Source organism: Streptomyces sp. CMB-StM0423, assembly GCF_002847285.1.
GTDB lineage: Bacteria > Actinomycetota > Actinomycetes > Streptomycetales > Streptomycetaceae > Streptomyces.
In genome coordinates this window covers 5335001-5450343 of record NZ_CP025407.1, presented here as the reverse complement: position 1 = coordinate 5450343, position 115343 = coordinate 5335001, and the positions used below count along the sequence as shown (strand labels likewise).

Annotated in this window: 80 protein-coding genes, 1 tRNA gene, 2 rRNA genes, 1 other RNA gene and 1 pseudogene (2 of these 85 running past the window's edge); 34 read left to right on the top strand and 51 right to left on the bottom strand. The window is 73.2% G+C overall.

Translation table 11 applies throughout. From position 1 onward, the window contains the following. On the bottom strand, positions 1 to 562 hold the 5' portion of the coding sequence (locus CXR04_RS23735; protein WP_101424313.1) for an IPT/TIG domain-containing protein. Its footprint begins 173 nt before the window's first position; only the first 562 of its 735 coding nucleotides appear in the window; its start codon is at positions 560 to 562; the stop codon falls past the left edge of the window. Between the two features lie 403 nt (positions 563 to 965). Between CXR04_RS23735 and CXR04_RS23730 the strand changes: the two genes are divergently transcribed. After that, a complete protein-coding gene (locus CXR04_RS23730; protein ID WP_159072382.1) occupies positions 966 to 2657 on the top strand; it encodes an IPT/TIG domain-containing protein in 1692 nt (563 codons plus the stop codon). A gap of 179 nt (positions 2658 to 2836) precedes the next feature. On the opposite strand, the gene CXR04_RS23725 is transcribed toward CXR04_RS23730, so the two are convergent. Then, positions 2837 to 4297, bottom strand: a complete 1461-nt coding sequence (locus CXR04_RS23725) for an MFS transporter (protein ID WP_199850519.1) — start codon at positions 4295 to 4297, stop codon at positions 2837 to 2839. 136 nt (positions 4298 to 4433) lie between these two features. Between CXR04_RS23725 and CXR04_RS23720 the strand changes: the two genes are divergently transcribed. The 3 genes and pseudogenes from CXR04_RS23720 (at position 4434) to CXR04_RS23710 (ending at position 5858) form a co-directional block, all read left to right on the top strand. After that, the gene (locus CXR04_RS23720) at positions 4434 to 4775 is read left to right on the top strand and encodes a hypothetical protein (RefSeq protein ID WP_101424310.1); all 342 of its coding nucleotides are present in this window, start codon (positions 4434 to 4436) and stop codon (positions 4773 to 4775) included. 134 nt (positions 4776 to 4909) lie between these two features. Beyond that, positions 4910 to 4981, top strand: a tRNA-Cys gene (locus CXR04_RS23715). A gap of 164 nt (positions 4982 to 5145) precedes the next feature. Next, a pseudogene (locus CXR04_RS23710) lies at positions 5146 to 5858 on the top strand (helix-turn-helix domain-containing protein). Here the strand turns inward: CXR04_RS23710 and CXR04_RS23705 are convergent. The 8 genes from CXR04_RS23705 to CXR04_RS23670 all read right to left on the bottom strand — a co-directional run bounded on the left by CXR04_RS23705 (position 5840) and on the right by CXR04_RS23670 (position 16060). After that, the gene (locus tag CXR04_RS23705; protein WP_101424308.1) at positions 5840 to 6418 is read right to left on the bottom strand and encodes a dihydrofolate reductase family protein; all 579 of its coding nucleotides are present in this window, start codon (positions 6416 to 6418) and stop codon (positions 5840 to 5842) included. The pseudogene CXR04_RS23710 and the gene CXR04_RS23705 overlap by 19 nt on opposite strands. A 119-nt stretch (positions 6419 to 6537) precedes the next feature. Further along, on the bottom strand, positions 6538 to 8097 hold the full coding sequence (locus CXR04_RS23700) for an IPT/TIG domain-containing protein (RefSeq protein WP_101424307.1): 1560 nt from the start codon (positions 8095 to 8097) through the stop codon (positions 6538 to 6540). A gap of 198 nt (positions 8098 to 8295) precedes the next feature. Continuing rightward, a complete protein-coding gene (locus CXR04_RS23695) occupies positions 8296 to 10602 on the bottom strand; it encodes a xanthine dehydrogenase family protein molybdopterin-binding subunit (RefSeq protein ID WP_101424306.1) in 2307 nt (768 codons plus the stop codon). Further along, positions 10599 to 12224, bottom strand: coding sequence for a 2Fe-2S iron-sulfur cluster-binding protein (locus CXR04_RS23690; protein ID WP_101424305.1), 1626 nt, complete (start codon positions 12222 to 12224; stop codon positions 10599 to 10601). Before CXR04_RS23690 ends, CXR04_RS23695 begins: the two co-directional genes overlap by 4 nt. Then, entirely contained in the window at positions 12221 to 13117 is an 897-nt protein-coding gene (locus CXR04_RS23685; protein ID WP_101424304.1) for an FAD binding domain-containing protein, read from the bottom strand. The genes CXR04_RS23690 and CXR04_RS23685 overlap by 4 nt, the downstream gene beginning before the upstream one ends. Before the next feature lie 251 nt (positions 13118 to 13368). Next, positions 13369 to 15057, bottom strand: a complete 1689-nt coding sequence (locus CXR04_RS23680; protein ID WP_101424303.1) for a beta-N-acetylhexosaminidase — start codon at positions 15055 to 15057, stop codon at positions 13369 to 13371. Positions 15058 to 15142: 85 nt separating this feature from the next. Then, positions 15143 to 15448, bottom strand: coding sequence for a DUF3039 domain-containing protein (locus tag CXR04_RS23675; protein WP_101426558.1), 306 nt, complete (start codon positions 15446 to 15448; stop codon positions 15143 to 15145). A 30-nt stretch (positions 15449 to 15478) separates the two neighbouring features. Continuing rightward, a complete protein-coding gene (locus tag CXR04_RS23670) occupies positions 15479 to 16060 on the bottom strand; it encodes a YqgE/AlgH family protein (RefSeq protein WP_101424302.1) in 582 nt (193 codons plus the stop codon). Between the two features lie 591 nt (positions 16061 to 16651). Between CXR04_RS23670 and murA the strand changes: the two genes are divergently transcribed. Further along, a complete protein-coding gene (gene murA / locus CXR04_RS23665) occupies positions 16652 to 18010 on the top strand; it encodes a UDP-N-acetylglucosamine 1-carboxyvinyltransferase (protein ID WP_101424301.1) in 1359 nt (452 codons plus the stop codon). Positions 18011 to 18129: 119 nt separating this feature from the next. Here the strand turns inward: murA and CXR04_RS23660 are convergent, their stop codons facing one another. From CXR04_RS23660 to CXR04_RS23615, 9 genes are all read right to left on the bottom strand, one after another. Then, positions 18130 to 18411, bottom strand: a complete 282-nt coding sequence (locus CXR04_RS23660) for an HU family DNA-binding protein (protein WP_027773875.1) — start codon at positions 18409 to 18411, stop codon at positions 18130 to 18132. Between the two features lie 269 nt (positions 18412 to 18680). Continuing rightward, entirely contained in the window at positions 18681 to 20114 is a 1434-nt protein-coding gene (locus tag CXR04_RS23650; protein WP_101424300.1) for an NAD-dependent malic enzyme, read from the bottom strand. Positions 20115 to 20501: 387 nt separating this feature from the next. Next, complete coding sequence (locus CXR04_RS23645) at positions 20502 to 22814, bottom strand: HelD family protein (protein ID WP_101424299.1); 2313 nt, start codon at positions 22812 to 22814, stop codon at positions 20502 to 20504. A gap of 246 nt (positions 22815 to 23060) precedes the next feature. Beyond that, a complete protein-coding gene (locus CXR04_RS23640) occupies positions 23061 to 23780 on the bottom strand; it encodes a zf-HC2 domain-containing protein (protein ID WP_101424298.1) in 720 nt (239 codons plus the stop codon). Then, on the bottom strand, positions 23777 to 24325 hold the full coding sequence (locus CXR04_RS23635) for a sigma-70 family RNA polymerase sigma factor (protein ID WP_101424297.1): 549 nt from the start codon (positions 24323 to 24325) through the stop codon (positions 23777 to 23779). The genes CXR04_RS23640 and CXR04_RS23635 overlap by 4 nt, the downstream gene beginning before the upstream one ends. A gap of 70 nt (positions 24326 to 24395) precedes the next feature. Then, on the bottom strand, positions 24396 to 25544 hold the full coding sequence (locus CXR04_RS23630) for a uroporphyrinogen-III synthase (RefSeq protein ID WP_101424296.1): 1149 nt from the start codon (positions 25542 to 25544) through the stop codon (positions 24396 to 24398). Between the two features lie 51 nt (positions 25545 to 25595). Continuing rightward, on the bottom strand, positions 25596 to 26981 hold the full coding sequence (locus CXR04_RS23625; RefSeq protein WP_101424295.1) for an MFS transporter: 1386 nt from the start codon (positions 26979 to 26981) through the stop codon (positions 25596 to 25598). Positions 26982 to 27377: 396 nt separating this feature from the next. Beyond that, positions 27378 to 27908, bottom strand: a complete 531-nt coding sequence (locus CXR04_RS23620) for a hypothetical protein (RefSeq protein WP_101424294.1) — start codon at positions 27906 to 27908, stop codon at positions 27378 to 27380. 450 nt (positions 27909 to 28358) lie between these two features. Then, on the bottom strand, positions 28359 to 29384 hold the full coding sequence (locus tag CXR04_RS23615; protein WP_101424293.1) for a LysR family transcriptional regulator: 1026 nt from the start codon (positions 29382 to 29384) through the stop codon (positions 28359 to 28361). A gap of 84 nt (positions 29385 to 29468) precedes the next feature. Between CXR04_RS23615 and CXR04_RS23610 the strand changes: the two genes are divergently transcribed. The 3 genes from CXR04_RS23610 to CXR04_RS23595 all read left to right on the top strand — a co-directional run bounded on the left by CXR04_RS23610 (position 29469) and on the right by CXR04_RS23595 (position 34515). Continuing rightward, positions 29469 to 30863 (top strand): MFS transporter, encoded by a 1395-nt coding sequence (locus CXR04_RS23610; RefSeq protein WP_234380443.1) that lies wholly within the window; start codon positions 29469 to 29471, stop codon positions 30861 to 30863. A 281-nt stretch (positions 30864 to 31144) separates the two neighbouring features. Further along, a complete protein-coding gene (locus tag CXR04_RS23605; RefSeq protein WP_101424292.1) occupies positions 31145 to 32782 on the top strand; it encodes an FAD-binding oxidoreductase in 1638 nt (545 codons plus the stop codon). A gap of 458 nt (positions 32783 to 33240) precedes the next feature. After that, on the top strand, positions 33241 to 34515 hold the full coding sequence (locus CXR04_RS23595) for a lactonase family protein (RefSeq protein WP_234380442.1): 1275 nt from the start codon (positions 33241 to 33243) through the stop codon (positions 34513 to 34515). A gap of 36 nt (positions 34516 to 34551) precedes the next feature. Here the strand turns inward: CXR04_RS23595 and CXR04_RS23590 are convergent, their stop codons facing one another. Then, positions 34552 to 35511 (bottom strand): LysR family transcriptional regulator, encoded by a 960-nt coding sequence (locus CXR04_RS23590; protein ID WP_101424289.1) that lies wholly within the window; start codon positions 35509 to 35511, stop codon positions 34552 to 34554. Positions 35512 to 35611: 100 nt separating this feature from the next. Between CXR04_RS23590 and CXR04_RS23585 the strand changes: the two genes are divergently transcribed. The 7 genes from CXR04_RS23585 to CXR04_RS23555 all read left to right on the top strand — a co-directional run bounded on the left by CXR04_RS23585 (position 35612) and on the right by CXR04_RS23555 (position 46408). Then, positions 35612 to 36616: an NADP-dependent oxidoreductase gene (locus CXR04_RS23585; protein WP_101424288.1), complete on the top strand. Its 1005-nt coding sequence runs from the start codon at positions 35612 to 35614 to the stop codon at positions 36614 to 36616. 204 nt (positions 36617 to 36820) lie between these two features. Further along, positions 36821 to 38125: an ABC transporter substrate-binding protein gene (locus CXR04_RS23580; RefSeq protein WP_101424287.1), complete on the top strand. Its 1305-nt coding sequence runs from the start codon at positions 36821 to 36823 to the stop codon at positions 38123 to 38125. Next, the gene (locus tag CXR04_RS23575) at positions 38122 to 39138 is read left to right on the top strand and encodes a carbohydrate ABC transporter permease (RefSeq protein ID WP_101424286.1); all 1017 of its coding nucleotides are present in this window, start codon (positions 38122 to 38124) and stop codon (positions 39136 to 39138) included. Before CXR04_RS23580 ends, CXR04_RS23575 begins: the two co-directional genes overlap by 4 nt. Before the next feature lie 53 nt (positions 39139 to 39191). Next, on the top strand, positions 39192 to 39956 hold the full coding sequence (locus CXR04_RS23570) for a carbohydrate ABC transporter permease (protein WP_101426556.1): 765 nt from the start codon (positions 39192 to 39194) through the stop codon (positions 39954 to 39956). 27 nt (positions 39957 to 39983) lie between these two features. Then, a complete protein-coding gene (gene yicI, locus CXR04_RS23565) occupies positions 39984 to 42326 on the top strand; it encodes an alpha-xylosidase (protein WP_101424285.1) in 2343 nt (780 codons plus the stop codon). A gap of 16 nt (positions 42327 to 42342) precedes the next feature. Next, positions 42343 to 43386, top strand: coding sequence for a LacI family DNA-binding transcriptional regulator (locus CXR04_RS23560; protein ID WP_101426555.1), 1044 nt, complete (start codon positions 42343 to 42345; stop codon positions 43384 to 43386). A gap of 91 nt (positions 43387 to 43477) precedes the next feature. Next, positions 43478 to 46408, top strand: a complete 2931-nt coding sequence (locus tag CXR04_RS23555) for a glycoside hydrolase family 3 protein (RefSeq protein WP_101424284.1) — start codon at positions 43478 to 43480, stop codon at positions 46406 to 46408. A gap of 224 nt (positions 46409 to 46632) precedes the next feature. Here CXR04_RS23555 and CXR04_RS23550 read toward each other — a convergent pair whose 3' ends face one another. From CXR04_RS23550 to CXR04_RS23540, 3 genes are read right to left on the bottom strand one after another with little or no spacing between them, the layout of a single operon-like run. After that, positions 46633 to 47901, bottom strand: a complete 1269-nt coding sequence (locus CXR04_RS23550) for an extracellular solute-binding protein (protein WP_234380441.1) — start codon at positions 47899 to 47901, stop codon at positions 46633 to 46635. 8 nt (positions 47902 to 47909) lie between these two features. Further along, the gene (locus CXR04_RS23545; RefSeq protein ID WP_101424282.1) at positions 47910 to 49850 is read right to left on the bottom strand and encodes an ABC transporter permease; all 1941 of its coding nucleotides are present in this window, start codon (positions 49848 to 49850) and stop codon (positions 47910 to 47912) included. Next, on the bottom strand, positions 49847 to 51145 hold the full coding sequence (locus CXR04_RS23540) for an ROK family transcriptional regulator (RefSeq protein WP_101424281.1): 1299 nt from the start codon (positions 51143 to 51145) through the stop codon (positions 49847 to 49849). The genes CXR04_RS23545 and CXR04_RS23540 overlap by 4 nt, the downstream gene beginning before the upstream one ends. A 139-nt stretch (positions 51146 to 51284) precedes the next feature. Here CXR04_RS23540 and CXR04_RS23535 point away from each other — a divergent pair, with 139 nt between their 5' ends. Beyond that, positions 51285 to 52904 carry a beta-N-acetylhexosaminidase gene (locus CXR04_RS23535; protein WP_101424280.1) on the top strand — a complete coding sequence of 540 codons (1620 nt, stop codon included), beginning with the start codon at positions 51285 to 51287 and terminating at the stop codon, positions 52902 to 52904. 637 nt (positions 52905 to 53541) lie between these two features. Here the strand turns inward: CXR04_RS23535 and CXR04_RS23530 are convergent. Then, positions 53542 to 54441 carry a LysR family transcriptional regulator gene (locus CXR04_RS23530; protein WP_101424279.1) on the bottom strand — a complete coding sequence of 300 codons (900 nt, stop codon included), beginning with the start codon at positions 54439 to 54441 and terminating at the stop codon, positions 53542 to 53544. 161 nt (positions 54442 to 54602) lie between these two features. Between CXR04_RS23530 and CXR04_RS23525 the strand changes: the two genes are divergently transcribed. Together CXR04_RS23525 and CXR04_RS23520 are read left to right on the top strand one after the other, a co-directional pair. After that, positions 54603 to 55808, top strand: coding sequence for an MFS transporter (locus CXR04_RS23525; protein WP_101424278.1), 1206 nt, complete (start codon positions 54603 to 54605; stop codon positions 55806 to 55808). A 45-nt stretch (positions 55809 to 55853) separates the two neighbouring features. Continuing rightward, entirely contained in the window at positions 55854 to 56786 is a 933-nt protein-coding gene (locus CXR04_RS23520; RefSeq protein ID WP_101424277.1) for a hypothetical protein, read from the top strand. A 28-nt stretch (positions 56787 to 56814) separates the two neighbouring features. Here the strand turns inward: CXR04_RS23520 and CXR04_RS23515 are convergent, their stop codons facing one another. Both CXR04_RS23515 and CXR04_RS23510 read right to left on the bottom strand, forming a co-directional pair. Continuing rightward, positions 56815 to 58143, bottom strand: coding sequence for an MFS transporter (locus CXR04_RS23515; RefSeq protein WP_101424276.1), 1329 nt, complete (start codon positions 58141 to 58143; stop codon positions 56815 to 56817). A gap of 33 nt (positions 58144 to 58176) precedes the next feature. Further along, positions 58177 to 58437: a YciI family protein gene (locus CXR04_RS23510; RefSeq protein ID WP_101424275.1), complete on the bottom strand. Its 261-nt coding sequence runs from the start codon at positions 58435 to 58437 to the stop codon at positions 58177 to 58179. Positions 58438 to 58461: 24 nt separating this feature from the next. On the opposite strand from CXR04_RS23510, the gene CXR04_RS23505 reads away from it, so the two are divergent. From CXR04_RS23505 to CXR04_RS23495, 3 genes are all read left to right on the top strand, one after another. Further along, positions 58462 to 59184: a Crp/Fnr family transcriptional regulator gene (locus CXR04_RS23505; protein ID WP_101424274.1), complete on the top strand. Its 723-nt coding sequence runs from the start codon at positions 58462 to 58464 to the stop codon at positions 59182 to 59184. Positions 59185 to 59395: 211 nt separating this feature from the next. Continuing rightward, positions 59396 to 60544 carry a PP2C family protein-serine/threonine phosphatase gene (locus tag CXR04_RS23500; RefSeq protein WP_101424273.1) on the top strand — a complete coding sequence of 383 codons (1149 nt, stop codon included), beginning with the start codon at positions 59396 to 59398 and terminating at the stop codon, positions 60542 to 60544. A 115-nt stretch (positions 60545 to 60659) separates the two neighbouring features. Continuing rightward, entirely contained in the window at positions 60660 to 61322 is a 663-nt protein-coding gene (locus CXR04_RS23495) for a hypothetical protein (RefSeq protein WP_159072381.1), read from the top strand. 297 nt (positions 61323 to 61619) lie between these two features. Here CXR04_RS23495 and ssrA read toward each other — a convergent pair. The 5 genes from ssrA to ftsE form a co-directional block, all read right to left on the bottom strand. Further along, positions 61620 to 61989, bottom strand: a transfer-messenger RNA (tmRNA) gene (ssrA, locus tag CXR04_RS23490). A 111-nt stretch (positions 61990 to 62100) separates the two neighbouring features. Continuing rightward, a complete protein-coding gene (smpB, locus tag CXR04_RS23485) occupies positions 62101 to 62580 on the bottom strand; it encodes an SsrA-binding protein SmpB (RefSeq protein ID WP_101424271.1) in 480 nt (159 codons plus the stop codon). Between the two features lie 17 nt (positions 62581 to 62597). Then, a complete protein-coding gene (locus tag CXR04_RS23480) occupies positions 62598 to 63713 on the bottom strand; it encodes a S41 family peptidase (protein WP_101424270.1) in 1116 nt (371 codons plus the stop codon). Between the two features lie 153 nt (positions 63714 to 63866). Next, a complete protein-coding gene (ftsX, locus tag CXR04_RS23475; RefSeq protein WP_101424269.1) occupies positions 63867 to 64778 on the bottom strand; it encodes a permease-like cell division protein FtsX in 912 nt (303 codons plus the stop codon). A 30-nt stretch (positions 64779 to 64808) separates the two neighbouring features. Continuing rightward, a complete protein-coding gene (ftsE, locus tag CXR04_RS23470) occupies positions 64809 to 65498 on the bottom strand; it encodes a cell division ATP-binding protein FtsE (protein WP_101424268.1) in 690 nt (229 codons plus the stop codon). 215 nt (positions 65499 to 65713) lie between these two features. Between ftsE and CXR04_RS23465 the strand changes: the two genes are divergently transcribed. Then, entirely contained in the window at positions 65714 to 65911 is a 198-nt protein-coding gene (locus CXR04_RS23465; RefSeq protein WP_101424267.1) for a hypothetical protein, read from the top strand. Between the two features lie 192 nt (positions 65912 to 66103). On the opposite strand, the gene CXR04_RS23460 is transcribed toward CXR04_RS23465, so the two are convergent. The 4 genes from CXR04_RS23460 to CXR04_RS23445 all read right to left on the bottom strand — a co-directional run bounded on the left by CXR04_RS23460 (position 66104) and on the right by CXR04_RS23445 (position 71703). After that, positions 66104 to 66925: a hypothetical protein gene (locus tag CXR04_RS23460; RefSeq protein ID WP_234380440.1), complete on the bottom strand. Its 822-nt coding sequence runs from the start codon at positions 66923 to 66925 to the stop codon at positions 66104 to 66106. A 305-nt stretch (positions 66926 to 67230) separates the two neighbouring features. Then, positions 67231 to 68352 carry a peptide chain release factor 2 gene (prfB, locus tag CXR04_RS23455; protein WP_101424266.1) on the bottom strand — a complete coding sequence of 374 codons (1122 nt, stop codon included), beginning with the start codon at positions 68350 to 68352 and terminating at the stop codon, positions 67231 to 67233. Positions 68353 to 68414: 62 nt separating this feature from the next. Beyond that, complete coding sequence (locus CXR04_RS23450; RefSeq protein WP_199850518.1) at positions 68415 to 69785, bottom strand: serine/threonine-protein kinase; 1371 nt, start codon at positions 69783 to 69785, stop codon at positions 68415 to 68417. A 196-nt stretch (positions 69786 to 69981) separates the two neighbouring features. After that, positions 69982 to 71703, bottom strand: coding sequence for a serine/threonine-protein kinase (locus CXR04_RS23445; RefSeq protein ID WP_101424264.1), 1722 nt, complete (start codon positions 71701 to 71703; stop codon positions 69982 to 69984). Positions 71704 to 72240: 537 nt separating this feature from the next. Here CXR04_RS23445 and CXR04_RS23440 point away from each other — a divergent pair. From CXR04_RS23440 to CXR04_RS23405, 8 genes are all read left to right on the top strand, one after another. Beyond that, the gene (locus CXR04_RS23440; protein WP_101426553.1) at positions 72241 to 76377 is read left to right on the top strand and encodes an FHA domain-containing protein; all 4137 of its coding nucleotides are present in this window, start codon (positions 72241 to 72243) and stop codon (positions 76375 to 76377) included. Positions 76378 to 76907: 530 nt separating this feature from the next. Further along, positions 76908 to 78287, top strand: a complete 1380-nt coding sequence (locus CXR04_RS23435) for an ABC transporter substrate-binding protein (protein WP_101424263.1) — start codon at positions 76908 to 76910, stop codon at positions 78285 to 78287. 22 nt (positions 78288 to 78309) lie between these two features. After that, the gene (locus CXR04_RS23430; protein WP_101424262.1) at positions 78310 to 79707 is read left to right on the top strand and encodes a carbohydrate ABC transporter permease; all 1398 of its coding nucleotides are present in this window, start codon (positions 78310 to 78312) and stop codon (positions 79705 to 79707) included. After that, on the top strand, positions 79704 to 80627 hold the full coding sequence (locus CXR04_RS23425) for a carbohydrate ABC transporter permease (protein ID WP_101424261.1): 924 nt from the start codon (positions 79704 to 79706) through the stop codon (positions 80625 to 80627). Before CXR04_RS23430 ends, CXR04_RS23425 begins: the two co-directional genes overlap by 4 nt. Positions 80628 to 80801: 174 nt before the next feature. Continuing rightward, positions 80802 to 83102 (top strand): bifunctional glycosyltransferase/CDP-glycerol:glycerophosphate glycerophosphotransferase, encoded by a 2301-nt coding sequence (locus CXR04_RS23420; RefSeq protein ID WP_101424260.1) that lies wholly within the window; start codon positions 80802 to 80804, stop codon positions 83100 to 83102. A gap of 166 nt (positions 83103 to 83268) precedes the next feature. Next, a complete protein-coding gene (locus CXR04_RS23415; RefSeq protein ID WP_101424259.1) occupies positions 83269 to 85218 on the top strand; it encodes a stealth family protein in 1950 nt (649 codons plus the stop codon). Positions 85219 to 85225: 7 nt separating this feature from the next. After that, positions 85226 to 86221: an FkbM family methyltransferase gene (locus tag CXR04_RS23410; protein WP_101424258.1), complete on the top strand. Its 996-nt coding sequence runs from the start codon at positions 85226 to 85228 to the stop codon at positions 86219 to 86221. Further along, positions 86218 to 87765, top strand: coding sequence for a lipopolysaccharide biosynthesis protein (locus CXR04_RS23405; protein WP_101424257.1), 1548 nt, complete (start codon positions 86218 to 86220; stop codon positions 87763 to 87765). The genes CXR04_RS23410 and CXR04_RS23405 overlap by 4 nt, the downstream gene beginning before the upstream one ends. A 59-nt stretch (positions 87766 to 87824) precedes the next feature. Here the strand turns inward: CXR04_RS23405 and CXR04_RS34960 are convergent, their stop codons facing one another. The 5 genes from CXR04_RS34960 to CXR04_RS23385 form a co-directional block, all read right to left on the bottom strand. Beyond that, a complete protein-coding gene (locus CXR04_RS34960; RefSeq protein WP_159072380.1) occupies positions 87825 to 88001 on the bottom strand; it encodes a hypothetical protein in 177 nt (58 codons plus the stop codon). Beyond that, positions 87998 to 89557 (bottom strand): stealth conserved region 3 domain-containing protein, encoded by a 1560-nt coding sequence (locus CXR04_RS23400; RefSeq protein ID WP_101424256.1) that lies wholly within the window; start codon positions 89555 to 89557, stop codon positions 87998 to 88000. Before CXR04_RS23400 ends, CXR04_RS34960 begins: the two co-directional genes overlap by 4 nt. 66 nt (positions 89558 to 89623) lie before the next feature. Next, positions 89624 to 94618: an NAD-glutamate dehydrogenase gene (locus CXR04_RS23395; RefSeq protein WP_199850517.1), complete on the bottom strand. Its 4995-nt coding sequence runs from the start codon at positions 94616 to 94618 to the stop codon at positions 89624 to 89626. A gap of 538 nt (positions 94619 to 95156) precedes the next feature. Continuing rightward, entirely contained in the window at positions 95157 to 95810 is a 654-nt protein-coding gene (locus tag CXR04_RS23390) for an HAD family hydrolase (protein WP_101424255.1), read from the bottom strand. Positions 95811 to 95884: 74 nt separating this feature from the next. Further along, entirely contained in the window at positions 95885 to 96397 is a 513-nt protein-coding gene (locus CXR04_RS23385) for a DUF6912 family protein (protein ID WP_101424254.1), read from the bottom strand. Between the two features lie 242 nt (positions 96398 to 96639). Here CXR04_RS23385 and CXR04_RS35315 point away from each other — a divergent pair, with 242 nt between their 5' ends. Beyond that, a complete protein-coding gene (locus tag CXR04_RS35315; protein WP_199850516.1) occupies positions 96640 to 97281 on the top strand; it encodes an Rv3235 family protein in 642 nt (213 codons plus the stop codon). Positions 97282 to 97464: 183 nt separating this feature from the next. On the opposite strand, the gene CXR04_RS23375 is transcribed toward CXR04_RS35315, so the two are convergent. Both CXR04_RS23375 and secA read right to left on the bottom strand, forming a co-directional pair. Continuing rightward, complete coding sequence (locus CXR04_RS23375; RefSeq protein WP_101424253.1) at positions 97465 to 98136, bottom strand: hypothetical protein; 672 nt, start codon at positions 98134 to 98136, stop codon at positions 97465 to 97467. A gap of 223 nt (positions 98137 to 98359) precedes the next feature. Beyond that, positions 98360 to 101203, bottom strand: coding sequence for a preprotein translocase subunit SecA (gene secA / locus CXR04_RS23370; protein WP_101424252.1), 2844 nt, complete (start codon positions 101201 to 101203; stop codon positions 98360 to 98362). 306 nt (positions 101204 to 101509) lie between these two features. Between secA and CXR04_RS23365 the strand changes: the two genes are divergently transcribed. The 3 genes from CXR04_RS23365 (at position 101510) to CXR04_RS23355 (ending at position 104113) form a co-directional block, all read left to right on the top strand. Next, positions 101510 to 102094 carry a GNAT family N-acetyltransferase gene (locus tag CXR04_RS23365; RefSeq protein ID WP_101424251.1) on the top strand — a complete coding sequence of 195 codons (585 nt, stop codon included), beginning with the start codon at positions 101510 to 101512 and terminating at the stop codon, positions 102092 to 102094. A 96-nt stretch (positions 102095 to 102190) separates the two neighbouring features. After that, on the top strand, positions 102191 to 102793 hold the full coding sequence (locus CXR04_RS23360) for a GNAT family N-acetyltransferase (RefSeq protein ID WP_101424250.1): 603 nt from the start codon (positions 102191 to 102193) through the stop codon (positions 102791 to 102793). Positions 102794 to 102913: 120 nt separating this feature from the next. Further along, on the top strand, positions 102914 to 104113 hold the full coding sequence (locus tag CXR04_RS23355) for a winged helix-turn-helix domain-containing protein (protein WP_101424249.1): 1200 nt from the start codon (positions 102914 to 102916) through the stop codon (positions 104111 to 104113). 72 nt (positions 104114 to 104185) lie between these two features. Here the strand turns inward: CXR04_RS23355 and CXR04_RS23350 are convergent, their stop codons facing one another. The 9 genes from CXR04_RS23350 to CXR04_RS23310 form a co-directional block, all read right to left on the bottom strand. Beyond that, positions 104186 to 104905, bottom strand: a complete 720-nt coding sequence (locus CXR04_RS23350) for a response regulator (RefSeq protein ID WP_101424248.1) — start codon at positions 104903 to 104905, stop codon at positions 104186 to 104188. 93 nt (positions 104906 to 104998) lie between these two features. Then, entirely contained in the window at positions 104999 to 105718 is a 720-nt protein-coding gene (hpf, locus tag CXR04_RS23345) for a ribosome hibernation-promoting factor, HPF/YfiA family (RefSeq protein WP_101424247.1), read from the bottom strand. Between the two features lie 329 nt (positions 105719 to 106047). Further along, a complete protein-coding gene (locus CXR04_RS23340; RefSeq protein WP_101424246.1) occupies positions 106048 to 106953 on the bottom strand; it encodes a ComF family protein in 906 nt (301 codons plus the stop codon). Between the two features lie 90 nt (positions 106954 to 107043). Then, positions 107044 to 108855, bottom strand: a complete 1812-nt coding sequence (locus CXR04_RS23335) for an LpqB family beta-propeller domain-containing protein (RefSeq protein ID WP_234380436.1) — start codon at positions 108853 to 108855, stop codon at positions 107044 to 107046. Between the two features lie 79 nt (positions 108856 to 108934). Beyond that, the gene (gene mtrB / locus CXR04_RS23330; RefSeq protein ID WP_101424244.1) at positions 108935 to 110962 is read right to left on the bottom strand and encodes an MtrAB system histidine kinase MtrB; all 2028 of its coding nucleotides are present in this window, start codon (positions 110960 to 110962) and stop codon (positions 108935 to 108937) included. A gap of 1 nt (position 110963) precedes the next feature. Beyond that, positions 110964 to 111641: a two-component system response regulator MtrA gene (gene mtrA / locus CXR04_RS23325; protein ID WP_018840454.1), complete on the bottom strand. Its 678-nt coding sequence runs from the start codon at positions 111639 to 111641 to the stop codon at positions 110964 to 110966. A 104-nt stretch (positions 111642 to 111745) separates the two neighbouring features. Next, a complete protein-coding gene (gene mtnA / locus CXR04_RS23320; protein ID WP_101424243.1) occupies positions 111746 to 112849 on the bottom strand; it encodes an S-methyl-5-thioribose-1-phosphate isomerase in 1104 nt (367 codons plus the stop codon). Between the two features lie 72 nt (positions 112850 to 112921). Beyond that, positions 112922 to 113038: ribosomal RNA gene (gene rrf, locus CXR04_RS23315) — 5S ribosomal RNA — on the bottom strand. A 97-nt stretch (positions 113039 to 113135) separates the two neighbouring features. Continuing rightward, positions 113136 to 115343 (bottom strand): 23S ribosomal RNA (locus CXR04_RS23310) (it continues 922 nt past the right edge of the window).

Here is a 115343-nt window from a genome sequence, read left to right as displayed (position 1 = left end):
TGAGGTTGGTGCCGATGATGGTGGATGCCGTGCCGCCGTAGTCCGGTCCGGTGGTGGGGCTCATGCTGGTCACCGTCGGAGCGCCCACATAGGTGAAGGTGAGCCCGTTGGTCGTGCCGCCCATGGTCGTGACGCTGACCGGGACGGTCTGCGGGGTGGTCACGGGCGGCACCTGGACGTTCAGCGTGGTGTCGTTCACCGCGGTGGGAACGGCGGTGTTGGCGCCGAACGACATTGATGTGGCGGTCTGCAGGCTCGCACCGGTGAGGGTGACCGGGATGCCGTTGAGCGGCCCCACGGTCGAGCTGAGGCCCGATTTGGACGGGGGTGGGATGTAGTAGTACCAGCCCGGGGAAGACCCTCCGCCTGGCGCCGTGACGACGACCTGGACCGCGGCGTTGTTCGAGGGCGCCACAGCGGTGATCTGGGTGGCGCTGTCGATCGTGAAGGTGGCCGACTTGCTGCCGAACTTTACGCCGGTGGCACGGGCAAAATTCGTCCCGGTGATGACGACCTGGTTACCGCCCGAGGTGGGTCCCTGGTTCGGGTTCAGAGTGACCATGGGGGCTTCTCCTTCGCACTGGGTGTCTGCTTCTCCTTGGCGGGGGCCCTGCTTGCGGGGGCACGGATGGCCTGTGATGTCGGCGCCATTCCAGTGGAGTTGAGTCCTCGCGCGGGGCGTCCTCGTACACACAACTGAAGCAGGCATTCCACGGATGGAGCAGGGCGCATACGATGTAGTAAGTCGTGAATAATACAAGATGAATTACTTCCCGTTGACAGCATGTGCATCCGAGTGCTCCGGTTGACCACTTATGCACAGTCGCGGCGGATGGGACGATCAGGGGAACGCATGGAATCGATTCCTGAGTCCACGGGCGCCAGGCTGTGGTGCAGAGGGCGTGAAATCCTCGACTCGCTCTGACACTCACCGAATTCGGGAGTCCGGTAGAGAGGAGTCGGCAATGTCAGTCGGTCAAGCCCCGCCGGAAATCGAGAAGTCCGGGAGCTCCTCGTCCGCCGCCCTGCCCTTGGTGGCCGACGCCGGCCCGATCCCGGTGGGACCGGCGCCCCACTCCGTCGCCATGCGGCCCGACGGGCTGCGCGCCTATGTGACCAACTCGGGCGGCAACACGTTGAGCGTGATCGACACCGCGGCGAACGCCGTCGTCACCACCATCGGCGTGGGGGCCGGCCCGTGGGACGCGGCGGTCACTCCCAACGGCCGGTACGTCTACGTGACCATGCCCGGCTCGGGAACCGTCGCCGTCGTCGACACGGCCACCGACACCCTCGTCGGTACCGTCAGCGGCCTCAACGCTCCGCGCGGGCTGGCCGTCACCCCCGACGGGACCCGTGTCTACGTGGCGAACTCCGGTGCCAACACCGTGAGTGTCATCAGCACGGCCACCAACACCGTCACCGGCACCATCACCGTCGGGAACGGCCCCCAGGTCGTCACCGTCCGCCCCGACGGGCTGCGAGCCTACGTCAGCAACTCCCCCGGCGGCGCCGTGAGCGTGATCGCCACGGTGAGCAACACCGTCGTGTCCACCGTGACCGGCTTCCAAGCGCCCCTGGGCGTAGCCGCCGCCCCCGACGGGACCCGTGTGTACGTGGCGAACTCCGGTGCCCGCCAGGTGAGTGTCATCGGTACGGCCACCAACACCGTCACCGACACGATCACCGTCGCGAGCAGCCCCTCCTATCTGACCGCCTCCCCGGACGGGACGCTCGTTTACGCGTCCATGACCGGTGCGGGCTCACTGGCGGTGATCAACTCGGCCAGCAACAGCATCAGCGAAACGATCCCGGGGTTCGCCGGACCCCACGAGGTGGCAACCACACCGGCCGGCGGATACCTGTATGTCGTCGACCACGGCGACAACATGGTCGATGTGCTGAGGAAGCCGACCACCATCTCCCCCAACACCGGCCCCCGGGGCGGCGGAACGACCGTGATCATCAAAGGCCGGGGCTTCCTCGGGACGACCGCCGTCAGCTTCGGGATCCGGCCCGTCACGGACTTCGCCGTGGTCAGCGACACCACGCTGACCCTGACCGCCCCTTCCGCCATCCGATCAGCCGTACCGGTCACCGTGACCGCCAGCGGCGGAACGGCGATCATCGGCCACTACTACTACCGCCAGCGGCCCGTCCTGCACCAGCTCTCGGCCACCTCCGGGTCGACGAGCGGGGGAAACACCATCACCGTCACCGGACAACGGTTCGTCGGGGTCAAGACCGTACGGTTCGGCACCGTCGAGGCGCCCGCCACTGTCCTGTCCGACACCCAGCTCACCGTGACCATCCCGCCGTCGGCCCCCGCACGCACCATCCCCGTCTACGTGGTCAGCCCGGGAGGCGTCTCCAACAGCCTCTCCTACACCTACCTCGGCAGCCCCGCCATCACCAGCATCAGCCCCATCTCCGGGCCGCGCACCGGAAGCCGCATCGTGAACATCAACGGCACCTTCCTGTCCCAGGTCACCAGCGTCACCTTCGGCGGCGTCCCGGCCCTCTCGACCAAAATCATGTCCGACGTCAAGATGCAGACGGTCACCCCTGCGACGTCCGTCCCCGGCCCCGTGGCCGTGGTCGCGAGGGCCTCCACCGGAGCCACGGCCACGTCCCCGCAGCCGTACACCTACACCTGACAACGGGGCACCGCACGGCATCGGCTCGCTGGGTCACTCGGGCACCGAGGCGGGCCGCCCGCGGGCGGGAGGAGCGACGACAGGAGTCACCCGCGCGTGACCGTCGTCGTCATCACCCCGCAACCGCCGCGGCGAACCACTGACAAGCGCACCAATGAACCACTACAGAGAGCTACTTGTCACTTCGTGGCGGCTTCGGGAGCAGAGGTCGTACGCAACCGCCCCGCCACCGCCGCGCCGACCAGCGCCACCCCCGCCATCGGCAGCAATACCGCCACGAACGCGCCCGGTTGGGCGTCGCCGCCGGTACCCAGGGCGCCGTGGCCGACGGCCGCGCCGCCGAGGGCGGCGAAGATGACGCCGGCGACGGCCAGGAGGACGACGTTGGCGAGGCTGTCGGAGAGCTGGAGGGCGGCGGAGTTGGTGCCGGCCTCTTCGGGCGCGGAGAGCTTCAGCAGCAGCACGCTCGTACCGGAGATGACCATCCCCATCCCGTAGCACCCGAAGGCCCACTCGACGGGCACGATCCACACCGGCAGCGACTCCACCAGCACCAGTGGCGCCGTCGCGATCGCCGTGGCCGCCAGCAGCATGCCGATGCGGACGAGCTGCGTCCGGTACGGGTCCAGGCGGGGCCGCGCCTGCGTCCAGGAGCCCAGCGCCCAGGTCGCCCCGCCGACCGCCAGGCACAGGCCGGCCTCGGTCACCGACAGCCCGCGCTGGGTGACCAGCATCAGCGGCACGAAGCTCTCCGCGGCGATGAACGACCCCGCCGCGATGCCGCGCATCAGTACCACGGTCGGCAGCCCGCGCGCCGCGACGTACGTGCCCCGCGGGAGCAGCACCCGTACCGCCGGCACCAGCAGCGCCGCGCCGGCCAGCGCCGGCAGCAGCGAGAGCCAGCGCAGGTCCTGCCCCGCGTACTGCAGCAGCCCGCCGCCCGCCGCGATGGCCAGCGCGAGCCGGATGCGGCGCCGGTCGAGTGCCGGCGGCGCGGCGGGGTCGACGGGTCCGCGGGCGCGGCGGCGTATCGCGGGCAGGGCGACGGCCAGCGGCACGACGACCAGCGGCGGTATGCCGAGGAAGACCCAGCGCCACCCCAGGTGCTCCGTGACACCCCCGGCCGCCAGCGGCCCCACGACCGACGGCACCACCCACGACGCGGCGAACGCGGCGAGGATCGACGGCCGCAGCCGCTCCGGATACGCCCGGCTCACGGTCACGTACAGCGCGACGATCACCAGCCCGCCGCCGAGCCCCTGCACCGCCCGCCCGGCGACGAACGCCCACATCGTCTGCGCGGTGCCGGATATCACCAGCCCGACCGCGAACGTGCCGATCCCGGCGGTCAGCGGCCGCAGCGGCCCGCTGCTGTCGCACCACTGGCCGGAGAAGACCATGGCGAAGAGCGCGGTGGTGTAGAAGGCGGAGAAGGCGTAGGCGTAGAGCCCGATGCCGTCCAGGTCGTGCGCGGCGACGGGCATCGCGGTACCCACGGCGGTGGCCTCGAACGCGATGAGCAGGACGACGGTGACGATCCCGATGCTGAGCGCCCGGTACGGACGCCGCAGCACGCCCTCGGGGGCGGGCGGAGCGCCGGCGGGAGCGACGTCGGTGTCGCGCGATTCGAGGCTGGCCATGAGCAGCAGGGTAAGGCCCCACACCGACAAGAGCCCCTGTCGATAGTCGGGTCCGCCGCTAGGCCGTTCGGCCTAGGGCTTCCCGGCGGCGACGGCGGTAGCGTCGCATCGCCACGGCGAGACAGGGGGATCCGCCATGCACACCACCCGCGCCCGGCCCCGTACCCGCACCACCGCCGCGGCCGTCGCCACCGCGGCCGCCGTCGCCGCCCTGCTGACGGCCTGCGGCCCCGATCCAGAGCTGCGCGCCTGCAAGGACGCCATGGCCGAGGACTTCGCGCACACGCCGGAGACCGGCGACGAGGATGGCGGCGAGCCGCCGGAGTGCGCAGGGGTCAGCGACGAGGATCTGATACGGGTCTTCGGCGAGGTCATCAAGGACGCGCTCGGCCCGGCGGCGCACAAGGACACGGTGCGGGAGATGCGCGACGGCTGGGGCAGGGAAATGATCAAGCAGTGGCGCGGAACCCCCAAGTAGCCCGCGGCAGCCCGCCGTGGCCGGCAGCAGCCCGCGCCCGGCACCCGTATGCACACGCTGTTGCCACCGTGTGACATCCCCCCGCCCCGCATTGAGCACCACCCGTCCCCCGCCTACGCTCGACGGAGTACCAAGGCCGTGTGCCCGAGTGGCTGAGGGGCTCGCCTGCAAAGCGAGTAACGCGGGTTCGATTCCCGCCACGGCCTCAGCAGCAGCCGGTGACAAGGCAAGGCGACGAGGGCGGCACCCCACCGGGTGCCGCCCTCGCCCTCGTCCGTCCCCGTTCCCGTTCCCGTCTCGGGTCACTCGGCCTGCCGTTCCGCGGTTCCCGCCGCTTCGCTCCCGGTACCACGCGGCGTACTCTTCGCCCGTGGAGCTGGGCTTTGAGACGCGCCGGTCGGACTCGCCGTGGGTCGACACCGTGTGGACCTGCACGAGCGAACGGGTCACGGCGATGACGTCCGTCGCGGGGGTGCACTGGGGCCTGGTGTTCTGGAGCCAGGACGGCCGGGCGTACGCGGGCGTCACCGGTCCCGAGACCCGGACCGGCACGGCGCCGGTGCCGGAGGGCGCGACGTTCACCGGCATCGAGTTCGCCCTGGGCACCTCGTTGCGGGCCGTGCCCACGCCGGCGCTGGTCGACGGGGGCATCGAGCTGCCCGACACCACCCGCCGGACGTTCCGTCTGGACGGCGGGCAGTGGGAGTCGCCCCGTGCCGACGACGCCGAGGCCCTGGTCGGGCGTCTCGTCCGGGCCGGGATCGTGGTCCGTGACCCGCTCGTCGCCGAGGTGCTGCGGGGACACCGCCCGGCTGTCTCGGCGCGCACGGTCGAACGCCGGTTCCGTGCCGCGACGGGGCTGACGCACAGGACCGTCCGGCAGATCGCGCGGGCCCGCACCGCGGCGGAGTTGCTGGCGCTCGGCGCCCCGGCCGCGTCCGTCGTCGCGAAGCTGGACTACTTCGACGAGCCGCACCTGGCCCGGGCGCTGCGCTCCTACGTCGGACGCACCGCACGGCAGTTGCGCGAGGGCGCCGGCGGCGCGATCGCCCTCCATCCGGAGATCAGCGCTTGACGTCGTAGATCAGCTTCGTGATCCCGTTCGAGTAACTCTCCGACTCCCGCAGCGTCAGCATCTGCTTGTCGCGGTCGGCCCGGCCGAACAGGCTCTTCCCGGCACCGAGCAGCACGGGGAAGACGAGCAGGTTGTACTGGTCGATCAGGCCCGCGTCCGACAGCCTCCGGGCCAGCTCCGCGCTCCCGTGGATGAAGATCGCGCCGCCCTCGCCCTCCTTGAGCGCCGCGACGTCCTCCGTCGAGCGCAGGATGGCCGTCGGCCCCCACCCGTCGACGAGGGCGTCGTCGGACAGCGTGGTCGACACCACATACTTGGGCAGCTCTTTGTAGTCGGCGTGGTCCTCCGAGCCGGGCCAGACGGGCGCGAACGCCTCGTAGCTGCGGCGGCCGAACATCAGCGCCGCCGTGTCGGCCAGCTCCTCCCCCTTCAGCGACCAGGCTTCCGGAACGAACTCGAGGTCGTTCACCACCCATCCGCCGCTGCGATGCTCCTCCCCCGGCCCGCCACCGGGCGAGTCCACGACACCGTCGAGCGATATGAAGGCGGTGCAGACCAGGTCGCGCATGGTGCTGTCTCCTCGTGATCAGGCGATTTACCGGGCCAGGCTAGATCGCGGCCGCGGCGGCCGTCTTGGACGGAAACGACACCGGCAGGCCGAGTGACCTGCGTGTGTGCACGGCAGACTCAGTCGCCGTAGGTGAACTCGTCGTACGGGCCCGTCGGGGACGTGGCGGTGTCGGTGACGATCATGATGTCCACCGTCGCCGGGTCCGTGGGGAGGTGGCGGGGGGCCCTGGCCGTGAGGGTCGTGGAGGACTCGTGGTCGACGTGTGCCGAGGCGTGGTTGCGGAAGAGGACCTTGGCGTTCTGGGTGAAGCCGGTGCCGTTGATGGTGACCTTGGTGTCGACCCGGCCGCGGGCCGGGGAGATCGAGGTGATCGCCACCGGCGCGAAGGGGCCGTACGCGAAGCGGGCCGCCGGGGCGGCGGGGGACGTGCCGAGGAAGTTGGTGGCGCGGACGTCGGCGATGCCGGCCCCGTCCGGGGCGTAGGCCGTGATGGTGGTGGCGGAGTCGACGGTGAAGTTCGTGCAGGGCACCGTGCCGAAGTCGAGGGCGGTGTTCGTGTCGAAGCCAGTGCCCGTGATCGCGATCTTCGTGCCGCCCTGTCCCGTGGTGGGGCTCAGGCCGGTCACCACCGGGCCGGCGTCCAGCGCCGGGGCGTCGAGCAGGGCGAGATACGTGTCGTTGGCGTGCTGGTACGCGACCTGGCCCAGGAAGTCCGCGGTGGTCTTGTTGGTGAGCGCGGAGTCGTTGGTGAGGTAGTGCGGGTTCACCGTGATCGGGTTGTTCGCGCTGGGCTGGACGTAGACGTTGCCCTTCCTGAACCCGTCGATCGTGAGCAGCAGGGCGATCACCTCGTCGGTCGCCGCGGGACCCGGCGACGGGTACCAGTCCAGCGCCGTCCTGAGGCCCGACCAGGCCAGCGGGATCAGGTCGTACGCGTTGACGTGGCGCTCGTACTGCGCCCAGGGCAGCGAGTCGACGTAGTCGGCGAAGCCCTGCCCGCCCGCGGTCGGCGCGGCGTACGTGACGAGCGCGAGCTGCGGCGGGTTCCCCGGCCAGCTCCACGCCTGGAGGTACGGGGCGAGCATGGTGGCGACGCAGCCGCCGAGGCTGTGGCCGATGACGTAGACAGTGGGCTGGGGCGAGGGCGGGAGGTTCTGCAGCAGGGCGGCCAGTTCCTCCGTGACCGTGGCCATGAGCGGGATCGGCCCGGCGCCGGTCACGTCTCCCGCCAGCCCCTCCGCCCCGCGCGCCGCCGCGACCTGCGTGAACGCCGCCATCGCCCCCGCCGAGACCGCCAGCGGCTCGACGCTCCCGGCCGGGCTGAACGTCACCAGCGTGCCGACGTCGAGGTCTTCGAGCATGTCGGCCGGGTTGTCGACGGTGCCGCGGACGACGACCGCGATCTGGTTCGAGCCGTCGGTGTTGAGGGCGACGTAGACGAGGTTGGCGTTGTCCGGGCTGAGGGCCAGCCACAGCAGCTCCCAGCCGCTGACGACCGTGGAGCTCTGCAACTGCGCCACGATGCCCCTGCGGATCCGCGCGGTCTGCTCCACCACCGTCTCCCCCGAGGGCCGCGGCGTCGCGCCCGTTGCGGCGAGCGCGGCGAGGGTCATGGTGACCTGGGAGCTGAGCGGGGCCTGGGAGGTCACGGGGGTGGAGGGGGGCGCGGTCTTCATACGTGCTCCTTGCCTGCGCAGCGTCGGCGTCGGGGGCGGGGCGGGGAGGCCCCGGAGGAGCACGTCTCGGCGGTACGGGCGGGATCGGGGGTACGGGCGGGAGGTGCGGGTGCGTACGGCCGCGGCTCTTCCCGCGGACCGTATCGCCTCATCCTTCACCTCACGGGCATTGAGCGCCCAACGCCCCCGAAGGTGCCCCTACTGCCTCGCGCCCGGCGGCCCGGGTTGCTGCACCGCCGCCGACTGCGGCCGGATCGGCAGCCGGCTCACCGGCCGCCCCGTCGCCGCCCGCACCGCCGCCGCGATCGCCGCCGGTGACGTGACCACCGGCGCCGCGCTCGCCGCCTTCGCGCCGAACGGCGCCACCACGTCCCGCTCCTCGATCAGCTTCACGATCCGCACGTCGGGCGCGTCGAGCGCCGTGGGCAGCGGGTAGCCGGTGAGATCGGGGTGGCGGACGATGCCCTTGTTCGTACGGAGGTTCTCCATCAGCGCCGCGCCCACGCCCTGCGTGACGCCCGCCTCGATCCGGGCCGCGAGCTGCCGCGGGTTGAGCACCTTGCCGACGTCCTGCGCGACGGCCATCTCCACCACCCGCACCGCGCCCAGCTCCACGTCCACGTCCACCACCGCGCGCACCGCGCAGAAGGCCATGCCCACGAACGCGTCGCCCTGCCCGTTGGCGTCCAGCGGCTCCGTCGGGTGCGGGCGGCACTGCGCCGTGGCCCACAGCTCCTTGCCCTCCAGCGCTTCCGCGACCGTCGTCGACAGCACCCCGTCGTACGACGTGATCTTGCCGTCGGCGATCGTCAGCAGTTCCGCGGACATGCCGAACTTCTGCGCCAGCGGCTGCAGCAGTTGGGTACGGACCATCTTCGCGGCCCGCTCCACCGCGCCGCCCGAGACCCAGGTGTGCCGCCCGTGGCAGGCGGGCCCGGCCGCGGGCTGGTCGGTGTCGACGGGAGCGGTGTGCACCTCGTCGACGCCGAGGACCTCCTGCACGATCTGCCGGGCCAGGGTGGCGAAGCCCTGGCCGGTCTCGACGGCCGCGCAGATGACGGTGGCGACGCCGCCGCTGACGCGGACGGTCGCGGTGGCCACCTCGTCGGCGCCCTCGGCGCCCAGCATGTGCACCATGCCCAGCCCGTAGCCCACACCGCGGCGCACGACGCCCGGCTCGCCCGCGCCCTCGGGGCCGCCGGGCAGCAGGCTCTCCTCCGCGGGCGGCAGCGGCGCTTCGCGTACGGCGGTGAGGAGTTCGGCGACAGGTGCGGGGCAGGTGACGGTCTGGCCGGTGGGCAGCAGGTCGCCGGTGGCCATCACGTTGCGCGCGCGCAGCTCCGCGGGATCCATGCCGAGGGCGGCGGCGAGCTTGTCCATCTGCCCTTCGTACGCGGCGCAGACCTGCATGGCGCCCTCGCCGCGGACGTGGCCCGAGGGCGGGTTGTTCGTACGGACCACCCAGCCGTCGACGAACGCGTGCGGGACGACGTACGGGCCGCAGGAGAACGACACCGCGGCGGCCAGCGCGTCGGCCGAGGTGTCGGCGTAGGCGCCGCCGTCCATCAGGATCTGCGCCTCGACCTTGACGAGCTTGCCGCGGGCGTCGGCGTGGTGCCGGTAGCGCAGCAGGGTGGGGTGGCGGTGGGCGTGGCCGAGGAACGACTCCTCGCGGGTGGCGAGGAGCTTCACGGGCGAGCCGGTACGCAGCGCGAGCAGCCCGAGGGGCAACTGCATGGAGCCGTCCTCGCGGTCGCCGGTGGCGCCGGGGACGCCGGTGACGACGACCTTGACCCGGTCCGCGGCCAGCCCCAGGCAGGCGGACACCTGGTCGCGTACGGAGTGGGGGTCGGTGGCGGCCGCGTAGATCTCCACGCCGCCGTCGGGGCGGGGCACGGCGAGACCGGCCTCGGCGCCGATGGGCGCGGGGTCCTGGCGGCCGATGCGGTACATGCCCTCGACGACGACCTCGCCGGCGGCCTGCGGGTCGCCGTAGCGCAGCGGGATGTGCCGGATCAGGTTGCCGTCGGGGTGCAGGGGCTCGGCCTCGAAGGCGGCCTGCGGGTCGGTGACGGGGTCGAGCAGTTCGTACTCGACGGCGATGGCGGCCGCGGCCAGCCGCGCGGTGTCGGGGTGGTCGGCGGCGACGGCGGCGACGGGCTCGCCGTGGTGCCGTACGACGTCGTGCGCGAACACGGGCCGGTCCCGTACGCCCCGGCCGTGGCCGGCGGCGTCGGGCAGGTCGCGGTGGGTGACGACGACGCGGACGCCGGGCATGGCCTCGGCGGCGGAGGTGTCGACGGAGACGATCCGCGCGTGCGCGTGCGGAGAGCGGTGCAGGGCGGCCCAGAGGAGGCCCTCGGCCCACAGGTCGGCGGCGTACGGGAACGTGCCCTCGGTCTTGGCGACGAGGTCCGTTGCGGTGAGCGAGGCCCCGATCCCGTGCGCCTCGGGGCCGCCCGGGGGGATGGGGGTCGTGGCCGTGTGCTCCGGGGAGGGGGTCACCGGGGGCCTCCCTCATGGGGGTTCGGGGGGCGGGGCGGGGGCATGCGGACCGTGCCCGGCGCGGGGTGGGCGCCGCCTTCGCCCGGGCCGGCCTGCTGCGGGATACGGGCGCGCCCCACCCCGTCGGCGTCGTCCTCGGTGTCCGGGGCGCGGCGGCCCGCGATGACCTCCTGGACGGCGTCGAGGACGGCGCGGTAGCCGGTGCAGCGGCACAGGTTGCCGCTGAGCGCCTGGCGGGCCTCCAGGTCGCTCGGCGAGTGGTTGCCCTCCAGCAGGTCGTGCACCGTCATCGCCAGGCCCGGCACGCAGAACCCGCACTGCACCGCGCCCGACGCGGCCAGCGCGCGCTGCACGTCGGAGTGCACACCCTGGTCGGCCAGGCCCTCGACGGTGCGGATCTCGGCGCCCGCGGCCGTCGCCGCCGGCACCAGGCACGCCGCGACGAGCCGGCCGTCGACCTTCACCGAGCACGCGCCGCACTCGCCCTGCGAGCAGCCGTCCTTGGCGCCGGCGAGGCCCAGCCGCTCGCGCAGCACGTAGAGCAGGGACTCCCCGATCCACGCGCCGGTCACCGGGCGGTCGGCGCCGTTGACGCGCAGCACGTAGGACGCGAGGGGGTGTTCGTCCGCCGCGAGGGCGGTGGCGGGGGCGGGCGCCGGCTCGGTCTCGGCAGGGGCTTCCGGCGCCGGTTCCGCTGCGGGACCGGCCTCGCCGGTCTCCGGCGGCCGCGGTACGTCCGCCTCCGGCGCCGCGTGCTCCCGGGCGTCGCCGTCCGGCTGCCCTTCGCCCGCGGAGCGGTCGTGCAGCGCGTACTCGCCGGAGTCCTCCGGCAGGTCGTCGGGCGCGGTCGGGATCGCCCAGCCGGGCGACGTGTCGCCGTCCTGCGGCACCGGGCGCCAGGCGCTGATCTGCCCCTCGGCGGGGGGGCCTTCGTGGTCGGCGGGGTGCTGCGCGGGGCCCGGGGGGACCTCGCCGTACGGTCCTCCGCCGGCGTCCGCGTGCGCGGCGGCGCCGGGCCACGTGCCCGGGTCCTGGTCCGCGGGGTACGCCGGGTCCGCCCACCGCTGCGCGCCGCCGCCGGGGCCGGTGTCCTGCTGCAGTCCGTACGCGCCCTGCCCGCCGGCCTGCGCGTCCTGCACGTACCCGTCGGCCGTCGCGCGCCGGGTCTCCGCCACCGCGCGCATGCCCGCCTGCCCGAAGCCCCCGGCCCCGGGCCGCCGGGAGCGGGCCTGGCCGTCGCCGTGCTGGTCGCCGTGGACACCGTCGTGCGCCCCGTCGTGGGCTCCGCCGTGGCCGGGCCCGGCCGCTTCCGGCCCGTACCCGTACGCCTCGCCGTGCCCGTAAGTCTCCGGCGCCTCCTGGGCGGTCTGCCCGCTCAGCCCCTCCGGGATCTGGAACTGCCCCGTCTGCCCCGGGTCCGTCGCCGGGACCGCTATCGGCGGCGGCACGTACCCGTGCCCGGGCGCCGCCAGCGGCACGCCTGCGTCGGCCTCGGGGAACACCTCCGGCGGCAACTGCACGAACGCCGTGGCGTCCGGGTCGCCGTCCGCGCCCTGCGGCATCGGCTGCCAGCCCCCGGTGCCGTACTGCGGCTGCTGGTCGTCCACGTGGTCCCGGCTCACGACAGCGCCCTCCCCAGTGCCCGGCGGGCCAGCGCCGACACCGTACGCCGCAGGTGCAGCGCCGCCGCCGGCAGCCGCGGCGGCTCCTCGCCCTCCGCGGCAGGCGGCGGGTCGGGGATGCACGCGGCGGCGACGTACTCGCCGAAGGCGGCCAGCGCCTCCGGAGGCAGCCCGCGGTGGCCGTCCCAGTCCATCAGGCCCGCGACCCACTGCTCGGCCTCCATCGGCCGCAGCGGCGCGGGCGCCACGGCGCCGACGGCGCACCGCACCGAGCGGCGCGCCGGGTCGAGCACCAACGCAACCGAGGCGACCGCGCGCCCCGGCCCCGTACGCCCGGTGGCCTTGAGGAACACCTGCGGCGCGTGCAGCAGCGGCGCCCGTACGAACGCGATCAGCTCGCCGGTGCGCAGCATCTCCACGCCCGCGAGCAGGTGGCTGACCGGGATCTCGCGGTGCCCGCCCGCGGGTTCGGCGATCAGCACGGTGGCGTCGAGCGCGGCCAGCACCGGCAGCGCGTCGCCGGTGCGGCCGGCGGAGGCGATGTTGCCGCCGAGGGTGCCCGCGTTGCGCACCTGCGGCGGGCCCGCGGCGCGCGCGGCGGCGGCGAGCGCGGGGATGAGGGCGGCGAAGTCGGGCCGCCCCATGCGCGCGTGGGTCAGGCCGCTGCCCAGGAGGGCGGCGCCGTCCTGGTAGTGCCAGCCGCGCAGCTCGCTGATCCGGCCGAGGCCGACGAGCGCGGAGGGGCGCAACAGGCCCGCGTTGACGGCCGCCATGAGGTCGGTCCCGCCGGCGACGGGCACGGCGGCGGGCACGGCGACGAGCGCCGCGACCGCTTCGTCGAGCGAGTCCGGCAGCACCACCGTCTGTGCGGCCTGCGGTGCATGAGTGGTCAACCCGGCTGCCCCTTCCGCAGTGTCCCCCAGGAGTTCCGGCCGTTCCGCCGTACGGTACGGGCTCCCGGCCGGGACGTGGCAACTCTGGCACATCCGTCACGGTCCGGGGCCGCCTCCGGCGGCGCGGAAGAACACGAGCGTACCCCGCTCGGCGCCCAACTCGCGGGCCCGGATGGGGACCTGCTCCACACCAAGTGGGGATTGTCACTCTTCGGGGAGGCTTGTACTACTTCCGGAACAGCCGTTGAGGCTCACACGATCGGGGGCGGTCCTTCGATCGGGCGTCCGAGCACTCCGGGGCGCCGCTGCCACGGCCGCGGGCCGCCGGGCGGGCGGTAGTCGACGCCGAGGGCGTCGAGGCGCGCGTAGTGCTCCTCCATGCGGGCCGTGAAGCCGGCGAAGTCCCGCTCGGCGGACGGCGGCAGGGCGGACCAGGCGACCTCGGCGAAGGCGGCGAGCCGCGGGTAGACCTGGTAGTCGAAGCGCTGCGGACTCTCCAGCACCTCGCTCCAGACGTTGGCCTGGGTGCCGATGACGTGCTCCGCGGCCGGGCCTTCGAGCTGCGGCGGCACGGGCTCGAAGCGGTAGAAGTCCTCCAGCGTACGCACCTGGGCGATCGGCACGGGCTCGTCCGGGGCGCCCGATTCGCGGTAGTTGAGGTAGACCTGCTGCTCCGGGCACATGACGACGTCGTGTCCCGCCTGCGCGGCGGCGATGCCGCCGGCGTAGCCGCGCCAGGAGGAGACGGTGGCACCGTCGGCGAGGCCGCCTTCGAGGATTTCGTCCCAGCCGATGAGGCGCCGGCCGCGGCCGGCGAGCCAGCGGTCGAAGTGCCGGATGAACCACGACTGCAGCTCGTCCTCGTCGGCCAGGCCGAGTTCGCGGATACGGGCCTGGGCGGCCGGCGAGGACTTCCACTGGCGCTTGGGGCACTCGTCGCCGCCGACGTGCACGAACGTCGACGGGAAGATGTCCAGCACCTCCTCGAAGACGCCCTCGTAGAAGCGCAGCACCTCCTCGGTGGGCGCGAGGACGTTCTCCGAGACGCCCCAGTCGCCCCACACGTCGAGCGCCGCGGTGTCGACGACGTCGGTGTTGCCGAGCCGGGGATAGGCGTGGATGGCGGCCTGCGAGTGGCCGGGGATGTCGATCTCGGGAACGACGGTGATGTGCCTTGCGGCGGCGTACGCGACGATCTCGCGGAGGTCGTCCTGGGTGTAGAAGCCGCCGTGCGGGCGCTCGTCCCAGATGCCGGAGGCGCGGTGGCCGACCTTGGTGCGCGGGCGCCAGGAGGCGTCCTCGGTGAGCTTGGGGTGGCGCTTGATCTCGATGCGCCAGCCCTGGTCGTCGGTGAGGTGGAAGTGCAGCACGTTGAGCTTGTGCGCGGCCATCAGGTCGAGGTGGCGCAGCACCTCGCGCTTGGTGAGGAAGTGCCGCGAGACGTCGAGCATGAAGCCGCGCCAGCCGAACCGCGGGGCGTCCTCGACGCGGCAGTACGGCAGCTCCCAGGTGCGCTCGCCGAGGGGGGCGGTGCGGTACGCCTGCGGGCCGAGGAGCTGGCGCAGGGTCTGCGCGCCCCAGAACAGCCCGGCGGGGCCGCCGCCGGTCAGGCGTACGCCGCCGGGCCCGACCTCCAGCCGGTACGCCTCGGCGCCGGCCGCGCCCGCCGGCCGGCCGGCGAGGGCGAGCGCGGGATCGACGCCGAGGCGGATGGCGCCGGGGGCGTCCCCGTCGTCGGCGGCGCCGGGGGCGTCCGCGTCCGCTGCGGCGGGGTCTCCGGGGGCGAGCGGCAACCCGGTGGCCGCACCGAACTCGGCCCGCAGCCACCGGGCGACGCCGTCGGCCCCCTCGCCTGCGGCGAGGACGGTGCCCTGGCCCAGGGCGAAAGTCGCGGTGTCGCTGGTGCGGGCGGCGCTGCGGGGCGCGGGGATGAGATCCATGGGCCTCATCCTGCCCCAGGACGGGGATTTGGACTAGACCATTCCGACCGCGACCCGGGGACCGGGGGCCGCGGCCGGGAAGCGGCTACTTCTTGCCGCCGTCCTTACCGCCGTCCTTGCCGCCCTTGCCGCCGCCGGCGCCCATGGACTCGTAGATCTCCTTGCACATGGGGCAGACGGGGTACTTCTTCGGATCGCGCCCCGGGACCCACACCTTGCCGCAGAGCGCCACGACGGGGGTGCCGTCGAGCGCGCTGGCCATGATCTTGTCCTTCTGGACGTAATGGGCGAAGCGCTCGTGGTCGCCGTCGCCGTGCGACACCTCCGGCGTCGGTTCGACGAGGGTGCCGGTGCCGGTTCCGCGTTCGGGCTCGGGGAGAGGAGTGCTCATGGTGGCCAAGGGTACCGACGGCACCGCGGATCAGTTCAGGCTCGGGTCGTCCGGATATGTCGCGACCATGGCCAGCTCGCTGCGCTGCCGCCGCAGCACCGCCCGCCACAGGCCCTCCGGCGCGGGCGAGGACACGTCGCCGGGCTCGGACTCCACGACGTACCACGCGCGGTCGTCCAGCTCCTCCTCCAACTGCCCGGGACCCCATCCCGCGTACCCCGCGAAGATCCGCAGCGTGCCCAGCTCCGCCGCGAGCAGCTCGGGCGGGGCGTCCAGGTCCACCAGACCGATGGCGCCGTGCACCCGGCGCCAGCCGAGCGGCCCCTCGCCGCCGGGTACGCCACCCTTGTCGCCGGGGACCACCGCGAGGCCGAGCGCGGAGTCGAGGGAGACCGGGCCGCCCTGGAAGACCACGCCGGGATCGCCGGCGAGGTCGGCCCAGTCCTGCAGCACGTCGCCGACGCCGACGGGGGTCGGCCGGTTGAGCACGACGCCGAGCGACCCCTCGTCGTCGTGGTCGAGCAGGAGCACCACGGTCCGGGTGAAGTTCGGATCGGTCAGGGCCGGCGTCGCGACCAGCAACCGGCCCGTGAGGGATGACACCTCCGTCATGCGGACATGATCCCGCAGTTACGGGCGCGTGGGGAGCGGACGGCCGAGGAATACGGCAATGCGCGCACGCACGCGCCCCGGGGGCCGGCCCCGGCCGCCTCTCGCGACCCAGGGGGTCCGCACGCGGCACGGGGCGGGCGCATGCGTCCACGCGAGCGCGGGGCAGGACGACGGGCCTGTCCCCGACCCCGAACCGGAGGCCCCGCCCCCGGCCCCCGACGGGGGCTCCGCCCCCGAACCCCCAAAAGCGCCGGGCCGACCGCGGCCGGCCCCACGCGCCCCCCCCGGGGGGTACCGCTTCGGCACTCCTCGCTCCCCAAGGCCCCGCCAGGCTCGGCCAACCACCGGCCCCAAGGGCTCCGCCCCCGGCCCCCCGGGGCTGCGGCCCTGCCCGCCCGCCTCGGCGCCTCGCCGGCCCCCGCCCCGTCACCCTGCGCACCCGCGTGCCGCACGCAGAGTGCCCCGGCTTCGGCCCGCCGAATCTGTAGCGAATTCATGACGCTCCCCGCCCCGCCCCGGCCCGGGGGAGGGGGGTGGGCGGGGCATTAGCATTTCTGTCTGTCCCAGTCCGTCTCCAGGATCGCGAGCCCCATGACAGCTCCTGACAGCGCCGATGTCCTCCTCGTCCACGGCGGTACGCCCCTCCGGGGCGAGATCCACGTCCGCGGGGCCAAGAACCTCGTGCCCAAGGCGATGGTCGCCGCGCTGCTCGGCAGTTCCCCCAGCCGGCTGCGCAACGTCCCGGACATCCGCGACGTGCGGGTGGTGCGCGGCCTGCTCCAGCTCCACGGCGTGACCGTGGGTCCCGGCGACGAGCCCGGTGAGCTGGTGCTCGACCCGACGTACGTCGAGAGCGCGCACGTCGCCGACATCGACGCGCACGCCGGCTCGTCCCGTATCCCGATCCTCTTCTGCGGTCCCCTGCTGCACCGGCTCGGCCACGCCTTCATCCCCGGCCTCGGCGGCTGCGACATCGGCGGCCGGCCCATCGACTTCCACTTCGACGTGCTGCGCCAGTTCGGCGCCCGGATCGACAAGCGCGCCGACGGGCAGTACCTGGAGGCGCCGCAGCGGCTGCGCGGCACGAAGATCCGGCTGCCCTACCCCTCCGTGGGGGCCACCGAGCAGGTGCTGCTGACGGCCGTGCTGGCCGAGGGCGTCACCGAGTTGTCCAACGCGGCCGTCGAGCCGGAGATCGAGGACCTCATCTGCGTACTGCAGAAGATGGGCGCGATCATCGCGATGGACACCGACAGGACCATCCGCATCACCGGCGTGGACCAGCTCGGCGGCTACACCCACCGCGCCCTGCCGGACCGTCTTGAAGCCGCCTCCTGGGCGTCCGCGGCGCTGGCGACCGAGGGCGACGTCTTCGTCCGCGGCGCGCTGCAGCGCTCGATGATGACGTTCCTCAACACCTTCCGGAAGGTCGGCGGCGCCTTCGACATCGGCGACGAGGGCATCCGCTTCTGGCACCCCGGCGGCCCGCTGAACGCCATCGCGCTGGAGACCGACGTCCACCCCGGCTTCCAGACCGACTGGCAGCAGCCGCTGGTCGTCGCCCTCACGCAGGCGTCGGGGCTGTCGATCGTGCACGAGACGGTGTACGAGTCCCGCCTCGGCTTCACCTCCGCGCTCAACCAGATGGGCGCGCACATCCAGCTCTACCGCGAGTGCCTGGGCGGCACTCCCTGCCGCTTCGGGCAGCGCAACTTCCTGCACTCCGCGGTCGTCTCAGGACCGACCAAGCTGGAGGGCGCCGACCTGGTCATCCCGGACCTGCGCGGCGGCTTCTCGTATCTCATCGCGGCACTGGCGGCGCAGGGCACCTCGCGGGTGCACGGCATCGACCTGATCAACCGCGGCTACGAGAACTTCCTGCAGAAGCTCGCGGACCTCGGCGCCCGCGCGGAGCTGCCGGACGTCCCGGCCGCCGCCGCGGCCGGCTGAGCACCGCCCGCCCCCGTCCGCGTACGCTCACCTCCGCGTGCGGAAGGAGGGCGGCCGGACAGGCGAAGGGCGGCCGCCCCCGCTGGGTCCGGCCGCCCTCCTTCTTCGGTCTGCGGGCCTTACTTGCCCTTCGCCGCTTCCTTCAGCTTCGAGCCGGCCGTGACCTTCACGCTGTAACCAGCGGGAATCTGGATCGGCTCGCCGGTCTGCGGGTTGCGGGCGGAACGCTCCTTGCGGTGGGTGCGCTCGAAGGTCAGGAAGCCGGGGATGGTGATCCTCTCGTCGCCCTTGCTGACGACCTCCCCGGCGACCTCGGCGAGGGCGGCCACCACGGCGTCGGCGTCCTTGCGGGTCACCTCGGCGCGCTCTGCGATCGCGGCCACCAGCTCACTGCGGTTCATATCTGTCTCCCGTGTTTTCTTGCCATTGAGGCGTGAGATCAAAGCCGATGCTGCCAGGACCCGCTGACAGTCCCCGTAACCGGGTCCCGTGACAGCGCCTCGCGCCCGACTACGCATCCTGCCCTCACCTGCGGCGGAAACGCCAATCCGGCGCCCTGGCGCGTCGTGCACCGCAGCCCGTCCATCCGCACACTTATGACGTACGCGCGGCCCGAAAGCCAGCCGACGCGCCGGGGCCCGGCCCGTTCCCACGCGGGGTGCAGGGGCGGTTACGGCCCGGTGGTGGGCGGCTCCGTGACGCCCGCGGCCTGGGCGGCGTCGCGGACGGCGTCGGCGACCGTGGGGGCCACCCGGTCGTTGAAGACGCTCGGGATGATGTAGTTCGGGTTGAGTTCGTCACCGTGGACGACGTCGGCGATGGCGCGGGCCGCGGCGATCATCATCTCGGAGTTGACGGTCCGCGAGTGCGCGTCGAGCAGGCCGCGGAAGACGCCGGGGAAGACGAGCACGTTGTTGATCTGGTTCGGGAAGTCGCTGCGCCCGGTGGCGACGACGGCGGCGTGCTCGCGGGCGGCGGCCGGGTCGACCTCGGGGTCGGGGTTGGCCAGCGCGAAGACGATCGCGTCGGACGCCATGGCGGCCACGTCGTCGCCGTCGATGACGTCGGGGGCCGAGACGCCGATGAAGACGTCCGCGCCGCGCACGGCGTCCTTGAGGGTGCCGGTGAGGCCCTCGCGGTTGGTGTTCTCCGCGATCCAGCGCAGCGCGCTGCCGGGCGGGGCGTCGACCAGGTCGGCGCGGCCCGAGTGGACGACGCCGTTGATGTCGGCGACGACGGCGTGCTTGGCGCCGGCGTCGATCAGCAGCTTGAGGATCGCCGTGCCGGCGGCGCCGGCCCCGGACATCACCACGCGCACGTCGGCCAGTTCCTTGCCGACCACCCGCAGCGCGTTGGTGAGCGCGGCGAGCACGACGATGGCGGTGCCGTGCTGGTCGTCGTGGAAGACGGGGATGTCCAGCGCCTCGCGCAGCCGTGCCTCGATCTCGAAGCAGCGGGGGGCGGAGATGTCCTCCAGGTTGATGCCGGCGAAGCCGGGCGCGATGGCCTTGACGATCTCCACGATGGCGTCCGTGTCCTGGGTGTCCAGGCAGAGCGGCCAGGCGTCGATGCTCGCGAACCGCTTGAAGAGCGCCGCCTTGCCCTCCATCACCGGCAGCGCGGCCTTGGGGCCGATGTTGCCCAGGCCCAGGACCGCGGAGCCGTCGGTGACGACGGCGACGCTGTTGCGCTTGATGGTCAGCCGGCGGGCGTCCTCGGGGTTCTCGGCGATCTGCATGCAGACGCGGGCGACGCCGGGGGTGTAGATCATCGACAGGTCGTCGCGGTTGCGGATCGGGTGCTTGGACTGCATCTCGATCTTGCCGCCGAGGTGCATGAGGAACGTACGGTCGGAGACCTTGCCGACGACGACGCCCTCGATGCCGCGGAGCTTTTCGACGATGGAGCGTGCGTGGTCGGTCGAGGCGGCGGCGATGGTGACGTCGATGCGCAGCCGCTCGTGGCCGGAGGCGGTGACGTCGAGGCCGGTGACGCTGCCGCCGGAGGACTCGACGGCGGAGGTGAGCTGGCTGACGGCGTTGCCCCCCGCGGGGACCTCCAGCCGGACCGTGTTCGAGTAGGAGACGCTTGGCGCCGTTGCCATGGCCGTGTGTTCCCTCTTGTGTGGTGAAGCACGGGGCGCGACACGCCCCGCTGCGGATCGGATCGATGGTCGCACCTACTGGGCGGTATCCGGAAACCCTCCGGAAGGCGGAATCATTCTTCCGCGGAACGGTATCGCCGGGAATGGGCCGGGGAGGTGGGCCCGGACCGGCCCCGGGAAAGGCTGCGGGCCGGGTGCGCGGCTGCTGCCGCACACCCGGCCCGTACGCGCCTGGTGGCACCGACCCGCCAGCTCGCCTCGCGGCAAGTGGGCGCTCGAAGCGCCGATGGTTGGGCCCGGGGGCATGGATCGGGCCGGTGCCACACCCAGGCTAACAAACCCTCCCGGTAAGGCCATTCCCGTCTCGGCGGCCCCTGTGGCGCCTGCTCACGGTCGCAGCAGGTCGGGGACGCCGTCGGCGTCCGGCAGGTCCGGGGCGGTGGCGACCACCGTCAGCCGCTGCGTCGCCCGGGTGAGGGCCACGTACAGCACCCGCAGGCCCGCGGGCGACTCCTCGGCCATCTCCGCGGGCGAGAGCACCACCGTCGCGTCGTACTCCAGGCCCTTGGCCTCCAGGCTGCCCAGCACCACCACGCGCTCCCCCAGCTCCGCCAGCCGGCCGCGGGCCTCCTCGCGGCGGCCCATGGGCACCACGACGCCCACCGTGCCGTCCACGTCCGCCAGCAGCCGTCCGACCTCCGCGCGCACCGTGTCGTACGGATCCGCCCCCGCCGCCGCGAACGCCGGCACCACCCCGGTCGACCGCACCGCCTCCGGCGGCTCGGTGCCGGGCATGGCCAGCGCGAGGACCCGGGAGGCGACCTCGGCGATCTCCGCCGGGTTGCGGTAGTTGACGGTCAGCGTGAAGCGGCGCCGCGGGCGGCTGCCCAGCGCCTCGGTACGGGCCGCGGCCGCCTCGTCCGGGTCCGGCCACGAACTCTGCGCCGGGTCGCCGACGACCGTCCACGTCGCGTGCCGCCCGCGGCGGCCCACCATCCGCCACTGCATCGGCGTCAGGTCCTGCGCCTCGTCGACGATGACGTGCGCGTACTCCTGCCGCTCCTCGTCCCGGCGGCGCGCGGCGGGCGCGGTGCGCTCCCCGTACGTCGTCAGCTCCTCCAGGCCCGTCAACTGGTCCAGCGGGTCCAGCTCCCGCGGCCTGGCCGGCTTCGCGGGCGCGCCGAGCAGCACCTGCAACTCGTCCAGCAGCGCCACGTCGTGCACGGTCAGCCCGTCGCGGGCCAGCGAGCGGGCGACGCCGCGGACCTCGCCGTGGGTCAGCACGCGCCGCGCGAAGCCCGCGAGGCGCCGCTCGTCGGCGAGCGCCGCGAGCACCGTGCGCGGCGTCAACTCCGGCCACCAGGCGTCGAGGAAGGCGAGGAAGTCGTCCTCGGTGGAGATGTCCTCGTCGAACCCGGCCCGCGCCTCCGCGGCCAGCTCCGGGTCGTCGTAGCGCGGCCGGGCGCCGGACTTCTGCCACAGCGCGTCCAGCAGGAAGCGGCGGGCCCTGGCCCGCAGCAGGTTCACCGGCGCCGTACCGCCGAGGACCGCCTGCCGTACGCGCCGCAGGTCCCGTGCGTCCAGCTCCACCCGGGCGCCGAACGCGACCACCCGCAGCCGCTGCGGCACGTCGCCCGCCGTCAGCACCCCGCGCGCGGCCCGGCGCAGCACCCGCACCATCCGCGCCGAGCCCTTGACCCTGGCCACCCGCGGCTCGTCGTACAGCGTCGCCTCCGTGGCCTCGACGAGCGAGCCCACCGCGCGGATCGCGACCTGCCCCTCCTCGCCCAGCGACGGCAGCACGCCCTCGGTGTACGCCACGAGCAGCGGCGTCGGGCTGACGACGAGGATCCCGCCCGCGTACCGCCGCCGGTCCTGGTACAGCAGGTACGCGGCGCGGTGCAGCGCCACCGCCGTCTTGCCGGTGCCGGGGCCGCCCTCGACCTCCGTGACGGACGCGGCGGGGGCGCGGATGACGGTGTCCTGCTCGGCCTGGATGGAGGAGACGATGTCGCGCATCGCGTGCGTACGGGCCCGGCCGAGGGCCGCCATCAGCGCGCCGTCGCCGACGACGGGCAGCGCGGCGCCGGCGAGCGTCACGGACAGCTCGGGCCGCAGCAGGTCGTCCTCGACGCCGAGCACCTTGCGGCCCTTGGAGCGGATCACGCGGCGGCGCACGACCCGGCCGGGGGCGACGGGGGTGGCGCGGTAGAAGGGCGCGGCGGCGGGGGCGCGCCAGTCGATGACCAGCGGGGCGTAGTCGGCGTCGAGGACGCCGAGGCGGCCGATGTGCAGGGTCTCCGCGATACGGGCGCGCTGTTCGCCGTTGCCGCCGGTACCGCCGTCGCCGCCGGTGCCGACGGCGGTCACGGCGTCGTCTGCGGGCTCGACGGAGGTGTACGCGCCGTCGGGGCCGCGGACGCCGTCCTTGCCGGGCAGGAGGTCGACGCGGCCGAAGAGGAAGTCCTCGAACTCGCTGTTCAGCCGGTTGAGATGGACGCCGGCGCGGAAGACCTGCGCGTCGCGCTCGGCGAGCGCGCCGGGGGTGCCGACCTGGCCGCGCTTGGCGGCGTCGCTCATGAGGAACTCCGCCTCGTGGATCTTCTCCTCAAGGCGGTCGTACACGCGGTCCAGATGTTCCTGCTCGGCCTGGATCTCGCGATCCCGGACGGAGTCCGGGGCGGTGATGTGCGCGGTCACCCGCGGCCCCCTTCGTGCGGACAAGGCAGCCGTTCATCTTACCTCTCGCACGGGGGTGACCGGAGGTCAGCCCAGGTCGACGGGGGTGTGGGGGCGGAGAGGGCCGGACCGGTCGCGGCGGCTCGGGGCACGGAGGCCGGGCTGGAGCCGACGGGTGTGAGGGGACCGGCCCGGCCGCCGGGTGCGGTGGGGTGTGGCACGGCCGGGTGACCGGAGGTCAGCCCAGGTCGACGGGGGTGTGGGGTGTCAGCCCACCTCTGCCGGGACGATCACCAGTCTGTCGCCCTCCGACGTGACCACCTCGAAGTGGTCGATGTCGTCCGGGGACATGCTCGTGCCGCCCGACGTCCGCAGGCTGTTGCCGCCGCCCTGGCCGCTCGCGCCCGCGTTTCTGCCGTTGCCGGCGCCGTAGCCGTCCGCCGGGACGCCCCAGCTCGTGACCGTCTCGTGCGAGCCGTCCTTGCCCACGGCCTGGAGGTCGCAGCGGCGCGGGCCGCTCACCCCGCGCAGATCCAGGTCCACGCTCGTGCCCCAGGTCACCGGGCGCATGCTGATCCTGGCCGCCACGCCCGTCTCCGGGTCCACGGCCCGTACCTCCTGCCCGGACACGTCCGCGCGGCGCTGCTCCGCGGCCGGCTCGTCGCCGGCCAGCACCACCGCCGTCACCACCGGCGCCGCGACCGCCACCACCGCGGCCGCCGTCACCGCGACGACCAGTCGCCTGCGCACCCGGCGCTGCCGGGCCCGTACCGCCGACAGCTCCGAAAGCAGCCGGTCGAGCGTGCCCGGCGGCGGCTCCTGCGGCGGCGGCACGTCCGCCAGCATGTCGGCGACCGGCGCCAGTTCCGCCAGCGCCGCGGCGCACCGCTCGCAGCCGGCGAGATGCTCCTCGAACCGCTCCGCCTCGTCGTGCTCCAGCGCGCCGATCGCGTACGCCCCGACGTCCGGATGCCGTTTGCCGGTCACGGCACCACTCCCCGTTCCTCCAGCGACAGCCGCAGCGAGCGCAGCGCGTAGAACACCCGTGAGCGCACCGTTCCCACCGGTACGCCCAGCACCTCGGCCGCCTCGTTCGCCGTCCGGCCCTTGAAGTACGTCTCCACCAGCGCGGCGCGGTGGGCGGGCGTCAGGTCGGCGAGCGCGTCGGAGATCGTCATCAGCCGCAGCACCCGGTCGGTGTCGTCGGCGGCCGGGACGCTCTCCAGCGGCGCGGGGTCCGTCTCGCGCGGGCGCGCCTGCCGGCTGCGGTGCCCGTCGATCACTATCCGGCGGGCCACGGTGACCAGCCAGGGCCGCACGGAGCCGTCCGCGGCCGCCAGTTCGCCGGCGTGCCGCCAGGCGCGCAGCAGCGTCTCCTGTACGACGTCCTCCGCCCGGTGCCGGTCCCCGGCGACCAGGCGCAGCACGAAGCCGAACAGCGGGCCCGCGTGCTCGCGGTAGAGAACCCGCATCAACTCCTCGTCGGGAGTCGGCTTCGAGCGCTGCGCTGCCACCACGGCATCGTCCCGCATCCCTCACCTCCGGGTCGAGGAGTACGGGGATCGCCGCCGGAGCGTTCAACGGTCCGCCCGCGCGGATGCGTTATGGCTGGATCTCGGCGTATTTGTCGTCCGCGGGCGGGTCGAGGGACAGCCGGTAGCCGCGCTTGACGACGGTCTGGATGAGCTTGGGCACGCCCAGCGCCGTACGCAGCCGGGTCATCGCCGTCTCCACCGCGTGCTCGTCGCTGCCCGCGCCCGGCAGCGCCCGCAGCAGCTCCGCGCGGGAGACGACCCAGCCGGGGCGGTGCGCCAGGGCACGCAGCAGCGACATGCCGGCCGGCGGCACGGGGCGCAGCGCGCCGTCGATGATCACGGCGTGGCCGCGGATCTCCATGCGGTGCCCGCCGACCGGCAGCGTCCGTACGCGGCCGGGGAGTTCGAGGGCGACGAGCTGGACGAGCGGCCCGAGGCGGTAGCGCTCCGGCTGGGCGGTCGGCACGTCGTGCCGCTCCAGCGGCAGCGCCGTGAGCGGCCCGACGCAGGCGGGCAGCACGTCGTGGCGCAGGGCGTCGAGGATCTCGTCGCGGCAGTGCCGGGCGGCCGCCCGGTCCAGGAAGCTCGCGGCGGCCGGGGCACTGGTGAACGTCACGGCGTCCACGCCGCGGGCGGCGACCGCCTCCAGCAGCCGGTCCAGCGGCGCGGGGTCCTCCGGCGGCATCCAGCGGTAGACCGGTACGACGATGACCTCCGCCCCCGCGGCCCGTAGCGATTCGACGAACCCCGGCAGCGGCTCGCCGTGCTGCTGCAGCGCCACCCGACGGCCCTCGGCGCCCTCGGCGAGCAGCCGCTCCAGCACCTCCGCCATCGACTCCGACGCCGGCGACCACGACTCGGTCAGCCCCGCCGCCCGGATCGCGCCGCGCACCTTCGGCCCGCGCGCCAGCAGTTCGACGCCCGCGAGCTTGTCGAGCAGCGCGTCGCCGAGGCCCCAGCCGCCGGCGGCCTCGACCCAGCCGCGGAAGCCGATGGCGGTGGTGGCGAGGACGACGTCGGGCGGGTCGCCGATGAGCGCCTTGGTGGTGTTGAGCAGTTCGTCGTCGTCGTGGAGGGGCACGATCCGCAGCGCGGGCGCGCGGTGCACGACCGCGCCGCGGCGGGCCAGCAGGGTGCTCAGCTCGTCCGCGCGGCGGGCGGCCGTGACTCCGACGGAGAAGCCCTCCAGGGGTTTGACCTCGGCGGGTACGGTCATGGTTCGCTGCTCCCCGGTCGGTGCCGTTCGTGCCGTGCCATGGTGCTCCGCTCACACCCCCGCGTAGGCGGGCTGCCGCGGCTCCGGGCCGTCCGCGCCGTCGGCGCGCGCCGCGGGCGTGCGCGGCCCCCGCAGGTACACGACCCACGTCACCACGAAGCACACAGCGTAGAAGACGAGGAACGCCACGCAGGCGGCCGTGCCGTTGCCGTTGGCGAGGAACGACTGCCGGAAGGCGAGGTTGATGCCGAGCCCGCCGAGCGCCCCGACCGCGCCGATGAGCCCGATCGCGGCGCCGGAGAGCCGCCGCGCGTACGCGTTGGCCTGCTCGCCGCGCAGCCCGAGGGCGAGCGCCTTGGCCTGGTAGATGCCGGGGATCATCTTGTACGTGGAGCCGTTGCCGAGCCCGGAGAAGAGGAACAGCCCGACGAAGCCCACGAGATAGACGGGCAGCGACTCCCGTACGGACGCGAAGACGACGACGGCCGTCGCGCCGGCCATCGCGGCGAAGTTCCACAGCGTGATCCGCGCCCCGCCGTACCGGTCCGCCAGCCAGCCGCCGACCGGCCGGATCACCGACCCGAGCAGCGGCCCGATGAACGTCACGGCCGCGGCCTGCAGCGGGGTGCGGTCGAACTGGGTCTGCAGCACCAGCCCGAAGGCGAAGCTGTAGCCGATGAACGAGCCGAAGGTGCCCACGTACAGAAACGACATGATCCACGTGTGCGCGTCCCTGACCGACTCCTTCGCCGCCCCGGTGTCGTTCCGTACCGGCGCCAGATTGTCCATCCGCCACCACGCGAGCGCCGCGGCGACCACGATCAGCGGCAAATAGATCCCGAGCAGCACCCGCGGCCGCCCGTCGCCCGCGACGGCGATGACGAGCAGTGCGGCGAGCTGGATGACGGGCACCCCGATGTTGCCGCCGCCGGCGTTGAGCCCGAGGGCCCAGCCCTTGCGGTGCAGCGGGAAGAAGGCGTTGATGTTCGTCATCGAGGAGGCGAAGTTGCCCCCGCCGACGCCGGCGAGCGCGGCGACCAGCAAGAAAGTGCCATACGACGTCCCCGGCTCCATCACGGCGAACGCGACGGCGGTCGGCAGCAGCAGCATCAGGGCGCTGAACACCGTCCAGTTGCGGCCGCCGAAGCGCGCGACGGCGAAGGTGTACGGCACCCGCACACACGCGCCGACCAGGGTGGCGACGGAGACGAGGAAGAACTTCCCGGCGGCGTCGATGCCGTACTCGTCGCCCATGAACAGGACCAGGACGGAGAAGAGAGTCCAGATGGAGAAGCCGATGTGCTCGGAGAAGACGGAGTAGAGGAGGTTGCGGTTGGCGGTCTTCTCGCCCTTCTCCGCCCAGAACGCCTCGTCCTCGGGATCCCACTCCTCGATCCAGCGCTTCCCCTTGCGCGGGGTCTGCCCGGAGCCGGTCATCGCAGCCGTCCCTGCCCTTCGTCGGCGGGCCGCCGCCCGCGGGCGGGGCGGCGGATCTGGTTCAGGGTGACCGTAGGGACGGTGGGTTTCCACCCTGTGTTGACAAGTGACGCACGCGCAACCTTGCCCTCACTCAAGGGGTACTTGACACGTGAGGAAAAGGCGTTCCCGGCGGTGGGAGCGGCGCTGCACGGGGGCGGGGCCTGGGAGTTCGCCGGGTTCACGCGGCCGTAACACGGGCCGCCGCGGCGGCGCCCGCGCCCGGCCGGAGCGGACGGTTCCGGCCCGGGACCCGGGCCTTGAACGTACGGCGCAACGCCGTGGCGGCTGCCGCCCGGGGCCGGGATGCTCTGGTGCGCGCGGCTGCGTTCCGGGTCCCCGCTCCGGGAGCCCGCCTCACAGCCCGCCTCCCGGCCGCCACCGGCCCGGGTGCCCGGGCCCGAGGGCCAGATCCCGCCGCGCCGCCGCGTAGTACGCCTCGCGCGCCATCCGCTGGTCCCCGACCAGGGCCGACCACGCACCGGGACCGCGGGTCCCGTCCCGTACGAACCGCTCCATCGCCGCGACCGCCTCCGCCCACGCCCGGCCCGCCTCGACCACCTCGGGCGAGCCGAGCAACAGCATCTCCTCCCACGCCAGATCGCGGGCCTGCGAGGCATCGCCCAGCCGCGGAGCGGCCTCTTGCGGCGGCAGCGGATGGGGGTTGCCGTCGTTGCCGAGGTGGGCACCGACGCGGAACAGCAGGCTGACGGCCGACTTCACGGCGAGGGCGTAGCCCTGGTACGCGGCGAGGCGCCGCTCCTCCCACCGCACGACGCGCTCACGCCGGAACCGCACCCGCTCGCCGTGCATGACGGCGGCATACGACCCGAGCGCCCCGACCACCACCCCGACCAGAGCGGGCAACTGCTCCGCGAACTCCCCCACGCCCGCACCGTATCCGCCCGGCCGAAGGTCCCGCCCCCGGCCCGCGGCAACTCACGCCCGCCGCTCGCGCTCCCGCTCGCCGAACAGGCTCAGCCGGCGCCCGGAAGAAGTTCCGCGGGACCTGCAACCCGGGGCGGGGCCGCACGTCTTGTGGGATGAGGGCGCTTTCGGACCGCGGCACGAGCGGACCGGGTACCGGCCCGGTCGCAGCCGCCGGAGCGCATCGCCTCGCATCGAGTTCGGGCCGAGGCGGTGGCGGCGCGGTGGCAGGGCACCGGGTGGGAAACGGCCCGGACCGCGCGGGTTCTACGCCCTCGGCCTGTCCCCGGGCGGTGCCCGGAAGGCGCCCGTGCCGGGCCAGGACGCCGGCACCGGCGGCAGCCTCACGGGCATCCACGCCTCCCCGGCAGGACTGTGGACGGCCGGATTCACGAACGACGGCGTGGCGGCCTACCTTCCCGTGGCCGCCCGCAAGTCGTCGCAGGAGCCGGCGGAGGAGACGCCGCGCTCCGGGCCGTACAGGACGCGGTCCGCCTCCGGGAGCCAGGCATCGGGTGGGTGGTGGAACCAGTCGTGCTCCCGGGCCAGCTTCCGGGCCGCCGTGCGTAGTGCGGTCAGGCCCGGGTGGGTCAGGCCGTGGCGCCAGGTCAGGGAGACCGGGGACAGGGGGACCGGGTGCGTGAGGGGGCGGAGGGTCATGGCGGGGATGGGGGCGAACTCCGTGGTGGCCAGGACCGACCAGCCGTGTTTGTGGACGAGCCGCACGAACTCCGCCTCGCCGTCGATCTCCGGGAACGGTGCCGCCAGGCGGATGTCCCACGCGGCGAAGAGTTCGCGGGCCAGGTCCGTCCACTCCGCCGTCGCCGCGTTGCCGTCGGCCGCGTACAGGGTCTCGCCCGTCAGCGCCGCCAGCGGCACCTCGGTCCTGGCCGCCAGCGGGTGGGCCGACGGCAGCAGCACCGCCATCGGCTCCAGCCGCACCAGCTCGTGCCGCAGGCCCGCCCGCGTTCCCGGGGCCAGCCCCGCCACCCGGCCGAACGACACGTCCAGCCGCCCCGCCGCGATCTCCGCCGCCGCGCCCGTCAGCCCGCTGTGGAAGCGCGCGACCAGCTCCAGTTCCGGCGCCGCCGCGCGGGCCGCGTCCAGGACCCGCTGGCCCGTGCTGTAGCGGGCGCCGACGTCGACGAGCAGCGGGCGGGTCCGCGGGTCCGCCGCGGCGGCCAGGTCGTCGTACGCGGCGAGCACCCGGCGGGCGTACGGCAGCAGCCGCTCGCCTTCCGCGGTCAGCCGCACCTGCCGGGTGGTGCGCACGAACAGCTCCGCGCCCAGCTCGCGTTCGAGCCTGCGGATGTCGCGGCTCAGCGCCTGCTGCGCGACATACAGGCGGCCTGCGGCGCGGGTGAAGTGCAGGGTCTCGGCGACCGCCGCGAAGGCGCGCAGCAGCCGCGGCTCGACGTCCCGGGGTGCGGTCGGCATCCAGCCATTTCACAACGTACGCGCGTGAATGGCCAGCGATCAGGTGTTGGACCCCCGCGGCCACCTGCGGCCAGCCTTTCCCGCATGTCCCCCATACGCTCGCCGCGGTACCTCCTCGGCCCCTACCGGCTGCTCTTCGCCGTCCCCGGCGCCCGCGCCTTCACCGCGGGCAACCTCGTCGCCCGGCTGCCCATGGGCATGTTCTCCGTCAGCGCCGTCATCATGATCGCCGAGCGCTACGGCTCGTACGCCCTCGCCGGCGCCGTCCCCGCCGCCGGGCTCGCCGCCACCGCGGTCGTCGGGCCGCTCACCGCCCGGCTCGTCGACCGGCGCGGCCAGGCCCGTATCGCCGTGCCCGCGGCGGCGATCGCCGCGCTCGGCTCGCTGGTGCTCGCGCTCTGCGTCCACCTCCGCGCCCCGGCGTGGACGCTCTTCGCCGCCTACGTCCTCACCGCCACCACCCCCAACACCGGCGGCATGTCCCGCGCCCGCTGGGCCCACGCCTTCCGCGGTCCGGGACCCGGCACCCCCGGCAACGCCGCCTCCCTGCACACCGCCAACTCCTTCGAACAGGCCGCCGACGAACTCTGCTTCATGACGGGACCCGTCCTCGCCGCCCTCCTGTGCACGACCGTCTTCCCCGAGGCGGGCACGGTCACCGGCGCCGTGCTGCTGATGAGCGGCATCCTCCTCTTCGCCGCCCAGCGCGCCACCGAGCCCCCGCCCCGGCCGCGCGCGCCGGGCGAGCGGGCGGGATCGCCGCTGCGGCGGCCCGGATTTCCGCCGCTGCTGGCGGCGTTCGGCTGCGCGGGGGCGGTGTTCGGGTCGATGGAGGTAGTCACGATCGCGTACGCGGACCGCCTGGGCCGGCCGGCGGCGGCGGGCGGCATCCTCGCGCTGCTGGCGGCGGGCTCCTGCCTGGCGGGCCTCGTCTACGGGGCACGGCGGCCGGGGTTCGCGGATTCCCCCGCGGGCCCGGGGACTTCGGACGTCGCGGAGGCGCCGGTCGCGAAGGCGCCGGTCACGGAGGCATCGGTCACGGAGGCATCGGAGGCCGCGGACACCTCTGCCGCGGGCACGTCCCCCGCCGGTACGTCCGCCCCCGAACCCCTCTTCCTCCGCTGCGTCCTCGCCATGGCCGCCCTCATGCTCCTCCCCCTCCTCGCCGCCGCCACCGGCCGACTCGCCCTCCTCGCCCCCGCCCTCCTCCTCGCCGGCATGGCCACCGCCCCGACGATGATCACCGGCATGTCCCTCGTCCAGGCCCGTACCCCCGCGGGCCGCCTCAACGAGGGCATGACCCTCGCCGTCACCGCCCTCCTCGCCGGCATCGCCGCCGGGTCCGCCACCGGCGGCTGGGCCGCGGGCGGTTGGGCCGCCGGTACCCCCGCCGCCGCGTACGCCGTCCCCCTCACCGCCGCCACCGCCGCCGCGCTCGCCGCCACCGTGCTCAAGGCGACCCGCCGCCCCGCGGCCTGAAGCGGATCCACGGCCCCGGCGTTTTCCCAGGCGGTCTGCTACATTCCGTTGGCTGCGCTCCGCGCAACGCCCCACCGCAGCACCTTCCCGGCGGATCGACTCCCGCCGAGTATCAGGGAATTGGATACGGGCATTCCCAAACCGGGATTTACGTCCCGGTCACCCCGGATTAACATCTTCCCGCATCGAGCGCCGCCCCGACGAAATTCTTCTGCCTACGCAAATGCGTGCCGCCTGACTTTGTGCTGCCCATTTCCCTCTGCGCCGACGGGAGTTTTCTCATGGACCACGTCTCACGCCGGAAAGTACTTCTTTCAAGCGCGGCCGTGGGCGGTGCCGCCGCCCTCGGCACCGGCCAGCTCGCCGCCGCGACCTCGGCCGGAGCCGCCGCCCGCGGCGTGCCCGCCTCCACCATCACCCCAGCCGACGCCCGTTATCCCGACTTCGTCTCCGGCAGCAACGGCCGCTGGCGCGCCGATCCCGAGGCGATCCGGGTGGCCACGGCCACCGAGCAGGTGGTGGCCGCGGTGGAGGAGGCCGTACGGGCCGGAAAGCGCGTCTCCGTACGCAGCGGCGGGCACTGCTACGAGGCATTCGTCTACCACTCCGACGCCCAGGTCGTCATCGATCTGTCGGCGATGAACGACATCTCGTACGACCAAAAGAGACGCGCCTTCGTCATCGAGCCCGGCTGCACGCTGATGGAGGTCTATATGGAGCTCTATCGCGTCTGGGGGGTGACGATCCCGGGCGGTTCCTGCTCCTCCGTCGGCGCCGGCGGACATATCCAGGGCGGCGGCTTCGGGCTGCTGTCCCGGGCGTTCGGGCTGACGGTCGACTACATCCACGCGGTCGAGGTCGTCGTGGTGGACGCCGCCGGCAAGGCCCGCGCGATCGTGGCCAGCAGCGACGAGAACGACCCGCACCACGACCTGTGGTGGGCGCACACCGGCGGTGGCGGCGGCAACTTCGGCATCGTCACCCGCTACTTCCTGCGCGCCCCCGGCACCGGGCGGCTGGCGCCGGAGAAGCAGTTGCCGCAGCCGCCCGGCGAGGTGTACGTGCACCAGCAGTCGTGGCCCTGGAGCAGCATCACCGAGGACCGCTTCCGCACCCTGCTGCGCAACTACAGCGGCTTCTACGAGGAGTACAGCGCCCCCGGCAACCCGTACGCCGGCATGTTCAGCATGCTCGTGTGCAGCACGAAGGCCAGCGGCTCGATCTCGATGACCACCCAGATCGACGCCACCCAGCCGGACGCGGCGCGCAAGCTGGACGACTTCCTCGCCGAGATCGGCGGCCACATGGGCGACGCCCAGCCGACCACGCTCTCGACGAACGAGATGCGGGCGATGCCCGACCTCTTCGCGCCGCAGGCGCGGCCGTGGCTGGTCGCCACCCGCCAGCTCGGGGGCTCGGGCTGGGGCGGGCGGGGCGACTACAAGTCGGCCTACCTGCGGCAGGCGTTCCCGGAAGAGCAGATATCCGCGATGTACAAGAACCTCACCGAGACCGACCAGCGCAGCGCGCTCGTGTCGATCGACTCGTACGGCGCGCAGGTGAACGCGGTCGGCACGGACGCGACCGCGGCGCCGCAGCGGGACTCGATCATCAAGCTCCAGTACCAGGCGTACTGGAGCGAGCAGTCGGAGGAGGCGGCGAAGCTCGGCTGGATCCGGAACATGTACCGCGACGTGTACGCGGACACCGGCGGCGTCCCCGTCCCCAACGAGGTCAACGACGGGTGCTACATCAACTACCCGGACATCGACCTCGGTGACCCGCAGTGGAACACCTCGGACACCCCCTGGCACGACCTGTACTACAAGCAGGCGTACGTCCGGCTCCAGCGGGTCAAGGCGGCGTACGACCCGGGGAACGTGTTCCGCCACGCCCAGTCCGTCCGGCTGCCCGAGTAGGCGGCCGGCGGCGGCACCCGGCCCGGGGCGCAGGGGACCCCGGGCCGGGTGCCGCGCGCGGAGTTCGACGGGCAGGTGAGCGGCAGGTGGCGTACGGCGAAGGGGCGGGGAACGGCGATCGGTTCACGGATCCGGATCGGCCGGTGCCCTGCGATCGATGCCGAGTCGAATCGCTTCGCGTACGGCGATGCGCTCACGCACCGCGATCGGCTCGCGCAGCCCGGCCGGTTCACCTGCCCCCGCTCGGTCGCGTACCGCGGTCGGTTCACGTGCCCCGGTCAGTTCACGCGCACCGCTCGGTTCACGTGCCCCGGCCGGTCCGCGCGCCGCGACCGGGCCGCATACTGCGATCAGCCCCGTATCTAATCGCTTCCCGTCCCGTGCCACCCCCGCACCACCGCCCGATCCCCGCCCCCCGCTCCACCGGTGACCGTCCCCGCCACGAGAGGAGCACCGCCTTGCACGCCTCGGCCCCGCCCCCCGAACCCGAATCAGAACCCGCCGCCGAAAGCCCCACAGGACCGAGCCGGCGCCAGATGCTGCCGGTCTTCGGCGCCGCGGCGCTGGCGGGCGTCGTTCCCGCGCTGGGCTCCGCCTCGCCCGCGTCGGCCGCACCCGCGGCCGCGGCGCCCGCCTCCGCCGCGGCGGTAGCCCGCGGCCCCCGCGCCGTCTACGTCGGCGGCTACGCCGGCGGCCCCGGCGCCCCCGCCGGGCTCGCCGCGTTCCGCATGGCGGGCGACGGCCGTCTCACGCCGATCCAGGAGGTGCCCGGCGTCCCCAACCCCTCGTGGCTGGCGGTGCATCCGCGGCTGCCCGTGCTCTACGCCGTCTGCGAGGTGAGCACCTGGAACGGGCAGAAGGGCGGCGGCGTCGTCTCGTACGCCATCGACACCGCCACCGGCGAGCTGACCCGCACCGGCGACCAGCCCGTGCCCGGCGTCCCCGCGCACGGCGCGCTCGACGAGCGCGGCGACCACCTGATCGTCGCCAACTACGGCGGCGCCACCTTCGCCGTCGTCCCGCTCGGCGCGGACGGCACCCCCCAGCCGGTCTCGGACACCGTCACCGTCACCGGCACGGGCCCCGACCCCGAGCGCCAGAACGGACCGCACCCGCACCAGGTCGCCTTCGACCCGGCGTACGGGTACGTCTTCGGCGCCGACCTGGGCACCGATCGCGTCTGGGCCTGGCAGTTGGACGGCGAGGCCGGGAAGCTGACGCCGAACCCGCTGCCGTTCATGCAGGTCGCCTCCGGCTCGGGCACGCGGCATCTGGCGTTCCACCCGGGCGGGCGGTTCGTCTACGTCGTCAACGAGCTGACGTCGTCGGTGACGGCCTTCACGTACGACGCGGCCCGCGGCACGTTCCGCTGGCTGCAGACCCTCGGCACGCTGCCGCGCGGCTTCACCGGCGAGAGCTACTGCGCGGAGGTCGCCGTGCACCCGGACGGCAGGACGGTGTACGTGTCCAACCGCGGGCACGACAGCATCGCCCGGTTCGCGGTCGGCGCCGACGGGCGGCTCGACCTGCGCGAGACCACCTCGACCGAGGGCGCCTGGCCGCGCCACTTCGCCCTCGCCCCGGCCGGCGACGTGCTGCTGGTGGCGAACCAGAACAGCGACGACGTGGTGTCGTTCCGCGTCACCCGCTCCGGCGCCCTGCGCCGCACCGGCGCCACCGCCGCCGCACCGAGCCCGGCGTGCGTGGCCTTCGGGGGCGTACTGCCGAAGTGACGCCTCCGGTGCCGCCCCGTTCCCGGACCACGCCGCTCAGCCGGAAGTCACCGGACGGCGCGGCGGCCCGGGCACGGAGCCGGCACCGGTGGCCGCCCTGAGTTCGCGGATCAGGGCGCGGACGGAGGCGCCGGCAGCCAGCTCCGGGGTGGTGAGGTAGCCCACGGAGCGGGTCGGTCGTCCGGGTCCGAGATCGGTGATGGTGACGCCGTCGGGTGCGTCGTGCAGCGAGAGTGCGGGCATGATCGCCATGCCGAGACCTCTGCTCACCATGGAGAGCACCGCTCCGTCGTCCTCGGTCAGGACGGTCGCCTTCGGGATCCAGTCCTGCTCGGCCCACCACCGGCGGGTGGAGGAACCGCAGTTCTCGTGCCAGTCCACCAGCGGCAGGGAGCGCGGGGCGGGGTGGCCGGCCGGGTGCACCAGCGCGTAGGGCTCTTCCAGGAGTACGTCGCCGATGAGGCCGGCGGGCAGGGACGACCGGGCGCCGATCGTGGCGATGCCCACGTCGGCGCGCCCCTCGGCGACCTCGCCCGCGGTCCCCGCGCCCAGTTCGCGGACGACGTACACCTCCGGTTCGATGCCCGGGTGGCGGTCGGCGAGGTGCTCCAGGACCGGCGGGAGCAGGGAGAGGGCCGCGCTGCGGAAGGCGGCGATGCGCAGCGGTCCCGCGACCGTGCCGCGCTCGGCGCCGCGGGCCTCCGCGGCCAGGGTGTCCAGGAGCCGCAGGACCCTGCGGGCCCGGGCGGCAGCGGCGGCACCGGCCGCGGTGGGCGTCGCGCCCTTGCGGCCCCGCTCGAAGAGGACCGCGCCGACCTTTCGTTCCGTACCGCGTATCGAGTGCGAGACCGCGGACTGGGTCAGTCCGAGGGCCCTGGCCGCCGCCGAGAACCCGCGCTCGCGATCGACGGCCACGAGGATGCGCAGCTCGTGCGGGGCGAGGTCGGCGGTACCGGCCGCACCGGGTGCGGACGGCAGCGGGGCTGCGGCTGTCATAGGGGCCCACCTGCTTCTATGAGGGTCCTTCATGGCTCGGACCGTTCCATGAGCGCAACCCTCTCCCCGGCGTCCGTATTTCCTCCTTACGGTCACCGCCATGACCGAGACCGCGCTCACCGTGCACCAGACCGCCCGCCCCCACGGCTTCCCCACCCCCGGCCACTTCGCCTTCACCGAGTCCGCGATCCCGGCGCCAGGACCGGGAACGGCGCTGGTGGAGAACCTGTACTGGTCGGTGGACCCCTACCACCGGGAAATGATGGACGGGGACTTCGCGCTCCACGCGCCGCTGGAGGGCCGCACGATCGGCCGGGTCGTGCACTCCCGCCATCCGTCGCTCCCCGAGGGTGAGATCGTCTTCCACCGGCAGGGCTGGCGCACCCACGCCGTCGTCACCCCCGACCGGGCGCGTCCCGTCCCCCGTTTCGACGGCGTACCGCTCTCCGCGCACCTGAGCATCCTCGGCGGCACCGGGCTGACCGCCTACGTCGGTCTGACCCGTATCGCGGAACTGCGGGAGGGCCAGGACGTGTTCGTCTCGGCGGCGGCCGGCGGCGTGGGCACGGCCACCGGGCGGCTCGCCCGGCTGATGGGCGCGGGGCGGCTGGTCGGCAGCGCGGGCACGGTGGCGAAGGCCGCCCATCTGACCGGACACGTCGGCTACGACGAGGTCTTCGACTACCACGCGGGTCCGGCGGCCGAGCTGCTCGCCGAGGCGGCGCCCGACGGGATCGACGTCTACATGGACAACGTCGGCGGCGAGCACCTCGAAGCGGCGATCTCCTCGCTGCGGGAGTACGGCAGGATCGTGCGGATCGGCACGATCACCCAGTACAACGCCACCGGCACGCCCTACGCCCTGCGCAACCTTCCCGACATCGTCGAGAAGAGCCTGCGCATGGAGGGCTTCCTGGTCCGGAACCACGCCGACGTGCAGGAGGAGCTGTACGCATTCGTCGTGCCGCATCTGCAGAGTGGCCGCGTCACCCTCGACGAGACCGTGGTCGACGGCTTCGGCGGCATCGTCGACGGGTTCCTGGGGATGCTGCGGGGCGAGAACCTGGGCAAGATCATCGTGCGTGCGGCCGGGGCGGACGTCTGACGGCCCGGGGTGTGCCGGCCTTCCGCACACCCCGGCCCCGCCCGCCACCGCCGCCCGTCTCCGCCGTTCGCCGGCCCCGTTCGCCGACGCCATTTGTCAACGCCATTGACATACCGCCGGGCCCTCCCTAGCTTCCTCCGTCGAAGCGCTTCGACACCCCTCATCGAATCGATTCGACGAGGCCAACTCTCCCGGAGGCAGAGGATGTTGAAGGCACGGAGAAGGGCGCGCCTGCTGGCTGCCGCCCTGGCGGGAGCCCTGTCGCTGAGCACGCTCGCCGCGTGCGGCGGCTCCGACGACGGCGGTTCCGGCGACGGCAAGACCCTCCGGCTCTGGCACTACGAGGGTCCCGACAGCGCCATGGGCAAGGCGTGGGCCGAGGCCGTCGCGGAGTTCGAGGAGAGCCACCCGGGGGTGAAGGTCGAGTTCGAGGAGAAGGGCTTCGAGCAGATCCAGAAGACCGCCCCGCAGGTCCTCAACTCCGACCAGGCGCCCGACCTCATGGAGTACAACAAGGGCAACGCCACCACCGGCCAGCTCTCCCGCCAGGGCCTGCTGACCGACCTCACCGCCGAGGCGGAGAAGCGCGGCTGGGCCGACGCCGTGCCGCCGACCGTGGCGACCACCAGCCGCTACGACGAGAGCGGCGTCATGGGCTCCGGCGCCTGGTACGGCATCCCCAACTACGCCGAGTTCACGATGGTCTACTTCAACAAGGACCTCTTCGCGGCGCACGGCGTCGAGGTCCCGACGACGTTCGCGGAGCTGGAGGACGCGCTCGCGACGTTCAAGGACGCCGGGATCACCCCGTTCGCCAACGCCGGCGCCGAGTACATGGCGCAGCAGTACCTCTACCAGCTCGCGCTCAGCCGGGCCGACAAGGCGTGGGTCGACTCCTTCCAGATGGGCGGCGAGACCGACTTCTCCGACGCGGCCTGGACGTACGCCGCCGAGACCTTCGCCGACTGGGTCGACAAGGGCTACGTCGCCAGGAACTCCTCCGGCACCAAGGCCGAGGATGCCGGCGTCTCCTTCATCCAGGGCAAGCACCCGATGCTCTTCTCCGGAAGCTGGTGGTTCGGCCGCTTCCAGGCGGAGATCCAGAAGTTCGGCTGGGACACCTTCCTGTGGCCCGGCAGCGACCTGACCCTCGGCTCCGGCGGCAACCTCTGGGTGGTCCCGGAGGGCGCCGAGAACAAGGAGCTGGCGTACGACTTCATCGACATCACGATGAAGAAGGGCATCCAGAACATCCTGGGCGACAACGGCGGCGTCCCCGTCGCGGCCGACGCCGCCGCGATCACCGACCCGCAGTCGAAGGCCCTCATCGAGGACTACACGACCCTCGCCGGGAACGACGGCCTCGCCTACTACCCCGACTGGCCGGCCAACGGCTTCTACGACTCGATGACCTCCGAGACGCAGAAGCTCCTCACCGGCAGCGCGGAGCCGGGCGACGTGCTGGAGTCGCTCCAGGCCGAGTACGACGAGAACGTGCTCCAGGAATGACGGCCGCCGTCTCCAAGGACGCGGCCCGCGCCGCCGGCGGGAGCGGGACCCCCTCCCGCCGGCGGTGGCGCACAAGCCGCGGCGGCCGCCGCCGGACGGGCGGCTCGGGCCGTACGCACCGGACGTCCACCGAGGGCTCGTACGCGCTCTTCCTGCTGCCCGGCGCGCTGGCGTTCCTCGTCGTCATCGTCGTGCCGTTCGCGATGAACACCGGGATCAGCTTCACCGACTGGAGCGGCGTCGGCACGCCCGGGTTCACCGGTCTGGAGAACTACGACCGGCTCCTCGGCGACGACGACTTCCGCGAGTCGTTCCGGCACAGCCTGGCCATGGTCGCGGCGATGGCGCTGATCCCGACCGCGCTCGGGCTGGTCCTGGCCTCCGCGCTTTTCGACTTCGTCGGCCGGCACGCCGGCAGCCGCTGGGTGGCCGTGCTGCGCGCCTGCTTCTATCTGCCGCAGGTGCTGCCGATCGCGGTCGCCGGCATCGTGTGGAGCTGGATCCTGGCGCCGGAGAGCGGTTCGCTCAACGAACTCCTGGGCGCCGTCGGGCTCGACGCGCTCCAGCAGGACTGGCTCGGCGACCCGGACTGGGCGCTGTACAGCGTGATGGCCGTCATGGTGTGGGTGCAGATCGGCTTCCCGCTGGTCATCTTCATGTCCGGGCTGCAGCGCGTCGACCCGGCGCTGCACGAGGCGGCGGAGCTGGACGGTGCGGGCTGGTGGCGGCGGTTCTGGCACGTGACGCTGCCGCAACTGCGGCCGGAGATCGCGGTGGTGCTGCTGTGGTGCACGATCGCGGCGCTGAAGGTCTTCGGCATGGTGTACGTCCTCACCGGCGGCGGCCCGGGCGGGGCGACGAACGTCCCGTCGTACTTCGCGTACCAGAACTTCTTCGAGAACTTCCAGGCCGGCTACGGCGCCGCGATCTCCACCGTCCTCACCGTGCTCATCCTGGTGCTTGCGGTCGTCGCCCTGAAGCTGCAGACGAGGGCGGAGGACGAGAACTCGTGACCGCGGTCAGGAAGTACCCCGTGCTCGTGGCGCTGGTGGTGGGCGCGGCGTTCATGGTGCTGCCGTTCTTCGTGGTGCTGATGAACGCGGTGAAGTCGCCGGCGGAGTACTCCAGCGACGGGCCGCTGAGCATGCCGGACGGCGTGTACCTCGACGGGCTCGCGGACTTCTGGGAGCGCGTCGACTTCGGGCAGAAGCTGTGGAACTCGGTGCTGATCTCCGGCTCGGTGGCCGTGCTCGCGGTGGTGCTGTCGGTGCTCAGCGCGTACGCCATCGGCATCGGGCGGATCCGCGGGCGGCCGTACGTACTGGCGTTCTTCGTGCTGGCGAACATGCTGCCGCAGGAGGCGCTGGTCTACCCGGTGTACTACCTGTCGAAGGAGGCGGGCCTCTACGACACCCGGCTGAGCGTGGTGATCGTCTTCACCGTCGTGCAGTCCGCCTTCGGTACGTATCTGCTGGCCTCGGTGCTCGGCGGGTTCCCGCGCGAGGTGATCGAGGCGGCGCGGATCGACGGGGCGGGCAAGTGGCAGGTGCTGTGGCGGGTGGTGGTGCCCGTGAGCCGGCCGACGATCGGCGTGCTGATGGTGCTGTTCTTCATCTGGACGTGGAACGAGTTCCTGCTGCCGCTGGTCATGCTCGTCTCGGACGACAACCAGACCGTGTCCGTCGCCCTCGGCGTGCTCCAGGGGCAGCGGGACATGGACGCCACGATGACGAACGCCGCCGCCCTGCTGGGCGTGCTGCCGGCGATCGCGTTCTTCCTGATCTTCCAGCGGACCCTGACCCGCGGCATCGCCGTGGGCGCGGCCAAGTGACCCCCAAGTGACCCCGAGAGGCTGCGCATGAAGTTCACCGACGGCTACTGGATGCTGCGCGCGGGCGTTCGCGCCGCTTATCCGGTCGAGGTGCTCGACGTCACCGCCGGGGACGGCACGCTGGACGTGCACGCGCCGACCCAGCCCATCCGGCACCGCGGCGATCTGCTGAAGGGCCCGGTCATGACGGTCTCCGTGCACTCCCCCATGCCCGACGTGATCGGCGTGACGCTCACCCACTTCGACGGCGGCACGGACGCCGGCCCGCGCTTTCAGCTCGCCGGGGCGGAGTCGCACGCGCAGGTCTCGTACGACGACGAGCACGCCCTGCTCACCGCCGGCAGCCTCGCCCTGCGGGTGGCGCGCGGCGGGCCGTGGCGGCTGGACTTCCTCACCGCCGACGGGATGGAGCCGCTGACCTCCTCGGGGCCCAAGGGCATGGCCATCGTGGAGACCGACACCCCCGGCGGCGGCCCGGCCCGGCACTATCTGCGCGAGCAGCTCGGGCTCACCGTCGGCACCCACGTCTACGGGCTCGGCGAGCGCTTCGGGCCGCTGGTGAAGAACGGCCAGGTCGTGGACGTCTGGAACGCGGACGGCGGCACGGCCACCGAGCAGGCGTACAAGAACGTGCCGTTCTACCTCACCGACGCCGGCTACGGCGTCTTCCTCGACCACCCCGGGCGGGTGTCCCTGGAGGTGGGCTCGGAGGCGGTGTCGCGGGTGCAGTTCAGCGTCGAGGGGCAGGAGCTGACGTACTACGTCATCCACGGGCCGACGCCGAAGGAGATCCTGCGCAAGTACACGGCGCTGACCGGCCGGCCCGCGCTGCCGCCGGCCTGGTCGTTCGGGCTGTGGCTGTCGACCTCGTTCACGACCTCGTACGACGAGGGGACCGTCACCTCCTTCATCGACGGGATGGCCGAACGCGATCTGCCGCTGTCCGTCTTCCACTTCGACTGCTTCTGGATGCGCGAGTTCCACTGGTGCGACTTCGAGTGGGACCCGCGGGTCTTCCCCGACCCGGCGGGGATGCTGCGCCGGCTCAAGGAGCGGGGGCTGCGGATCTGTGTGTGGATCAACCCGTACATCGCGCAGCGCTCCCCGCTCTTCGCCGAGGGCCGTGACGCCGGCTACCTGCTGCGCAGGCCGGACGGCGGGGTGTGGCAGTGGGACAAGTGGCAGCCGGGGATGGCGCTGGTGGACTTCACCAACCCCGACGCGCGCGCCTGGTACGCGGGCAAGCTCGCGGCGCTGCTCGACATGGGCGTGGACTGCTTCAAGACCGACTTCGGCGAGCGGGTGCCGACGGACGTCGCGTATTTCGACGGCTCCGACCCGGAGCGGATGCACAACTACTACACGTACCTCTACAACCAGACGGTCTTCGACGTGCTGAAGAAGCACCGCGGCGAGGGCGAGGCGGTGGTCTTCGCGCGCTCGGCGACGGCCGGGAGCCAGCAGTTCCCGGTGCACTGGGGCGGGGACTGCGAGTCGACGTACGAGGCGATGGCGGAGTCGCTGCGCGGCGGCCTGTCGCTGGGGATGTCGGGCTTCGGCTACTGGAGCCACGACATCGGCGGCTTCGAGGGCACGCCGTCGCCGGCGCTGTTCAAGCGGTGGATCGCCTTCGGGCTGCTGTCGTCGCACAGCCGGCTGCACGGCTCGTCGTCGTACCGGGTGCCGTGGCTCTTCGACGAGGAGGCCGTGGACGTGCTGCGGGTGTTCACGAAGCTGAAGCTGCGGCTGATGCCGTATCTGGACACGGTGGCGCGCGAGGCGCACGAGTCGGGGGTGCCGATGATGCGGCCGATGGCGCTGGAGTTCCCGGAGGACCGGGCGTGCACGCATCTGGAGCGGCAGTACATGCTCGGGCCCGACCTGCTGGTGGCGCCGGTGTTCAGCGACGGGGGCGAGGTCTCGTACTACGTCCCGGAGGGCACGTGGACGCATCTGCTGAGCGGCGAGGAGGTGCGGGGGCCGCGGTGGGTGCGGGAGCGGCACGGGTTCGCGAGCGCGCCGGTGCTGGTGCGGCCGGGGGCGGTGCTGCCGGTGGGGGCGGTGGACGACCGGCCGGACTACGACTACGCGGACGGGGTGACGCTGCGGGCGTACGGGCTGCGCCCTGGGCAGCGGGTGCGGGTGCCGGTCGGGGGGCGGGAGTTCACGGTGGTCTGCGAGGGCAGGACGGTGCGGGCGTCGGCGGGCGAGGGGGAGGCGGCGGGTGCGGGTGGCGCGGCCGGCTCGGGTGGCTCGGATGTCTCCGGCGGCGCGGGCGGTGCGGGTGGGCCCTGGGCGCTGGAGGTCGTCGGCGGGCCCACGGTGCGTGCGGCCGCGGGCCGCGGCGTCCTCGTCGCGGAGCTGGGCTAAGGTCCGGCTGTCCGCCATGTCGGACGGCCGGCCGGTCGAGCAGGGGGAGTTGATGGTCAAGATCACCGATGTGGCCCGGCACGCCGGGGTGTCGCCGAGCACCGTCTCGTACGCGCTCAGCGGCAAGCGCCCGATCTCCGACGAGACCCGGCAGCGCATCGAGTCCAGCATCCGCGAGCTGGGCTACCGCCCGCACGCCGGCGCCCGCGCGCTGGCCAGCAGCAGGTCCAACGTGCTGGCGCTGGTCATCCCGTTCCGGAGCGGGATCCATGTGCCGGTCGTCATGCAGTTCGCGGTGTCGGTGGTGACGACGGCCCGGCAGCACGACCACGACGTGCTGCTGCTCACCCAGGAGGAGGGCGAGGAAGGGCTGCGGCGGGTGGCGGACACGGCGCTGGTCGACGCGCTCATCGTGATGGACGTGCAGTTGAACGACGCCCGGCTGCCGCTGCTGCGGGCCCTGGACCGGCCCTCGGTGCTCATCGGCTTCCCCGCCGATGCGACCGGACTGACCTGCATCGACCTGGACTTCGCGGCGGCGGGCGGTGCCTGCGTGACGCATCTGGCGGAGCTGGGGCACCGGTGCGTGGCCCTCGTCGGCTCACCGCCCGAGGTGTATCTGCGCGAGACGGGCTTCGCGCAGCGCGTCACGCAGGGCTTCACCGCGGCGGCCGACGAGCGCGGGCTGACGTCGACGGTGCACCCCTGCGAGGCGACCCCGGCGGCGGCGCAGGCGATGGCGGAGCGGCTGCTGCGGGAGCACCCGGAGCTGACCGGGGTGGTGGTGCACAACGAGCCGGTGGTGCAGCCGCTGATCGACGCGTTCCGACGACTCGGGCTGCGGGTGCCCGAGGACCTGTCAGTGGTGGCGATCTGCCCGGACGAGCTGGCGGAGCAGGCGCCGCTGCCGATCTCGTCGGTGGCGGTGCCGTCCGCGCAGATCGGGGCGCGGGCCGTGGAACTGCTGATGGGCAAGCTCGACGGGCGGGAGGTGCCGGAGGCGACGATGCTGCCGCCGTGGCTGACCCGGCGGGCGACGACGGCGCCGCGCGCCGGCTGAGCGGCGGGCGGAGCCGGCCCTTTGTGTGCCGGAACGGAGCAACTCATCGCGCAGTCGAAGCGTTTCGACTAGATCAGAAGGAGTCGCACACGTGAAACGAAGAACGGTTCTCGCCGCCCCGCTGGCGCTCCCGCTGGCCGGTTCTCTCACCACCGCACTCGCCGGCACCGCCGCGGCGGCCCCGAAAGCCCCGGCCACACCGGCCGCTTCGGCAGCCGCAGCCAAGGTCCGCGAACTGCTCTCCCAACTCACCCTCGACGAGAAGATCTCCCTGCTCCACCAGTGGCAGCCCGCCATCCCCCGGCTCGGGATGAAGGCGTTCCGCACCGGCACCGAGGCCCTGCACGGCCTGGCCTGGCTCGGCCCCGCCACCGTCTTCCCGCAGGCGATCGGCCTCGCCGCCACCTGGAACCCCGGCCTGATCCGCGAGGTCGGCGCCGCCGTCGGCGACGAGGTGCGCGGCCTCCAGCACGACCGCCCCGCCGGCTGGGGCCTGAACGTCTGGGCGCCGGTCGTCAACCTGCTGCGCGACCCGCGCTGGGGCCGCAACGAGGAGGGCTACTCCGAGGACCCGTACCTGACCGGCGTCATCTCCACCGCCTACGCGGGCGGGCTGACCGGCGGCGACCCCGACAACCTCAAGACGGCACCCCTCGTCAAGCACTACCTGGCCAACAACAACGAGGTCCGCCGCGACCAGACCTCCTCGGACCTGCGCCCGCGGGTGCTCAAGGAGTACGAGGAGCCGGCCTACCGGGCGGCGATCTCCGCCGACGCCGCGTGCGGCGTCATGACCGCGTACAACCTCGTCAACGGCCGCCCCTGCACGGTCACCGACCTGAACGCCTCGGTACGCACCTGGACCGACCGCGCCCTGCTCAACGTCACCGACGCCTGGGCCCCCAACAACCTCCCGGCCACCGGCTCGCAGAAGTACTTCGGCACCCTCGCCGAGGCCGACGCCGCCATCCTCAGGGCCGGCGTCGACAGCTTCACCACCGACGACACCGACGGCGGCCCGACCGCCGCCGCCGTCAGGGAGGCGCTGGCGCAGGGCCTGCTCACGGAGGCGGACGTCGACACCGCCGTACGGCACATCCTCGACATCCGCGCGCGCCTCGGCGACTTCGCCGCGGACGGCGGCCCGTACGGGCACCTCGACAGGTCCGTCGTCGACAGCCCCGCGCACCGCAAGCTCGCCCGCCGCACCGCCGCCGAGGCGGTCGTGCTGCTGAAGAACGACCGCGGCGCGCTGCCGCTCGACGCCCGCAGGCTGCGGAAGGTCGCGGTCGTCGGCCCGCTGGCCGACACCCTCTACACCGACTGGTATGCGGGCAGCCTGCCGTACGCGATCACGCCGCTGCGCGGCATCGCCGACCGGCTGGGCGCGGGCACCGAGGTGACGACCAGCGAGGCCGTCGACCGGGTGGCGCTGCGGAACGCCGCAACCGGCCGCTACGTCACCGCGGGCCGCGGCGCCGGGGGCGCGGCGCTGGCGGAGAGCGCGACGGCGGCGGGCGAGACCGAGCAGTTCGACGTCTTCGGCTGGGGCGAGGGCATCGTCACGCTGCGGGCCGTGGCCAACGGCAAGGTCGTCGGCATGCGCGACCCGGACGGCGCGGGGTACCGGTTCTTCAACGACCAGGACCAGCCCAACGGCTGGTTCGTCTCGCAGTTGTTCCGCCCCGAGGAGCAGGACGACGGCACGGTGGTGCTGCGCTACGCGGGCTACGAGAACTGGCTCGGCGACGCCGTCTACCTCCGCGCCCGCGCAGGGGACGGCGGGCTCGTCCTCGGCACCGCCGCCGACGCCTCCCGCTACACCCTCGAAACGCTTCGAGACGGCATCGACGAGGCCGTGGCGGCGGCGCGGGCGGCGGACACCGCGATCGTCGTCGTCGGCTCGATGCCGTTCATCAACGCCCGCGAGACCGACGACCGCGAGGACCTGGGCCTGGCCGGCACCCAGTCGGCGCTGGTACGGGCCGTGCTCGCCGCCAACCCCCGGACCGTCGTCGTGGTCGAGAACAGCTACCCCACCACGCTGACCTGGGAGCAGGAGCACGTCCCCGCGCTGGTGTGGACGACCCACGCGGGACAGGAGACCGGCCGGGCGCTGGCCGACGTGCTGTTCGGCGACGTGAACCCGGCGGGCCGGCTCACCCAGACCTGGTACCGCTCGGCCGCCGACCTGCCGCCGATCCTGGAGTACGACAACATCAAGTACGGCCGCACGTACCAGTATTTCACCGGCGACGTGCTCTACCCCTTCGGCCACGGCCTGTCGTACACCACCTTCCGCTACGGCCGTCCGCGGCTGCTGCGCGACGCCGTCGCCGTGCCGGTCACCAACACCGGCCGGCGCGCGGGCGCGGAGGTCGTGCAGCTCTACACGCGGCAGCGCGAATCCCGCGTGAAGCAGCCGCTGAAGAAGCTCCAGGCGTTCGCGAAGGTCGGTCTCCGGCCCGGCGAGACGCGCACGGTGACGCTGCCGCTGCCGCGCGCGGCGCTGGCGCACTGGGACGTCACCCGCGAGCGCTGGGTGGTGGAGCGCAGCACGTACGACGTGCTCGTCGGCGCCTCGTCCGGGGACATCCGGGCGCGGGCGGAGCTGGCCGTCGACGGCGAGACGGTGCCGCCGCGGGATCTGCGGCGGACGACGCGGGCGGAGAACTTCGACGACTACGCGGGCGTGCGGCTGGTCGACGAGTCGAAGCCGCGCGGCACGGCGGTCGGCGCGGAGTCGGCGGGCGCGTGGCTGCTGTTCGCGGACGCCGACCTGCGGCGCGGGGCGCGACGGCTGGTGGCGCGGGTGGCGAAGGAGTCGCCGGGCGAGGCCACGCTGGAGGTACGGCTGGACGCGCCGGACGGCCAGGTGGCGGGCCGGGCGGCGGTGCGGAGCACGGGGTCGCGGTACGCGTACGAGGACGTCACGGTGGTGCTGCGGGGCGCGGCCGGGCGGCGGGACGTGTATCTGGTGCCGGGTGAAGGGGTGCGTATCGCGGACTTCTCCCTGAGCTGAGCCGGCGATCCGCGGGCTGCTGGCCCACGGGTACGTGGCACGCGCGTACGCGGCACGCGCGTACGTGGCACGCGGGATGGTGGTCCGCGGCGGGCGGGAGGACGGCCGCCCGCCGCGGACGCTGGTTCCGACGCCGCCGGCCCGAGGACACGGCAACCGGCGGCGTCGGGGCTCACAGGGCTCAAGGGGCTCGCGGGATCCGGGGACGTGCCCGGGAAGGGCCCTCAGTCCCCCGAGACCGCGATGGACTGGAACTCGCGCAGCACCTTCTCCGGCGCCGAGTTCTGGCTGACGGCCTTGCCCAGGTCGTTGCCCATCACCCCGAGCAGCTCGGCCCAGACCGGCCGCGTGGTGGGGTCGAACCGCGCCCGCCCCGTCATCCCCACGTACCGCCCGACCCGCCGGTCGTCCTTGAGCACGTCGACCGCCGACTGCGTGGTGGGCAGCAGGCCCTCGGTCTTCAGATACGGCACGTAGTTCTCCGGCCGGTAGAAGAAGCTGAGGAAGTCGCGGATCAGCTCCCGGTTGCCGGACTTCCTGAACGCCATCAGGTAGTCCTGGATGCCGTGCGCGACGGGCTCCGCGCCGTGGCTGACCGGGTGGACGGCGAGCCCGTAGTCGACGTCGCCCTTCTCGATCAGGTCCAGGAACGCCCGCGCGCCGAAGGCGCCGTAGACCATCGCGGCCTTGCCCTGCGCGAACAGCGGCCAGGTGCCGTCGGGCCGGTTGGTCTGGCCGGGGTTGGGCTGGGTGTAGCCGCGCTTGCCGAGGTCCTGGAGGAAGCCGAGCGTTTCGACGTTGCGGTCGCTGTCGATGGCCCACTTGCCGTTCGCGGTCCAGCCGCCGCCGTTGGCGCGGGCCCAGGTGCCGAACTCGTAGTGCCCGGACTCGATGCCGAGGGCCAGCCCGTACGGGACGTACTTCCCGGGCAGCGCCTTGATCCGGTCGACGGCGTCGAGGAACTGGTCGCGGGTCTCCGGCGGCCCGTCGAAGCCGGCTTCGCGCAGGACCGCCTTGTTGTAGTACATGCCGTTGACGGTGGCGAGGAACGGCAGCGCGTACTGCCGGCCCCGGAAGGAGGCGTTGTCGGCGAAGGCGGGCATGAAGTCGCCGTAGACCTCGGGGGTGAGGACGTCCTCCGCGGGGTGCAGCAGGCCGGCGTCGGCGTAGTCGGCGAAGAGGTTGAGGTTGGCTATGTCGGGCAACTGGCCCGTCTGCACCATCGTGTTGATCTGCGTCTGCAGGTTGCCCCAGTCGATGATCTGCAGCTTGACGCTCTTGCCGGGGTGCTTGTCCTCGAACTTCGCGACGAGCCTGCGCCAGTACGGCTGCGTGCCGTCGGTGTACTGCGCGATGACGACCTTGATGGAGTCCGGGTCCCCGGCCGCGACGGGCCGGCCGCAGGCCGCCGCCAGCGCGCCGAGCGCGGACGCGGAGGCGAGCGCGCCGCCGGCGCGGAGGACGGCCCTTCTGCCGGGCCTTCTGCCGGGCATGAGGTGGCTCATTTGGTGCTGCCCTTCGTCAGGCCGCTCACCAGGTACCGCTCGATGAGCGCGAACAGGATCACCGCGGGCACGATCGCCATCAGGGAGGCGGCGAAGAGGTACTGGTAGTTCGTCTCGTACAGGCCCACGAACTGCTGCACGCCGACGGTGAGCGGCACCCGGTTCTCCGTGGGCTCGTTGAAGACGGTGAGCGAGATGACGAACTCGTTCCAGACCTGGATGAACGTGAAGATGGTGACGGTGATGAGCGCGGGGGCCGCCAGCGGCAGCGCCATCCGCACCATGATCCGGAAGCGGCCGAGCCCGTCGAGCATCGCCGCCTCGTCTATCTCCACGGGTATGGAGCTGAACTGGGTGTGCAGGATCCAGATGGCGAAGGCGATGTTGAAGGCGCAGTTGACCGCGATGATGAACCAGTAGCTGTGGATCCCGCCGGTGAACACCGCCTCCCGGTACAGGCCGATGAGCAGCGCCACCGCCGGGAACATCTGGGAGACCAGCACCAGCCCGAGGAACGCGCCCCGGCCGCGGAACTTCGTCCGCGCCAGGATGAACGCGGCTGGCGCGGCGATCAGCAGCACCACGGCGGTGGAGACCAGCGCGACGATCAGGCTGACCCTGAAGTAGTCGGCCAGCGGGATCTTGTCCCACACGTCGGCGTAGTTGGACCAGGCCCATTCGTCGGGCAGGTAGTCGGCGGGCACCTGGAACAGCTCGGCGTCGGTCTTCAGCGAGCCGAGGAACATCGCGACGTACGGCGCGAGGAAGAACAGCGCGACGCAGAGCCCCGCGAGCGGCAGCCCGACGTGCCGCACCCGCCGCCACCCGGCGGCCAGCGGTCCGCCCACGGGGCGTACGGCGCGGGCGAGTGCGGCCGAGGCGAGCCGGGTGCGGCGGCCGAGGGCCTCGGCGGCCTCGCTGCCGCGCCGCTCCTTGCCGGGGGCGAGCGGGTCGCGGCCCTTGAGGAGCTTGATGAGGACGGCGATGAGGAGGCTGATCGCGATCACGTTGAGCACGCCGAGGGCGGCGGCCTCGCCGGTGTCGAGCCGGCCGGTGAAGGCGATCTTGTACATGAAGGTGACGGAGGTGTCGGCGTGGTTGCCGGCCGTCTTGCCCATGATCACCCAGATCAGGGCGAAGGCGTTGAAGACGTGCAGCATGTTGAGCACGAGCGCGACGGTCAGCGAGGGCCGCAGCATCGGCAGCGTCACCCGGCGCCAGGTGGTCCACGGCCCGGCGCCGTCGATCTTCGCGGCCTCCAGCACCTCGCCGGGGATGGTCTGCAGCCCGGAGAGCAGGACGTACGCCGTGAAGGGGATCGAGGTGACGACCCCGACCGCCATCAGCGAGTAGAAGGCGATGTCCGGGTCCTTGTACCAGTCCACCGGCGAGTCGAGGATCTTCAGATCCATCAGCAGCCGGTTGAGCAGGCCGTTCCCGCCCTCGTAGATGAAGCGCCAGACGGTCGCGGTCATCACCAGGGACGTCGCCCACGGCACGATCAGCGCGAGCCGGACGAGGCGGCGGCCGAAGAAGTCCTTGGCGAGGAATTGCGCGAGGGCGAGGGAGGCGAGGACCGTGAGTCCGACGACGACCACGACCCACAGGAGGGTGTTGCCGACGACGCCGGGGAGTTCGTCCTCGGCGAAGAGGCTGCGGTAGTTCTCCAGACCCGCGAAGCCGTCGGTCAGGCCGATGCGGTTGATCTCGACGAAGGACATCCCGACCATGTAGATCGCCGGGAAGACGATCACGGCCGCGATGAGCAGGGTGCTGGGCGCCAGCCAGCGGACGGGGACGGTCCGCCGCCACAGGGCGCGGAGCGGGCTCACCGGGGGCGGCGCGGTGCCGGCCCGGGGGCCGGGGGGTGTCGGCGGGGCGCCGCCTTCGTTCCGTACGGGATCGGCGGTCGCCTCGGTGCGGGGCGTCGTCGTCAACGGGCACCTCCTGCTCGGTCAGGTCTCGGGGCGCCCTGATCGCCCGGATCGCGCCGCTGGGCCCGCACGCCCGGGTGGCGCTGATCGCCCGGGTGGCCTGGGGGCTCTGCTGTCTTCCCGTCGCCGGCGGCGAGGTCGTGCAGCGGGACGATCTGCCCGGCGGCACCGCCGAACAGCTCGCCGTCCAGGTACGCCACGGCCCGCCCGATCGCGCCGACCGCGACGCACTCCTCGTCGAGCGCGGACGCGCGCAGCTCCGGCACCCGCAGGCACACGTCCTCCAGCCGCCGCCGCAGCCGCGGCAGCAGCACGTCGGCGGCGCGCGAGAACGCGCCGCCGAGGACGACGAGTTCGGGGTCGAGGGTCATGACCATCGCCGCGGTGCCGAGGGCCAGGTCGTCGCAGTAGCGCTCGACGGCCGCCACGGCGACGGGGTCGCCGCCGCGGGCGGCGGCGAAGGTGTGCCGCGCGGCGTCGCTCTGGGGCGCGCCCCGGGGGACGACGGGGCAGTCGTGGAGGTACGAGGCGGCGGTGACCCAGTGCGTCACGGGGTGCATGCCGACCTCGCCGGCGACGCCGCCGAAGCCGCGGTGCACCTGCCCCCCGACGACCAGCGCGGCGCCGGTGCGCCGGCCGGCGTGCAGGAAGACGGTGTCGTCGACGCCCTTGGCGACGCCCCACTGGCGCTCGGCGAGGGCCGCGAGGCGGGAGTCGTTGTCGATCTGCACGGCGCAGGGGAAGAGCGCGCCGATCCGGGCGGCGAGGTCGACGCCGGTCCAGTTGGCGACGCCGGCGCAGAACTGCACCTTGCCGGCGCGGTCCACGATGCCGGTGGTGCCCGCGCCGACGGCCCACAGCTCCTCGCGCCGCAGCCCGACGGCGGTCAGGCAGTCGGCGACGGCCAGGTCGGCGGCGGCGATGCGGTCGTCGACGGGGGTGGCGGGGCTGACGGTGCGGTGGGTCTGGGCGTGGACGGTGCCGTCGAGGTCGGCGATGGCGGCGCGCACGCTGTGGACCCCGATGTCGATGCCGGCGACGTGCCCGGCGTCGGCCCGGAACCGGTACCGCCGCGCGGGCCGCCCGACGGTGCCCTGCGCGGGCCCGAGTTCCTGGACCCAGCCCAGCTCCACGAGCTGGCCGACGACGTCCTTGGTGGACGGCCGGGACAGTCCTGTCCGCTCGGCGACGGCGGTGAGGGTGAGCGGCTCGGTGCCGCGCAGGACGTCCACGACGGCGAGCGAGTTCAGATGCCGCAGCCGGGACAGGTCCCCGCCCAGCTCCGCTGCCGATGTCATAGCCACGCCCCTCCCGGGCCCACCGCCTGCCGTGACGAACACACGACGGAGTAACGATGGACTCCTTTACATATTTACGGTGGAGCCCTTTATATGGAGTGGAGAACGCCAGCGTCAACCCGTCGAACGGAGACCGACCTTGATCATCCCCACGCCGTCGCGCAGCTCCCCCCGCCCCGGTTCGTACGCCCTGGGCCCGGACACCCCGCTGCACGTCGCCGATCCGGCGCTCGCCCCGGTCGCCCGCGTCCTGCGCGAACAGCTCCTGCCCGGCACGGGCTGCACGCTGCCGCCGGGCCGGGGCGGGATCGAGCTGGCCCTGTCCGGGGAGCTGGCCGCGGACCCGGGTGCGGGGCCGGAGTCGTACCGCCTGACGATCGGCCCCGACGGCATCCGCATCGCCGCGGGCGGCCCGGCCGGCGCCTTCTACGGCGTGCAGACGCTGCGCCAGCTCCTGCCGCCGCACACCCTGCGCCACAGCGCGCTCGACGAGGGCCCGTGGGACGTGGCCGGCGTCGAGATCGAGGACCGGCCGCGGTTCGCGTGGCGGGGCGTGCTGCTGGACGTGGCCAGGCACTTCTTCACCAAGCGCGACGTGCTGCGCGTGCTCGACCAGATGGCGCTGCACAAACTGAACGTGCTCCACTTCCACCTCACCGACGACCAGGGCTGGCGCCTGGAGGTGAAGCGCTACCCGCGGCTGACGGAGATCGGCTCCTGGCGCACGGAGTCGAAGCCGGGCTGGAACGAGACGGGCGACGGCCGGCCGCACGGCGGCTACTACACGCAGGACGACATCCGCGAGATCGTGGCGTACGCGGCGGCCAGGCACATCCTGGTGGTACCGGAGGTCGACGTGCCGGGACACACGCAGGCCGCGATCGCGGCGTACCCCGAACTGGGCAACACCGGGGCGCAGTTGGCGGTGGAGACCGGCTGGGGCGTGAAGTCGGACATCCTCAACGTCGCGGACGGGACGCTGGACTTCGTACGGAACGTCTTCGACGAGGTGATCGAGCTGTTCCCCAGCCCGATCATCTGCGTCGGCGGCGACGAGTGCCCGAAGGACCAGTGGAAGGCGAGCCCGGCGGCGCAGGCGCGGATGGCGGAGCTGGGGCTGCGCAACGAGGACGAGCTGCAGAGCTGGTTCATCCGGCAGGTCTCGGACCATCTGGAGGCGCGGGGACGGCAGTTGCTGGGCTGGGACGAGATCCTGGAGGGCGGCCTGCCGCCGGCCGCGACGATCGTGTCGTGGCGCGACAACCACGGCGCGGTACGGGCGGCCCGCGAGGGCCACCAGGTCATCACGAGCCCGGCCCGCCAGGTCTACCTCGACTATCGCGCGTCGGACTCGGCGGACGAACCGGTGCCGGTGGGCACGGTCCTGCCGGTCGAGGAGGTCTACGCCTTCGAACCGGTCCCTGAGGAACTCCGCGGCACCCCGGCGGCGGACCTGGTCATCGGCGCGCAGTGCGGCCTGTGGACGGAGGCGATCGACAACGTCCGGGCGCTGGACTACCAGGCGTTCCCGCGGATGAGCGCGTTCGCGGAGACGGTGTGGTGCGACGCGACGAGGGACGGCGCGGCCTTCGCGGAGCGGCTGGCACACCACCTGGGCCGGCTGGAGGCGCTGGGGGTGGAGTACCGGAGCCCGGAGGGCCCGAGGCCGTGGGAACGGCGCCCGGGGGTGCGGGGGAGGCCGGTGACGCTGGAGGAGTACCTGGCGGAGGTGGAGGCGGACACGAGGAACATCAGGTAACCGCCGAGAAGCCGGCGACCGGCTACGGGGGGCCGGTCGCCGGCGGGTTGCGGGGCACGTCGGGGGGCGAAAGTCGCCCCCTCCCCCCAATCAGGCCCGAATCAGGAGGCGTTACCGCGAATTACGACCGCATTCGCCCGCCCTGGGCGCGACAAGCCACCCGACCGCACGCAACCACCGAAGCCATGCCTCCAGCCCCCGAGGGCACAGCGCCGCTGGTGCCGGACGGTCGCCGCGAGGTCGGTGCCGGCGCTGCTGCGGAAGCGGCGGCCGCGGGAGGTGGGCCCGATGCTCGAAACCCACGGCACGGCAGCCCCCGGACGAGCCCGGACACCCCGACGCCGCACGCCCCGAACCGGGCCCGCTCCGCGGGGATTGCGGAGTCGGGGATGGCGCCATGTGCGGGGTGCACCGATCGGGCGGGGCGGGGCGTCGGGGTTTGCCCGTACCGCGTCGTGACCCACCGGGCCACCCGTCTCCCGAGTGTGCGGGCCTTCGGGATCCTCACCCCGTGCCGCGTCAGCCCGCCTCGCCGACGCCCCTGCGTCCCGTGCGGCGAAAGTCGGGCTGACCGGGTGTTCTGCCCGGGTTTGCCGGTGCCGTTTCCGTGAGTTTCCACCCCCCGCGCCCCCTCCCCTCACCCCGCACCCCTCATCGTCTCCCCCACCGTCCCCGCGAACGCCCGTACCGCCGCGCCTGCCCCGTCTTCCCGCCACACCAGGCCCAGCGCCGACTCCCGCAGGCCCCTTACCCGTACGTACGCCACATCCCCCCGCGGGTGGTGCTCCGCCGTCGGGCGGCACAGCAGCATCACCCCCCGGTTCGCCGCCACCAGCGACAGGCCCTCCTGCAGCGTTCCCACCTCCGGACCTCGCGGGACGGGCGCGCCCGACGGGGTGTGCGTCGGGGACTGGGCCTCGCGCCAGTACGGCGGCGCCGGAGCCGTCACGCCTATCAGCGGGGTCCCGGCCAGGTCCTCGGCGTCCACCTCCACAAGCCCCGCGAAGGCGTGCCGCCGCGAGACCGCCGCGTACTGGGGCTGTACGGAGAAGACCGGCCCCAGCGCCAGCCCCGGCTCCGCCACCGGCAGCAGCACCACCGCCGCGTCCACCTCGTCGCGGTGCAGCGCCCCGAAGGGGTCCGACAGCGGGAGTTCGGTCAGCCGCGTGGCGCACCCCGGGTGCCGGTCCTCGAACTCCCCGACCGCGTCCATGAATCCGTACCCCACCACCCCCTGGAACCCGATCCGCAGCGGCCCGCCCACCCCCAGCGCCGCCGCCCTGGCGTCGTCGACGGCCGCGCGCAGCGCCGCGTACGCCGGGCGGAGCGCGGCGAGGAAGTCCTCGCCCGCCGCGGTGAGCCGGACCCGGCGGCTGGTGCGGTCCACGAGGCGGGCGCCGATGCGGTGTTCGAGCGCGCGGACGAGCTGGCTGACCCGGCTCTGCGATACATACAGCCGTTCGCCGGTACGTCCGAAGTGCAGCTCCTCCGCCAGGACCAGAAAGCACTCCAGCTCGCGGATCTCCACCCCGCCCACCGCCGCCGGCTTCCCGTCCCCACCCCCCTGACCTGCGCTCGCCATCCGCCGCCGCCCTTCCGCCCGGCGCCGTCGCGCGCCGCGTTTCCATTAGCCCACCTCATGGAAGCATGAGCACTTCGCGCTTGTTCCCCTCCCTCCCGCCGGGCTTGGCTGACGTCATGGCAAAAGTCGACGAGCTGTCCGCAGCCCCGCCCGCAGAAGCCACCGCCGAAGGCGGCTGGCCCGCAGTGGCGACCGTGGCCGCCGGGACCTTCACCGTGGTCACCTCCGAGATGCTGCCGGTCGGTCTGCTCACCCCCATCAGCGGTTCGCTGTACGTCAGCGAAGGCACCGCCGGCCTCACCCTCACCGTCACCGGCCTGGTCGCCGCCCTCTCCGCCCCGCTCGTCACCGCCGCGGTCGGCCGGCTCGACCGGCGGCTCGTCCTCTGCTCCCTGATGGTGCTCCTGGCCGCGGCCAACGTGCTCGCCGCCTGGTCGCCGGGCTTCGCCGTCGTGATCGCCGCCCGCGTCCTCGTCGGCGTCGGGCTCGGCGGCGTCTGGTCGCTCGCCGGCGGTCTCGGGGTGCGGCTGGTGCCGGCCGCGGCCGTCGGGGCAGCGACCTCCCTGATCTTCAGCGGCGTCGCCGTCGCCTCGGTCGTGGGCGTGCCGGCGGGCGCGTACCTCGGTGAACTCGTCGGCTGGCGCGCCGCGTTCCTCGCCGTCGGCGGCCTCGCGCTGTTGGTGAGCGCCGCGATGGCCGTGCTGCTGCCGCCGCTGCCCGCGGCGGAGGCGGTCGCCCTCGGCGGGGTGGTGCGGCTGGCCGGCGACCGCCGGGTGGCCACCGGGCTCGCGGTGGTGTCCCTGCTGGTGACGGGGCACTTTGCCGCGTACACGTACGTACGCCCCATCCTGGAGGACCTCTCGGGCGTCGGGGCGCCGATGATCGGGACCCTCCTGCTCGCGTACGGAATCGCCGGTATCGCCGGCAACTTCGCGGCCGGCGCCCTGGTGGGCCGGCGGCTGCGCGGCACCGTGCTGGTGATCGGCGCCGTGCTGACCGCCTCGCTGCTGCTCGTGCCGCTGCTCGGGCTGTCGGTGGCGGGTGCGGCGGCGCTGCTGGTCGTGTGGGGGCTGGCGTACGGAGGGGTGTCGGTGAGTACGCAGACGTGGCTGGGCCTGGCCGCGCCGCGGGCCCGGGAGGGCGCGACATCGCTGTTCGTGGCGGTGTTCAACGGGGCCATCGCCCTAGGGGCGTTCACGGGCGGCCGGATGGTGGACGGGTTCGGTACGCGGTCGGTGCTGTGGCTCGGCGGCGCGCTGGCGCTGGGCGCGGTCGCGGTGACGCTGCTGGGCCGGGTGCCGCGGACCTCCGCCGTCTCCTAGGCCCGGGCTGGACTCTCCCCCGGTGTCAGGCCGTTGCCTGGCCGCATGACCGACTACACGGGCTCAGGCCCCTACTGCTACGCCGACTCCCTCGTCATGTCCCTCCCCGGCCCCGGCCCCTCCCCTGCCCTCGTGGAGACCCTCACCGGCTCCCCCTTCGGCGTCCAGCTCCTCGGCGGCACCGTCCCGCTCTTCGACCCGTACGGCTGGGACCCCGAGATCGGCCTCGACGACGCCGTCACCCTGCTCGGTCTGCGCTGCGACCGGACCTCGGGCGGGTCCGCCGACGAGGCGATGGCGCGGCTGCGGACGGCGTGCGCGCGCGGTCCCGTGCTGGTCGGGCCTGTCGACATGGGCCTGCTGCTGTACCACCCCGGCACCCCGTGGGGCCCCGCGGCCGGCGGCAGCGACCACTACGTGGTCGCGCTGGCCGCCGAGGACGACACGGTCCTCCTGCACGACCCGCACGGCCACCCGTACGCCACCCTGCCGGTCGACGAGTTCCTGGCGTCCTGGCGGGCGGAGGCGGTGGAGTACACGGCGGAGCCGTACGTGATGCGGGCGGGCTTCGAGCGGGTCCGTACGGTCACGGCGGAGGAGGCGGTACGGGCCGCGCTCCCCGGCGCCGTCGCGTGGCTCGCGGGCCGCGCCGACCTGCCGGTGCCGCCGGGGACGGTGGGCGGGGCGGAGGCGCTGGAGAAGCTGGCGGCGCGGGCCGCGGCCGGGCTCGACGCGGGGGTGCGGGAGTTGCTGGCGGCGTTCGCGGTACGGGTCGGGGCGCGCCGGCTCGCGGACGCCTCGGCGTACGTGCGGCGGGCGGGGCTCGACGGGGCGGCGGGGGTGCTTCAGGGGCAGGCGCGGCTGCTGGGGGCGGTGCAGTATCCGCTGGTGCGGGGCGACGGGGCGGCGCTGGCGGAGGTGCTGCGCAGGCTTGCGCCGACGTACGGGCGGCTGCGGGAGGTGCTGGCGGCGGGCTGAGGAACCGCCGGGCGCCGGCACGCGCGGGTCACGCCGGGGCCCGCGCCCCGTCCCCTCGCGCCCCGTCGTCGTCCGGCCCGCCGTCGCCCGCCCCGTCGTCGTCCGGCCCGTCATCCGCCTCCGCTACGGGCCGCGCCCCCCGCGTCGCCAGCCACACCCCCGTCCCCACCACCGCCACCCCCACCGTCGCCGCCCCGGAACCCGCCAGCACCGCCCGCGCCCCGAACGCCGCGACCAGCGGCCCGCCGAGCGCCGCCCCGACCGGCGTCGACGTGAGCAGCACCGCGCCCCGCGCCGCGAGCACCGTGGTCAGCCAGCCCCGCGGCGTGCGGTTCTGGAAGAGGGTGAACGACAGCGCCGGGTACGGGCCGTACACCGCGCCGCCCAGCGCGAAGCAGGCCATCGCCGCGGCGGTCCCGGCCCCGAGCCCGTACGGCAGCAGCAGCGTCGCTCCCCAGCCCGCGACGATGCCGAGCGTCACCGGCCACAGCGGCAGCCGCCGCAGCGCGCCCACCGTCAGCCCGCCGGCCACCGCGCCGACGCCGAAGGCGGTCCAGAACAGGCCGAGGAGCCCGGCGTCGCCGTCGAGCGCACCGGTGACGTAGAGCGGCAGGGCGACCTCGACGGGGCCGTAGAGGGCGAAGAACAGCCAGGTGAGGACGAGGATCGCGAGCAGTTCGCGCTGGGTGGCGAGGAGCCGCAGCCCGCGCCCGGCGGGGCGGGCCGCCGCCGCGTCCGGGCGCTCCTCGCCGCCGGGACCGAGCCGTGCGGTCTGCACGGCGAGGACCGCGTACGTCAGCGCGTCCAGGCCGATGATCCACGCCGGGCTGACGGCCGTGGCGAGGAACCCGGCCACCGCGGGTCCCGCGACGATGCTCGTGGACATGCTGGCGCCGAGCAGGGCGTTGGCGGCCAGCCGGTGCCGCTCCGGCAGCAGCTCACCGACGAGCGTGAACTTCCCCGCGCTGCCCCAGGCGGTCAGGACCGACGAGCAGCCGAGCAGCACGACGTACGTCACGGGGTCCAGGACGCCGAGGCCCCAGGCGAGCGGCACACAGCCCAGCAGGGTGCCGCGCAGCGCGCAGTTCACCATGAGCAGCCGGCGCGCGGGCAGCTTCCGCAGCCACCGCCCGAGCAGCAGCACGCCCGCCGCTCCCGGCAGCGCGTACGCGGCGAGCGCGGCGCCGACGAGCAGGCCCTCGCGGCCGTCCGGGGCGATCTGGATGGCCAGCCACGCCACCGCGACCATGCTCATGCCGCCGCCGAAGTCCGAGGCCACGAAGGCGGGCAGCAGCCGGCGCAGCCGGGGGTGCGCGAGCACGGGGCGGTAGGCGCGCGGCACGAGGGTACGGGTCACGCCGCCAGCGTGGTGGTTGAACCAAGGTCGAGGTCAAGGGGCGACGACGGGGTGCCATTCGCGGACGCCGACGACCCGGACGCCGGGGGTGCGGTAGTACGGGTCGCCGGCCATGAGCGCGTCGAGCCGGCCGCGGGTCGCGTCGAAGACGAGCAGGGCCCCGGAGCCGTCGGCCCAGGGCCCGGCGGCGAGGAGGACCTTGTCGCGGTGCAGTCGGGCGAGCCGCTCGCGGTGGGCGGGCCGGGCGGCGAGACGTTCGGGGGCGGGGCTGAAGGACAGTTCGAGTACCAGCATGGGGGCGACGGTACGGTCGGGGGCGTGAGGGGATCTGTATCACCCGATACACCGGCGCCGGACGCGGAGCCCGGTGCGTGCGCCGCGCTCCGGGACGTACCGCTGCTCCGCGGCCTCCCCCCGGACCGCCTCCGCGCCCTGTGGCGCGCCTCCGTCCCGCGGCGCTACGCCGCCGGGGGCGTCCTGCGCGCCGCCGGGGACCCCGCCGGGCACCTGCTCCTGCTCCTCGGCGGCCGGGTCGCCGCCACCGTCGTGTCCGCGGGCGGGCGGGTGGTACGGGTCGGGGCGTGGGCGGGGCCGTGCGCGCTGGACAAGGTCGCGGTGATCGACGACCGCGGGCACACCGCGACGTACACCGCCCTCACCCCCTGCACCGTTCGCAGCCTGCCCCGCGCGGACTTCCTCGCCCTGGTCGACGGCGCCGCCGCCGTCCGCGCCCACGTCCTGCGCACCCTCGCCGCCCAGGCCCGCGACCAGCAGACCCGCTTCACCGCGGCGGCGACGCTCCCCGCGCCCGCCCGGCTCGCGGCCTGGCTGCTCGCCGAAGCCGCCCGCCGCCGCTCCCGCCGCGTCCCCCTCCCCGGCGGCCAGCAGGCCCTGGCCGACCACCTCGGGGTCACCCGCGTCACCCTCAACCGCGCGCTGTCCGGACTCCGCCGCGACGGCGTGGTGACGTACGCGCACGGCGAAATCGAGATCACCGCGCCCGAGACCCTGGCGCTGCGCGCCACACCCGGCACCCGCTGACACACCGCCGTGGAACAGGGGCGGAGCCCGGCCACCCCGCCCCACGCTCCGGTACGGACCCGGCCTCCGGGCCCGTACGCCACCGGCCCTCCGGCCCCCGGCGGCCTCCCCGGCTCCCGATCGGGTCGTGCGTTCGCGTCCCCTCCCCTACCGTGGCCTATCCTCGATAATCGGAACATAGGGAACAAACCAACCGAAGGACGCCACCACCATGCGACTCCCGCTCCGCGGCGGCCACCGCCGCGATGTCGGAGGCGCCGAGGACCCGGCCCCACCCGGCGCGTCCCCGATCCCGCGCGTCCTGTTCCCCCTGCTGATCATCGCCATCACCGTCGTCATCGACCTCTCGACGCCCCGCACGACGCAGGCCGCCCCGCTGCTCGTCGCCGCCCCGGTGGTGGCCGCGGCTACCCTCTCGGTACGGACCACCGCCGCGATCTCGTCCCTCGTCGTCGCACTGACGGTGGCGATGAACGTCTACCACGACGTCTGGGGCCGGCTCAGCTCCGACATGACCTTCGCGTCCGCCTGCGCGGTGGGCATCGCCAGCATCGTCGGCGCCGCCATCCGGACGAAGCGCGAGACCGAACTGCGGCAGGTCAGATCGGTGGCCGGGGCCGCGCAGCGGGCACTTCTGCGCCCGCTGCCGCCGCGGATCGACCGGCTCGCCCTGCACAGCGTCTATCTCGCCGCCGAGGCGGAGGCCCAGATCGGCGGGGATCTTTACGAGGCGCTGCCGACGCCGTACGGCGCCCGGGTACTCATCGGCGACGTACGCGGCAAGGGGCTGCCCGCCGTCGGCGTCTCCGCCGTGCTGACCGGGTGCTTCCGCGAGGCCGCGTACCGGGAGCCGACGATCGGCGAGGTCGCCGGGCGGCTGGAGGAGACCGCGCGGCGGGAGATCGCCCGGGACGACCCGTCGGAGGCGTACAGCGAGCGCTTCACCACCGCCCTGCTGGTGGAGATCCCGCCGGACGAGCCCGTCGCCCGCATCGTGCACCTGGGCCACCCCGAGCCGCTGCTCATCGACGGCGGCACCGTCACCAGCCACATGCCCGACCGTCCTGGCGTCCCGATCGGGCTCGGCGGCCTGGTCGGCACGCTGCCGGTGCCGCAGACCATCGCCTTCCGCCCCGGTGCCCGGCTGCTGCTCTACACGGACGGGTTCATCGAGGCCCGCGACGAGGAGGGCGTCTACTTCCCCCTCGCCGCCAGCGCCGCCCGCCACGCCGACGGCTCGCTGGCCGACCTCGTCGCTTCCCTGCGCGCGGACCTGCTGCGGCACGCCGGCCGGCAGTTGGCCGACGACGCGGCGCTGCTGGTCATCGAACGTCTCCCGAGCACGCCGCCACCGCTCTGACCGGGCGGTGCGCCCGGCCGTCCGAAAGCGATCGGTCCACGCCCATGCGCCATTGCCCGGGGCGCGGACTTGCTTGCATATTGAACGCACCGCAGACCGACGGTCCACCTCCCACATGCCCGCGGAGACCTCGATGTCCGGCGACGAGTCCGTCATGCCCCCGCTCGCCGCGGCCTTCGACGACCAGGACGCCGGCAAGGCCGTCGCCGCACTCGGCGAACTGCTCGAAACGCAGGCCACCGGCCGGCTCCCGGCCCTGTGGCACCCGCTGGGCTTCTTCCGCCTCGAACTGGCCGGGGACGAGTCACGCCGGCGGTACGCGCTGCACTGCTGGCCGCGCGCCGAACGGCACCCGGCGGCACCGGCGCTGACCGTGCACCGGCACGCGTACGCGCTCGAAAGCCTGGTCATCGACGGGAAGTTACGCAACCGCCGGTTCGGCGCCGCGCCGGGAGGGTTGCGCGGGCCGCTGTACCGGGCGGAGGGAGGAGGGCGGCTGTCCGTGCTCAAACGCACGGAGGAGGTCGCGGAGTTGGAGGTCGTGGAGGACGGGCTGCTGGGACCGGGCCGCTTCTACGCGGTGGCCGCGGCGGACTTCCACGAGAGCCGGGTGGCGGGCGGGGAGTTCTGCGTCACGCTGACGAGGACGTCCCCGAAGGAACGCCCCGGCGCCCACGCCCTGGGCGGGTTCACGTCCCCACCGGTACTCCTGTACCGCCGCACGCCGGTGGCCCAGCCCCTGCTGACCCACCTGCTGGACCACATCGGGAGACAGTGACGACAAGGCGACGCAGAAACGACGAAGGCGACGAGGCCCGCGCTCCCCGCCGGCACACGTCACCGGTCACCCCGCACAAGGGGGGTGCGGGTGGCGGAGCCCCCGCCTCGCGCGGCGAAGCCGCGCAGAAACGACGAAGGCGACGAGGCCCGCGCTCCCCGCCGGCACACGTCACCGGTCACCCCGCACAAGGGGGGGTGCGGGTGGCGGAGCCCCCGCCTCGCGCGGCGAAGCCGCGCAGAAACGACGAAGGCGACGAGGCCCGCGCTTTCCGCGGGCACACGTCGCCTATCGCATTCGTGGAGATGGCGGGAATCGAACCCGCGTCCAACGGTGCAGGGACAGGACTTCTCCGAGCGCAGTCCGCTACGTTTTTCTCGGCCCCGGAGATCACGCGGACAAGTCTCCGACGGGCTCAGTCACTGTGGTTTGTCCCGCTACACCCCGTGACCGGGTCTAGCAGTGGAGTCCCCTAGCTGATGCCAGGATCCGGGTCGGGAACAGCCCCGGGCTGACACTTCGCAAGTCGCTACTTAGGCAGCGAGGGCGAAGGAATCGCGCTTGGTGTTGGCGATTATTTGTTTCGGCCTGTGGTTAACGAGATCATGGCCGCTTCCTCGGCTCGCTTCTCCTGCTCCGACAGCCGCTGTCGAAACCGATCATCCCCATGTGGTGTTTTCAAGGTGCGCAGCCCACCAGGAGCCGCTGTGGACAGCCTACTGGAAGAACGCCGCGGCGTGCCACCGTATTCCACCCCGCGCGGCCCCGTCCGCGCAGGTCAGCCGCGGAACCTGCGGCGGGCCGCGGAGATCGCCTTCTGCGCCTCGCGGTTGTCCTGCTTCTCCCGCAGCGCCTGCCGCTTGTCGTACTCCCGCTTGCCGCGCGCCAGCGCGATCTCCACCTTCGCCCGGCCGTCCTTGAAGTACAGCGCCAGCGGCACGATCGTCAGCCCGGTCTCCTGCGTCTTGCCGATCAGCTTGTCGATCTCGGCCCGGTGCAGCAGCAGCTTGCGCTTGCGGCGGGCGGTGTGGTTCGTCCACGTACCCTGCGAGTACTCCGGGATGTGCACGTTGTGCAGCCAGATCTCGCCGCCGTCGAGGTGCGCGAAGCCGTCGGCGAGCGAGGCCCGCCCCTCGCGGAGCGACTTGACCTCGGTCCCGGTCAGCACGAGCCCCGCCTCGTACGTGTCGAGGATGAGGTAGTCGTGCCGCGCCTTCTTGTTCTGCGCGATCAGCTTGCGACCCGTGTCTTTACCCATAGCCGGGCCATTGTCGCCTAGACGCCGCTCCCGAGGCCACTCAAAACCGTCCGGGCCTCCTCCTCGGCGCTCCGGTCGCCGGTGACGGCCAGGTCCAGGTCCGGGGTGACGCCGACGCCCTCCAGGCTGCGGCCGGCCGGGGTGCGGTACTCGCCGACCGTCAGCTCGGCGACCGAGCCGTCCGGCAGCGCCTTCGGCATCTGCACCGAGCCCTTGCCGAACGTGCGGCTGCCGACGACGACGGCGCGGCCGCGGTCCTGGAGCGCCCCGGCCAGCAGCTCGGCGCTGCTCATCGTGCCGCTGTCGACGAGGACGACCATCGGCGTCCGGGTGTTCCCGCCCGGCTTCGCGTACAGCACCTGCTGGCGGCCCTCCAGGTCGTACGTCGCCACCACCCCGTCGTCGAGGAAGCCGGACGCCGCCTCGACGGCCTCCACGACCAGGCCGCCGGAGTTGCCCCGCAGGTCGAGGATGAGGCCGTCGCTGCCGCGGGCCTCCGCCGCGGCCCTGCGCACCTCGGCGCCGCTGCCGCGGGTGAAGCTCTCCACCCGGATCACGGGGGTCGCGGCGCCCACGCCCCCGGGCCTGTCCTGCCGTACGGTCACGGGCTCGGTCGTCAGCTCCACCCGGCGCACGGGCCGCGCCCAGCGCCGCTCGCCGCGCTGCAGCGCAAGCACCACCGTGCTTCCGCGCGCCCCCTCGCCCAGCTCGTCGCCGCGCAGCAGGGCGACGACCTCGGTGACCGGGCGGCCCCCGACCGGGGTGCCGTCGACGGCGCGCAGCGTGTCGCCGGCGCGGATGCCGGCCTCGGCGGCCGGGCTGCCCTCGCCGACCTGGGCGATCTCCATCCGGCCGGCCTCGTCGGTCTTGATCCACAGCCCGACGCCGACGTACTTGCCCGCCAGCATCTGCTGGACCGACTCGTACTCGCGCGCGCTGTACGCCGTCGACCAGCGGTCTCCGCTGCGGCTGACCAGCTCGCCGGCCGAGTCGGCGGTGCCGCCCTCACCGGCCCGCGGCTCGTAGACCTGCTCGTCCGCGACGTGTCCCGTCAGCACCTTGGGCGGGCGCTCGGCCTCGCCGGGCCAGGACCCGGTGGCGGCGCCGGTGGCCAGGACGCTGACGAAGACCAACGTCAGGGAGGCCCCGCGGCGGAAGGCGCTGCGGGGCCTGTCGCTGTCAGTCGGGCCCGACATGCCGCTGAGTGTAGGACAGCGGCGGGTGCGGCAGGGGGAGTTGACCCCGCCACGGCACGCACGTGGCCTACGCCACACCCGCCCTGATTGTCAGACCTTGAGGTACTTGCGCAGTGCGAAGAACGCCGCGATACCCGGCATGAGCAGCCCGATCGCGACGACGAGCGGCAGCACCCGGATCACTTCGTCCCAGCCGATGAAGTTGATCAACAGGATCTTGTCGGCGAGCCAGTTGTCGATCAGGAAGTGCTTGCCGCCGACCAGCAGCACGGCCGCGAAGCTCGCGCCGATCAGCCCGGCGACCGCGGCCTCGACGATGAACGGCAACTGGATGTAGACGCTGGACGCGCCCACCAGCCGCATGATCCCGGTCTCCCGCCGCCGGCTGAACGCCGACACCCGTACCGTGTTGACGATCAGCATGATCGCCACGACGAGCATCAGCGCCATCACGCCGATGGCCGCGTACGTCATGCCGTTGAGCAGGTTGAACAGGCTCTCCAGCACATTGCGCTGGTCCTGCACCTCCTGGACGCCGGGTCTGTCTGCGAAGGCACTGGTGATGACCTCGTACCGCTCGGGGTCCGTCAGCTTGACGCGGAAGGACTCCTGCATCTGGTCCGGCGTGAGGGAGGAGGCCAGCGGGGAGTCGCCGAACTGCTCCTTGTAGTGCGTGTACGCGTCTTCGCTGGACTCGTACTGCACGCTCTCGACGACGTCGAGGGCCTTGAGGTCGGCCCGGATCTCCTTCTTCTGCTCCGCCGTGACTGCGCCCTTCTCGCAGTTGGGCGAGGTCTCGGCGTCCACTTCGTTGCAGAAGAAGATGGAGACGTTGACCTTGTCGTACCAGTAGCCCTTCATGGTGTCGACCTGCTTGCCCATGAGCCAGGAGGCTCCGAACAGGGCCAGTGACAGGGCCACGGAGACGATCACCGCGAAGGTCATCGTCAGATTGCGGCGGAGACCGACACCGATCTCCGAGAAGACGAACTGGGCGCGCATGCCCGTCCTTTCAGCTCCGGGGGCAGCAGCTCAGTGCTGGTATCCGTAGACACCGCGCGACTGGTCGCGGACCAGCCGCCCCAACTCGAGTTCGATGACGCGCCGGCGCATCTGGTCGACGATCTGCTGATCATGCGTGGCCATGATCACTGTGGTACCGGTCCTGTTGATGCGGTCGAGCAGCTTCATGATGCCGACCGAGGTCTGCGGGTCGAGGTTGCCCGTCGGCTCGTCCGCGATGAGGAGCATCGGCCGGTTGACGAACGCCCGCGCGACCGCGACGCGCTGCTGCTCACCGCCGGACAGCTCACCGGGCATCCGGTCGCCCTTGCCGGACAGGCCCACGAGGTCGAGCACCTCGGGGACGGTCTTGCGGATCTGGCCGCGGGGCTTGCCGATCACTTCGAGGGCGAACGCGACGTTCTCCGCGACGGTCTTGTTCGGCAGCAGCCGGAAGTCCTGGAAGACCGTGCCCAACTGGCGCCGCATCTGCGGCACCTTCCAGTTGGACAGCCGGGCGAGATCCTTGCCGAGCACGTACACCTGGCCGTGGGTGGTCCGCTCCTCGCGCAGGATGAGCCGCAGGAACGTGGACTTGCCGGAGCCGGAGGACCCCACGAGGAACACGAACTCGCCGCGCTCGATCTCCAGCGAGACGTCCTGGAGCGCGGGGCGGTTCTGCTTGGGGTACAGCTTGGTGACGTTGTCGAATCGGATCACGCTGGGCTCCCTGTCGCGGTCGCAGGTGACCTTACGCGAATGCGGCGGGGGCGCGCAGTCGCCGTGGGCGGTTGGTGCGTTTCGTCACGGACAAACCGTCCCGTGCGCCGTCGGGGAATCCGTTGACACGCGCCGATTCGGCCCGGACCTGGCACAGTGGTAGAGGGGAAACGGAAGCGGCGGTACACGGAGAGCGAAGCGGGAGGAGGAAGCACATGACACGCGACTGGTTGGTCTGCGCGAGCTGTGCGGGGCCCGTGAGCGAGGGCCGCTGTCCCGTCTGCCGGGCGAGCAGGGAGCGCATGCGCCAGGAGAACGGCTGGCGCGGCGTGACGCCGACGACGGTGTGGATACTGCTGGCGCTGCTGGCGGCCGTGGCGGCGGTGCTGTTCCTGCAGCAGCGGACGGCGTAGCGCGGCGGAGTCCGCGGGGGAAGCGGGGCGTGCGGCGCCCACGAAATCCGGGCATGTGATCTACGTCACATCCTTGCCCTACGGTGCGTAACGCAGCGCCGGAAAACACCATACAGCGCTACGAAAGACGCGGAAGGGCCCGGAGCGAATCACTCCGGGCCCTTCGTGTCGCCTGTGCAGCGGAGCTGCGGGTCAGGCAGCCGACTCGTTGCGGGTCATCAGCCGCGGCAGCAGCCGGAAGCCGACGCCACCGGCGATGATGCTGGCCGCACCCACGAGCAGGTACGTGGTGCCGCTGGAACCGGTGTCGGCGAGCTGCTCCTGCGGCTCGCTGTCGCCGGCCGGCGAGGGCTCGCTGCCGCCGGAGGTCGACTCGGCCTCGCAGATCACGCTGTCGCCGTCCAGCTCGCAGTCGGTGTCGCCGCCGCCGGTGCCGCCGGTGGTCTGCTGGCCGCCGGTCTGCTGACCGCCGTCGTCGCCGGAGCCGCCGTCGTCACCGGAACCGCCGTCATCGGCACCGCCGTCGGTGGTGCCGCCGTCGTCCGTGGTGCCACCGTCATCGGTGGTCCCGCCGTCGTCGGTCGTACCACCGTCGTCCGTGGTGCCGCCGTCGTCGGTGGTGCCGCCGTCGTCCGTGGTCCCGCCGTCGTCGGTCGTACCACCGTCATCGGTGGTGCCGCCGTCGTCCGTGGTGCCACCGTCATCGGTGGTCCCGCCGTCATCGGTCGTACCACCGTCATCGGTGGTCCCGCCGTCGTCGGTGGTCCCGCCGTCGTCGGTGGTCCCGCCGTCATCGACGCCACCGGGGCCGGCGACGTCGCCGCCGCTGTCGGTGTCGCCGATGCCGGCAACACCCGCGATCGCGCTGACCTCAAGTCCGTTGCCCTGGCGGCCGTTGCCGCCGCCGTCGTCGCCGGTGGCCTGCGCGGCACCGGCGGCGGCGAGCGAGGCTCCGCCGGCGATCAGCGCGCTGGCGGCGACTCGCGCCACCCGTACACGCACCTTGTTCGTCATTGCTCGCTACCCCCAGTAGCCGTACTCGTCAGTGGGCTGGCGTCGGTACGGGGCCTGTTCGCGGCGGGCTTACCCCCCTGAGTCACACGAACCCCACACACCTGCAGAAAGCTCGGCGGCAAGCCTCTCGGGGATTCGCAGGAGCGTCAAGCGAGTTGAGACTGGGTTGTACCCTTTTCCGGCCAATGTCCGGGGCAAGTGGTGCACGACTGTGACACTCGCGCCCGGACCCGCAACGCCCGCGGTCAGCCGTGGAATTGCAGCGGCAGGACGGCCCGCGGACGCTCTCCGGCGACCGGCGGATATCAGCCCTCGGCGGCCGCCTGCTCCTGCTGCTTGCGCCAGCGGATGCCCGCCTCCAGGAAGCCGTCGATCTCGCCGTCCAGCACCGCCTGCGGGTTGCCCACCTCGTGCGTCGTGCGCAGGTCCTTGACCATCTGGTAGGGCTGCAGCACGTACGACCGCATCTGGTTGCCCCACGAGCCGGCGCTGTCGCCCTTGAGCGCGTTCAGCTTCGCCTGCTCCTCCTCCTTGCGCTTGGCGAGCAGGCGGGCCTGCAGCACGCGCATGGCGGCGGCGCGGTTCTGGATCTGCGACTTCTCGTTCTGGCAGGAGACGACGATGCCGGTCGGCAGGTGCGTGATGCGGATCGCGGAGTCCGTGGTGTTGACGGACTGGCCGCCGGGTCCCGAGGAGCGGAAGACGTCGATCCGGATCTCGTTCTCCGGGATCTCGATGTGGTCGGTCTGCTCCACGACGGGCAGCACCTCGACGCCGGCGAACGACGTCTGGCGGCGGCCCTGGTTGTCGTACGGGGAGATGCGCACCATGCGGTGCGTCCCCTGCTCGACGGAGAGAGTGCCGTACGCGTACGGGGCCTTGACGGCGAAGGTCGTCGACTTGATGCCGGCCTCCTCCGCGTACGAGGTGTCCAGCACCTCCGTCGGATAGCCCTTGTGCTCGGCCCAGCGCAGATACATGCGCTGCAACTGCTCGGCGAAGTCGGCGGCGTCCACGCCGCCCGCCTCGGCGCGGATGTTGACCATCGCCTCGCGCTGGTCGTACTCGCCGGACAGCAGCGTGCGCACCTCCAGCTCCTCGACCGCGCGCCGGACGGCGGTCAGCTCGCCCTCGGCCTCGCGCTGCGTGTCGGCGTCGCCCTCGCTCTCGGCGAGCTCGAAGAGGACTTCGAGGTCGTCGATCCGCCCGCGCAGCTCTTCGATCTTGCGCAACTGACCCTGGAGGAGGGAGAGCCGGCTGGTGACCCGCTGCGCGTTCTCCGGGTCGTCCCAGAGGGCGGGGGCCGCCGCCGCCTCTTCGAGCGCGGCGATGTCGGCCCTCAGCCGGTCGAGGTCGAGCACGGCCTCGATGGAGTCCATGGTGGAGCCGAGGGCCTTGAGCGATTCGGATACATCAGGTGCTGCCACCCCACCAGAGTACCGCTGCGCGCTCCGACCGCAGGTGGCGCGTATCCGCGGACCCGGGCGGATCAGGGTTCCGAGGTGGTGGAGCGGTCGCCGCCGCCGCTCCCGCCCCCGCCGCCGTCGTCGCCGCCCGACGCGACCAGCCAGCCGCCGACGCCCGCGAGGGCGATGACGGCCGCGGCGACCGTGAGCTTCAGCCGCTTCGCACGCATCGTGGTCGCGCGGGCGGCGCGGGCCGAGCCCGGCCGCGGCTGGCCGGCCAGCCGCGGTACGCGCGCGGTGCCGCGGGCGCCGCCGGCCAGCTCGTCGGCGCTGGGCATGCGCATGCTCGTGTGGGTGTCCCGGTTCGAGTCCGGGGCCGCGGACCGCACCAGCGGCACCGAGCCGCGCAGCGGCCGGCCGCCGGCGCCGGTCACGCCCGGCTCGCCCGCGGCGGCGAGGGCGCCGGCAGGGGCCGCCTCGCGGTCCCCGCCGAGCCGCGTCGTGTGCGGCGACCGGCCGCCCGCCTCGTCCGCACCGTCCGCCGACTCCTCCACGTCCAGCGGCGGCAGCCCGTCCAGGTCCGGCAGGATCTCGCGCAGCCGGGCGGCCAGCTCCACCGCCCGCAGCCGGGAGGCGGGCGCCTTGGCGAGGCACTGGAGCAGCAGCTCCCACAGTTCGTCGGGGATGCCGGGCAGCGGCGCGACGGTCTCCGTCACGTGCCGGCGCAGCACGGCGCCGGGGTGGCCGCCGCCGAAGGGGGTGAAGCCGGCCAGCAATTCGTACAGCACGGTGGCCAGGGCGTAGATGTCGACGGCCGCGCGCGCGGGCAGGCCCTCGACGATCTCCGGGGCGACGTAGTCGGGGGTGCCGATGACGCGGCGCTGGGCCGGCACCCGGGTGCCCGCCGCCGTGCCGCCGCGCCCGCGGGGCGCGGGCGGGGGCTGCGGGGCGCGGCTGGGGGCGTCGATGAGCTTGGCGACGCCGAAGTCGGTGAGCAGCGCGGGCGGCGCGCCGCCCGCACCCGCGGGGGCGTCGGAGTCCAGCAGGACGTTCTCGGGCTTGACGTCGCGGTGTACGAGGCTCACGGCGTGCGCGGCGGACAGGGCCTCGGCGATGTCGGCGGCGATGGCGACGGCGGCCTGCGGGAGCAGCCGGCGGTCGCGCTCCAGCCGGGTGCGCAGGTCCGTACCGCGGACGAGGTCCATGACGAGCGCCAGGTCGCGGCCGTCGACGACGAGGTCGCGGACGCCGACGACGCGCGAGTGGTCCAGGCTCATCAGTGCGGCGCGCTCCCCGAGGAAGCGCTCGACCAGCTCCCGGTCCTCGGCCAGGTCCTCGCGGAGCAGCTTGATGGCGACCGGCCCGTCCGGGCCCTCGCCGAGCCACACCGTGCCCGCGCTGCCGCGTCCGATCACCTGATGGGCGGCGTATCGGCTGCCGATTCTGCGTGCCATGACAACAAAGCTACGCGGCGCCGCGGACGTTGGGTGCCGGACCGGCCCGGAAACCCCCCGCGGGTGTCGACTTGTCGGCATGCTCAAAGGCCAGGGGGTAGTCCGGGCCCCGGGCGGCCCTTCGGTCACCGGTCCACGGATGCCGACGGCCGGTCACCGGCCTTCGGTCACCGGCCTTCGGCCAACGGCCCTTCGGTTACTGGCCCGCGCCGTCCTTCAGGCCGTCGAGGCCGTCCTGGACGCCGTTGACACCCGAGTCGATGTCGTCCTTCGTCTTCTGGGCGTCGTCGGCGGCGTCGTTGAACTCCGAGATCCAGTTCTTGAGATCGGTGGCCCAGTCGGTCATCTGGTCCCAGAAGCCCTTGCCGTCCGCGACCCAGTCCTGGACGGGGGTCAGCTCCCAGATCAGCCACGAGCCGACGACCAGGATGAGGACCGTGAACAGGCAGCCCTTCAGGCAGCCGAGCCCCGGGATGCGCATCGGGTTCGCGCTGCGCCGCCGCTCGCGCGGGGGCTGCGGCGGGGGCGCGGGGGGCTGCGGGCGGGGCTCGTAGCGCTGGGGCGGCGGCTCGCGGCGCTGCGGCGGGGCGGCGTACGCCTCGGGCGGCGGCTGCCGGCGCTGGACGCGCCGCGGCGGGCGGCGGCGCAGCGGGTCCTCGCTGGGGTCGAGGTAGCCGATCTGCTGGGTCTGCTCGCCGCGGTCGCGGGCGGCGCGCATCTGGGTCTCCCAGGGGTGCGGGCCCTCCGGCTGCGGCGGCCCCTCGGTGACGGGCATCACACGGGTGCCGTCCTCGGCCCCGGGGGCGCCAGGACCCTGCTGGGCGTGCGCGGCGGCGGCACCGGCGGCGGCTCCCGCGGCGCCGGCGGGCAGGACGCTGGTGGCGGCGTTCGGGTCGTATGCGCCCTGCTGCCCGGGGGCGCTGCCGCTGCCGCCCGGGAGGATCTGCGTGGGGTCGGACGCGCCGACGCCGGTGCCCGGGACCTGCGCGGGGTGCGGGTCGGCGGCGAGGAGCGCGGCGACGCCGAGGGCGGCGGTCGCCTGCTCCGGGGTGGCGCCGGCGCCGATGCCGGCGGCCACGGTGCGCAGCCCGCGGGCCAGGTTCTCGGCGCTGGGGCGTTCGTCGGGGTTCTTGCGCAGGCAGGACTGGACGACGGTCCACATCGGGTCCGGCAGGCCCGGCGGGCGCTGCGCTTCCTGGTTGAGGTGCTGGTGGAGCACCTCAAGGGCGGAGGTGCCGCCGAAGGGCGGCCGGCCGGTCAGCAGCTCGTACAGCAGGATCCCGGCGCCGTAGACGTCCACGGCGGAGGTCTGCGGGCGGCCCTCGGCGGACTCGGGCGCCACGTACGCGGGCGTGCCGACGAACTCGTGGGCGCGGGTCAGGCCCGGGGAGTCCGCGAGCCGGGCGATGCCGAAGTCGGTGAGCATCGGCTGCATCCGGGCGGCCCCGTCGGGCCCGGTGCTGCCGGCGAGCAGCACGTTGGCGGGCTTGAGGTCGCGGTGGACGATGCCGTCGGCGTGACTGGCGGCCAGCGCGTCCGCGATCTGGGCGGTGAGCAGGGCGGCGGCCACGGGCGTGAAGGGGCCGTTGTCGCGCAGGTAGCGGTGCAGGTCGGGACCGTCGACGAGGTCCATGACCAGGGCCAGCAGATCGCCCTCGACGACGAGGTCGCGGGTGCGGACGATGTTCGGGTGGGTGAGGCGGAGGAGCGCGGAGCGCTCCCGCAGGAACCGCATCACCACGTCGGGGTCGCCTGCCAGCTCCTCCTTGAGGACCTTGATGGCGACCACCTCGCCCGGGCTGCCCGCCACGGCGGCTTCCGCCCCCGCCGTCTCGCGCTGGCGGCCGCGCCACACGGTGCCCGTGGCGCCGCGCCCGAGCGGCTCTTCGAGGAGGTACTTGCTGCCTACCGGCCGCACGTCATGCGCTCCCTGGTCGTGATCGTTCCTGCCGGCCCGCGGACCGGTCGGTCCGTGCGCCATCTGCACCACTCTAGTGGCGTCACCGCGGCGCCCGCCGGGGTCGGGCAGGACCCGGGGTCCGGCTGCCCGGTCCGCCCCTGGCCACCGGTTTTCCGGAAGGCGCCTCCTGTTTTGTGCCGTGCCCTCGGCCGCCGCGTGCCCGGGGCGCCGTGCTCGTCCCCGTACCCCCCGCGGACGCCGTACCCGTGCACGGCGCCGTCTCACCCGTGCCGTACCGCCGTATCGCCCGTCCGCGGTCGTTCCGTGACGCCTGTGCGAAGAAAGGACGTCAGCCACCCGGTCGTTGGTTGCCCCGTAGGGCTGACGAAGGCGTCAACAATGGTCCGTAACGGCAACTTTTAAGTCGGAGTCGGGGCAGGAAGCGGCCATACAAGATCCGCCAACACCGGTCTCGCAGCGGGCTGTCGGTGGGAGATGGGAATATGACGGCGGCCCTCGAATCGGCCCTGCCCAGGGAAGGGAGCGGTGACCGGCATGCAGATCCGGCTGACCGTCCAGGCGGCGCGCGGCGGCGCCGCCGCCCGCGGTCGCGATGTGATCGTCACCGCACCTGCCGGCACGACCTTGGGCGCCGTGGCGGGCGGCCTACTGGACGCCGCCGCGGCCGCCGCGAGCGGCGGCGGGGGCACCGCGGGCGGCACGGGCGGCGGCGCGGGCATCGCGGTCTTCGCGGGACAGCGGCTGCTCGATCCTGACCGCACGCTCCTCGGCGAACCCCCGCTGGTCGACGGCGCGGTCCTGAGCCTCGGCGGCCCCGCGGACCCGGGCCACGGCCAGCCCCCGGCGGCCGACGCAGCGGCGGTCACCAGCCTGCGGGTGGTGGCCGGCCCCGACGCGGGCGGCGTCCACCTGCTGCACGGCGGCCAGATCCGGATCGGCAGATCGGCCGAGGCCGACGTCCCGCTGGACGACCCGGACGTCTCGCGGCTCCACTGCGCGCTGGCGGTCGCGCCGGACGGCGGCGTCACGGTGGCGGACCTGGGGTCCACGAACGGCACGACGGTCGACGGGGTGGCGGTGGGCACGACCCCGGTGCCGCTGCGCGCGGACGCGGTGCTGCGGGTCGGGGAGTCGGCACTGCGGATCACCGGGCCGGCGCAGGGCGCGGGTTCCGGGCGTACGGACGCGGGTGGGGCAGAGCACGGGAGTTGGTCCGGGTCGGCGGAGCACAGCCGGGTCCCGGAGCAGCGCCGGCCGCAGGATCAGGGCACGACGACGGCGGGCCCGGGCAGCGGCTGGCCGGCGGGCGGCGGCCCGGAGTACGGAGACGGCGGGGCGGACCGGGCGCACGGCGCCGGGCACCGCGGAGGCGGGCGCCAGGGCACCTCCGCGGCCGCCGCGTACGGCGCCGCGGAAGCGGACCATACGCACGCCGGTGCCCACGGGGTGCACGGCCTGGCGGACTCCGAGGCGGTCCGCGGGGACGCAGCCGGGGGCGGCGACGCGCGGGCCGCACGCGGCTCCGCGTACGGCGAGGTACACGAGAGGCCCGGCCGGAGCGGACGGGGCACGGGCGCGGACCCCGGATACCCGGAGCGCCGCGTCGCCTCCGACCGGAACGGCCCCCCGGAGACGGGCCCCGGGTACGGCGGGGGGCACGCGTCCGACGAACGGACGGGACCGGGCGCCGGAGACGACGACGGACATGCCGCCTCCGGCCCGGGGGCGGCACCCGGGTACGGCGGAGGGCGTGCGGACGCGGGCCCGAGCGATCCTGGCGCCGACGAAGCCCGTGGCGCGGGGCACGCGGCACGGGCCCGCGGGCGCGCCGCCGATGGGGCGCGTGCACCGGGCGACGCCGCGCCGCGCAGAAGCGGTACGCCGACGCGGGGCACGGTCGTGCCGCCGGAGCTGCGCTCCCGCGGCGGGACGGCGGGAGCGGCCTCCGTACCGCAGCCGCCGCGGCGCGGGATCCGGGCGTGGGCCCGGCGGCTCGGCGGCCGGGAGGAGGCCGTGGAGCTGGCGGCCACCGCCCCGGCCACGGCCCGTACCACCGCCGAGCCCGGCGGGACCCCCGGCCTGCACGACCGCTACCCGGACGCCGCCACCGTCCTGCTCGCAGCACTGGCCGGCGAGGCGGCGTACCGGCCCGGCTTCCTCTACACCCCGGACGACACCCCGGCCCACCGCCCCGCGGGCGCGGGCGGATTCCCGCACGCCGGTACGGATGCGGGCGCACCCGGCCGCTCCGGAGGCGCGGCACGCCCCGCCGACGCCGCCGGTGGGCGGGGGCTCGTGTTCCGGCGCGGCAGTGCGCACGCCGACGCGTTCGTCGTCCGGCTGGGGACCGAGTTCCGCCCCGGGGGCGGCACCGCTCCGCTGACCGTCGACCTGCGGCGGGCCGGGTCGCTCGCGCTGGCCGGGCCGCGCGGGCGGCTCGCCGGGCTCGCCCGTTCCGTCGTGGCCCAACTCGCCGCGCTGCACGGGCCCGACGCCCTGGAGCTGGTGCTGATCGCCGCCGACCCGACCCGGCCGCACGAGTCGCGCGTCGAGGACTGGTCGTGGGCCGGCTGGCTCCCCCACGTACGGCCGCGGCAGGGCCAGGACTGCCGGCTGCTGCTCGCGTACGACCGGGAGCAGGCCGCCGCGCGCGTGGGCGAGTTGCAGCGGCGTCTTGAGCAGCCAGTGCCGGGGACGCGCAGCGTGGTCGTCGTCGACGGCGATCCGGGGACGGCCGCCGTCCGCGACGCCGTCGCCCGGCTCGCCGAGCGCGGGCCCGCCGCGGGCGTGCACCTCGTCTGCCTCGCCGAGACCGCACCCGCCACCCCCGCCTCGCCGTTGACCGCGACGTACGCGGCGGCCGGCAGCGCGGCGCCCGGCTTCGCCGCCTGCGGCGCGGTCGGGCTGCTCAGCGGTGACGTGGCCACCAGCCTGCGGCTCCTCCAGCGCCCGGCGTCTGCAGCACAGGACAGCGCCGCCACGGAGCCGGGCGCCCCCCGGGCCGCGGCGCCGCCGCCGGGGCCCGCGGAGCCGCCCGCGGCCGGTCCGTACGACGACGCCCACGACGACCCCGACGGCGGCTCCCCCGCGACCGCCTACGGCACCGGCCGCGCCCGCCTCGGCGGCGACGGCTACGCGGCGCCCGCAGAACCCGCCGCGGCCGGCGGCTGGTTCGAGGCCGCCGCCTCCGGCCCGGCCGCTGCGGGACCGGCCGGGACGGTCGACGCCGTGTCCGCCGCGTGGGCGGAGCGGCTGGCCCGCGCGCTGGCCCCGTACGGCGAGCGCGACGACGCGGACGGCCTCCACTCCGTCCGCCGCGGCGCCCTCCCCGGTGCCGTACGCCTCCTGGACGAGCTGGATCTCGCCCGCGCCACCCCCACCGCGCTCACCGCCCGCTGGCTGGAGTCCCGTTCGGGCGCCCCGCGCGTGGGCGCGGTGCTCGGCGCGGCCCCCGCCGGGCGGCTCATGGCCGACCTCGGCGCCGGGCCGCTGGCGGTCGAAGGCGCCGCGCGGGGCGGCAAGTCGGAGCTGCTGCGCTCGTTCGCCGCGGCGCTGGCGGCCGGGGAGCCGCCGGAGCGGCTGCAGTTGGTGCTGGTCGACGGCGCGGGCCGGGAGCGGGGCGACGCGCTGGGCGCGGCGGCGGACCTGCCGCACGTCTCGGGGTATCTGGTGGCGTCCGATCCGGTGCGGATGCGGGAGTTCGCGCAGGAGTTGTGGGCGGAGTTCAAGCGCAGGGCCGCGGGGCACGCCCCGGGGGGCGAACCGGCGCCGCAGGGCCCGGCGATCCCCGGCCCCCGCGCGGCGGGCGAGCAGCGCCCGGGCGGCGCGGCGGACATACACGCCGCGCAGAGCAACACGCTGCGGCTGCGCCCGAGACCCGCCGCGGAGGAGGCACCGGGGGCAGGAGCACGGGCCGGATCCGGCGCGGGCGCGGGAGCAGGCGCAGGGCCCGGGACCGGAGGTGGTACGGGCACGGAAGGCGCCCCCGGCGGCCGCGGTGCGACCCCGCCCCACGGCACCCGGACGCCCGCACCGCAGCAACGCCCGGGCGCCACACCGCCGCACGGCGCCCCCGCGCCGGGCGCGCCCCAGCACCGCGGCACCGCCCCGCCGTACGCCGCCCAGGCCCCCGCCGGAGCCCCCGCGCCCGCCGGGCGGCGGGCCGCGCCGCCTGTCGTCGTGCTGGTCGTCGACGACTACGACGCCCTCGTGGCCCCCGCCCTCGGCAGCCCCGCCCGGCCCGCCGCCGGGTCGGTGGTCCGCGTCGTCGAGGCCATCGCCCGTGACGGCGGCCCGCTCGGCATGCACCTTGTCACCGCCTCCGCGCAGCCGGAGGCGACCGCCGCCACCGCCGCCGTCTCCGGCGCCGCGCACCACGTCGTGCTCGGCGGCGACGACGTGCCGCCCGGTCGCGGGCTGTTGTGCGCCGCCGGGGCGGAGCCGGTGCCGTTCCAGGCGGCGCGGGTCACCGGCCGGATCCCCCGTACGGCGACCGCACGGCCCACCGTCGTGCCGCTGGAGTGGGCCCGCATGGGCTCACCCCCGACGAGCCGCCCCCTGCGCGAACTCGGGAACGGGCCCACGGACCTGGCCCTGCTCGCCAGCGCCCTCCAGCGCGCCGCGGGCACCCCCGCCGCCCAGCAGGACGACACCCGCACCCCGTCCCCGTAGGACCCGCGGCCTCCGCCCCGGCCGACCCGCGCCTTCGCCCCACGGCCGCGCGGTCGGCACGTACGGCTCTCGCACGCTTCCGTGCGCGCCCGCCCTCGCACGCTCCTGCCCTCAACGTCCCACTCGCACCATCCGTCCCACCCGTCCCTACAGCAACAATCTGCCACCCCGCGCGTCTCCGCCGTCAATCCACGGCAACTGCTCTCCCTCCAACGGCCGAACTCTGCCCCCACGCTCCACGACCGCACTCACTTCTCTTCAAGTCGCCTCCCACCAGCGGTTTTTGCGCCTCCTCCGGCCTCCAGCCCGCCAAGGCCCGCCTTCAGGTTCCGAACGCTCCCCTGTCACGGACGGATCACGAAACGGCCGCTGACGGGGTTTGCGTACGAGGGCCTATTGCGGGCCCGCCGGTCCGGGCGTAGGACATACCCCACAGCATTTCGCACCGGTAAAACGGCACAGACCCCGCGGGGCAGGTTTGTGCCGGTACGGGACAACCCCATCTGCCCCGCGTTCCTGGGGAGGCTGGGATGCGCAGTTCGCTGCATACACTGCAGCAGGTGAGAGTCGTGCGGGCCGCGGTGGCGATCGTCGCCGCCGGCGCCCTCGCCGTGACAGCCGCCGGGTGCGGCGACGACGGTGACGACAACGGCGGGGACGGCGGCAAGGCGGACAAGTCCGGCGCCGGCGTCACGCTGCCGAAGTTGGACGGCGAGTCCCTGCGCGTCGGCGCCGTGTGGACGGGGCCTGAGCAGAAGAACTTCGAGAAGGTCATCGACGGCTTCGAGGAGCAGACCGGCGCCACGGTGGAGTACGTGCCCACCGGCGACAACGTCGCGTCCTTCGTACGGACCCAGGTCGCGGGCGGCAAGCCGCCGGACGTCGTGTTCGCGCCGCAGGTGGGCGTGCTGCAGGAGTTCGTCAAGGAGGGCTGGGCGAAGCCGCTGAACGCCGCCGCGAAGAAGGAGCTGGGCAAGAACTTCTCGCAGGGCTGGCAGGATCTGGGCGCGGTGGACGGCGAGCAGTACGGCGTGTACTGCAAGGCGGCCAACAAGTCGCTGGTCTGGTACAACACCACGGCCTTCGAGAACGCGGGCGCCCAGGAGCCGGAGGACTGGCAGGGCTTCTTGGACACCGCGCAGCTCGTCTCCGACTCCGGCGTGCCGCCGGTGGCGATCGGGGGCGCGGACGGCTGGACGCTCACCGACTGGTTCGAGAACGTCTACCTCTCGCAGGCGGGCCCGGAGAAGTACGATCAGCTCGCGGCGCACGAGATCCCGTGGACCGACCCGTCGGTGAAGGACGCGCTGACCACCCTCGGCGAGCTGTTCGGCGACGACACGCTGATCGCGGGCGGCCAGAAGAAGGCGACGAAGATGGCGTTCCCGGACTCGGCGATCGCCCCGTTCGCCGACCTGGACGACCCGAAGGCCGCCATGGTCTTCGAGGCCGACTTCGTCGGCGCGTTCGTCAACGAGACCGACGCGAAGGTCGGCGAGGACGCGAAGATCTTCCCGTTCCCGGCGGTCGGCCCGGACAAGCCGGTCGTCACAGGCGGCGACGCGGCCGTGACGCTGACCGGCTCCAAGGGCGCGCAGGCCCTGCTGACGTACCTGTCGTCCACCGAGGCGGCGGAGGCGTGGGCGGCGCCCGGCGGCTTCGTCTCGCCGAACAAGAACATGGACACGGGCGCGTACCCGAACGACGTGCAGCGTGAGATCGCGCAGGCGCTCGTCGACGCCGGGGACGACTTCCGCTTCGACATGTCCGACCAGGCGCCCGCCGACTTCGGCGGCACCGCGGGCAAGGGCGAGTGGAAGGCGCTGCAGGACTTCCTGGCCGACCCGAAGGACGTCGAGGGCGCGCAGCAGGACCTCGAGAAGGCCGCGGCCGCGGCCTACAAGAGCTGACGGACGGAGCAGGGAGACCCTGATGTCGACCTCGTCGGCGGGGGGTGCGGCGGAGTCCGCCGCACCCTCCCCCCTCGCCCCGCCGGGCAGCAAGTCACAAGAGTCGGAAGAGAAGAAGCAGAGCAAGCCGCCGAGGTCGGTGGTACGGACCAAGAGCTGGATCACGGTGGCGTTCCTGCTGCCCGCCGTGGTCCTGCTCGGCACCCTGGTGCTGTATCCGATCGTGTACTCGGTCTACCGCAGCCTCTTCGACGTCTCCGGCGACGAATTCATCGGCCTGGACAACTACACCGAGCTGTTCAGCGACGACCGCATCCGCACCGCGCTGCGCAACAACCTGATCTGGGTGCTCGTCGCGCCCGCGGTCTGTACCGCGCTGGGGCTGATCTTCGCCGTCCTCACCGAGAAGGTGCGGTGGGGCACGGCGTTCAAGATGGTCGTCTTCATGCCGATGGCGATCTCGATGCTGGCGGCGGGCGTCATCTTCAGCCTCGTCTACCAGAACGAGCCGGAGCGCGGTGCCGCGAACGCGGCGTGGACGACGATCCACGACACGTTCAGCGACCCCGCGCCCTGGCCGGGCGCCCGCCCGCGCCCCAACGCCGATCTGAAGGGTCCCGACAAGGGCCCCTTCACCAGCGACGCGACCGTCAGCGCCGGGCAGACGGCGCTGCTGCCGCTGGTCGCCGTGAAGCCGCAGGACGTGGCCGGCGAGCAGTCGGCGGCGAAGCCGCAGGCCGCGGGCGACGGCGTGAGCGGCACGGTGTGGCTGGACTTCAAGCCGGGCGGCGGCGAGCCCGACGTCGTCGACAGCGGTGAGAAGGCGCTGAAGGACATCAAGGTCGAGGCGGTCAAGGACGGCAAGGTCGTCGCCTCGGCCACGACGGCGTCCGACGGTACGTTCACGCTGCCGGCCGCGGCCGACGGCGCCCAGTTGCGGCTGCCCTCCTCGAACTTCGCGGAGGCGTACGGCGGCGTCGACTGGCTCGGCCCGTCGCTGGTGACGCCGGCGGTGATCGCGGCGTACGTGTGGATGTGGGCCGGGTTCGCGATGGTGCTGATCGCCGCGGGTCTGGCGTCGGTGCCGCGGGAGCTGATGGAGGCGGCGCGGGTCGACGGCGCGAACGAGTGGCAGGTGTTCCGGCGGATCACGGTGCCGGTGCTGGCGCCGGTGCTCGCCGTGGTGCTCGTCACGTTGATGATCAACGTGCTGAAGATCTTCGACCTCGTCTACATCATCGTGCCCAGCGCCCGTCTTGAGGACGGCAACGTGCTGGCCGTCGAGCTGTTCCAGCAGGCGTTCGCTGGCACCGAGCCCGATCTGGGCGTGGGCAGCGCGATCTCCGTCGTGCTGCTGCTCCTCGTCATCCCCGTGATGATCTTCAATATCCGCCGCCTGCGAAAGGAGTCCGGCCGATGACCACCGCAGCAGCGGCGGAGACCGCACCGAAGCCGGAACCGCAGAAGGCGGAGGCAGAGGCGCCGGCGAAGGAGTCGCTCGCCGCCCGCATCGGCCGGTACGCGGGCGGCGGCGCGGTCCGGGCGTTCCTGGTGATCGTGGCGTTCCTGTGGCTGACCCCGACGGTGGGCCTGCTGATCTCGTCGTTCCGGGATCCGGCGGACATCGCGACGACCGGCTGGTGGAAGGTCTTCGGCGATCCGGGGCAGCTCACCACGGACACGTACGACGCGCTCTTCGGCAACGACGACGTGATGGGCGCGCTGCCCACCACGATCTGGATCACCGTGCCGTCCACGCTGCTGGTGGTGGTCATCGGCGCGCTGGCGGGTTACGCCTTCGCGTGGATGGACTTCCCCGGCCGGGACTGGGTGTTCCTCGCGGTGGTGGGCCTGCTGGTGGTGCCGGTGCAGGTGGCGCTGATCCCGATCGCGTCGCTGTACCGGGATCTGAACCTGTTCCACACCATCACGGGCGTGGTGCTCTTCCATACCGCGTTCGGATTGCCCTTCGCCATCTTCCTGTTGCGGAACTTCTTCGCGGAGATCCCGCGGGAGCTGCTGGAGGCGGCGCGGATCGACGGGGCGAGCGAGCTGCGGCTGTTCTTCCGCGTCGTGATGCCGCTGGGCGGGCCCGCGATCGCGGCGCTGAGCATCTTCCAGTTCCTGTGGGTGTGGAACGACATGCTGGTGGCCCTGGTCTTCGCCGACCCGGGGAAGCCGCCGCTGACGGTGGCGGTGCAGCAGCAGACGCGGCAGTTCGACAGCAACATCGAGCTGATCGCGTCCGGCGCGTTCATCTCGATGATCATCCCGCTGGTCGTCTTCTTCGCCTTCCAGCGGCAGTTCGTGTCCGGCGTGATGGCGGGCGCGGTGAAGTAGGTGCGTACGCGCTGAGGCGAGCGCAGCGAGGCGATACGGCCGTCCGGGTGGATCACCCGGGCGGCCGTACTGTCGTACGGCTGAGTGCGTGGGGCCGCCGTTACGGTGGCGGATACCAGAAATAAGGACATTCCGACCAGCGGACTGTCCTTCCGCCGCCGCCCGCCCAGGGATGTGTCCGTGCCCCGGTTCAGCGTCATCGTCCCCGCGTACAGGGTCCAGGCATATCTCGACGAGTGCCTGGAGTCCGTGCTCACGCAGTCCTTCACAGACGTGGAGGTCATCGCGGTCGACGACCGCTCCCCCGATTTCTGCGGCGAGATCATCGACGCCGCGGCGGCCCGCGACCCGCGGCTGACCGCCGTCCACCTGAGCGCCAACGTCGGCCTCGGCCGCGCCCGCAACGCCGGACTGGAGCGCGCCACCGGCGACTACGTCCTCTTTCTCGACGGCGACGACACCCTCGTCCCCGGCGCGCTCCAGGCCATCGCCGACCGGCTCGCCGCCACCGCCGCCCCCGACGTCCTCGTCTACGACTACGCGCGCGCCTACTGGGACGGCCGGCACGCCCGCAACGTCCGCGCCGACCTGCTCGCCGAGCGCGACCCGCAGGTCTTCCGGCTGGCGGAGCGGCCGGAGCTGCTGCGGCTGCTGATGGTGGTGTGGAACAAGGCGTACCGGCGGGACTTCGTCGCCGCGCAGGGCCTCAGCTTCCCGCCCGGCTACTACGAGGACACCCCGTGGACGTACCCCGCGCTGCTGTCGGCCGAGCGGATCGCGGTGCTGGACCGGGTGTGCGTGCACTACCGGCAGCGGCGGTCCGGCAACATCCTCGGCACGCCGGGGGAGCAGCACCTCGACGTCTTCGAGCAGTACGACCGGGTGTTCGCGTTCCTCGCCGCGCGGCGGCTGGAGCGGTGGCGGCCGGTGCTGTTCGTGCGGATGGTGGACCATCTGACGACGATCTTCAACAAGGGCGAGCGGGTGCCGCGGCACAAGCGGGCGGAGTTCTTCCGGCGGGCGCGGGCGCTGTACGTGCGGTATGGGGCTGCTGCGGGTGCGGAGGACGGCGTACGGGCCCGGGGTGACGCCGGCGGTGCGGTACGGGCCGGGCACGGGGTACGGGCCCGGACGCGGCATCTCCTCGTGCGGCTCGGCACCCGGCGCGCCTTCCAACTGCTCGGCGCCACCGGCCGGCTCCTCTCCCGTACCCGCGACCTCGCCGCCCGCGCCGTCCGGCGCGCCCGTGCCGGCTGCGGCCTGCTCTACTACCGCCTCCAGCTCCGCCTGCCCCTCGACCCGCACCTGGCGGTCTTCGCCGCGTACTGGTACCGGGGCTACTCCTGCAACCCCGCCGCCCTCGAAGCCAGGGCCCGCGAGCTGGTCCCGGGACTCGCCACCGCCTGGATCGCCCGCCCCGCGTACGCGCACACCGTGCCGCCGGGCGTACGGGTGCTGCGCCCCGGCTCGCGCGCCTGCCACCGCGCCCTGGCGCGCGCCACGTACCTCGTCAACAACGTCAACTTCCCGCAGGACGTGGTGAAGCGCCGCGGCCAGATCCACGTGCAGACCCACCACGGCACCCCGCTGAAGAAGATGGGCCTGGACCTCGCCGACCATCCCGCGGGCGCGGCGGGCATGGACTTCGCCGCGCTCATGACCCGCGTCGACCGCTGGGACTACAGCCTCTCCGCCAACCGCCACTCCACCCTGGCCTGGAGCCGCGCCTACCCGGCCGAGCACACCACCCTGGAGTACGGCTACCCGCGCAACGACGCCCTCGCCGGGCCGCCCCTCGCGCCCTCCGCGCGTGCCGGGTTGCGCGCCCGGCTCGGCATCCCCGAGGGCGCCACCGCCGTCCTCTACGCCCCCACCCACCGCGACTACCTGCCCGGCCACGTCCCCGCGCTCGACCTCGGCGCCCTCGCCCGCGCGCTGCGCGAACGCGGCGCGCACGTCGTGCTGCTGGCCCGCGCGCACTACTTCCACGACGCCGCGCCCGCCGGCGCCCCGCCCGCCGGCGTCCTCGACGTCACCGCGCACCCCTCGCTCACCGAGCTGTGCCTGGCCTCCGACGCGCTGCTCACGGACTACTCGTCCGTGATGTTCGACTACGCCCTGCTCGGCCGCCCCATCGTGATCCACGCCGCCGACTGGGAGGCGTACCGGCTCGCGCGCGGCACGTACTTCGACCTCACCGCGGAGCCGCCCGGCCGCGTCTGCCGCACCGCCGGCGAGATCGCCGACGCCTTCGCCACCGGCGCCCACGCCGCCCCCGCCGCCGCGGCGCAGCTCGCGGCGTTCCGGCGGCGGTTCTGCCCTTACGACGACGGGCACGCCGCGGAGCGCGTGGTGCGGCACGTGTTCCTGGGCGAGGCGGGGCGCCCGCCGGTGCCGGGGCCCGGGGGTGTGGCGCGGGGCGTTCCGGGGGTGCTGCCGCGGCCGGCGGGGAGTGCGGTGGTGCGCAGCGAATGACGGTGCGGCAGCGGGACGTACGGAGCCGGCGGCGCGAACACCCGCCGTACGAAGGGCGCGGCAGCCGGTCGTACGGACGACTCAGGCACGGACACCGCAGACACCCGGGCCGGACGCGCGCACACCCGACGCACGCACACCCGACGCACGGAAGCCGGAGGTACGGATGACACAGACCCGCAGCGAGCGACCCGCCGCCCCGCCGACGGCGCCCCCCGCCACCGGAGTCGGCCGCCCCCGCCCCGGTCCCGCGCGGAACGGCCCCTACCCCGCCTACGCCACGGACGCCAACGGCGCGAAGCCCGGGCAGCCGTGGCTCGTGGCCCGCTACCGGCGCGCGGTGCCGCGGCGCGTGCGCCGGCTCGTCGTCGCCGTCGCCGGCCCCGCCGCCCGGCACCGGGTGGAGCGCGCGCTCGGCGCCGTCTCCCGGCGGGTCCCCGAGCCGGGGCAGCGCTCGGTGCTGCGCGCCCTGCGCGCCACCGGCCAACTCGGCCGTCCCGACCGCCGGGTCGTCCACTACCGCGGCCAGACCCGGCTCGCCGTCGTGGTCGGCTCCCCCACGCCGCTGCACGCCCGCAACGAGAACCTGCGCCTGGTCACCGGCGCCCTCGACGCCGCCGGCGTCGAGCACTTCGCCGTCCGCGGCTACGGCAGCGTCTCCACCGCCGTCGCCGTCCCAGCCCCCGCCCGCGCCCGCGCCGTCGCCGCGCTCACCGCCCTGTGCGCCGCGCACCCCGGCTACGTCTGCCTCCCCGACCGCCGCAAGCGCCCCGAGCGCCGGGTGCGTCCCGCCGGGGACCCCGCCGCGTGGGACGCGCTCGCCGGGGCGGCCGTCGTCCGGTTCGCCTGCTACTACGCCGATCGCGGCGGGCACACCCTGCTCGGCGCCGGCTACGGCTGCGACGTGGAGTTCTGGGCGGAGGAACCGTACGAGGAGAGCGATCCCGGCGACCGGGCGCCGGGCGGCAGCCGGCTGGTGGCGCCGCGCTTCAACCGCGTCGTCGAGTCCGTACCGCACGACGGCACCCATGTCACCGCGCCCGGGCACCTCTTCACCCGCTTCGTGCTCCCCGGCTCCCTCGGCACCGTCCCCGACGTCCGCACCCGCCCCGAGATGACGGTCCCGCTCCCCGACGACCTCCCCTTCCCCGTCGACGCCGTCTACACCTGGGTCGACGGGGACGACCCCGCCTGGCGCCGCCGCCGCGCCGCCGCGGGCGGCGTCCCGTACCACGCCGAGGCCGCGAACGACGCCCGCTACCTCAACCGCGACGAGCTGCGCTACTCGCTCCGTTCACTGCATCTGTACGCCCCCTGGATCCGGCACGTCTACCTCGTCACCGACGACCAGGCCCCCGACTGGCTCGACACCGCCCACCCCCACCTCACGGTCGTCGACCACCGCGACATCTTCACCGACCCCGGCGTCCTGCCGACGTTCAACTCGCACGCCATCGAGAGCCAGTTGCACCACATCGACGGCCTGGCGGAACACTTCCTCTACTTCAACGACGACGTCTTCCTCGGCGCCCCGCTGCTGCCCGACCGGTTCTTCCTCCCCGGCGGCATCACCCGCTACTTCCCCTCCCGCGCGCTGCTGCCCTCCGGGCCGCCGGACGCGGGCGACGTGCCGGTGTCGGTCGCGGGAAAGAACAACAGGGCGCTGCTCCAGCAGAGGTTCGGCACGTACATCACGCAGAAGATGAAGCACACGCCGCACGCCCTGCGGCGCAGCACCCTCGCCGAGATCGAGGAGCGCTTCCCCGAACGGCACCGGCAGACCGCGGCGAGCCGCTTCCGCAGCGCGACGGACCTGAGCATCCCGTCCGCGTTCCACCACTACTACGCGGCGTTCACCGGCCGCGCGGTGCCCGGGCAGATCCCGTACGACTACTTCGACCTCGCCCACCCGGACCTCGCCGCCCGCCTCCAGCGGCTGCTGCGCCGCCGCGACCGGAACGTCTTCTGCCTCAACGACACGCTCTCCGGCGCGGGCGACCTGGACCGGCAGGTGGAGCTGGTCCGCCCCTTCCTCGACGCGTACTTCCCCGACCCCAGCCCGTTCGAGATCCCGTTCACGCGCTCGGGCCCCGGCCCGAGCCCGTTGGAGAGGTGAGCAGGTCATGCCCCTGGCCGTCCGCACCCCGGTGAACCCGGCCGCGCCGCCCGGCACCGGCGCGTACCCCCGCGCGCTGAACGTGCTCAGCCGCAAGGAGACCGCGGTCCAGCGCCAACTGCGCCGCGCGGGCCTCGCGGGGTACGAGCCGCTGACGCAGGCGACGCTGCTGACCGTCGCGCAGTACGCGCCCCCGCACGCGGCCGTGTACGACATCGGCGCGCACATCGGGCTGTACGCGGCCCTCGTCGACCTCGTCCACGGCGCCAAGCGGCTGCAGACCGTCGCCTTCGAGCCGACCCCGCGCACGGCGGAGCTGTGCCGTGGTCTGCGCGACGGCAACGGACTGGGCTTCGACGTGCGGCAGATGGCGCTGTCGGACCGCAGCCGCACGGCGGAGCTGTTCCTGTCGCTGAAGGCCGAGAGCTCCAACTCCCTCAACGCCGCGCACCGCGCGCACACGGAGTCGGTGCGGGTGCCGGTCGGCACGGTCGACGGCTTCGCGGAGCGGCACGGGCACGCGCCGTACCTCATCAAGATCGACGTCGAGACGCACGAGCCCGAAGTCCTCGCGGGCGCGGCCGGAGTGCTGCGCGAGCACCGCCCGTGGATCGTCTGCGAGGTCCTGCCGGGCACGGACGCGGCGGCGATGGGCGCGGCGCTGTCGCACCTGACGGAGCTGGGGTACGGACTGCACCTCATCCATCCGGAGACGCCGTGGCGCGCGCACGACGCGAAGAGCTACGCGCCGCACGTCCAGGGGCAGTGCCGCGACTGGCTGTTCGCGCCCGAGCCGCTGACGGACGAGTTCTACGCGGCGCAGCGCACGTGGCTGCGGGCGGTGCTGGCGTGCGGCAAGGAGGAGAATGTGCTGGTGCCGCCTGGCGAGCCGTTCCCGCGGGGGTGGAACGCGCCGCACGGTGCGCCGGGGGCGCCGCCCGGGCCGCGGCGGGGGCTGGAGGCGCGGCTGCCGCGGATGTGGCGGCAGGCGGTGGGACGGTGAGCGGGGACGCGACCCGTACGGTCCACGCGGAAGACGCCGCGGGCGGCTGGCGGTTGGGGGGTGCCGCCTTCGGGCTGCTGCTCCAGCTCTGCTGCGTCGCCTACGCCGCCCGCCACGTCTCCCCCGCCGCCCTCGGCGCGTACGCCGTGGCCCTCACCGCCGTCCACCTCCTCGCCCACCTCGCCGGCAGCGGCATCGCCGACTCCCTGCGCCGCCCGGGGCCGCCGGCCCGGCCCACCGCCCACGCCGCACTCCGGCTCGCCGCGATCACCGGGCTCACCGGCTTCGCCGTCGCCCAACTCGCCGCCCCACTGCCCGCGCTGCTCCTGCACACCCCCGATACCACCCCCCTCCTCCGCCTCCTCGCCTGCGCCTTCCTCTGCCGGCCCGCCGCCGAAGCCGCGCTCACCGCGCTCCGCCGCGCCGGCCGCCCCCGCGCCGCCGTACTGACGGACGCCGGCAGCCAGGCGGCCGGTGCCGCAACCGGCATCCTGCTGCTCGCCGGGGGCGTCAACCCCCTCGGCCTGGCCGCCGTGCTGCCGGTCTCGGCGGCGGTCACCCTCGGCGCCGCGGCGCTGCTCCTGTCCCGTACGCCGCTGCCGGACGGCCCTCCGGTGCAGGCCGCCTCGCTGATCCGCGTCTCCCGGTTCGCGGCCGGGTTCGGGCTGCTGCGGCTGGTCGCCGCGGGCGCGCCGCTGTGGGCGGTCTGCGGGCTGCTGGGTCCGGGCGCGGCGGGCGTGTACTCGCGCGCCTGGGTGCTGTGCGAGGTGCCGGTGACGGTGTACGGCCGGGTGGCGAACCGGGCGCCGGGCGGGCGCCGGGAGGCCGATCTTCACCCGCCGTCCCGTCCCGTACGCCGCGTAGACGTGCCCACCGCGCGCCTCGCCGTCACCGCCGCCTCCGCCGCCGGCTTCGCCGGGTTCGGCGCCGCCGCGGGGGCCGGGCCCGCCGCGCTCGCGCTGCTCCTCGGGCCCGGCTGGGAGTCCGCGACGGCGCTCGTGCCGTGGATCTGTGCCGCGGCGGCGCTGCAACTGGTCTACTCCGCGGGCTGCTCCCTCGACCTCGCCCGCGGCCGCCGCCGCGAACTCTTCGGTACGCACCTGGTCGTGCTCCTCGTCACCGCCGCCGCCCTCGCCCTCGTCCTCCCGTGGCGCGGCTCGGGCTCGGCCCTGCCGCTGCTGGCCTGCGCGGCGGCCGCCGGTCCTGCCGCGGGGCACGCGCTGCAGTTGGTGCGGTGGGGGCGGTGCGGGCTGGTGCGGGTACGGGAGGTGCTGCGGGCGCACGCGGTGCACGGCGGCATCGGGGCGGCGGCCGGGGCGCTGGCGGCGCTGGCCGGTTCGGCGGCGGCGGACCCGGGTCCCGCGCTGCTCTACGGTCTGCTGGCGCTCGCGCCCGTGGCCCTGCTGTGCGCGGGCCTGCACGAGCAGTTGCCGCTCTCCGCGGCGGTGTCCGGCCGCCGCCCGGGCCCGGCGGGTGCACCGCGGCCCCGGACGTCCACCAGGGCCCCGGCGCCCCGCGGCACGGCGGGTGCCCCGGTCCCGTAGCGCTGCCGTACGCACCGGGTCGGGGCGCGCGGTTCGTACGCGACGGGCCACCGCCCGCGTCAGCGCGGCGGCACGCTCGCGCGCGCCACCTCCAGCGGCAGCGCCCGGCCCCCCACCCGCAGCCACGGCCCCGACCGTCCCGCCCCGTCCGCCGGCAGCCGCACGCACACGTTCGGCGTCCGCCCGTCCAGCACCGTCAGGTGCTCGGCGTCCAGCCGGCCGGCCGCCGCCCTCACCCCGGCAGCTCGTACGCGCTCGGCACCGGGAAGTACGCCTCCAGGAACGCCCCCAGCAGCCCCGGCGCCCCCGTGCCCCTGGCCCGGATCACCGTCCGGTTCCGCGCCGCAAGCAGCCCCCGCAGCACGGCGTCCGCGCCGGGTGCCGCCAGGTCGACGTCCGCGTAGCGCAGCGTCGCGGCCGCCGCGCGGCCGGTGTGGGCGGCGTAGTGGCGGTACAGCGACGACGGGATCGCGAGGTCGTCGCGGCGCGGGTCGCGGTGGGCGGCGGTCGCCACGTGCCGGTCGCCGAACTCGCGCTCGATCTCGCACAGCACGCTGCGCCGCAGCGGGTGCGGGGCGTGCCGCAGCGGCTCCTGTACGGGCGAGACGAAGAACCGCGTGAGGCCGTTGGCGAGGAAGAACTGCTCGGGGACGGTCTCGGTGCCCAGGAAGAGGCGGTCGCCGAAGTACAGGAAGTGCTCGGCCAGGCCCTCGATGTGGTGCAGTTGGCTCTCGACGGCGCGCGGGTTGGACGTCGGCAGCACGGTCGGGTCGGCGAAGACCTCGCGGTGCCCGACGACCTTCAGCCCCGGGTGCGCGGTGTCCAGCCACGACGGCTCGCCGTCGTCGGTGAGCAGGTAGATGCGGCGGAGCCAGGGCGCGTAGGTGGCGAGGGAGCGCAGCGCGTAGCGCAGTTCGGGGTCGGTCCAGGTGAACACCGCATCGATCGCGTACGTGACGTCCTCGGGCAGCGGGTGCGCGAACTCCTCGCGGGTACGCAGCGTGAGCCGGCCGCAGCCCCAGGAGCCGCGGTCGGTCATCTTCACGGCGGTGGCACCGGCCGGGACGCTGTCGGCGACGCGGCCGGGGCGGGGCGCGAGCAGCCGGTCGCCGGTGGCGTCCTCGTGCCAGAACTCCACCTCGCAGCCGGAGTCGGCGCCGATGACGAGCCGCAGGCCGGGCTCGGTGCGGTACCAGGTGAGGCGCAGCACGTCGGCTTTCTCCAACTGCTGCCAGACGCCCGGCTCGTAGCCGGGCACGAGGCGCGGGTACGCACCGGCCGCGCCGCCCCCCGCCAGACCGGCCCCGTGCCCCGCACCAGACCCCGCGCCCGCACCCTCGCCCGCCACCACCGTCACGTACGCCGGCTGCACCCGGCACAGCCGGGCCAGCGCCCGGCACGCCCGGCGGCGCTGGTCCGCGGGCACGGCGACGACCGAGGGGCCGCACGCCCGGCCCCGTACCGCGAAGTGCGGGACGCCGGCGTTCCGCAGCGCCCGGGTGACCTTGAGCACCCCGACGCGGCGGGCCTGCACCGGGGAGAGCGTGCGCTGCAGATGCGCGATGCGCGGCCGGCCGTCGACGGTGATGACGACGTGGCCGGGGGCCTCGGTGGCGGCCTGCTCGCGGCGGGCCCTGATCGCGGCGCGGAGCCGGTCGGCGTGGTGCGGCGCGGTGAGGACGGCGAGGTGGCGGCGGACGGCGCGGGGAAGCGCGCGGCGGTACGCGGCGACGACGGACGCCGTGCCGGGGCCGACGCGCGGCGGTCGCTGGTCCGTGGCTGTCTGCCCCATGCGGGACAAACTACGTCATTCGCCCGCCCCGGACTTCGAGCAACGCCCCGCGCCGCCGCCCTCCTCCTACCGGTTCGTCCGCAGCAGCGTGCGCATCGTCCGCATCGCCACCGACAGGTTCGCCAGGTCGAACGACTCCGACCCCTGGATCTCCTCCAGCGTGCTGCGCGCCCGCCCGAGGATCGCGGTGTTCTTCGCCTCCCAGGTCTTGAACCGCAGCTCCGGCGTGATCGCCTCGCCCTCCGCCTCCGGCTCCGCGGACAGCACCGCGGCGGTGAGCAACGCGTGCGCCGCGTACAGGTCCTCGCGGATCGCCGCGCGGGCCATGGACTGCCACCTGTCTGCCCGCGGGAGTTCGACGATGCGGTCCATCAGGTTGCTGATGTGCAGCCGGTCACCGAGGTCGTAGTACACCTCCGCGACGTCCAGCGGCTCGTGCCCGGTGCGGTCGGCGACGGCCACGATGTCCATCGCCGGGAACGCCGCCGAGAACGTGGCCACCCGCTGCGCCAGCTCGGCCGGGACGCCGTTGTCGGTCAGCTCGTTCTGGTTGCGCTCGTACCACTCCAGGTCCGTGCCGCGCAGCAGCTTCGGCAGCGCCGCCCAGACCTGCCCGATGCGCTCGCTGAAGAAGTCGATCGTCTCGCCGAGTTGCAGCGGCTGCGGCCGGTTGTTGAGCAGCCAGCGGGTGGCGCGCTCGACCAGCCGGCGCGAGTGCAGCCGGATACGGGTCTGGATGTCGGCGGCGATGACGTTGTCGAGGGTCTCGACCTCGTCCCAGAAGTCGCCGAGGTGGAAGATCGCGCGGGCCGCGGTGTGCGCCCGTACGATCTCCTCGGTCGACGCGCCGGTCTCCTCCTTCAGCCGGTGCACGAACGTCGTACCGCCGGTGTTGACCGTGTCGTTGACCAGCACGGTGGTGACGATCTCGCGGCGCAGCGCGTGCGCGCGGATCTGGTCGGGGAAGCGCTCGCGCAGCGGCTGCGGGAAGTACGCGAACAGCAGCCGCTCCAGATACGGGTCGTCCGGCAGCACGGTGGCGACCAGGTCCTCCGCCGTGGTGATCTTCGTGTAGCCCAGCAGCACCGCCAGCTCGGGCTGGGTGAGGCCCAGGCCCGCGGTGAGGCGCTCGCGCACCTGCTTCTCGCCGGGCAGGAACTCCAGGTCCCGGTCGAGCGCGCCCTCCTTGCTGAGCTTGCGCATGTACCGGTGGTGGGCCTGGAGCAGGCTGGGGGCCTGCGCGACGGCGTTGGCCAGGGCGGTGTTCTGCGCGTAGTTGTTGCGCAGCACCAGCGCGGCGACCTCGTCGGTCATCTCCCCCAGCAGCTTGTTGCGCTGCTTGACGGTCATGTCGCCGTCGCCGATGACCTGGTTGAGCAGGATCTTGATGTTCACTTCGTGGTCGGACGTGTCCACACCCGCGCTGTTGTCGATCGCGTCGGTGTTGATCTTGCCGCCCTTGCCGCCGGGGCCGCCGAACCGCGCGAACTCGATCCGGCCGAGCTGCGTCAGCCCGAGGTTGCCGCCCTCGCCGACGATCCGCGCCCGTACGTCGATGCCGTCCACCCGGATCGCGTCGTTCGCCCGGTCGCCCGCGTCGGCCTGCGCCTCCGCCGAGGACTTCACGTACGTACCGATGCCGCCGTTCCACAGCAGGTCGACCGGCGCCTGGAGGATCGCCTTCATCAGCTCGGCGGGCGTCATCTTCGCGGCGCCGTCGCGGATGCCGAGTGCCCGGCGCATCTTCGCGTTCACCGGGATCGCCTTGGCCTTGCGGGAGAACACCCCGCCGCCCTCGGAGAGCTTGCGGCTGTCGTAGTCCTCCCAGGACGAGCGCGGCAGCTCGAAGAGCCGGCGGCGCTCGGCGTAGGAGACGGCCGGGTCCGGGTCGGGGTCGACGATGATGTGCCGGTGGTCGAACGCGGCAATCAGCCGGGTGTGCTCGCTGAGCAGCATCCCGTTGCCGAAGACGTCACCCGACATGTCGCCGATGCCGACGGCGGTGAAGTCCTCCGTCTGGCAGTCCACGCCCAGCTCGCGGAAGTGCCGCTTGACCGACTCCCAGGCGCCGCGGGCGGTGATGCCCATGCCCTTGTGGTCGTAGCCCGCGGAGCCGCCGGAGGCGAACGCGTCGCCGAGCCAGAAGTCGTACGAGACGGCGACCTCGTTGGCAATGTCGGAGAAGGTCGCGGTGCCCTTGTCGGCGGCGACGACCAGGTACGTGTCGTCCTCGTCGTGCCGGACGACGTTCTTGGGGTGCACGACCTCGCCGCCGACGAGGTTGTCGGTGATGTCGAGCATGCCGTAGATGAACGTCTTGTAGCAGGCGATGCCTTCGGCCAGCCAGGCGTCCCGGTCCGCCGACGGGTCCGGCAGCCGCTTGCCGACGAAGCCGCCCTTGGCGCCGGCCGGGACGATGACGGTGTTCTTCACCTCCTGCGCCTTCACCAGGCCCAGGACCTCGGTGCGGAAGTCCTCGCGCCGGTCGGACCAGCGCAGCCCGCCGCGCGCGACCTTGCCGAAGCGCAGGTGCACGCCCTCGACACGCGGTGAGTACACCCAGATCTCGTACTCCGGGCGCGGCTCTGGCAGTCCGGGGATGGCCTGCGGGTCGAGCTTCAGCGACAGGTACGAGTGCCAGGACTTCCCGTCGCCGTCGTGCTGGAAGTAGTTGGTCCGCAGCGTGGCCTGGATGGCGGTGAGGAACGAGCGCAGGATGCGGTCCTCGTCGAGCGAGGCCACCTGGTCCAGCGCGCCGTTCAGCTCCTCCAGGATGCCGTCCGTCAGCTCCCGCCCGGCGTGCTGCCGCTCCGGCGCCATGCGCGCCTCGAAGAGGGTCACCAGCAGCCGGGTGGTGTGCACGTTGGTACGGAGGGTGTCCTCCATGTACGCCGGGCTGAACTTCGAGCCGGCCTGGCGCAGATAGCGGGCGTACGCGCGCAGCACCATCGCCTGCCGCCACGTCAGCCCGGCGACGGGCACGAGGGAGTTGAGCCCGTCGTCCTCCGCCTCGCCGTTCCACACCGCGACGAACGTCTCCTGGAAGCGCTCGCGCGCGTCCTCGCCGACCTCCAGGCCGCCGCCGTTCTGCGACGGCGGGAACAGCAGCCCGAAGTCCGAGACCCACGCGTCGGTGACGCCGCCGCAGCGCAGCACGTACGGCCGCTCCTCGGTGACCTCGACGCCGAGGTTGTGCAGCACGGGCAGCACGCGGGTCAGCGAGAAGGGCGCGCCCGCCCCGTACACCTTCAGCCGGCGCTCGTTGGGCGCGGCGCCCACCGGCTCGTAGAGGCTGAGGGCGAACTTGGCGGTGCCGCCCCGCGAACTGAGCTTCTCGAAGTGCTGGAGGTCGGAGACGGCGGCGCGGGGCGCGAAGTCCTCCTTGTAGCCCTCGGGGAAGGCGCCGGCGTAACGGTGCCCCAACTCGGCGGCGCGCTCCTCGCCGAACTCGGCGACCAGCGCCTCGGTGAAGCCGTCGTTCCAGGAGCGGGAGGCGTCCGCGAGGCGGTTCTCGATGCGGTGGACGTCGGTCTCGGTCAGCTCGCGCAGCCCGGTGCCGGGGTCGACGCGGACGACGAAGTGCAGCCGGGACAGGACCGACTCGGTGTTCCAGGCGGTGAAGTCGACGGAGGTGCCGCCCAGCTCCTCCTTGAGGATGTCGACGAGCCGCAGCCGCACCGAGGTGGTGTAGCGGTCGCGCGGCAGGTAGACGAGCGCCGAATAGTAGCGCCCGTACTCCTCCTGCCGGAGGAACAGCCGCAGCCGGCGGCGCTCCTGCAGGTACAGCACGCTGATGACGATGGACTGCAGCTCCGCGACGGGGATCTGGAACAGCTCGTCGCGCGGGTACGTCTCCAGGATCTGCAGCAGGTCGCGGCCGTCGTGGCTGTTGGGCGTGAAGCCGGCCCGGCTGAGGACCTCGGCGACCTTGCGGCGGACGACGGGCACGCGGCGTACGGACTCGGTGTACGCGGCGGAGGAGAACAGGCCGAGGAAGCGCCGCTCGCCGACGACGTTGCCGTCGGCGTCGAACTTCTTCACGCCGACGTAGTCGAGGTAGGCCGGGCGGTGCACGGTGGCGCGGCTGTTGGCCTTGGTGAGCACCAGCATGCGGTGCTCGCGGGCCTTGGCGCGGACGTCGGCGGGCAGCCGGTGGAAGGACTCGGAGGCGGGCTGCGGCTTGCCGTCGTCCTTGGCGAACGCGGCGTGCGACGGGTCGGCGCGCAGAATGCCGAGGCCGGTGCCGGGGACGGCGGTCAGCTCCTCGCCGTCGCTGTTGACCGTCAGGCGGTACTCCCGGTAGCCCAGGAAGGTGAAGTGGTCGGCGGCGAGCCAGCGCAGCAGCTCCCTGGCCTCCTCGACCTCCTGCGTGGGCATGTCGTCCGGCAGCGGCTCCTCGTCGAGGTCGTCGGCGATGCGCAGGGCGGAGTCGCGCATCTTCTGCCAGTCCTCGACGGCCTCGCGGGCGTCGGACAGCACCCGCATCAGGTCGGCGGTGATCTGCTTGAGGTCCGCGCGGTCGGACTCGCGGTCGATCTCGACGTGGATCCAGGACTCGATCACGGCGTCGTGCGGCAGGTCTTCGAGGCCGCGGGCGTAGGGCGGCGAGGCGTTCGGGTCGCGGCCGGCGTCCAGGACCTCCAGCAGCTTGCCGGTGACGTCCCGGCGGACGACGATCTGCGGGTGGATCACCAGATGAATGCCGCGCCCCTGGCGAGACAGCTCATTGGTGACGGAGTCCACCAAAAACGGCATATCGTCCATTACTACTTCGACGACACTGTGGCTGGACGTCCAGCCGTTCTCCTCGACCGTGGGCGTGTGCACGCGCACGTTGGCGGTGCCCTGCGGGCGGTTCTGGGCCAGGCGGTAGTGGGAGAGCGCGGCGCCGAAGACGTCGACCGGGTCACGGCCGAGCAGATCCTCGGGCGCGGTATGCAGGTAATAGCGCTGGAGGTACGCGTCGAGGGTCTCGGGAGGCAATCCCCCCTCACCCGTCCCGTCCACCCGCGCCGCGCGCGCGAGCAGCTCGTTCTTGGCTTCAGCCAGCTTGATCTGCATGGTCCTCAGGCTCCTGTCGCGCGCCGTTGCGTGACGGTTCTTGTGGGCCGGGAGTGTTCCCCGGCCCTTGCTGACGAGCGGGCACGGCACCGCGGCCCGGATGCCTCCGGGCCCTGCGCGGCATCGTGCCGGAACGGGAAACTCATCGGTCCGCTTCCGGCCATCATCGGGCGGCGGCACCGGTTTCGCCGATCAGCCGTCCCCCGGTCGGGGTCCCCGGCGCCGACCGACGCCGGGAGGGGCGCGGTGGTGGCCCCGCGGGCCCCGCCTCCGTCGCCCCCATGAGATATCGGGCTGATCACGCCCACCAGGCTATCCCCTAGGGGCCAGTCGCCGTCCACGGCCGAATGTGTACAAACGCAGCCCCTGTTCTTTGACGATTCGCACAGCTTCTCCAGCCTGCGGAACGTCCTTCACCTGGACTAAAGCCTTCCGTATGGCCCTGTTGGGTCCGGTGTGCCGCGGGGTGGCGAACGTCACCATCGGCGCGTACGAGCGAGGGGTGGAGCCCGGTGCCGGACGGGCCGCCCGGGGCGCGTTACGCCGCCAGCTCGTCCGCCGCGGCGACCGCCTCCGCCAGGCTGTCCACGACCGGGACGCCCGCGGCCTCCAGGCTCGCGCGGCTGTGCGAACCGCCGGTGTAGAGCACGGCCCGTACCCCCGCGTGCCGCGCGGCCGTGGCGTCGTCCACCGCGTCCCCGATCACGACCGTACGGGCCGGGTCTATGCCCTGGAGCTCGCCGAGGTGGCGCACCATGTGCGTCGCCTTCCCGCTGTCGGACGGGCCGGTGCGGCCGTCGATCCGTACGAAGTGGTCCGCGATGCCGTGCGAACGCACCATCGGCAGCAGTTGCGCGTGCGGCGCGAGGGAGCACAGCGACTGCGTCTGGCCCGCGGCCCGCCGCTGCGCCAGCAGCTCCGCCGCGCCGTCGGCGAGGGCGGCCTCCTCGGCGCGCACCCAGTAGTGCCGGTGGAAGGTCTCGTCCATGATCTCCCACTCCTCGGCCGTCGGCAGCCGGCCCAGCAGCCGCTCGTAGAACCGCGGCACGGGGACGCAGTACAGCTCGCGATAGCGCTCCAGCGTGATGGGCGGCAGGCCCAGCTCGGTGAAGGAGGCGTTCGTCGCCTCTATCACCGCGTGGATGTCGTGGAAGAGAGTGCCGTTCCAGTCCCAGACGAGGTGTGTACGCACCCCAGAACGGTAACCGGCCGGTCTGACAACCGGGCCGGAGAGCCGCTCCGGCGGCGCCGGCGCGGCCCGGCGGCTCAGCCGACCAGGTTCTCGATCTCCTGTACGCCGTACCAGAGCAGCTCGTGGTCCTCCGCACCGTCGACCGTGAACCGTGCGTCGTCGTCCCCGGCGTCCGCGGCGCCCAGCGCGGCCACGGCCGCCGCGACGTCCGCCGCCGCGTCGTCCGCGTCCACGTGCACCGCCGCCGCCAGCTTCAGCGGCACGGCCGCCGCGACCCGTACCTCGCCGATCGCGGCCGGGTCCATCCCCCGATCGGGGTCGGCCGCCGCGGCGCCCTCGGGCAGCTCCACCGCGACCACGACCCGGCGCGGCGGGGCACCGGGGGCGGGGGCGATCGCCAGCAGCCGCAGCGACGCCTGGGCCGCGCGGGTGAGGGCCGCGTACTCCAGCTCTTCGAGGTTGTCCGAGACGTACCACTCGCGCAGCGCCGGGGTCACGGCGTAGGCAACCAGCGGCGCCGGGCCCAGCTCACCGGCCTCGTGCGCCCGCGCCAGGCCGGCCGGGGTCATGGGTACGTACACGCGCATGAGCGAACTATACGGCGGCGGTCCCCCGTCCGAGTGGGCCGGCCGGGCCCGCGGCGACGGCACCGTGTGCGAGGCCCGTCGCAGGCGTGACGGGCCGGCGGGCGGGCGCCGGAGCGGGTGCGTCACCTGGAGGGGTGAATTCTCCGGCGGCCGGACGAGGGGGCGGCGGGCGTTGCGGGGTGGTGAGGGTCGCCGGTAGACCTTCGTGCATCGCGAACCACACGCATCACGGGGGTGACAGCGTGACGACCACACGCACCCGGCCGGAAGGCGGGCCGGAGCGGAACGAGCCGGCCGCCGGCACGGGAACCGGGCACGAACGGGCCGGGGACGAACGGGCCGGGGACGCCGCGGCCGGCCGGCCACACGAACCGGCACAGGGGCCGCCGTACGACTCTCCGCACGGCGCGGCGTTCGGCGCGGCACACCGCCGGAGCCCCGCCCGCCGGCCACCGCGGGGGAAACCCCGGCGGCCCCGCGGCCGTACCGCCCCGCCGAACCGGCGCGACACCCGCCGCCCCGGCCGCCTGCCCGCGCGCCCCCCTGCGGGGGAACTGCGCCCGCACGAGTGGTTCGCCGAACGGCTGATGCTCGCGCTCAGCGGCCAGCGGCCGATGCACTGGCTCCTCGGCCACACCACCGGCCGCGCCTACGACCAACTCGCGGCGTTCGCCGACGACCTGCCCCTGCGCGACGGCCCCCGCCCGGAACTGCGGGCCTGCGGCTACTGCCGCCCCGCACCCGACGCCATCGAGGGCTTCGCCCGCATCGCCGTGGGCGACCGGCTCCGCGCCCTGGCCTTCCGCCTGGAACTGGGCCCCGACCACCGCTGGCGCTGCGCCGCCGTCGAAATGGCCCCCAGCCCGGAGCGCGACCGCGCATAAGGACGGCCGGTGGCCCCGCGGGTACGGGACGGGGCCGGCGCCCCGTCCCGTACCGGAGATCACCGCGCCCGATAGGCATCCGTGATCGTCTGCGAGACGGTGTTCCCGTCCTCGTCCACGGCCTTCGCCTTCAAGGACACGGAGCCGCCCGCCGCGGGGGTCGGAATCCTCACCATCCCGTCCTCAACGGCCAGTTCCGTCCACTGCGCGCCGCCGTCCGCGGAGGCCCACACCTCCAGCGACTTCAGGCCGGTCCCGGCCGCCGGCCCCAGCACCTCCACCGGCACCGCCGGGCCCGTCCGCCTCCCGGGTCAGCGCCCGCCACGCCGCGCCGGCTTCCGCATGGGGCGTGGTGACCGCCTCGGCGTTGATCGCCGGGAATCCGCGCCCGACCTCGGTGCCCTTCACCCCGTGCAACTCCGCACGCGCCGTGGGGCGCCTGCCCCGGTAGCCGACGATCAACTCGATGCCGTCGCGCTCGTGCCGTAGGTACTCCGGCCGGCTCCGCAACGTCACGTCGAAAAGCTGGCGGTCCACCGTGCCGTCCGCGATCAGCTTCTCCGCGTCCCTCATTACGACGTAGGTGTGGCCCTCCGACTCGTACGTGCGCATCGGCATCCCCTCCCGGCCCGGGCCGCGCTCGATCAGCACCCGGTCCCCGCGAACGGCCCGTACCCGGTCACCGGTGGGCAGCGTCACCCACCCGCTCGGGCCGCGTGTCACCTGCACCGGCTCCCCGGCCGCCGCCGAAGGCGGCGGCCGGGCTCCGGCCGGGCCGATCAGCCCTGCGGTCAGCGCTGCCGCCAGGGCCGCGGCGGTGGTGGCGCCACCCGCCCGTCTGGCCCTTCCCCGCATGAACCCTCCTCGGGACGAGAGGGGCAGGGCGCGCTGTCCGCGCCCGCCCCTCATCCCGTTGTTGGGCTTGCGGGCGGCGGGCGTTCGCGCCCGCGGCCGCGGGTACGGCCTGGGGCGTACGGGAGGGAGCCCTCCGCCGCGTACGACGACGGGGGACCCCGCATGACGACGGCGGGGCCGGTCCTTCCGGACCGGCCCCGCCGTGCGGTGACGTACTACGGCATCACTTCTTGCGCCGCTTGCCCTTCGAGCCGCCCTTCTGGGCCCGGCGGCGCTCCGCGCGGGTACGGCCGTCGCCCGGGCCGCCGGAGGTGGCGGCCTGGGCGCCGTCGGTGGCCAGTTCGCCCTCCTCGACGCCGCCCTCCGCCGTGGGGGCGGAGAAGTGCAGCCGGTCGGGGCGCTGCGGCTGGTCGAGGCCCTTGGCGAGGATCGCCGGGGCCGGGGCCGCGTCCTGCGGCGCGGCGTCGGCGGGCGCCGCGTCCTGCACCGGGACCTCCTCGACCTGCTGCTCGACCTGGACCTCCAGGTTGAACAGGTAGCCGACGGACTCCTCCTTGATGCCGTCCATCATGGCGTTGAACATGTCGAAGCCCTCGCGCTGGAACTCCACCAGCGGGTCCTTCTGCGCCATCGCGCGCAGTTGGATGCCCTCCTGGAGGTAGTCCATCTCGTAGAGGTGCTCACGCCACTTGCGGTCCAGCACCGACAGCACGACCCGGCGCTCCAGCTCGCGCATGATCTCCGGGCCGAGCTGCTCCTCACGCTTGTCGTACTGCGCGCGGACGTCCTCCTTGACCATGTCCTCGATGAACTCGGGCGTGATGCCCGCCCGGTCGCCCGCGGCCTCCTCCAGCTCCTCGACCGTCACGGAGACGGGGTAGAGCTGCTTGAAGGCCCGCCACAGCCGGTCGAGGTCCCACTCCTCGGCGAAGCCCTCGACGGTCTCGGCCTGGATGTAGGCGTCGATGGTGTCGTCCATGAAGTGACGTACCTGCTCGTGCAGGTCCTCGCCCTCCAGCACCCGCTTGCGCTCGCCGTAGATGACCTCGCGCTGGCGGTTCATGACCTCGTCGTACTTCAGGACGTTCTTGCGCGTCTCGAAGTTCTGCTGCTCGACCTGCGACTGGGCGGAGGCGATGGCGCGGGTGACCATCTTGTTCTCGATCGGCACGTCGTCCGGCACGTTGGCCATCGACATGACGCGCTCCACCAACTGCGCCTTGAAGAGCCGCATCAGGTCGTCGCCGAGGGAGAGGTAGAAGCGGGACTCGCCGGGGTCGCCCTGGCGGCCGGAGCGGCCGCGCAACTGGTTGTCGATACGCCGCGACTCGTGCCGCTCGGTGCCCAGCACGTACAGCCCGCCGAGGCCCTTGACCTCCTCGTACTCGGCCTTGACCGCCGTCTCCGCCTTCTTCAGCGCGTCCGGCAGCCCCGCCGCCCACTGCTCGGCGTGCTCAACCGGGTCCAGGCCCTGCTGGCGCAGGTCGGCCTCGGCGAGGTCGTCGGGGTTGCCGCCGAGCTTGATGTCGGTGCCGCGGCCGGCCATGTTCGTGGCGACGGTGATCGCGCCCCGGCGGCCGGCCTGGGCGACGATGATGGCCTCGCGGTCGTGCTGCTTGGCGTTGAGCACCTCGTGCTGCACGCCGCGCTTGCTGAGCTGCTGCGAGAGGTACTCGGACTTCTCCACCGAGGTCGTACCGACCAGCACCGGCTGGCCCTTCTTGTACTTCTCCTCGATGTCGTCGACGACGGCGTCGAACTTCGCCTCTTCGGTCCGGTAGATCAGGTCGGACTGGTCCATGCGCGCCAGCGGCCGGTTGGTGGGGATGGGCACCACGCCGAGCTTGTAGATCTGCTGGAACTCGGCGGCCTCGGTCATGGCCGTACCGGTCATGCCGGCCAGGCCGGGCTCTTCCTTGCCGTCGCGGTCGTGGCGCTTGTAGAGGCGGAAGAAGTTCTGCAGGGTGATCGTGGCGAGCGTCTGGTTCTCGTCCTTGATGTCGACGCCCTCTTTGGCCTCGATCGCCTGGTGCATGCCCTCGTTGTAGCGGCGTCCCGCGAGGATACGGCCCGTGTGCTCGTCGACGATCATGACTTCGCCGTTCATGACGACGTAGTCCTTGTCCTTCTTGAACAGCTCCTTGGCCTTGATGGCGTTGTTCAGATAGCCGACCAGGGGGGTGTTCACGGACTCGTAGAGGTTGTCGATGCCCAGGTAGTTCTCCACCTTGGCGACGCCCGCCTCATGGATGGCGACGGTCCGCTTCTTCTCGTCCACGTCGTAGTCGCCGGTCTCCTGCTTGCCCAGGCGCGGGTCGCCGGGCTCGCCCTTGGCCAGCCGGGTGACGAGCTTGGCGAAGTCGGCGTACCACTTGGTGGCCTGGTCGGCGGGGCCGGAGATGATCAGCGGCGTACGGGCCTCGTCGATGAGGATGGAGTCGACCTCGTCGACGATCGCGAAGTTGTGGCCGCGCTGCACCAGCTCGTCCTTCGACCACGCCATGTTGTCGCGGAGGTAGTCGAAGCCGAACTCGTTGTTCGTCCCGTAGGTGATGTCGCACTTGTACTGCTCGCGGCGCTGCGCCGGCGGCATGTTGGCGAGGATGCAGCCGACCGACAGGCCCAGGAAGCGGTGGACGCGGCCCATCCACTCGGAGTCGCGCTGGGCGAGGTAGTCGTTGACCGTGACGATGTGCACGCCCTTGCCGGAGATCGCGTTCAGATACGCGGGCAGGGTGCCGACCAGGGTCTTGCCCTCGCCGGTCTTCATCTCGGCCACGTAGCCCTCGTGCAGCGCCGCGCCGCCCATGATCTGGACGTCGTAGTGCCGCTCGCCGAGGATGCGGTGGGCCGCTTCGCGCACGGTGGCGAACGCCTCGGGCAGGATGTCGTCGAGGGACTCGCCGTCCTCGTAGCGCTGCTTGTATTCCTCGGTCAGTGCGCGCAGCTCGGCATCGGAGAGGTCGGTGAAGTCCTCTTCGATGGAGTTGACCTGGTCCGCAATGCGGTTGAGCTTGCGCAGGATCTTTCCTTCGCCTGCGCGCATGATCTTTCCGAAGACGGACACTTTGGGCTGGCTCCTTGCCGGTCGGGCCTGGCACGGTCGGGTGCGCTGGTGCGGCCCCTGTCCTCTGGGGCTCCTCTCGGGCCTCGCGGAGCCCACGGCCGCACCGGCCATCGTATGCGAGGACGCGGGCGCCCCGGGAGGTCCAGCCCACGGACGTTAGGTGCCGTCACCGTACGTGTCAACGCCCGAACCCCGCGGAAAGTGCCGCAAAGGCCGCGCCGGGCCGCCGTGACGGGGGTGTGCACGCGGGGGTGGCGGGGCGGAAAAGCCGTGGCGGGGCGGGGGGCGCGGGCGGAGAATCCGTGGATGGAACCCGTCACACTCGACACCGACCGGCTGCTGCTGCGGCCCATGGAAGCCGGCGACATCGACGCCGTCCTGGCCGCCTGCCAGGACCCGGACGTGCAGCGCTGGACGCGCGTACCGTCGCCGTACGGGCGCGGGCACGCCGAGGACTTCGTCCTCAAGGTCAGCCCCTCGGGCTGGCGCGAGGACACCATGTACAACTTCGGCGTCTTCACCCGCGACGGCGGGGCGCTGGTGGGCTCGATGGGGCTCGTCGGCTTCACGCCGTCGCGGCACGCGGAGCGGGTCGCGGAGCTGGGGTACTGGACGGCGCCGGAGCAGCGGCGGCGGGGGTACACGGCGGAGGCGGTGGCGGCCGTGGTGCGGTGGGCGTTCACGGAGGTCGGCATCGACCGGGTGGAGTGGTTCGCCGAGGTGGGCAACCAGCCGTCGCGGGCGGTGGCGCTGGGGGCGGGGTTCACGATGGAGGGCACGCTGCGCTCGTGGTTCGTCAACCACGGCACGCGGCGCGACGCCTGGGTGGCGTCGCTGCTGCCCTCGGACCTCGGGCTGGAGTCGCGGCTGCCGTATCTGCCGGCGCCGTAGCGGTAGCCGCAGCCGTAGCCGTGGGTGTCCGAAAGCGCACGGGGTGTCCAACTGTGCTGCTGGCGCGGCCCGCCGGGGAAGCGGACAATCTTCTTCATGGACCCGATCACGCTGGTCACCGAGCGCCTGCTGCTCCGCCCCGCGGAGCCCGGTGACATCGACGCCGTCCTGGCCGCCTGCCAGGACCCCGGCATCCAGCGCTGGCTGCCGGTCCCGTCGCCGTACGAGCGGGAGCACGCGGAGGAGTACGTACTGAAGATCATCCCCGCCGGCTGGCGCGAGGACCGGCAGTACGACCTGGTCCTCACCGACCTGGAGAGCGGCGCGCTGGTGGGCTCGGCGGGCGTCGGGCGGGCCGCCGGGCCGGAGGAGCGGGTCCGCTCGGTCGGCTTCTGGACCGCCCCCGGACACCGCGGGCAGGGGTATGCGGGCGAGGCGGTCGCGGCGCTGGCCCGCTGGGCGTTCACGGAGCTGGGCGCGGACCGGCTGGAGTGGCTGGCGCAGGTGGGGAACGAGGGGTCGCGGTCGGTGGCACGCAAGGCCGGCTTCACGATGGAGGGCGTGCTGCGCTCGCGGCTCATCCACCGGGGCGTGCGGCGGGACGCCTGGGTGGCTTCGCTGCTGCCCTCGGACCTGGGCCTGGCCCCGCAGGTGCCGTACGGGGCGCGTGCGACGTACCCGGCGCGGACGGCGGGCTGACCCGCAGGCCGGGCGCCGGGGCAGGCGGGGCGGCGAGAGCGGGACCGGGCGGTGGCGCAGGCCGGACGCCGGACAGGGCTTCGGGCCGGGTTGTCAGAGGCAGGCTCTACGCTCGCCGGCATGACCGCGAACGTGTCTCTCTCCGCCGACGACGCCCGCCGTATCGCCCTGCGCGCCCAGGGGCTGCTCGGCGCGCCCGACCGCCGCGCCGGTGCCCGCGGGGTGCTGCGGCGGCTGGGCGCGGTGCAGTTGGACACGATCTCGGTGCTCGCCCGGTCGCACGAGCTGGTGCCGTACGCGCGCCTGGGCGCCGTCGGCCGCGAGGCCGTGGAGTCGGCGTACTGGTCGGGGACGGCCGCGTTCGAGTACTGGTCGCACGCGGCGTGCATCCTGCCCATCGAGGAGTGGCCGCTGTTCGCCTTCCGCCGCCGGGACCGCCGCGCCCGCGGCTACCGCTGGCACTATCTGCAGGACCCGGAGGGCTCCCGCGCCGCCGTCGTGGACCGGCTGCGCGCCGACGGCCCGCTGACCTCCACGGACCTGGGCGGGGCGAAGAAGGGCGGCCCGTGGTGGGACTGGTCGGAGACGAAGATCGCGGTGGAGACGCTGCTCGACGCCGGCGAGGTGGTCGTCACGGCCCGGCGCGGCTGGAAGCGGGTGTACGACCTGGCGGAGCGCGCCGTGCCTGACGCCCTGTTCCACGACGACCTGACGGACGAGGAGTGCCTGCGCCGGCTGGTCGCCCAGGCGGGCCGCGCCCTCGGCGTGGCCACCCGCGCGGACCTGGCTGATTATCACCGTCTCAAAGGCGAGCAGGTCGCCGCCGTCGTGGGGGACACGGAGCTGGTCGAGGTGGACGTCGAGGGCTGGGGCAAGCCGGCGTGGGCCGACCCGGAGGCGCTGGCAGACGCCCCGCGGGGGCGGCACAGGACGACGCTGCTCTCCCCCTTCGACTCCCTGATCTGGGACCGGCCGCGCACGGAGCGGATCTTCGGACTGACCCACCGGCTGGAGGCGTACGTGCCGAAGCCCCAGCGGATACACGGGTATTTCGCCATGCCGGTGCTCGCCGGCGGCCGGCTCGTCGGCCGGGTCGACCCGGGGCGCGAGGGCAACACGCTCGTCGCCCGCCAGGTGACGCTGGGCGCGGACCGGCCGAACGGCGTCACGCCGGCGAAGGCCGTGGAGCCCACGGCGGCGGCGCTCGCGGAGGCGGCGAGCTGGATCGGGGCGCAGTCGGTGCGGGTCGAGCGGGTCAGCCCGCCGGAACTGCACACGCCGCTCGCACGGGCGGCGGAGAAGGCCGTGGCCGCGGGCTGAAGTCCCGGCCGCCGGGCCCCGCGGCTTGATGTGCGCGCGGGGCTCGGGCGCCGCCGCGGCGCCCGTGAGGCGTCAGCGGATTTCGAGGATCTTCTCGCGCATGGCGTAGACGACGGCTTCCATCCGGGAGTGCAACTGCAGCTTCTCCAGGATGTTGCGCACGTGGTTCTTCACCGTGTTTTCGCTGATGAACAGCTCTTTGGCGATGTCGCGGTTGTTCATCCCGGTGGCCACGAGCTTGAGCACTTCCAGCTCGCGGTCGGTCAGCCGCGGCGCCGGCACGAGCCGCCGCTCGTCGGTGCGCTGGATCATCGACTTGAACTCGGTCAGCAGCTTCGACGCCATCGACGGGCTGATCTGCGACTGCCCGTCGGCCACGGCGCGGATCGCGGTGGAGACCTCGTCGGTGGAGATCTCCTTGAGCAGATAGCCCGTCGCGCCCGCCTTGATCGCGTCGTAGAGGTCGGCTTCCTCGTCGCTGATCGTCAGCATGATGATCTTCGCGCTGGGGGCGACTTCCTTGATGGCGGTACACGCCTCGATGCCGCTGCGCCGCGGCATCCGGATGTCCATCAGCACGATGTCGGGAAGGAGGTCGGCGGCTTTGTCCACGGCCTCGGCGCCGTCGCCCGCCTCGCCGACGACCTGAATGTCCTCCTCCTGCGCGAGGACGATCTCCAAGCCGCGGCGGAAGAGCTCATGGTCGTCCACGACGAGGACGCGGATCGGCTCCTCCCGGGGACCGACCGTCGCCTTCGCCTCACCAGCTCCGCTCAGCTCGAACTCCGCCACGCTTGCCCCCAGGCACCGACATTGCCGTGCGCGCACATGATTTCACGACCGGGCGGCGGGGTGACGCCCCCGCCGCCCGCCTACCGTCGCCTTTCAGCCGCCCAGGGTGCCCCCTGCACCGTCGGGCAGCGACTCCTCGATCAGATACGGGTCGAGGTGGATCACGCCGTAGTCATATGCGTGCCTGCGGTAGACAACGCTGGGCAGCTTCTTGTCGGAGTCGACGAAGAGATAGAAGTCGTGCCCCACGAGCTCCATCTCGTAGAGCGCCTGGTCCAGCGTCATCGGCGGGGCGGCGTGCGTCTTCTCCCGCACCACGAGCGGGCCGTCGCCGTCCACCTCCAGCGGTCCGCGGCGGTGGAGCCGGGAGCCGCTCTGCAGCAACTCGCTCTCCGCCGTCGTCTCCATCGACGGGGTCGTCAGCTCCCCGTCGTCGGTGAGCTGCGCCGCGTGCGCGACGACGTCGCCCACTTCCGCGGCCGTGCGGCGGTCCTTGCCGGGCCGCCTCGTCTTGCGCTTGCCGTGCTGCTTGCGCAGCCTCGCCTCCAGCTTGGCCGTCGCCAGGTCCAGGGCTGCGTACGGGTCGGCCGCGGCCGCCTCGGCGCGTACCACGGGCCCCCGGGAGTGAACTGTGATCTCCACCCGGTCGCAGCGGTCGGCCAGCCGCGGGTTGTGCTCCTTGGACACCTCGACATCAAGGCTGATCACCTTGCCGTCGAACTTCTGGATCTTGTCCAGCTTCAGCTTCTCGGCCACATGCCGACGAAACCGCTCGGGAACCTCGGTCTTGCGGCCCTTGACGACGATGTCCACGCAGAACTCCGTTCTGGAGCGGCTCCGCGTACCGCTGAGCTGACGGGCGAAGCCGGTCCCTTGGTGCGCTCGGGCCCCGGTTCGTGCCGGAGCCTCGGGGTTCTCTGCCGCCGGTCCCCCAGTCACGGAGGGCCGGCTTTCACCTCCTCCTCCCCCACCGACAAGATCGACACCCCATCGGATCCAGCGGATTCGGCCCATCCACTGTTCTCACAGCCTCCTCACAATCGAACATAGCTCGCCTGAGATGCTGCGGCACCCCCTGAGACGACTGTGGTCCGATCAGGTGCTTATACCTCCTTTCTACCTGCGGAAACGTAAGATTGCAGTCAAGGGAGCGAACACGCGCGACCGGCTTCGAACGCATCGCGCGGCGCGGCCACGACGACCGCCGCGAGCCCGCCATGGCAGCCTGCCGCGCGCACGGCCCGCGCGGCCTCGGCAAGGGACGCCCCGGTCGTCAGCACGTCGTCGACGAGCACGACCCGGCACCCGGGTGCGCGCAACCGCAGCGCACCGCCACGCACCACCTCCAGCGCCCCCGCGACGTTCCGCCGCCGCGCCGCCGCGCTCAGCCCCGCCTGGTCGGCCACCGCCCGCCGTTGCCGCAGCACCGGCAGCAGCTCCGCCCGTATCCCGCCCCGCCGCAGCCGCTCCGCGGCCACGAGCGCGAGCCGCCGCACCGGGTCGTGCCCCCGCCGCACCACGGCCCCTCGCGCCGACGGCACCGGCACCAGCACCACCCGCTCCCCACCGTCCGGGAACATCCGCATCCGCCCACGCCGCCGCGCCCGCCGCGCCGCCTGAACCCCGAGATCACCGGGGGCAGCCGGGCCGCACTCACCGCGAGTCGTCAGCACATCCCGGCCGCCGCACGCCGCCGCCGAAGCACCCCCGCCCCGTTCCCGCACACCCGCGCCACCCCGCGCGCCCCGACCCGCCTCCGCGGCCCGCACCCCCGCCGCCAGGGCCGTGCCCAGCGGGCGGGCCAGGCGCAGCGCGCCGCGCTCCTTGTGTGCCAGCAGCACCGACCTCGCCGCGCCCGCGTACGCCACCGCCGCATACACCGCGGGCAGCCCCGGCGGCCGCGGCCGGGGCACCACGCGCCGCACCGCCCCTGCCGTCAGCTCCTCCGCACACCCCGCGCACAGCGCCACCGCGCCCCGGACCGCCCCGCATCCCGCGCAGCCGGCCGGCAGCATCAACCCCGCCAGTTCCCGCCCTGTCCCCCGCATGCGCCCACCATGCCCGCCGCCACCGACACCCCGCGACCCCTGTGGACAACCCCCGGCTGTGGACAACTCAGCGGCAGAACCCGCGCCCGCCTACCCCGGGTACACCGGCGCCGTGCCTCCTTCCCCGCCCGGCACCGCCTTCCAGTACGCGTTCTGCGGCAGCCGCACGATCCCGTCCTCCGACGCCGCCACCAGCGGCTTCGTACCGTCCTCCGCCGCCGCCACCGACGTCACCCCGGTCAGCCCCTGCCCCAGCTCCGCCGCCGGCGGCACCGACCCGTCCGTCGACACCAGCCGCATCTGCTGCACGCCCTCGGTCTCACGACCCACGACCAGCAGCCGGCTCTCGCCCGCCCACGACACGGCCCGCACCTCCTCCAGCGCCCCCGTGTCGCGCAACTGCGCCACCACCGGCACGCCGTCCTTCAGCGACACCGCCCCCAGCACCAGCCGGCTCTCCGACCCCTCGCTGACGACCAGCGCGATCCGCGCCCCCTCCGCCGACATCCGCAGCGCCTCGATCCGCCCCTCAAGACCCGTGACGTCGACACGCACCGGATCCGCGGTCCCGCCCGCCATCCAGTACAGCCGCGACTCCCCGCCGACCCGGTCGGCCACCCACAGGTCGCCCAGCCCGTCCCAGCTCGCCGCCGTCAGCCCGTCGCCCTGCTCGGCCTGCGCCTCGGTGGCACCGCTGGTCAGCAGCGGCTCCCCCAGCTCCGAGGACTCGTCCAGCGACGACACGTACAGCGCGCGCCCCGTGGCCGTCACACCGGCCGCCTTCTTCTCCGAACGGGCCACCGCCGCCGACCCGAACGCCGGTTTGCCGTCGCCGAGCGGGCTGATCACCGTCGCCGGCCCGGCCTCGCCCGCGTCCGGCCCCGACGAGGTCCGTACCAGCCGGTTCTTGGCGTCGATGAAGTACAGCGAGGACGGATGCCGCGCCAGCCGGTCCGGCTCATACCGCTCGCCCGCCGTCGCGCTCAGGTCGCACAGCTTGGTGTCCCTGGCCGTCAGCAGCTCCACATTGTCGACGCGCACGCCCTCCTGGCTCTCCGCGGTATGCAGCACCTGCGCCGCCATCCGCTCGCACGTGTGCAGCCCCGGCTTCGTCTCCAGCGCGAGCCGCACCCGCAGCGTGCCCTCCTCGTCGACCGTCAGCCGCTGGTTCTTCGCCAGCGTGGTGCGCTCCGGGAACGTCGTCTCCGTCACCGAGCCGATCAGCCCGCCCGGCCCGTCGAGCAGCGTGCGCACCGCGTCCGTCACGGGGTCGATCCGCCGCCGTACGTACACGGGGTCGGCCACCAGCGTGTCCCTGCTGCGCGCCGTGAAGTGGTACGTGGACGCCGACTGGAAGGTGCGCTCGAAGTCCGCCCGGCTGATCACCAGCCCCCGCGGCGGATCCACGATCCGCCACTGCCCGGACTTGCCCTCCTTCGACAACTCGATGTTCAGGTTGTACGCCCGCTCATCGGGCGTGTACGTGCCCGCGTCGTTCAGCCACGCGACCTTGTCACCGCTCAGTTGGACGACCGCCGTGGTCATCTTGTCGCCGTTCACCGGCTTCGCCCCGGCCGCCGGCTGCTCCGCCACCCTGGGCGCCTCGGCCAGCACCGTCGTCTCGCCGGGAGTCCAGGTGCGCGCCTTCTTCGTCAGATACGCCTTGGCGACGGTGGCGTAGTCGTCGCTGCGCAGGGCCTCCATAAAGTCGGACACGATGCGCTGCGGGCTGGCACCGGGCTCCGGCCGCTCCGCGTACGTACGCGCGCGTGGATCGTCGCGCTGCTCCGACAACGGCACCTGATGCACGCCCCCGCTGTCCGGCATGGACGCGCAGCCGGCGAGGAGCAGGAAGCCGCCGAGCAGCGCAAAGGTGGCGTAGCGGCGCGTACGGGCCTGCAAGCGGCGCCGGTACGCACCCCGGGTGCGGGCCGCCGTCCGGCGCTCCCGCCCGCGTACCGCCGACGCCCCTCCCGTACGCCTAGACGCGACCACCGCGCTCCCCCTCGCCGCCGACCTCACTAGGGACCTCACCGCCGCCTCCGCCACCCTCAGGGACGCCTTCAGAGCCGTTCTCGGCCCCATCCTCGCCCCGGGCACCCGTCACCTCGTCGGCCGCCCCCGCATACCCGCTGACCCGCCGCCCGCTGCCCGGCAGCGCCGTCGGGTCCGCCTCCGCCCGCGCCGCGGGCCGCGGCGCCGCCGCCCGCGCGGCGGCGGCCGTCCCACGCCCGCCCTGCGCCGGTACGGTCCCCAGCAGCTCACCGCCCGCGGAGCCGCCGACCTGCGCCACGCTCACCGCGCCCGGCTCCTGCACCGTCCGCGCCGCCCGCCGCGCCCGCGAGTCCTCCGGCTCCAGCGACACCGGCGAGCCGTGCAGCGGCTGCCCGCCCGTCCGCGGCAGCGTCAGCCGGAAATGCGACCCGCCGCCCGGCTCGCCCCACGCCTGCAGCCAGCCGCCGTGCAGCCGGGCGTCCTCCAGCGAAATCGACAGCCCCAGCCCGGTCCCACCCGTGGTACGGGCACGGGCCGGATCCGCGCGCCAGAAACGGTTGAACACCCGCGTCGCCTCGCCGGGCTTCAGCCCCACGCCGTAGTCGCGCACCGCCACCGCGACCGCGCTCTCCGACGCCCCGAGGCGTACGACGACATCGCGGCCCTCGCCGTGCTCCACGGCGTTGACGACCAGATTGCGCAGCACCCGCTCCACGCGCCGCGAGTCGACCTCCGCGATCACCGGCCGCTCGTCGCCCGTGACGAGCAGCCGCCCGCCCTTGGCGTCCGCCAGCATCTGCGCCCCGCCCACGACGCGCCGCACGATCTCCCGCAGGTCGACGGGCTCGGCGTCCAGCGCCGCGGCACCCGCGTCGAAACGGCTGATCTCCAGCAGGTCGGAGAGCAGCGACTCGAACCTGTCCACCTGATCGAGCAGCAGTTCCGCGGAGCGCGCGGTCACCGGATCGAAGTCCTCGCGCGCCTCATGGATGACGTCCGCGGCCATCCGCACCGTCGTCAGCGGGGTACGCAGCTCGTGCGAGACGTCGGAGACGAAGCGGCGCTGCATCCGTGACAGCTCTTCGAGCTGCTGGATCTTCACCTGGAGGTTCTGCGCCATCTTGTTGAACGACTGGCCGAGCCGCGCGATGTCGTCCTCGCCGCTGACCTTCATCCGTTCCTGGAGCCGCCCCGCCGCCAGCCGCTCGGCGATGCCGGCGGCCATCCGCACGGGCGTGACCACCTGCCGCACGACGAGCCAGGCGATGGCCCCGAGCAGCACCACCACGAACACCCCGGCCGTCGCCAGCGTCCCCTTCACCAGGCTCAGCGTCTTCTCCTCCTGGGTGAAGGGGAAGACGAAGTAGAGCTGGTACGGGTTGTTGTTCGGGTCGTTCAGCCGCTTGCCGATGATCAGCGAGGGCTCGCTCTCGTCCGAGCCGCGCTTCCAGACGCGCGCGTACTGCTCGTAGATCCCCGAACCGCCGCCGCGGTCGACCTTCTCACGCAGATCTGCCGGGATGCTGTCCACCGACGTGTCGTCCGAGACGAGCGAGCCGCGCGGGTTGTCGGACGAGCCGGTTGCCTCGTTGTTCACGCTGGAGCTCATCACGAGTACGGACACCACGCCCTGCCCGCTGCCCATGAGCTGCTCCACCAGGGCCGCCCGCCACTCCGCGGAGTTCACCTGCGCCGTGGCCTCGCTGCCGCTGCCGGGCTCCTCCGACGCGCCCCGTATCTCCGCCTGCGCGAAGCCGCTCTGCGCCTGCCCGTGCGCGGCACCGAGCTTCGCCTCCAGCAGGCCGTTGCGGACCTGCCCGATGACGACGATGCCGAGCAGCACGACGACGCCCAGCGACATCAGCAGGGTGGTGGCGACCACCCGCAACTGGATGTTCCGCCGGTACAGCTTCGTCGCGATGTGCAACGGGCGGCGCACCCAGCGCATGCACAGCCGGACGAACGGCTGCACCGGCCCGCCGGGCACGCCTTCCCGCGGCAGCACGCGGAACACGTCAGCTCGGTCCCGCCTTGTAGCCGACGCCGCGGACGGTCACCACGATCTCCGGCTTCTCCGGGTCCTTCTCCACCTTCGAGCGCAACCGCTGCACGTGGACGTTCACCAGCCGGGTGTCGGCGGCATGCCGATAGCCCCAGACCTGCTCAAGCAGCACCTCTCGGGTGAAGACCTGCCACGGTTTGCGCGCCAGCGCCACCAGCAGGTCGAATTCCAGCGGCGTCAGCGCGATCGGCTCCCCGCCGCGCTTCACCGAATGCCCGGCGACGTCGATCACCAGATCGCCGATCGCCAACTGCTCCGGCACCGGCTCCTCCGACCGGCGCAGCCGGGCCCGGATACGGGCCACCAGCTCCTTGGGCTTGAACGGCTTGACGATGTAGTCGTCGGCCCCGGATTCCAGGCCCACGACGACATCCACGGTGTCGCTTTTCGCCGTCAGCATGACGATCGGCACACCAGACTCCGCCCTGATCAGGCGGCAGACCTCGATACCGTCCCGGCCGGGCAGCATGAGGTCGAGAAGCACCAGGTCGGGCTTCGACTCGCGAAACGCGGCAAGAGCCTTGTCACCGTCCGAGACAAATGACGGCTCGAAGCCTTCCCCGCGCAGCACGATGCCGAGCATCTCGGCCAGTGCGGTGTCGTCGTCGACGACGAGAACGCGTCCCTTCATGACGACATCATCCCATTTACACATCCCATACAGAGAATCCCGTGTCCCAGGTCACGCCCCGGCCACCGCCGGCACGCACCTCTTCCCCTGACGATCACCCACGGTCAACGCACAACCAGCTCCGTGAGCGAATCCCCCGTCACCGGCGAGGCCACCCCACGCTCCGTGACCAGAGCCGTCACCAGCTCCGGCGGGGTGACATCGAATGCCGGGTTGTACGCCTGCGTACCCGCAGGTGCGACCGCGTAGGTCACCGCGGCCTGCCCCGGACCCGACCCGGCGGCGTACGGCACGGAGAACTCCGTGACCTCGCCCCCGGCCCGCTGCTCCACCTCGATGGCCGAGCCGTCCGGCGTACTGAAGTCCACCGTCGTCGTCGGCGCGACGACGAGGAACGGAACCCGATGGTAGCGGGCCAGCACCGCCAGCGGATACGTCCCGACCTTGTTGGCCACCGACCCGTCCGCCGCAATCCGGTCCGCGCCCAGGATCACCGCGTCCACCTGCCCGTTCGCGAACAGCGACCCGGCCGCGTTGTCCGTCAGCAGCGTGTACGGCATCCCCGCCCGCCCCGCCTCGTACGCGGTCAGCCGGGCCCCCTGCAACAGCGGACGGGTCTCGTCCACCCACAGCCGCCGCAGCTCCCCTGACCGGTGCGCAGCCAGCACCACGGCCAAGGCCGTACCGCCGCCACCGGACACCAGCGCGCCGGTGTTGCAGTGCGTGAGCACCCGGTAACCACCCTGGGGCACCAGCTCGCCCAGCAGCCTCAGCCCGTGCTCAGCCATCCGCGCACTGGCCCGTGCATCATCGGCATGCAACCGCCGCGCCTCGGCAAGCGCGGCCCCGGCCGCCCCGGCATCCCCGTCCCCGGCCTCCAGAGCCGCGCGAAAGGCGCCCTGCGCCTTCCGTACGCCGTACGCCAGATTCACGGCGGTCGGCCGCGCCCCGGCCAGTAACTCGGCGGCCTGGCCGACGTCATCGCCCCGCGCAGCCGCCAGGGCAACGCCGTACGCGCCGGCAATACCCAGCAACGGGGCCCCCCGCACGGCAAGCGTCTGAATCGCCCGCACCAACGCCGGCACGTCGGCACACACCAACTCCACCTCGTCGGCGGGCAGTCGCGTCTGATCCAGCAGGACGACGACGGGGCCGTCCCTGCCGTCCGACGGCTCTTCCCAACGAAGCGCGGCTATCTCCTCGGCCATTGTCCCAGTCTGCAAGGACCCCGGAAATGACTCAACCCCTGGGCGACAGCCCAGGGGTTGAATCCAAGAATTGTTCGGCGGTGACCTACTCTCCCACACGGTCCCCCATGCAGTACCATCGGCGCGGTCGGGCTTAGCTTCCGGGTTCGGAATGAGACCGGGCGTTTCCCCAACGCTATGACCACCGAAACACTATGAAACTATCCCCCACACCCATACACCCCTGGGATGCATGTGATGCGGGCGGGTTGTTGTTTCAGAACCCGCACAGTGGACGCAAGCAGCTATGGACAAGCCCTCGGCCTATTAGTACCGGTCACCTCCACCCCTCACAGGGCTTCCAGATCCGGCCTATCAACCCCGTCGTCTACAGGGGGCCTTAACCCCACAAGGGGGTGGGAGTCCTCATCTCGAAGCAGGCTTCCCGCTTAGATGCTTTCAGCGGTTATCCCTCCCGAACGTAGCCAACCAGCCATGCCCTTGGCAGAACAACTGGCACACCAGAGGTCCGTCCGTCCCGGTCCTCTCGTACTAGGGACAGCCCTTCTCAAGACTCCTACGCGCGCAGCGGATAGGGACCGAACTGTCTCACGACGTTCTAAACCCAGCTCGCGTGCCGCTTTAATGGGCGAACAGCCCAACCCTTGGGACCGACTCCAGCCCCAGGATGCGACGAGCCGACATCGAGGTGCCAAACCATCCCGTCGATATGGACTCTTGGGGAAGATCAGCCTGTTATCCCCGGGGTACCTTTTATCCGTTGAGCGACGGCGCTCCCACAAGCCACCGCCGGATCACTAGTCCCTGCTTTCGCACCTGCTCGACCCGTCAGTCTCGCAGTCAAGCTCCCTTGTGCACTTACACTCACCACCTGATGACCAACCAGGCTGAGGGAACCTTTGGGCGCCTCCGTTACATTTTAGGAGGCAACCGCCCCAGTTAAACTACCCACCAGACACTGTCCCCGATCCGGATCACGGACCCAGGTTAGACATCCAACACGACCAGAGTGGTATTTCAACGACGACTCCACAACCACTGGCGTGGCCGCTTCACAGTCTCCCACCTATCCTACACAAGCCGAACCGAACACCAATATCAAGCTATAGTAAAGGTCCCGGGGTCTTTCCGTCCTGCTGCGCGAAACGAGCATCTTTACTCGTAATGCAATTTCACCGGGCCTATGGTTGAGACAGTCGAGAAGTCGTTACGCCATTCGTGCAGGTCGGAACTTACCCGACAAGGAATTTCGCTACCTTAGGATGGTTATAGTTACCACCGCCGTTTACTGGCGCTTAAGTTCTCAGCTTCGCCACCCCGAAGAATGACTAACCGGTCCCCTTAACGTTCCAGCACCGGGCAGGCGTCAGTCCGTATACATCGCCTTACAGCTTCGCACGGACCTGTGTTTTTAGTAAACAGTCGCTTCTCGCTGGTCTCTGCGGCCACCCCCGGCTCCCCGTGTAAAACGGATCACCGGAAACGGCCCCCCTTCTCCCGAAGTTACGGGGGCATTTTGCCGAGTTCCTTAACCATAGTTCACCCGAACGCCTCGGTATACTCTACCTGACCACCTGAGTCGGTTTAGGGTACGGGCCGCCATGAAACATCGCTAGAGGCTTTTCTCGACAGCATAGGATCATCCACTTCACCACAATCGGCTCGGCATCAGGTCTCACCCATAAAGTTGCGCGGATTTACCTGCACAACGGGCCACACCCTTACCCCGGGACAACCACCGCCCGGGCTGGACTACCTTCCTGCGTCACCCCATCACTCACCTACTACAAGCTCGGATCACCGGCTCCACCACACCCACCCTCACCCGAAGGATCAGACAGGGGGCTTCACGGGCTTAGCATCACCTGATTCGATGTCTGGCGCTTCACAGCGGGTACCGGAATATCAACCGGTTATCCATCGACTACGCCTGTCGGCCTCGCCTTAGGCCCCGACTTACCCTGGGCAGATCAACTTGACCCAGGAACCCTTAGTCAATCGGCGCACACGTTTCCCACGTGTGTATCGCTACTCATGCCTGCATTCTCACTCGTGAACCGTCCACCACTACCTTCCGGTGCAGCTTCACCCGGCACACGACGCTCCCCTACCCAACAACACACCCGTTAGGGCTATCCGTGCTGCTGACACGACTTCGGCGGTACGCTTGAGCCCCGCTACATTGTCGGCGCGGAATCACTTGACCAGTGAGCTATTACGCACTCTTTCAAGGATGGCTGCTTCTAAGCCAACCTCCTGGTTGTCTCTGCGACTCCACATCCTTTCCCACTTAGCATACGCTTAGGGGCCTTAGTCGATGCTCTGGGCTGTTTCCCTCTCGACCACGGAGCTTATCCCCCGCAGTCTCACTGCCGCGCTTAACTTACCGGCATTCGGAGTTTGGCTAAGGTCAGTAACCCGGTAAGGCCCATCGCCTATCCAGTAGCTCTACCTCCGGCAAGCAACACACGACGCTGCACCTAAATGCATTTCG

Bases quoted from the DNA above. Each gene is read 5' to 3' on its own strand.
- CXR04_RS23730 (WP_159072382.1), top strand. From the start codon at position 966: ATGTCAGTCGGTCAAGCCCCGCCGGAAATCGAGAAGTCCGGGAGCTCC.
- CXR04_RS23725 (WP_199850519.1), bottom strand. From the start codon at position 4,297: ATGGCCAGCCTCGAATCGCGCGACACCGACGTCGCTCCCGCCGGCGCT.
- CXR04_RS23720 (WP_101424310.1), top strand. From the start codon at position 4,434: ATGCACACCACCCGCGCCCGGCCCCGTACCCGCACCACCGCCGCGGCC.
- CXR04_RS23705 (WP_101424308.1), bottom strand. From the start codon at position 6,418: ATGCGCGACCTGGTCTGCACCGCCTTCATATCGCTCGACGGTGTCGTG.
- CXR04_RS23700 (WP_101424307.1), bottom strand. From the start codon at position 8,097: ATGAAGACCGCGCCCCCCTCCACCCCCGTGACCTCCCAGGCCCCGCTC.
- CXR04_RS23680 (WP_101424303.1), bottom strand. From the start codon at position 15,057: ATGGATCTCATCCCCGCGCCCCGCAGCGCCGCCCGCACCAGCGACACC.
- CXR04_RS23675 (WP_101426558.1), bottom strand. From the start codon at position 15,448: ATGAGCACTCCTCTCCCCGAGCCCGAACGCGGAACCGGCACCGGCACC.
- CXR04_RS23670 (WP_101424302.1), bottom strand. From the start codon at position 16,060: ATGACGGAGGTGTCATCCCTCACGGGCCGGTTGCTGGTCGCGACGCCG.
- murA (WP_101424301.1), top strand. From the start codon at position 16,652: ATGACAGCTCCTGACAGCGCCGATGTCCTCCTCGTCCACGGCGGTACG.
- CXR04_RS23660 (WP_027773875.1), bottom strand. From the start codon at position 18,411: ATGAACCGCAGTGAGCTGGTGGCCGCGATCGCAGAGCGCGCCGAGGTG.
- CXR04_RS23650 (WP_101424300.1), bottom strand. From the start codon at position 20,114: ATGGCAACGGCGCCAAGCGTCTCCTACTCGAACACGGTCCGGCTGGAG.
- CXR04_RS23635 (WP_101424297.1), bottom strand. From the start codon at position 24,325: ATGCGGGACGATGCCGTGGTGGCAGCGCAGCGCTCGAAGCCGACTCCC.
- CXR04_RS23630 (WP_101424296.1), bottom strand. From the start codon at position 25,544: ATGACCGTACCCGCCGAGGTCAAACCCCTGGAGGGCTTCTCCGTCGGA.
- CXR04_RS23625 (WP_101424295.1), bottom strand. From the start codon at position 26,981: ATGACCGGCTCCGGGCAGACCCCGCGCAAGGGGAAGCGCTGGATCGAG.
- CXR04_RS23615 (WP_101424293.1), bottom strand. From the start codon at position 29,384: ATGCCGACCGCACCCCGGGACGTCGAGCCGCGGCTGCTGCGCGCCTTC.
- CXR04_RS23610 (WP_234380443.1), top strand. From the start codon at position 29,469: ATGTCCCCCATACGCTCGCCGCGGTACCTCCTCGGCCCCTACCGGCTG.
- CXR04_RS23605 (WP_101424292.1), top strand. From the start codon at position 31,145: ATGGACCACGTCTCACGCCGGAAAGTACTTCTTTCAAGCGCGGCCGTG.
- CXR04_RS23590 (WP_101424289.1), bottom strand. From the start codon at position 35,511: ATGACAGCCGCAGCCCCGCTGCCGTCCGCACCCGGTGCGGCCGGTACC.
- CXR04_RS23585 (WP_101424288.1), top strand. From the start codon at position 35,612: ATGACCGAGACCGCGCTCACCGTGCACCAGACCGCCCGCCCCCACGGC.
- CXR04_RS23580 (WP_101424287.1), top strand. From the start codon at position 36,821: ATGTTGAAGGCACGGAGAAGGGCGCGCCTGCTGGCTGCCGCCCTGGCG.
- CXR04_RS23575 (WP_101424286.1), top strand. From the start codon at position 38,122: ATGACGGCCGCCGTCTCCAAGGACGCGGCCCGCGCCGCCGGCGGGAGC.
- CXR04_RS23570 (WP_101426556.1), top strand. From the start codon at position 39,192: ATGGTGCTGCCGTTCTTCGTGGTGCTGATGAACGCGGTGAAGTCGCCG.
- yicI (WP_101424285.1), top strand. From the start codon at position 39,984: ATGAAGTTCACCGACGGCTACTGGATGCTGCGCGCGGGCGTTCGCGCC.
- CXR04_RS23560 (WP_101426555.1), top strand. From the start codon at position 42,343: ATGTCGGACGGCCGGCCGGTCGAGCAGGGGGAGTTGATGGTCAAGATC.
- CXR04_RS23550 (WP_234380441.1), bottom strand. From the start codon at position 47,901: ATGCCCGGCAGAAGGCCCGGCAGAAGGGCCGTCCTCCGCGCCGGCGGC.
- CXR04_RS23540 (WP_101424281.1), bottom strand. From the start codon at position 51,145: ATGACATCGGCAGCGGAGCTGGGCGGGGACCTGTCCCGGCTGCGGCAT.
- CXR04_RS23525 (WP_101424278.1), top strand. From the start codon at position 54,603: ATGGCAAAAGTCGACGAGCTGTCCGCAGCCCCGCCCGCAGAAGCCACC.
- CXR04_RS23520 (WP_101424277.1), top strand. From the start codon at position 55,854: ATGACCGACTACACGGGCTCAGGCCCCTACTGCTACGCCGACTCCCTC.
- CXR04_RS23510 (WP_101424275.1), bottom strand. From the start codon at position 58,437: ATGCTGGTACTCGAACTGTCCTTCAGCCCCGCCCCCGAACGTCTCGCC.
- CXR04_RS23500 (WP_101424273.1), top strand. From the start codon at position 59,396: ATGCGACTCCCGCTCCGCGGCGGCCACCGCCGCGATGTCGGAGGCGCC.
- CXR04_RS23495 (WP_159072381.1), top strand. From the start codon at position 60,660: ATGCCCGCGGAGACCTCGATGTCCGGCGACGAGTCCGTCATGCCCCCG.
- smpB (WP_101424271.1), bottom strand. From the start codon at position 62,580: ATGGGTAAAGACACGGGTCGCAAGCTGATCGCGCAGAACAAGAAGGCG.
- ftsX (WP_101424269.1), bottom strand. From the start codon at position 64,778: ATGCGCGCCCAGTTCGTCTTCTCGGAGATCGGTGTCGGTCTCCGCCGC.
- CXR04_RS23465 (WP_101424267.1), top strand. From the start codon at position 65,714: ATGACACGCGACTGGTTGGTCTGCGCGAGCTGTGCGGGGCCCGTGAGC.
- CXR04_RS23460 (WP_234380440.1), bottom strand. From the start codon at position 66,925: ATGACGAACAAGGTGCGTGTACGGGTGGCGCGAGTCGCCGCCAGCGCG.
- CXR04_RS23450 (WP_199850518.1), bottom strand. From the start codon at position 69,785: ATGGCACGCAGAATCGGCAGCCGATACGCCGCCCATCAGGTGATCGGA.
- CXR04_RS23440 (WP_101426553.1), top strand. From the start codon at position 72,241: ATGCAGATCCGGCTGACCGTCCAGGCGGCGCGCGGCGGCGCCGCCGCC.
- CXR04_RS23435 (WP_101424263.1), top strand. From the start codon at position 76,908: ATGCGCAGTTCGCTGCATACACTGCAGCAGGTGAGAGTCGTGCGGGCC.
- CXR04_RS23430 (WP_101424262.1), top strand. From the start codon at position 78,310: ATGTCGACCTCGTCGGCGGGGGGTGCGGCGGAGTCCGCCGCACCCTCC.
- CXR04_RS23425 (WP_101424261.1), top strand. From the start codon at position 79,704: ATGACCACCGCAGCAGCGGCGGAGACCGCACCGAAGCCGGAACCGCAG.
- CXR04_RS23415 (WP_101424259.1), top strand. From the start codon at position 83,269: ATGACACAGACCCGCAGCGAGCGACCCGCCGCCCCGCCGACGGCGCCC.
- CXR04_RS23410 (WP_101424258.1), top strand. From the start codon at position 85,226: ATGCCCCTGGCCGTCCGCACCCCGGTGAACCCGGCCGCGCCGCCCGGC.
- CXR04_RS23400 (WP_101424256.1), bottom strand. From the start codon at position 89,557: ATGGGGCAGACAGCCACGGACCAGCGACCGCCGCGCGTCGGCCCCGGC.
- CXR04_RS23395 (WP_199850517.1), bottom strand. From the start codon at position 94,618: ATGCAGATCAAGCTGGCTGAAGCCAAGAACGAGCTGCTCGCGCGCGCG.
- CXR04_RS23385 (WP_101424254.1), bottom strand. From the start codon at position 96,397: ATGCGCGTGTACGTACCCATGACCCCGGCCGGCCTGGCGCGGGCGCAC.
- CXR04_RS23375 (WP_101424253.1), bottom strand. From the start codon at position 98,136: ATGCGGGGAAGGGCCAGACGGGCGGGTGGCGCCACCACCGCCGCGGCC.
- CXR04_RS23365 (WP_101424251.1), top strand. From the start codon at position 101,510: ATGGAACCCGTCACACTCGACACCGACCGGCTGCTGCTGCGGCCCATG.
- CXR04_RS23360 (WP_101424250.1), top strand. From the start codon at position 102,191: ATGGACCCGATCACGCTGGTCACCGAGCGCCTGCTGCTCCGCCCCGCG.
- CXR04_RS23355 (WP_101424249.1), top strand. From the start codon at position 102,914: ATGACCGCGAACGTGTCTCTCTCCGCCGACGACGCCCGCCGTATCGCC.
- CXR04_RS23340 (WP_101424246.1), bottom strand. From the start codon at position 106,953: ATGCGGGGGACAGGGCGGGAACTGGCGGGGTTGATGCTGCCGGCCGGC.
- mtrA (WP_018840454.1), bottom strand. From the start codon at position 111,641: ATGAAGGGACGCGTTCTCGTCGTCGACGACGACACCGCACTGGCCGAG.
- mtnA (WP_101424243.1), bottom strand. From the start codon at position 112,849: ATGGCCGAGGAGATAGCCGCGCTTCGTTGGGAAGAGCCGTCGGACGGC.